Origin of the sequence: uncultured Aliivibrio sp., assembly GCF_946479765.1 — a bacterium.
Lineage (GTDB): Bacteria > Pseudomonadota > Gammaproteobacteria > Enterobacterales > Vibrionaceae > Aliivibrio.
Genome location: NZ_CAMLHO010000002.1, coordinates 115,344 through 230,296, shown reverse-complemented (window position 1 = coordinate 230,296; position 114,953 = coordinate 115,344). Strand labels below are relative to the sequence as shown.

118 protein-coding genes (1 of these 118 only partly in view) are annotated in these 114,953 nt (G+C 39.6%); 65 read left to right on the top strand and 53 right to left on the bottom strand.

The genetic code is table 11. From position 1 onward, the window contains the following. Positions 1 to 365 precede the first annotated feature (365 nt). Positions 366 to 1,511 carry a molecular chaperone DnaJ gene (gene dnaJ / locus Q1K78_RS02325; RefSeq protein WP_300174003.1) on the top strand — a complete coding sequence of 382 codons (1,146 nt, stop codon included), beginning with the start codon at positions 366 to 368 and terminating at the stop codon, positions 1,509 to 1,511. Between the two features lie 168 nt (positions 1,512 to 1,679). Here dnaJ and Q1K78_RS02320 read toward each other — a convergent pair whose 3' ends face one another. The 3 genes from Q1K78_RS02320 to rdgC all read right to left on the bottom strand — a co-directional run bounded on the left by Q1K78_RS02320 (position 1,680) and on the right by rdgC (position 4,456). Continuing rightward, positions 1,680 to 1,934: a YfhL family 4Fe-4S dicluster ferredoxin gene (locus Q1K78_RS02320; protein ID WP_012550947.1), complete on the bottom strand. Its 255-nt coding sequence runs from the start codon at positions 1,932 to 1,934 to the stop codon at positions 1,680 to 1,682. A gap of 3 nt (positions 1,935 to 1,937) precedes the next feature. Next, positions 1,938 to 3,326 (bottom strand): tRNA 5-hydroxyuridine modification protein YegQ, encoded by a 1,389-nt coding sequence (gene yegQ, locus Q1K78_RS02315; protein ID WP_300174000.1) that lies wholly within the window; start codon positions 3,324 to 3,326, stop codon positions 1,938 to 1,940. 218 nt (positions 3,327 to 3,544) lie between these two features. Beyond that, positions 3,545 to 4,456: a recombination-associated protein RdgC gene (rdgC, locus tag Q1K78_RS02310; RefSeq protein ID WP_300174027.1), complete on the bottom strand. Its 912-nt coding sequence runs from the start codon at positions 4,454 to 4,456 to the stop codon at positions 3,545 to 3,547. 215 nt (positions 4,457 to 4,671) lie between these two features. Here rdgC and phoB point away from each other — a divergent pair, with 215 nt between their 5' ends. The 8 genes from phoB to Q1K78_RS02270 all read left to right on the top strand — a co-directional run bounded on the left by phoB (position 4,672) and on the right by Q1K78_RS02270 (position 13,814). Next, on the top strand, positions 4,672 to 5,364 hold the full coding sequence (gene phoB / locus Q1K78_RS02305) for a phosphate regulon transcriptional regulator PhoB (RefSeq protein WP_300173998.1): 693 nt from the start codon (positions 4,672 to 4,674) through the stop codon (positions 5,362 to 5,364). Between the two features lie 33 nt (positions 5,365 to 5,397). After that, complete coding sequence (gene phoR, locus Q1K78_RS02300) at positions 5,398 to 6,696, top strand: phosphate regulon sensor histidine kinase PhoR (RefSeq protein ID WP_300173996.1); 1,299 nt, start codon at positions 5,398 to 5,400, stop codon at positions 6,694 to 6,696. 7 nt (positions 6,697 to 6,703) lie between these two features. Then, positions 6,704 to 7,693 carry a phosphate ABC transporter substrate-binding protein PstS family protein gene (locus Q1K78_RS02295; protein ID WP_300173994.1) on the top strand — a complete coding sequence of 330 codons (990 nt, stop codon included), beginning with the start codon at positions 6,704 to 6,706 and terminating at the stop codon, positions 7,691 to 7,693. 75 nt (positions 7,694 to 7,768) lie between these two features. After that, on the top strand, positions 7,769 to 9,982 hold the full coding sequence (locus tag Q1K78_RS02290) for an ABC transporter permease subunit (protein WP_300173992.1): 2,214 nt from the start codon (positions 7,769 to 7,771) through the stop codon (positions 9,980 to 9,982). A 24-nt stretch (positions 9,983 to 10,006) separates the two neighbouring features. Further along, a complete protein-coding gene (pstA, locus tag Q1K78_RS02285; RefSeq protein ID WP_300173990.1) occupies positions 10,007 to 11,530 on the top strand; it encodes a phosphate ABC transporter permease PstA in 1,524 nt (507 codons plus the stop codon). Between the two features lie 4 nt (positions 11,531 to 11,534). Beyond that, positions 11,535 to 12,353 (top strand): phosphate ABC transporter ATP-binding protein PstB, encoded by an 819-nt coding sequence (gene pstB / locus Q1K78_RS02280; RefSeq protein ID WP_300173988.1) that lies wholly within the window; start codon positions 11,535 to 11,537, stop codon positions 12,351 to 12,353. 39 nt (positions 12,354 to 12,392) lie between these two features. Beyond that, a complete protein-coding gene (gene phoU / locus Q1K78_RS02275; RefSeq protein ID WP_122034404.1) occupies positions 12,393 to 13,091 on the top strand; it encodes a phosphate signaling complex protein PhoU in 699 nt (232 codons plus the stop codon). Between the two features lie 162 nt (positions 13,092 to 13,253). Beyond that, positions 13,254 to 13,814: a phaC PHA synthase gene (locus Q1K78_RS02270; protein ID WP_300173984.1), complete on the top strand. Its 561-nt coding sequence runs from the start codon at positions 13,254 to 13,256 to the stop codon at positions 13,812 to 13,814. A gap of 287 nt (positions 13,815 to 14,101) precedes the next feature. Here Q1K78_RS02270 and Q1K78_RS02265 read toward each other — a convergent pair whose 3' ends face one another. The 3 genes from Q1K78_RS02265 to Q1K78_RS02255 form a co-directional block, all read right to left on the bottom strand. Further along, positions 14,102 to 14,773 carry a hypothetical protein gene (locus Q1K78_RS02265; RefSeq protein ID WP_300173982.1) on the bottom strand — a complete coding sequence of 224 codons (672 nt, stop codon included), beginning with the start codon at positions 14,771 to 14,773 and terminating at the stop codon, positions 14,102 to 14,104. Between the two features lie 83 nt (positions 14,774 to 14,856). Beyond that, on the bottom strand, positions 14,857 to 16,065 hold the full coding sequence (locus Q1K78_RS02260; protein WP_300173980.1) for a hypothetical protein: 1,209 nt from the start codon (positions 16,063 to 16,065) through the stop codon (positions 14,857 to 14,859). 187 nt (positions 16,066 to 16,252) lie between these two features. Beyond that, positions 16,253 to 17,176 (bottom strand): LysR family transcriptional regulator, encoded by a 924-nt coding sequence (locus Q1K78_RS02255; protein WP_300173977.1) that lies wholly within the window; start codon positions 17,174 to 17,176, stop codon positions 16,253 to 16,255. 109 nt (positions 17,177 to 17,285) lie between these two features. Between Q1K78_RS02255 and Q1K78_RS02250 the strand changes: the two genes are divergently transcribed. Both Q1K78_RS02250 and Q1K78_RS02245 read left to right on the top strand, forming a co-directional pair. Next, positions 17,286 to 17,915, top strand: a complete 630-nt coding sequence (locus Q1K78_RS02250; RefSeq protein ID WP_300173975.1) for an AcfA family outer membrane beta-barrel protein — start codon at positions 17,286 to 17,288, stop codon at positions 17,913 to 17,915. Positions 17,916 to 17,959: 44 nt separating this feature from the next. Next, on the top strand, positions 17,960 to 18,325 hold the full coding sequence (locus Q1K78_RS02245) for a NirD/YgiW/YdeI family stress tolerance protein (RefSeq protein WP_300173973.1): 366 nt from the start codon (positions 17,960 to 17,962) through the stop codon (positions 18,323 to 18,325). A 71-nt stretch (positions 18,326 to 18,396) separates the two neighbouring features. Here the strand turns inward: Q1K78_RS02245 and Q1K78_RS02240 are convergent, their stop codons facing one another. Both Q1K78_RS02240 and Q1K78_RS02235 read right to left on the bottom strand, forming a co-directional pair. Next, on the bottom strand, positions 18,397 to 19,140 hold the full coding sequence (locus tag Q1K78_RS02240) for a copper homeostasis protein CutC (protein ID WP_300173971.1): 744 nt from the start codon (positions 19,138 to 19,140) through the stop codon (positions 18,397 to 18,399). A 286-nt stretch (positions 19,141 to 19,426) separates the two neighbouring features. Then, positions 19,427 to 20,035 (bottom strand): peroxiredoxin C, encoded by a 609-nt coding sequence (locus Q1K78_RS02235; RefSeq protein ID WP_300173969.1) that lies wholly within the window; start codon positions 20,033 to 20,035, stop codon positions 19,427 to 19,429. A gap of 149 nt (positions 20,036 to 20,184) precedes the next feature. Here Q1K78_RS02235 and Q1K78_RS02230 point away from each other — a divergent pair, with 149 nt between their 5' ends. The 3 genes from Q1K78_RS02230 (at position 20,185) to aceA (ending at position 24,606) form a co-directional block, all read left to right on the top strand. Further along, entirely contained in the window at positions 20,185 to 21,084 is a 900-nt protein-coding gene (locus tag Q1K78_RS02230) for a hydrogen peroxide-inducible genes activator (RefSeq protein WP_300173967.1), read from the top strand. Positions 21,085 to 21,658: 574 nt separating this feature from the next. Beyond that, a complete protein-coding gene (aceB, locus tag Q1K78_RS02225; RefSeq protein WP_300173965.1) occupies positions 21,659 to 23,263 on the top strand; it encodes a malate synthase A in 1,605 nt (534 codons plus the stop codon). 14 nt (positions 23,264 to 23,277) lie between these two features. Further along, on the top strand, positions 23,278 to 24,606 hold the full coding sequence (aceA, locus tag Q1K78_RS02220) for an isocitrate lyase (protein WP_300173963.1): 1,329 nt from the start codon (positions 23,278 to 23,280) through the stop codon (positions 24,604 to 24,606). A 103-nt stretch (positions 24,607 to 24,709) separates the two neighbouring features. On the opposite strand, the gene Q1K78_RS02215 is transcribed toward aceA, so the two are convergent. Next, positions 24,710 to 25,153 carry a CBS domain-containing protein gene (locus Q1K78_RS02215; RefSeq protein WP_300173961.1) on the bottom strand — a complete coding sequence of 148 codons (444 nt, stop codon included), beginning with the start codon at positions 25,151 to 25,153 and terminating at the stop codon, positions 24,710 to 24,712. Positions 25,154 to 25,396: 243 nt separating this feature from the next. On the opposite strand from Q1K78_RS02215, the gene queA reads away from it, so the two are divergent. The 5 genes from queA to secF all read left to right on the top strand — a co-directional run bounded on the left by queA (position 25,397) and on the right by secF (position 31,067). Then, the gene (gene queA, locus Q1K78_RS02210; protein ID WP_300173959.1) at positions 25,397 to 26,449 is read left to right on the top strand and encodes a tRNA preQ1(34) S-adenosylmethionine ribosyltransferase-isomerase QueA; all 1,053 of its coding nucleotides are present in this window, start codon (positions 25,397 to 25,399) and stop codon (positions 26,447 to 26,449) included. Between the two features lie 196 nt (positions 26,450 to 26,645). Further along, a complete protein-coding gene (gene tgt, locus Q1K78_RS02205) occupies positions 26,646 to 27,773 on the top strand; it encodes a tRNA guanosine(34) transglycosylase Tgt (protein WP_300173957.1) in 1,128 nt (375 codons plus the stop codon). 88 nt (positions 27,774 to 27,861) lie between these two features. Further along, on the top strand, positions 27,862 to 28,194 hold the full coding sequence (gene yajC, locus Q1K78_RS02200; protein ID WP_060991670.1) for a preprotein translocase subunit YajC: 333 nt from the start codon (positions 27,862 to 27,864) through the stop codon (positions 28,192 to 28,194). A 52-nt stretch (positions 28,195 to 28,246) separates the two neighbouring features. Then, on the top strand, positions 28,247 to 30,103 hold the full coding sequence (gene secD / locus Q1K78_RS02195; RefSeq protein ID WP_300173953.1) for a protein translocase subunit SecD: 1,857 nt from the start codon (positions 28,247 to 28,249) through the stop codon (positions 30,101 to 30,103). A gap of 13 nt (positions 30,104 to 30,116) precedes the next feature. Beyond that, positions 30,117 to 31,067: a protein translocase subunit SecF gene (secF, locus tag Q1K78_RS02190; protein ID WP_300173951.1), complete on the top strand. Its 951-nt coding sequence runs from the start codon at positions 30,117 to 30,119 to the stop codon at positions 31,065 to 31,067. Between the two features lie 73 nt (positions 31,068 to 31,140). Here secF and Q1K78_RS02185 read toward each other — a convergent pair whose 3' ends face one another. The 3 genes from Q1K78_RS02185 to map all read right to left on the bottom strand — a co-directional run bounded on the left by Q1K78_RS02185 (position 31,141) and on the right by map (position 35,149). Continuing rightward, entirely contained in the window at positions 31,141 to 31,521 is a 381-nt protein-coding gene (locus tag Q1K78_RS02185; RefSeq protein WP_300173949.1) for a DUF3461 family protein, read from the bottom strand. A 123-nt stretch (positions 31,522 to 31,644) separates the two neighbouring features. Next, entirely contained in the window at positions 31,645 to 34,266 is a 2,622-nt protein-coding gene (gene glnD, locus Q1K78_RS02180; protein WP_300173947.1) for a bifunctional uridylyltransferase/uridylyl-removing protein GlnD, read from the bottom strand. Between the two features lie 55 nt (positions 34,267 to 34,321). Continuing rightward, positions 34,322 to 35,149, bottom strand: coding sequence for a type I methionyl aminopeptidase (map, locus tag Q1K78_RS02175; RefSeq protein WP_300173945.1), 828 nt, complete (start codon positions 35,147 to 35,149; stop codon positions 34,322 to 34,324). 355 nt (positions 35,150 to 35,504) lie between these two features. On the opposite strand from map, the gene rpsB reads away from it, so the two are divergent. From rpsB to Q1K78_RS02070, 21 genes are all read left to right on the top strand, one after another. Further along, positions 35,505 to 36,236: a 30S ribosomal protein S2 gene (gene rpsB / locus Q1K78_RS02170; RefSeq protein ID WP_012550915.1), complete on the top strand. Its 732-nt coding sequence runs from the start codon at positions 35,505 to 35,507 to the stop codon at positions 36,234 to 36,236. Between the two features lie 132 nt (positions 36,237 to 36,368). Then, the gene (gene tsf, locus Q1K78_RS02165) at positions 36,369 to 37,217 is read left to right on the top strand and encodes a translation elongation factor Ts (protein WP_300173942.1); all 849 of its coding nucleotides are present in this window, start codon (positions 36,369 to 36,371) and stop codon (positions 37,215 to 37,217) included. 193 nt (positions 37,218 to 37,410) lie between these two features. Beyond that, positions 37,411 to 38,142: a UMP kinase gene (gene pyrH, locus Q1K78_RS02160; protein ID WP_300173940.1), complete on the top strand. Its 732-nt coding sequence runs from the start codon at positions 37,411 to 37,413 to the stop codon at positions 38,140 to 38,142. Positions 38,143 to 38,204: 62 nt separating this feature from the next. Then, positions 38,205 to 38,762 (top strand): ribosome recycling factor, encoded by a 558-nt coding sequence (gene frr / locus Q1K78_RS02155; RefSeq protein ID WP_300173938.1) that lies wholly within the window; start codon positions 38,205 to 38,207, stop codon positions 38,760 to 38,762. A 123-nt stretch (positions 38,763 to 38,885) separates the two neighbouring features. Continuing rightward, positions 38,886 to 39,659 carry an isoprenyl transferase gene (locus Q1K78_RS02150; protein ID WP_300173936.1) on the top strand — a complete coding sequence of 258 codons (774 nt, stop codon included), beginning with the start codon at positions 38,886 to 38,888 and terminating at the stop codon, positions 39,657 to 39,659. A 3-nt stretch (positions 39,660 to 39,662) separates the two neighbouring features. Then, positions 39,663 to 40,502 carry a phosphatidate cytidylyltransferase gene (locus tag Q1K78_RS02145; protein ID WP_300173934.1) on the top strand — a complete coding sequence of 280 codons (840 nt, stop codon included), beginning with the start codon at positions 39,663 to 39,665 and terminating at the stop codon, positions 40,500 to 40,502. Between the two features lie 103 nt (positions 40,503 to 40,605). Continuing rightward, positions 40,606 to 41,808, top strand: a complete 1,203-nt coding sequence (gene ispC, locus Q1K78_RS02140; RefSeq protein WP_300173932.1) for a 1-deoxy-D-xylulose-5-phosphate reductoisomerase — start codon at positions 40,606 to 40,608, stop codon at positions 41,806 to 41,808. 2 nt (positions 41,809 to 41,810) lie between these two features. Next, a complete protein-coding gene (gene rseP / locus Q1K78_RS02135; protein ID WP_300173930.1) occupies positions 41,811 to 43,169 on the top strand; it encodes a sigma E protease regulator RseP in 1,359 nt (452 codons plus the stop codon). 28 nt (positions 43,170 to 43,197) lie between these two features. Beyond that, positions 43,198 to 45,618 carry an outer membrane protein assembly factor BamA gene (bamA, locus tag Q1K78_RS02130; RefSeq protein ID WP_300173928.1) on the top strand — a complete coding sequence of 807 codons (2,421 nt, stop codon included), beginning with the start codon at positions 43,198 to 43,200 and terminating at the stop codon, positions 45,616 to 45,618. Positions 45,619 to 45,691: 73 nt separating this feature from the next. Beyond that, positions 45,692 to 46,207, top strand: coding sequence for an OmpH family outer membrane protein (locus Q1K78_RS02125; RefSeq protein ID WP_300173926.1), 516 nt, complete (start codon positions 45,692 to 45,694; stop codon positions 46,205 to 46,207). An 8-nt stretch (positions 46,208 to 46,215) separates the two neighbouring features. After that, positions 46,216 to 47,235: a UDP-3-O-(3-hydroxymyristoyl)glucosamine N-acyltransferase gene (gene lpxD / locus Q1K78_RS02120; RefSeq protein ID WP_300173924.1), complete on the top strand. Its 1,020-nt coding sequence runs from the start codon at positions 46,216 to 46,218 to the stop codon at positions 47,233 to 47,235. Between the two features lie 127 nt (positions 47,236 to 47,362). Continuing rightward, entirely contained in the window at positions 47,363 to 47,815 is a 453-nt protein-coding gene (gene fabZ, locus Q1K78_RS02115) for a 3-hydroxyacyl-ACP dehydratase FabZ (RefSeq protein ID WP_300173922.1), read from the top strand. A 2-nt stretch (positions 47,816 to 47,817) separates the two neighbouring features. Further along, on the top strand, positions 47,818 to 48,606 hold the full coding sequence (gene lpxA, locus Q1K78_RS02110; protein ID WP_300173920.1) for an acyl-ACP--UDP-N-acetylglucosamine O-acyltransferase: 789 nt from the start codon (positions 47,818 to 47,820) through the stop codon (positions 48,604 to 48,606). A gap of 74 nt (positions 48,607 to 48,680) precedes the next feature. After that, positions 48,681 to 49,832 (top strand): lipid-A-disaccharide synthase, encoded by a 1,152-nt coding sequence (gene lpxB, locus Q1K78_RS02105; RefSeq protein WP_300173918.1) that lies wholly within the window; start codon positions 48,681 to 48,683, stop codon positions 49,830 to 49,832. Positions 49,833 to 49,836: 4 nt separating this feature from the next. Further along, positions 49,837 to 50,460: a ribonuclease HII gene (gene rnhB / locus Q1K78_RS02100; RefSeq protein ID WP_300173916.1), complete on the top strand. Its 624-nt coding sequence runs from the start codon at positions 49,837 to 49,839 to the stop codon at positions 50,458 to 50,460. Then, positions 50,460 to 53,939, top strand: a complete 3,480-nt coding sequence (dnaE, locus tag Q1K78_RS02095; protein WP_300173914.1) for a DNA polymerase III subunit alpha — start codon at positions 50,460 to 50,462, stop codon at positions 53,937 to 53,939. The genes rnhB and dnaE overlap by 1 nt, the downstream gene beginning before the upstream one ends. Before the next feature lie 50 nt (positions 53,940 to 53,989). Then, a complete protein-coding gene (gene accA, locus Q1K78_RS02090; RefSeq protein WP_300173912.1) occupies positions 53,990 to 54,949 on the top strand; it encodes an acetyl-CoA carboxylase carboxyl transferase subunit alpha in 960 nt (319 codons plus the stop codon). Positions 54,950 to 55,022: 73 nt separating this feature from the next. Beyond that, a complete protein-coding gene (gene tilS, locus Q1K78_RS02085; protein WP_300173910.1) occupies positions 55,023 to 56,363 on the top strand; it encodes a tRNA lysidine(34) synthetase TilS in 1,341 nt (446 codons plus the stop codon). 52 nt (positions 56,364 to 56,415) lie between these two features. Further along, complete coding sequence (locus Q1K78_RS02080) at positions 56,416 to 56,727, top strand: cytochrome c (RefSeq protein WP_300173909.1); 312 nt, start codon at positions 56,416 to 56,418, stop codon at positions 56,725 to 56,727. Positions 56,728 to 56,819: 92 nt separating this feature from the next. Beyond that, entirely contained in the window at positions 56,820 to 57,158 is a 339-nt protein-coding gene (gene glnB, locus Q1K78_RS02075) for a nitrogen regulatory protein P-II (RefSeq protein ID WP_300173906.1), read from the top strand. 89 nt (positions 57,159 to 57,247) lie between these two features. Beyond that, the gene (locus tag Q1K78_RS02070) at positions 57,248 to 58,114 is read left to right on the top strand and encodes an endonuclease/exonuclease/phosphatase family protein (RefSeq protein WP_300173904.1); all 867 of its coding nucleotides are present in this window, start codon (positions 57,248 to 57,250) and stop codon (positions 58,112 to 58,114) included. On the opposite strand, the gene Q1K78_RS02065 is transcribed toward Q1K78_RS02070, so the two are convergent. The 3 genes from Q1K78_RS02065 to gloB form a co-directional block, all read right to left on the bottom strand. Next, the gene (locus Q1K78_RS02065) at positions 58,095 to 58,787 is read right to left on the bottom strand and encodes a YIP1 family protein (RefSeq protein ID WP_300173902.1); all 693 of its coding nucleotides are present in this window, start codon (positions 58,785 to 58,787) and stop codon (positions 58,095 to 58,097) included. The two genes, Q1K78_RS02070 and Q1K78_RS02065, sit on opposite strands and share 20 nt — an antisense overlap. Continuing rightward, the gene (locus Q1K78_RS02060; protein ID WP_300173900.1) at positions 58,784 to 60,352 is read right to left on the bottom strand and encodes a LysM peptidoglycan-binding domain-containing protein; all 1,569 of its coding nucleotides are present in this window, start codon (positions 60,350 to 60,352) and stop codon (positions 58,784 to 58,786) included. The genes Q1K78_RS02065 and Q1K78_RS02060 overlap by 4 nt, the downstream gene beginning before the upstream one ends. A 116-nt stretch (positions 60,353 to 60,468) precedes the next feature. After that, complete coding sequence (gene gloB / locus Q1K78_RS02055; RefSeq protein ID WP_300173898.1) at positions 60,469 to 61,227, bottom strand: hydroxyacylglutathione hydrolase; 759 nt, start codon at positions 61,225 to 61,227, stop codon at positions 60,469 to 60,471. Between the two features lie 51 nt (positions 61,228 to 61,278). Between gloB and Q1K78_RS02050 the strand changes: the two genes are divergently transcribed. Beyond that, a complete protein-coding gene (locus tag Q1K78_RS02050; RefSeq protein WP_300174025.1) occupies positions 61,279 to 62,019 on the top strand; it encodes a methyltransferase domain-containing protein in 741 nt (246 codons plus the stop codon). 19 nt (positions 62,020 to 62,038) lie between these two features. Here Q1K78_RS02050 and rnhA read toward each other — a convergent pair whose 3' ends face one another. Then, complete coding sequence (gene rnhA / locus Q1K78_RS02045; protein WP_300173896.1) at positions 62,039 to 62,512, bottom strand: ribonuclease HI; 474 nt, start codon at positions 62,510 to 62,512, stop codon at positions 62,039 to 62,041. A gap of 37 nt (positions 62,513 to 62,549) precedes the next feature. Here rnhA and dnaQ point away from each other — a divergent pair, with 37 nt between their 5' ends. The 3 genes from dnaQ (at position 62,550) to Q1K78_RS02030 (ending at position 64,913) form a co-directional block, all read left to right on the top strand. After that, positions 62,550 to 63,278 (top strand): DNA polymerase III subunit epsilon, encoded by a 729-nt coding sequence (gene dnaQ / locus Q1K78_RS02040; RefSeq protein ID WP_300173894.1) that lies wholly within the window; start codon positions 62,550 to 62,552, stop codon positions 63,276 to 63,278. A gap of 9 nt (positions 63,279 to 63,287) precedes the next feature. Beyond that, on the top strand, positions 63,288 to 64,550 hold the full coding sequence (locus Q1K78_RS02035; RefSeq protein WP_300173892.1) for a TIGR03503 family protein: 1,263 nt from the start codon (positions 63,288 to 63,290) through the stop codon (positions 64,548 to 64,550). Positions 64,551 to 64,733: 183 nt separating this feature from the next. Next, entirely contained in the window at positions 64,734 to 64,913 is a 180-nt protein-coding gene (locus Q1K78_RS02030; RefSeq protein ID WP_300173890.1) for a hypothetical protein, read from the top strand. A gap of 74 nt (positions 64,914 to 64,987) precedes the next feature. On the opposite strand, the gene fadE is transcribed toward Q1K78_RS02030, so the two are convergent. Then, positions 64,988 to 67,435, bottom strand: a complete 2,448-nt coding sequence (fadE, locus tag Q1K78_RS02025) for an acyl-CoA dehydrogenase FadE (protein ID WP_300173888.1) — start codon at positions 67,433 to 67,435, stop codon at positions 64,988 to 64,990. A gap of 352 nt (positions 67,436 to 67,787) precedes the next feature. Here fadE and lpcA point away from each other — a divergent pair, with 352 nt between their 5' ends. After that, positions 67,788 to 68,369 carry a D-sedoheptulose 7-phosphate isomerase gene (gene lpcA, locus Q1K78_RS02020; RefSeq protein WP_045102705.1) on the top strand — a complete coding sequence of 194 codons (582 nt, stop codon included), beginning with the start codon at positions 67,788 to 67,790 and terminating at the stop codon, positions 68,367 to 68,369. Between the two features lie 75 nt (positions 68,370 to 68,444). Continuing rightward, positions 68,445 to 69,272 (top strand): class II glutamine amidotransferase, encoded by an 828-nt coding sequence (locus tag Q1K78_RS02015; RefSeq protein ID WP_300173880.1) that lies wholly within the window; start codon positions 68,445 to 68,447, stop codon positions 69,270 to 69,272. A gap of 65 nt (positions 69,273 to 69,337) precedes the next feature. On the opposite strand, the gene purN is transcribed toward Q1K78_RS02015, so the two are convergent. Both purN and purM read right to left on the bottom strand, forming a co-directional pair. Continuing rightward, positions 69,338 to 69,976, bottom strand: a complete 639-nt coding sequence (gene purN / locus Q1K78_RS02010; protein WP_300174023.1) for a phosphoribosylglycinamide formyltransferase — start codon at positions 69,974 to 69,976, stop codon at positions 69,338 to 69,340. A 129-nt stretch (positions 69,977 to 70,105) separates the two neighbouring features. Next, a complete protein-coding gene (gene purM, locus Q1K78_RS02005; protein ID WP_300173878.1) occupies positions 70,106 to 71,146 on the bottom strand; it encodes a phosphoribosylformylglycinamidine cyclo-ligase in 1,041 nt (346 codons plus the stop codon). Positions 71,147 to 71,372: 226 nt separating this feature from the next. On the opposite strand from purM, the gene upp reads away from it, so the two are divergent. Continuing rightward, on the top strand, positions 71,373 to 71,999 hold the full coding sequence (upp, locus tag Q1K78_RS02000; RefSeq protein WP_012550882.1) for a uracil phosphoribosyltransferase: 627 nt from the start codon (positions 71,373 to 71,375) through the stop codon (positions 71,997 to 71,999). A 72-nt stretch (positions 72,000 to 72,071) separates the two neighbouring features. On the opposite strand, the gene Q1K78_RS01995 is transcribed toward upp, so the two are convergent. Beyond that, positions 72,072 to 73,322, bottom strand: coding sequence for a uracil-xanthine permease family protein (locus tag Q1K78_RS01995; RefSeq protein ID WP_300173873.1), 1,251 nt, complete (start codon positions 73,320 to 73,322; stop codon positions 72,072 to 72,074). Between the two features lie 206 nt (positions 73,323 to 73,528). Here Q1K78_RS01995 and Q1K78_RS01990 point away from each other — a divergent pair, with 206 nt between their 5' ends. Beyond that, positions 73,529 to 74,662 carry a DUF2066 domain-containing protein gene (locus Q1K78_RS01990; protein ID WP_300173871.1) on the top strand — a complete coding sequence of 378 codons (1,134 nt, stop codon included), beginning with the start codon at positions 73,529 to 73,531 and terminating at the stop codon, positions 74,660 to 74,662. Between the two features lie 80 nt (positions 74,663 to 74,742). On the opposite strand, the gene Q1K78_RS01985 is transcribed toward Q1K78_RS01990, so the two are convergent. From Q1K78_RS01985 to Q1K78_RS01975, 3 genes are read right to left on the bottom strand one after another with little or no spacing between them, the layout of a single operon-like run. Beyond that, the gene (locus Q1K78_RS01985) at positions 74,743 to 75,177 is read right to left on the bottom strand and encodes a DUF2069 domain-containing protein (protein ID WP_300173868.1); all 435 of its coding nucleotides are present in this window, start codon (positions 75,175 to 75,177) and stop codon (positions 74,743 to 74,745) included. 16 nt (positions 75,178 to 75,193) lie between these two features. Beyond that, positions 75,194 to 75,544 carry an arsenate reductase (glutaredoxin) gene (gene arsC, locus Q1K78_RS01980; protein ID WP_300173866.1) on the bottom strand — a complete coding sequence of 117 codons (351 nt, stop codon included), beginning with the start codon at positions 75,542 to 75,544 and terminating at the stop codon, positions 75,194 to 75,196. A gap of 17 nt (positions 75,545 to 75,561) precedes the next feature. Further along, positions 75,562 to 77,016 carry a M48 family metallopeptidase gene (locus Q1K78_RS01975; RefSeq protein ID WP_300173864.1) on the bottom strand — a complete coding sequence of 485 codons (1,455 nt, stop codon included), beginning with the start codon at positions 77,014 to 77,016 and terminating at the stop codon, positions 75,562 to 75,564. 162 nt (positions 77,017 to 77,178) lie between these two features. Between Q1K78_RS01975 and Q1K78_RS01970 the strand changes: the two genes are divergently transcribed. Together Q1K78_RS01970 and Q1K78_RS01965 are read left to right on the top strand one after the other, a co-directional pair. Continuing rightward, positions 77,179 to 77,400 carry a sulfurtransferase TusA family protein gene (locus Q1K78_RS01970; RefSeq protein ID WP_300173862.1) on the top strand — a complete coding sequence of 74 codons (222 nt, stop codon included), beginning with the start codon at positions 77,179 to 77,181 and terminating at the stop codon, positions 77,398 to 77,400. Between the two features lie 8 nt (positions 77,401 to 77,408). Next, entirely contained in the window at positions 77,409 to 78,479 is a 1,071-nt protein-coding gene (locus Q1K78_RS01965) for an AI-2E family transporter (protein ID WP_300173860.1), read from the top strand. A 90-nt stretch (positions 78,480 to 78,569) separates the two neighbouring features. On the opposite strand, the gene bcp is transcribed toward Q1K78_RS01965, so the two are convergent. Together bcp and Q1K78_RS01955 are read right to left on the bottom strand one after the other, a co-directional pair. Beyond that, positions 78,570 to 79,037, bottom strand: coding sequence for a thioredoxin-dependent thiol peroxidase (gene bcp / locus Q1K78_RS01960; RefSeq protein WP_300174021.1), 468 nt, complete (start codon positions 79,035 to 79,037; stop codon positions 78,570 to 78,572). A gap of 27 nt (positions 79,038 to 79,064) precedes the next feature. Beyond that, positions 79,065 to 79,595 carry a glycine cleavage system protein R gene (locus Q1K78_RS01955; protein WP_300173858.1) on the bottom strand — a complete coding sequence of 177 codons (531 nt, stop codon included), beginning with the start codon at positions 79,593 to 79,595 and terminating at the stop codon, positions 79,065 to 79,067. 276 nt (positions 79,596 to 79,871) lie between these two features. On the opposite strand from Q1K78_RS01955, the gene dapA reads away from it, so the two are divergent. Both dapA and bamC read left to right on the top strand, forming a co-directional pair. After that, a complete protein-coding gene (gene dapA / locus Q1K78_RS01950) occupies positions 79,872 to 80,753 on the top strand; it encodes a 4-hydroxy-tetrahydrodipicolinate synthase (protein ID WP_300173856.1) in 882 nt (293 codons plus the stop codon). A gap of 11 nt (positions 80,754 to 80,764) precedes the next feature. After that, a complete protein-coding gene (gene bamC, locus Q1K78_RS01945) occupies positions 80,765 to 81,817 on the top strand; it encodes an outer membrane protein assembly factor BamC (protein WP_300173854.1) in 1,053 nt (350 codons plus the stop codon). A 57-nt stretch (positions 81,818 to 81,874) separates the two neighbouring features. Here the strand turns inward: bamC and Q1K78_RS01940 are convergent, their stop codons facing one another. Genes Q1K78_RS01940 through Q1K78_RS01925 form a run of 4 tightly spaced genes read right to left on the bottom strand, consistent with a single transcriptional unit; the run spans position 81,875 to position 84,362 of the window. Next, positions 81,875 to 82,102, bottom strand: a complete 228-nt coding sequence (locus tag Q1K78_RS01940) for a DUF2897 family protein (protein ID WP_366899338.1) — start codon at positions 82,100 to 82,102, stop codon at positions 81,875 to 81,877. Between the two features lie 2 nt (positions 82,103 to 82,104). After that, positions 82,105 to 82,773, bottom strand: coding sequence for a M15 family metallopeptidase (locus Q1K78_RS01935; protein ID WP_300173852.1), 669 nt, complete (start codon positions 82,771 to 82,773; stop codon positions 82,105 to 82,107). 56 nt (positions 82,774 to 82,829) lie between these two features. Continuing rightward, positions 82,830 to 83,963: a succinyl-diaminopimelate desuccinylase gene (gene dapE / locus Q1K78_RS01930; protein ID WP_300173850.1), complete on the bottom strand. Its 1,134-nt coding sequence runs from the start codon at positions 83,961 to 83,963 to the stop codon at positions 82,830 to 82,832. 51 nt (positions 83,964 to 84,014) lie between these two features. Then, the gene (locus Q1K78_RS01925; RefSeq protein WP_300173848.1) at positions 84,015 to 84,362 is read right to left on the bottom strand and encodes an ArsC family reductase; all 348 of its coding nucleotides are present in this window, start codon (positions 84,360 to 84,362) and stop codon (positions 84,015 to 84,017) included. Between the two features lie 323 nt (positions 84,363 to 84,685). Here Q1K78_RS01925 and Q1K78_RS01920 point away from each other — a divergent pair, with 323 nt between their 5' ends. Continuing rightward, on the top strand, positions 84,686 to 84,967 hold the full coding sequence (locus tag Q1K78_RS01920; RefSeq protein ID WP_060991618.1) for a helix-turn-helix domain-containing protein: 282 nt from the start codon (positions 84,686 to 84,688) through the stop codon (positions 84,965 to 84,967). A gap of 100 nt (positions 84,968 to 85,067) precedes the next feature. On the opposite strand, the gene Q1K78_RS01915 is transcribed toward Q1K78_RS01920, so the two are convergent. Genes Q1K78_RS01915 through narQ form a run of 3 tightly spaced genes read right to left on the bottom strand, consistent with a single transcriptional unit; the run spans position 85,068 to position 87,720 of the window. Further along, positions 85,068 to 85,397 carry a DUF4156 domain-containing protein gene (locus tag Q1K78_RS01915; RefSeq protein WP_300173843.1) on the bottom strand — a complete coding sequence of 110 codons (330 nt, stop codon included), beginning with the start codon at positions 85,395 to 85,397 and terminating at the stop codon, positions 85,068 to 85,070. Position 85,398: 1 nt separating this feature from the next. Continuing rightward, positions 85,399 to 86,010 (bottom strand): response regulator, encoded by a 612-nt coding sequence (locus Q1K78_RS01910; RefSeq protein ID WP_300173841.1) that lies wholly within the window; start codon positions 86,008 to 86,010, stop codon positions 85,399 to 85,401. A gap of 18 nt (positions 86,011 to 86,028) precedes the next feature. Then, positions 86,029 to 87,720, bottom strand: coding sequence for a nitrate/nitrite two-component system sensor histidine kinase NarQ (narQ, locus tag Q1K78_RS01905; RefSeq protein WP_300173839.1), 1,692 nt, complete (start codon positions 87,718 to 87,720; stop codon positions 86,029 to 86,031). 188 nt (positions 87,721 to 87,908) lie between these two features. Between narQ and napF the strand changes: the two genes are divergently transcribed. The 6 genes from napF (at position 87,909) to Q1K78_RS01875 (ending at position 92,492) form a co-directional block, all read left to right on the top strand. Then, complete coding sequence (gene napF / locus Q1K78_RS01900; RefSeq protein WP_300173837.1) at positions 87,909 to 88,427, top strand: ferredoxin-type protein NapF; 519 nt, start codon at positions 87,909 to 87,911, stop codon at positions 88,425 to 88,427. Between the two features lie 11 nt (positions 88,428 to 88,438). Then, complete coding sequence (locus tag Q1K78_RS01895; protein WP_300174017.1) at positions 88,439 to 88,711, top strand: chaperone NapD; 273 nt, start codon at positions 88,439 to 88,441, stop codon at positions 88,709 to 88,711. Beyond that, positions 88,708 to 91,197: a periplasmic nitrate reductase subunit alpha gene (gene napA, locus Q1K78_RS01890; RefSeq protein ID WP_300173835.1), complete on the top strand. Its 2,490-nt coding sequence runs from the start codon at positions 88,708 to 88,710 to the stop codon at positions 91,195 to 91,197. Before Q1K78_RS01895 ends, napA begins: the two co-directional genes overlap by 4 nt. Positions 91,198 to 91,266: 69 nt before the next feature. Continuing rightward, a complete protein-coding gene (locus Q1K78_RS01885; RefSeq protein ID WP_300173833.1) occupies positions 91,267 to 91,740 on the top strand; it encodes a nitrate reductase cytochrome c-type subunit in 474 nt (157 codons plus the stop codon). A 32-nt stretch (positions 91,741 to 91,772) separates the two neighbouring features. Then, positions 91,773 to 92,348, top strand: a complete 576-nt coding sequence (locus Q1K78_RS01880; protein WP_300173831.1) for a NapC/NirT family cytochrome c — start codon at positions 91,773 to 91,775, stop codon at positions 92,346 to 92,348. A 9-nt stretch (positions 92,349 to 92,357) separates the two neighbouring features. Then, the gene (locus Q1K78_RS01875) at positions 92,358 to 92,492 is read left to right on the top strand and encodes a TIGR02808 family protein (RefSeq protein ID WP_300173829.1); all 135 of its coding nucleotides are present in this window, start codon (positions 92,358 to 92,360) and stop codon (positions 92,490 to 92,492) included. 66 nt (positions 92,493 to 92,558) lie between these two features. Here Q1K78_RS01875 and Q1K78_RS01870 read toward each other — a convergent pair whose 3' ends face one another. Beyond that, entirely contained in the window at positions 92,559 to 92,918 is a 360-nt protein-coding gene (locus Q1K78_RS01870; RefSeq protein ID WP_300173827.1) for a DUF2956 domain-containing protein, read from the bottom strand. A 223-nt stretch (positions 92,919 to 93,141) separates the two neighbouring features. Between Q1K78_RS01870 and Q1K78_RS01865 the strand changes: the two genes are divergently transcribed. The 3 genes from Q1K78_RS01865 (at position 93,142) to Q1K78_RS01855 (ending at position 94,984) form a co-directional block, all read left to right on the top strand. Next, the gene (locus tag Q1K78_RS01865) at positions 93,142 to 93,591 is read left to right on the top strand and encodes a DUF2919 domain-containing protein (RefSeq protein ID WP_300173825.1); all 450 of its coding nucleotides are present in this window, start codon (positions 93,142 to 93,144) and stop codon (positions 93,589 to 93,591) included. Positions 93,592 to 93,606: 15 nt separating this feature from the next. Further along, positions 93,607 to 93,996, top strand: coding sequence for a hypothetical protein (locus Q1K78_RS01860; RefSeq protein ID WP_300173823.1), 390 nt, complete (start codon positions 93,607 to 93,609; stop codon positions 93,994 to 93,996). A gap of 82 nt (positions 93,997 to 94,078) precedes the next feature. Continuing rightward, positions 94,079 to 94,984, top strand: coding sequence for a Dyp-type peroxidase (locus Q1K78_RS01855; RefSeq protein WP_300173821.1), 906 nt, complete (start codon positions 94,079 to 94,081; stop codon positions 94,982 to 94,984). 153 nt (positions 94,985 to 95,137) lie between these two features. Here Q1K78_RS01855 and crr read toward each other — a convergent pair whose 3' ends face one another. The 5 genes from crr to cysZ all read right to left on the bottom strand — a co-directional run bounded on the left by crr (position 95,138) and on the right by cysZ (position 99,941). Beyond that, complete coding sequence (gene crr, locus Q1K78_RS01850) at positions 95,138 to 95,647, bottom strand: PTS glucose transporter subunit IIA (protein ID WP_300173819.1); 510 nt, start codon at positions 95,645 to 95,647, stop codon at positions 95,138 to 95,140. Between the two features lie 76 nt (positions 95,648 to 95,723). Beyond that, the gene (ptsI, locus tag Q1K78_RS01845; protein ID WP_300173817.1) at positions 95,724 to 97,448 is read right to left on the bottom strand and encodes a phosphoenolpyruvate-protein phosphotransferase PtsI; all 1,725 of its coding nucleotides are present in this window, start codon (positions 97,446 to 97,448) and stop codon (positions 95,724 to 95,726) included. Positions 97,449 to 97,505: 57 nt separating this feature from the next. After that, entirely contained in the window at positions 97,506 to 97,763 is a 258-nt protein-coding gene (ptsH, locus tag Q1K78_RS01840; RefSeq protein WP_300173815.1) for a phosphocarrier protein Hpr, read from the bottom strand. A gap of 319 nt (positions 97,764 to 98,082) precedes the next feature. Then, positions 98,083 to 99,051, bottom strand: coding sequence for a cysteine synthase A (cysK, locus tag Q1K78_RS01835; protein ID WP_300173813.1), 969 nt, complete (start codon positions 99,049 to 99,051; stop codon positions 98,083 to 98,085). A gap of 137 nt (positions 99,052 to 99,188) precedes the next feature. Continuing rightward, positions 99,189 to 99,941 carry a sulfate transporter CysZ gene (gene cysZ / locus Q1K78_RS01830; RefSeq protein WP_300174015.1) on the bottom strand — a complete coding sequence of 251 codons (753 nt, stop codon included), beginning with the start codon at positions 99,939 to 99,941 and terminating at the stop codon, positions 99,189 to 99,191. A gap of 287 nt (positions 99,942 to 100,228) precedes the next feature. Here cysZ and zipA point away from each other — a divergent pair, with 287 nt between their 5' ends. The 3 genes from zipA (at position 100,229) to Q1K78_RS01815 (ending at position 104,902) form a co-directional block, all read left to right on the top strand. Continuing rightward, positions 100,229 to 101,257: a cell division protein ZipA gene (zipA, locus tag Q1K78_RS01825; RefSeq protein ID WP_300173811.1), complete on the top strand. Its 1,029-nt coding sequence runs from the start codon at positions 100,229 to 100,231 to the stop codon at positions 101,255 to 101,257. A 1,009-nt stretch (positions 101,258 to 102,266) separates the two neighbouring features. Next, on the top strand, positions 102,267 to 104,255 hold the full coding sequence (locus Q1K78_RS01820; protein WP_300173809.1) for an ATP-binding domain-containing protein: 1,989 nt from the start codon (positions 102,267 to 102,269) through the stop codon (positions 104,253 to 104,255). Then, positions 104,252 to 104,902 carry a hypothetical protein gene (locus tag Q1K78_RS01815; protein WP_300173807.1) on the top strand — a complete coding sequence of 217 codons (651 nt, stop codon included), beginning with the start codon at positions 104,252 to 104,254 and terminating at the stop codon, positions 104,900 to 104,902. Before Q1K78_RS01820 ends, Q1K78_RS01815 begins: the two co-directional genes overlap by 4 nt. Positions 104,903 to 105,151: 249 nt before the next feature. Here Q1K78_RS01815 and Q1K78_RS01810 read toward each other — a convergent pair whose 3' ends face one another. From Q1K78_RS01810 to Q1K78_RS01740, 15 genes are all read right to left on the bottom strand, one after another. Beyond that, positions 105,152 to 106,198, bottom strand: coding sequence for a DNA methyltransferase (locus Q1K78_RS01810; protein WP_300173805.1), 1,047 nt, complete (start codon positions 106,196 to 106,198; stop codon positions 105,152 to 105,154). 176 nt (positions 106,199 to 106,374) lie between these two features. Next, a complete protein-coding gene (locus tag Q1K78_RS01805; RefSeq protein WP_300173803.1) occupies positions 106,375 to 106,566 on the bottom strand; it encodes a hypothetical protein in 192 nt (63 codons plus the stop codon). A 1-nt stretch (position 106,567) separates the two neighbouring features. Further along, positions 106,568 to 106,810: a hypothetical protein gene (locus tag Q1K78_RS01800; RefSeq protein WP_300173801.1), complete on the bottom strand. Its 243-nt coding sequence runs from the start codon at positions 106,808 to 106,810 to the stop codon at positions 106,568 to 106,570. Between the two features lie 162 nt (positions 106,811 to 106,972). After that, entirely contained in the window at positions 106,973 to 108,991 is a 2,019-nt protein-coding gene (locus tag Q1K78_RS01795) for a hypothetical protein (RefSeq protein WP_300173799.1), read from the bottom strand. Positions 108,992 to 109,025: 34 nt separating this feature from the next. Further along, positions 109,026 to 109,127, bottom strand: coding sequence for a GpE family phage tail protein (locus Q1K78_RS01790; RefSeq protein ID WP_277986413.1), 102 nt, complete (start codon positions 109,125 to 109,127; stop codon positions 109,026 to 109,028). 44 nt (positions 109,128 to 109,171) lie between these two features. Further along, positions 109,172 to 109,444 carry a phage tail assembly protein gene (locus tag Q1K78_RS01785; protein WP_300173788.1) on the bottom strand — a complete coding sequence of 91 codons (273 nt, stop codon included), beginning with the start codon at positions 109,442 to 109,444 and terminating at the stop codon, positions 109,172 to 109,174. After that, positions 109,431 to 110,156 (bottom strand): hypothetical protein, encoded by a 726-nt coding sequence (locus Q1K78_RS01780; protein ID WP_300173786.1) that lies wholly within the window; start codon positions 110,154 to 110,156, stop codon positions 109,431 to 109,433. The genes Q1K78_RS01785 and Q1K78_RS01780 overlap by 14 nt, the downstream gene beginning before the upstream one ends. Before the next feature lie 18 nt (positions 110,157 to 110,174). Next, positions 110,175 to 110,540 (bottom strand): phage tail tube protein, encoded by a 366-nt coding sequence (locus Q1K78_RS01775; protein ID WP_300173784.1) that lies wholly within the window; start codon positions 110,538 to 110,540, stop codon positions 110,175 to 110,177. A gap of 16 nt (positions 110,541 to 110,556) precedes the next feature. Next, positions 110,557 to 111,705, bottom strand: coding sequence for a phage tail sheath subtilisin-like domain-containing protein (locus Q1K78_RS01770; protein WP_300173782.1), 1,149 nt, complete (start codon positions 111,703 to 111,705; stop codon positions 110,557 to 110,559). After that, positions 111,702 to 111,881 carry a DUF2635 domain-containing protein gene (locus Q1K78_RS01765; protein WP_300173780.1) on the bottom strand — a complete coding sequence of 60 codons (180 nt, stop codon included), beginning with the start codon at positions 111,879 to 111,881 and terminating at the stop codon, positions 111,702 to 111,704. The genes Q1K78_RS01770 and Q1K78_RS01765 overlap by 4 nt, the downstream gene beginning before the upstream one ends. Continuing rightward, positions 111,882 to 112,409 (bottom strand): phage virion morphogenesis protein, encoded by a 528-nt coding sequence (locus tag Q1K78_RS01760; protein ID WP_300173778.1) that lies wholly within the window; start codon positions 112,407 to 112,409, stop codon positions 111,882 to 111,884. Beyond that, positions 112,400 to 112,870, bottom strand: a complete 471-nt coding sequence (locus Q1K78_RS01755) for a phage tail protein (protein WP_300173777.1) — start codon at positions 112,868 to 112,870, stop codon at positions 112,400 to 112,402. Before Q1K78_RS01755 ends, Q1K78_RS01760 begins: the two co-directional genes overlap by 10 nt. Before the next feature lie 3 nt (positions 112,871 to 112,873). After that, the gene (locus Q1K78_RS01750; protein WP_300174013.1) at positions 112,874 to 113,323 is read right to left on the bottom strand and encodes a head completion/stabilization protein; all 450 of its coding nucleotides are present in this window, start codon (positions 113,321 to 113,323) and stop codon (positions 112,874 to 112,876) included. A 126-nt stretch (positions 113,324 to 113,449) separates the two neighbouring features. Continuing rightward, positions 113,450 to 114,484: a phage major capsid protein, P2 family gene (locus tag Q1K78_RS01745; RefSeq protein ID WP_300173775.1), complete on the bottom strand. Its 1,035-nt coding sequence runs from the start codon at positions 114,482 to 114,484 to the stop codon at positions 113,450 to 113,452. A gap of 59 nt (positions 114,485 to 114,543) precedes the next feature. Continuing rightward, positions 114,544 to 114,953, bottom strand: partial view of a GPO family capsid scaffolding protein gene (locus tag Q1K78_RS01740; protein WP_300173773.1) — the final stretch only. It continues 457 nt past the right edge of the window; the window shows 410 of its 867 coding nt (coding positions 458–867); its start codon lies beyond the right edge, outside the window — the gene reads right to left on this strand; its stop codon occupies positions 114,544 to 114,546.

Genomic DNA, 114,953 nt, shown 5'->3' with positions numbered 1-114,953 from the left:
CTCAAGAGCTAATGCAAGCAGCACAAAAGCTAATGGAAATCGCTCAACAGAAAGCGCAAGCACAAGGTGCTGACGCGGGTGAGCAACCTAAGCAAGAAGATGATGTAGTAGACGCTGAGTTTGAAGAAGTAAAAGACAAGTAATCATTGCCTTAGTCATTTAAGAAAAGAGCAAAAGCCCTATATCTTGAATGCTTCGAATGAAAAAATATATTGCGGGCGTTGGAGTTTTCTCTAGCGCCCGCAAATTCGTAATTAATAGGTCAATCTAGATAATCACTTTCGGTGTATACCTATCCTAATTATCTAGATTGAACTCATATCGACGGTGTTATCACTGGCGGTATCAAAATTGGTGACCAAAGCATGTCTAAACGTGATTTTTATGAAGTATTAGATGTAAGTCGTGATGCTTCAGAACGTGATATTAAGAAAGCCTATAAACGTCTAGCGATGAAATTCCACCCTGACCGTAATCAGGGTGATGAAACCGCGCCAGAAAAGTTTAAAGAAGTAAAAGTTGCGTATGAAATCTTAACGGATGCCAAAAAGCGTTCAGCTTATGATCAATACGGTCATGCAGCCTTTGAACAAGGTGGCATGGGCGGTGGTGGCGGCTTTGGCGGCGGTCAAGGTGACTTCGGCGATATCTTTGGTGATGTGTTTGGTGACATTTTTGGTGGCGGCCGTCGTGGTGGTGGTCAACAACGTGCACAACGCGGTTCTGATTTACGTTACAACATGGAACTTACGCTAGAAGAAGCAGTTCGTGGTTGTGATAAAGAAATTGAAGTACCAACATTGGTTTCTTGTGATCCATGTGAAGGTACTGGCGCTAAGAAAGGCACATCGTCATCGACTTGTAGCACTTGTCATGGACATGGCCAAGTTCAAATGCGTCAAGGCTTCTTTGCTGTGCAGCAGGCTTGTCCTACTTGTCATGGTAAAGGTAAGATCATTAAAGAACCGTGTAACTCTTGTCATGGCGAAGGTCGCGTACAGAAGACGAAAACACTTAATGTTAAGATCCCATCTGGGGTTGATACGGGAGACCGTATTCGTTTATCTAATGAAGGTGAAGCGGGAGAGCATGGCGCTCCGGCTGGCGATTTATACGTACAGGTTCATGTAAAAGAACACAATATCTTTGAGCGTGACGGCAACAACTTATACTGTGAAGTGCCAGTAAGCTTTACGATGGCTGCGTTAGGTGGTGAAGTTGAAGTCCCTACGCTTGATGGCCGTGTAAGTTTAAAAGTACCTCTAGAAACACAAACGGGCCGTATGTTCCGTATGCGTGGTAAAGGCGTTAAAGGTGTTCGTACTCATAGTACGGGTGACTTAATCGTTAAATTAATAGTTGAAACGCCAGTTAAATTAACTAAACGCCAAAGAGAGTTACTTAAAGAATTCCAAGAATCATTTGATGGGAAAGATGCGAAGAAGCATAATCCTAAATCAGAAGGTTTCTTATCTGGTGTTAAGAACTTCTTTGATGATTTAACTAAATAAGTTAGTTCATTAAGTAATAAATTGAAGCCTAATGATATTAAATTGATATCGTTAGGTTTTTTTATACCTGACACTTATTTATTTAAATGTTATAGATACAAAAATGCCCAGTGATAGATAGCTATCATTGGGCATTTTTATTATTAGAACTGAATGGTTAAATGAAAACTATGCGAGGCCTTGAAGTTTCACAAATTTTTCTAATAACTGGTCATCCGTTTCTATGTTGTTTGGATCAGAAATAACGCAATTGTTAATCGGGCAAACTGACTGACACGTAGGGACTTCGTAGTGTCCCTTACATTCAGTACAAAGATCTGGATTGATTTCGTAGATCTTGTCGCCCATGGTGATCGCTTCGTTTGGACACTCAGGCTCACACATATCACAGTTAATGCATTTTTTATTGATCAATAACGCCATTACTTACTTACCGTGTGGGTTACGAGTGTCTTCACCCGTGTGTAAGTTACGCATTAATAGACCGTATTCTAAATCTACGTTTGCAGGAACAGGGATGAACACAAAGTGGCCATTTCCTTTCGCTGAATCAACGGCTTCACTCTTGCGGTTTTCCATCATTTCTAGCGTGAAGGTTAAGTTACCTTGTGGCGTCATGATCTCGACTGAATCACCCACTAGGAATTTGTTTTTAACATCAACTTCCGCTAAATCACCACGACGTTTACCCGTGAATTCACCAACGAATTGCTGAGAATCAGAGATAGAGTAACCGTAATCGTAGTTTTGGTACGTATCATGTGTATGACGACGTAGGAAACCTTCAGTGTAACCACGGTGAGCTAGGCTCTCTAGTGTCCCCATTAGGCTTTCATCAAATGGCTTACCTGCAACTGCATCATCAATCGCTTTACGATAAACTTGAGCTGTACGAGCACAGTAGTAGAAAGACTTAGTACGACCTTCGATTTTAAGCGAGTGAACACCCATTTTAGTCAAGCGCTCTACGTGTTGGATAGCACGAAGATCTTTAGAGTTCATGATGTAAGTACCATGTTCGTCTTCAAATGCTGCCATCTTCTCTTCAGGGCGGTGTGCTTCAGAAAGAAGAACTACTTCGTCAGTTGGTTTGCCTAAACCTAGAGTGTTGTCTGGGCGCTCGTTTTGAACTTCCACATCTTGGATCTCAACACCAGTTGGGTTAACTTCAACGATTTGACCGTTTTCGTCTTCTTTGGCTTCTTCAGCTTTGTATTCCCAACGACATGCATTTGTACATGTGCCTTGGTTTGGATCGCGCTTGTTCATGTAGCCAGAAAGTAAGCATCGACCAGAGTACGCCATGCATAATGCACCGTGTACAAAAATTTCTAATTCTGTATCAGGACAGTGTTCACGGATCTCTTCAATTTCTTCTAGTGATAATTCACGAGATAAGATCACTCGCTCAACACCTTGAGTTGACCAGAACTTCACTGTTGCCCAGTTAACTGCGTTAGCTTGAACTGATAGGTGAATAACAACGTCAGGAAAAGCTTCACGAACCATCATGATTAGACCAGGGTCAGACATGATTAAGGCATCTGGGCCCATTGCAACGATAGGGGTTAAATCACGAATAAAGGTTTTTAACTTTGAGTTATGTGGTTGGATATTACATACCACATACAGTTTTTTACCTTGCGCATGCGCTTCGTTAATACCGATCTCTAGGTTTTCATGGTTGAATTCGTTATTACGAACACGAAGGCTGTAACGTGGTTGGCCTGCATAAACAGCATCAGCACCGTAGGCAAACGCGTAACGCATATTTTTAAGGCTGCCAGCTGGCGAAAGTAGTTCTGGTTTAAACATGATTGCTTCCCAAATATTGTATTCTGATCTCAGGTCAGGTCATATCTCATGGATATGAAGGAGGCCGGATTTTACATGGAAAGTGAGGGAAGCGCTAGGGGTATAGAGAGAGGTTTGCTGAAAGTAAAGAGTCAAAGATAATTTCTTGTGGTCTGAGAGATTGCCGCAAGCACCTCTGAAACCTTCAAAGGAGCTTGCGACCGATCTGAACCCTGCTTTTACTCTTTCTCTTCAATGCCACCAAGTGCTTTGAATAGATCAGGCAGTAGAGCATCAAGCTCTGAGCTCATTAAAGAGAAATCAGCATCAAAACGTGCTGCTTTATCTTCAAAGCCAATATCTTCGTTTTGATCTTTCACATCATCGCTGAACTTAAGGCGTTTTAGCGATAAATCATCCGCAAGGATAAATTCTAAACGGTCTTGCCAAGTTAGCGCTAATTTAGTCACGACTTTGTTGGCATCAATGTGTGCGTGAATTTCATCACACACTAATTCTTGTTGCTTACAACGGATCACGCCGCCATCTTCTAAAATTGCTTTTAGTTCTGCTTCTTCACCCATCTCAAAACCTTGAGGGGTCGTGCCAGTTTTAACCCACTCAGTTAATGCGTTTTCGATTGGTTGCGTTGAAGTCAGAGGAACAACAGGCAAGCTGCCGATAGATTTACGAAGCAGAGCCAGTACGTCTTCTGCTTTTTTATAGCTACCAGCATCAACAATAATAAAGCCAGATTCAGGCAAGATTAATGCGTAGGTTTGTTGGTGTTTACTGAATGCGCGAGGGAGAAGATCAATTACGATGTCATCTTTGATAGAGTCTTTTTCTTTTTTCTTAAGAGGGCGACCTTGCTCAATTTCCATAGCATCAATTTTTGCGTTCATTGATTCTTTAATCACAGAAGCAGGCAACATTTTTTCTTCTTTTTTAGCACAGATAAGAATATTTTTGCTTGCTACGTGAGTCAGCATATCACCATGACGGCCCATTGCAGTTACCCAACCAAATTTTTGCATATCTTGGCTGCCACAAGGTGTGAAACGGAAATCGTTCAGTTGTTTTTCAAGTTGCTCAGGATTGAGATCAATCTCTTTAGTAAAACGATAAATTAAACAATTTTTAAACCACATCATGCTGCTGAATTCCTGTCTTTTTTAAGTGCGCTTATGATAGGAGATTTTGACGCATTATGCTTGTAGAGTTTTCGGGATTTTGGGGAAATGTCCATCAGGTTGAAAATCAATGATGAATTTATGAACTTTTCTTTTCAACGGTCACAAAAGTGTCATAATTACCTTTAATAATAGCGTTACACATTTTTGTTGGTTAACTTAGGTAAAAGATAATGTCTAGAAGGATCCTTGTCGTAGAAGATGAAGCCCCAATTCGTGAAATGCTGTGCTTTGTTTTAGAGCAGAAAGGCTATGAACCAATTGAAGCAGAAGATTACGATACTGCGCTTGGTTTACTCTGCGAACCTTACCCTGATTTAATTTTGTTGGATTGGATGTTGCCAGGTGGCTCAGGCATCAATTTGATCAAACACCTTAAGCGTGATGAGTTCACTAAAAAGATCCCCGTTGTGATGCTAACCGCTCGTGGCGAAGAAGAAGATAAAGTACGTGGCCTTGAAGTCGGTGCTGATGATTACATTACAAAACCGTTTTCACCAAAAGAATTAATGGCGCGTTTAAAGGCGGTTATTCGTCGAGTTTCACCAACATCAATTGAAGAGTTGATTGATGTACAAGGCTTGAAGTTAGATCCTGTGTCTCATCGTGTTACGGCTAATGATAAACCGTTAGATATGGGGCCAACTGAATTTAAAATGCTGCATTTCTTTATGACGCATCAAGAGCGTGTCTATAGCCGTGAACAATTATTGAATAACGTGTGGGGCACAAATGTGTATGTAGAAGATCGCACTGTTGATGTTCACATTCGTCGCCTTCGTAAAGCACTAGAGACAGAAGGGCATGATCGCTTAGTGCAAACCGTTCGTGGTGCAGGTTACCGTTTCTCTATTCAAACAGCGTAATAGATAACTAAATATAAGTGAAGGGTTAAATACATGGTTGAACGTCTTTCATGGAAAAAACTGGTCGGTGAATTGGCTTTTTTCTATGTGCCTTGGGTCATTGTCGGGTATCTGTTTGATGCGTTATGGCCATTGTTGTTTATCGCTTCATTTATTTTATTGATTTGGCATTTACATAACCAAATTAAAATGTCTCGTTGGTTACATGAAGGGCGTAAAGCAACGCCTCCTTCTGCTTCTGGCAGCTGGGAACCTATTTTTGATGAAACCTACCGTCTACAAAAAAGGCATAAAAAACGTCGCAAAGAATTATCAACGTTAATTCGTCGTTTTAGACAAGGGGCTGAAGCTCTGCCTGATGCGGTGGTGGTTTTTCGTCATGAAGGTAATATCGTTTGGTGTAATACCTTGGCTCAATCATTACTTGGCTTTCGCTGGCCTAGTGATTCAGGACAGCCTATTACTAATTTGATCCGAGCGCCTGATTTTGTCCAATATTTAATGGCTCAGCACTTTGATATTCCATTAGATATACCATCACCAATTAATACAGATAAAACACTTGAGATCCGTATCGTGCCGTACAGCGAAGGTGAATATTTGATGGTGGTGCGTGATGTTACCCAAATTAAGCAGTTAGAGGGGATGCGACGTAATTTCTTTGCTAACGTTTCTCATGAGTTGCGAACACCAATGACAGTACTTCGTGGCTATCTAGAAATGTCAGAAGACCCTGAAATGCTTGTTGGACCGATGTGGAATCGAGCGCATGGTGTAATGACAGAGCAATTATCTCGAATGGAAGGCTTAGTTGAGCAATTACTAACATTATCAAAAATAGAAGCGGCAGCAACGTCAATGCTAGAAGATCGTGTAGATGTGCCTTCCATGTTAGGTATTTTGGAAAAAGAAGCGATAGCGCTTAGTGGTAATAGAAATCATAAAATCACGTTTAATATAGATCACGTCCTTAAAGTACAGGGTGATGAAGATCAATTACGCAGTGCGATTTCAAATTTGGTGTATAACGCGGTTAAACACACCACTGATGGCGCAGAGATTATTGTTGAGTGGAAGAAAACAAAGTCAGGAGCTGCCTTAACGGTGACTGATTCGGGCCAAGGAATTGAGCTACAACATATTCCCCGCTTAACGGAACGTTTTTATCGTGTAGATAAGGCGCGTTCAAGAGATACAGGTGGAAGTGGGCTTGGGCTTGCTATTGTAAAGCATGCGCTTAGTCATCACGATTCACAGTTAGAGATACAGAGCAAGTTGGGAAAAGGAAGTACCTTCTCATTTATACTGCCTAAAAAATTGATTTTAAAATAAGGACATAATGAATAACATGCATAGTAAAATACAGAAATGGTCTTTGGGGATTATCCCTACGGTATTTCTTTGGCTGTGTGTTATTCAACAGAGTTTCGCCTACGATGGTAAATTAGAGCAGTATGAACGCGTATCAGGTATCTCGGGTAATTTATCTTCTATAGGTTCTGATACTCTTGCTAACATGATGACACTGTGGGCAGAAGATTTTCAACGGATTTATCCTCGAGTTAATATTCAAATTCAAGCATCAGGATCATCAACAGCCCCTCCAGCATTGATTGAAAGTACAGCGCAATTTGGGCCAATGAGTCGGCGAATGCGGCAAAGTGAAAAAGCCGCTTTTGAGAGACAATTTGGTTATCCACCTACTGAAATCCGAGTCGCTATTGATGCCCTCGGAATTTTTGTTCATCAGGATAACCCAATTAAAGGGCTCGATTTTATTCAACTGGATGCCATTTTTTCTGCCACTTTACGCTGTGGTGCATTAAAACCGATTAACCGTTGGCAAGAGTTAGGAATAAAGAGTCGCTGGGCTACGCATCAAATTCAATTATTTGGTCGTAACTCAGTCTCTGGTACTTATGGTTATTTCAAAAGCACGGCTTTATGTGATGGTGACTTTAAAGTTAATGTCAATGAGCAACCCGGTTCTGCATCGGTGGTTCAAGGGGTTTCTGCTTCTTTAAATGGTATTGGTTATTCTGGTGTTGGTTATCAAATGTCAGGGGTTAAATTATTACCAATAAGCAAAGAAGGGACTGCGTATATTAAGCCGACAACGGACAATATAACCAGTGGTGATTATCCATTAACTCGCTTTTTATATATCTATATTAATAAGCCACCTACCGAAAAATTGAAAGCTATTGAGGCTGAATTTATTCGTTATATGCTTTCTGAAAATGGTCAAAAAAGAGTTGAGCAAGACGGTTATATCGCGCTTCCTGAGAGATTTGTTCTTCAAGAGCTATCGAACTTAGATTTACACTAAACTGTCATTATAGTGTCACCCTTATAATGAAATATAAATACACCATATCTTAATAAATACAGAGGTTAACTCATCATGGCATACGCCAAACCTAATCAGAGATTTCGAGATAAACAGCGTCATGTTGTTGATCTGATTATGCGTATTTGGGTTAAATCCAGTGGAGTAGGGATTATTGCAGGCCTTATGCTGATCTGTTTTTATTTATTAGCGGTTATTGCTCCTATTTTTACTTCGGTAACCGTTGATCCCTTATCCCAATACTCAGTCTCTTATCCGTACACTACTTTAGCTATTGGTTCGGATGAGCAAGGTAAAATGGCTTATCGAATTGATGATACGGGTCAGGTGCAATTTATTGATCTTGTCAGTAAAAAAGTAGTGAGCAAAAAGCAAATCATTGAAAATCCAACGGCATTTACTTCTACTATTGAAAGCCAAGACTGGTTTGCTTTTGGTGATAGCCAAGGGCGTGTCCAATTTGCTCAAATAGGATTCCAAACGAATTACTCAAAAGGTGAGCGTCAGCTTATTCCATTAGTGGAGGATTTTCCTCCTTTCCCTAGCATTCAGGTGGATGAAAATAAGCAACTACTGACTCAATTAGCGTTAAGTTTAACTGCGACAGAAGGCGTTATTTTAGCAACAACACAAGATGACAGATTACTAGGTGTTGAGCTTGATAGTGTGGTTAATCAAATGACGGGAGAGTCAGTTTGGAAAGCAATTCCTATTGAGTTTGAACAGAGTGGTTTAGATAAGATTGACGCGTTACTTTCGATGGTGATCACGCCAAATAATGATTTTTTGTACTTGTTGTATCAACATGAATTGCAGGTGTGGAAGTTAAAGGATCATAAAGCGCATTTACGAGAAAGTATTGTATTAAAAGAATCAGCACAAAAGTTGACGTTATTATCTGGTGCTAACTCAGTCCTAGTACAGTTTGATAATGGTAGTTTATCGCAATGGTTTGATACCATTAATAATGAGAAGAGAACATTAACTCAAGTTCGAACCTTTAATTTTGATGCACCTATCGTACAACTTTCACCTGAAGTGTATCGAAAGGGAGTGAGTGTAATTGATGAGAAAGGGAATCTGTCGTTAATTCATACGACGACAGAAAAAAAATTATATAGTCAGCAGCTATTTACCGATAATGTGCTCGCGGTGACTCAGCCCCCTAATGCAGAGAAGCTTATTGTACTGACTAAACAAGGGTGGGAATGTTTTCAAGTAACCAATCCTCATCCCGAAGTGAGTGTGCAATCGGTTTTTGGTAAAATATGGTATGAGGGCTATCCAGAGCCTGCCTATATTTGGCAATCAACAGCAGCTAATGATGATTTTGAATCTAAATTTAGTTTAATGCCACTGGCGTTTGGTACCCTTAAAGCTGCATTTTATGCGTTAATTTTTGCTGGACCAATAGCGATTGGCAGTGCCATTTATACAGCGTACTTCATGTCTTCAAATGTTCGTCGTTATGTCAAACCGACCATTGAAATTATGGAAGCCTTACCGACGGTTATTATTGGTTTACTTGCTGGGATCTGGCTTGCGCCAATTGTTGAGAATAATTTAGTCGCGGTATTTAGCCTATTTGTGCTATTTCCATTAAGTATGATGATTATTGCTTTTGTTGGGCACATATTACCAGCCCATATAATGCGAAGGTTGCCACGAGGACAGCATGCTATCTTACTTATTCCAGCGTTACTCGGGATTGGTTATCTGACGTTTAATTATGGTTACCTTATCGAAAGCTGGCTATTTAATGGGGATTTACGCCATTATCTCGGTGATAATGGGGTCGGTTATGACCAACGTAATGCTCTGGTAGTAGGGATTGCCATGGGGGCTGCGATTATTCCAACCATTTATACCATTGCAGAAGATGCGATATTTTCGGTACCAAAGCATTTATCTGAAGGGTCATTAGCCTTGGGAGCAACACAATGGCAAACCTTAACTAATGTGGTTTTGCTAACGGCGAGTCCCGGTATTTTTTCTGCTGTTATGATGGGCTTAGGACGAGCTGTTGGTGAAACCATGATTGTATTAATGGCCACCGGAAATACCCCAATTATGGATGGTAATATTTTAGAAGGAATGAGAACTCTTGCTGCGAATATTGCGATTGAAATGCCAGAATCTGAAATGGGGAGTACTCACTTTAGAATGCTTTTCTTAGCGGCCTTTTTACTCTTTGTTTTTACCTTTTTCGTTAACTCATTGGCTGAATGGATACGCCAAGGATTACGAGAAAAATACCGTAGTTTATAGGTTGGTCTACTATGCAGGTGAATAATGAAATATTGGATTAAATCTGGATCTCCTTGGATATGGTTGACCGCCGGCTCGGTGAGTATCAGCATGATTTCTGTGCTTAGTATCTTATTGTTGATTGGTTGGAAAGGGCTCTCTTATTTTTGGCCTACACCACTACAAGAATGGCACACAATCGATGGTAAGGTTATTGTCGGCCAGTTGTATGATGTTGAAAAATTTCATGGTAAAGACGCAGAGCATCAAGAGCGCTTAATCATTAAGGTAGGAAATCGAGATATTTATGGGTTTGATTTTATTAATATCACCCAAGATAATATTCAGTCAGTAAGTAAGCCCTCAGATCTCGTTGTTGTTGATAGGCTTCAGCATGGTAAGTTTTTTGGAACTATCATAGAAACCTCAAATGGGTTAGAGCTTACGCGTCAGCAAGCTGAATCTTGGGTTCGTAGTGAAAAAGCTAAAGTTGATCTGTTAGAGCAAGAGCAACATAAATTGTATGGTTTGCTTGATGACTTACCAAACTCTGATTTATCCAATAATGAGAGAAACAAAAAAGAGAAATTATTAAATCAGCAAGTGGACTCTATTTTAACGCAGCTAAATTATAGCTATCTGATACTTAAAGACAGCCAAGGTACTATTTATCAATTGAATAGCGATAATGTACTTGGTATATGGTTCCCTAATGCAATGTCTTTACAAGAAAAAACCATGAATTGGCTTGGGGCGTTGTATGATTTTGTTAGCGAAAATCCAAGAGAAGCGAACTCGGAAGGAGGGGTGTTTCCTGCGATTTTTGGTACCATTTTATTAGTTCTATTAATGTCAGTGATTGTTATGCCGTTAGGTGTGATCGCGGCAATTTATTTACATGAATACGCAAAGCCTAATATGCTGACAAGATTAGTTCGAATTGCGGTGATAAATCTCGCGGGTGTGCCATCCATTGTCTATGGTGTTTTTGGTTTAGGTTTCTTTGTTTATGTGGTGGGCGGAACGTTGGATCAAATTTTTTACTCAAATGAATTACCAACACCAACATTTGGTACGCCTGGGTTGTTATGGTCAGCGTTAACTCTCGCTATTTTAACCCTTCCTGTTGTGATAGTTGCAACCGAAGAGGGGTTAAGTCGTATTCCAAATTCAGTACGGCATGGCTCATTAGCATTAGGGGCAACTCAATTTGAAACCTTGTGGAAAATCGTTTTGCCTATGGCAAGCCCTGCCATTATGACAGGATTAATATTAGCGGTGGCGAGGGCTGCTGGTGAGGTAGCGCCACTGATGTTAGTTGGTGTTGTGAAATTAGCCCCTTCTTTACCCGTAGATAATGTAGCGCCTTATTTACATTTAGATCGAAAGTTTATGCACCTTGGATATCATATCTATGACGTTGGTTTCCAAAGTCCAAATGTAGAAGCAGCAAGGCCTATTGTGTACGCGACGGCTTTTTTGTTAGTCACTGTTATCATTGGATTAAACCTAACGGCTATCGCTATTCGTAATAATTTACGAGAGAAATATCGAACACTGGAGTTGTAATTATATGTATTCATTATCACCGGATCTCTCGTTTTTATCGCCAATAGACGTCAATAATTTATCGGATGAAAATACGGCGATAGAGATCAATAATCTCAATTTGAAATATGATAAAACACCAGCGTTATCTAATATTGAAATGCGTATACCAAAAGGGCAAGTGACTGCGTTTATTGGACCATCAGGTTGTGGTAAATCTACGTTACTACGTTGCATTAATCGAATGAATGATTTGGTCGATAATTGCAAAATTAAAGGGTCAATTAAATTGTTTGGTGATGATATTTATCAACCCAATACAGATATTCCCTCACTACGCCGCCGTGTTGGTATGGTGTTTCAACGCCCAAATCCGTTCCCTAAATCAATATATGAGAACGTTGTTTACGGTTTACGTTTACAGGGAGTGAAAGAAGCGCGAGTATTAGATGAAGCCGTTGAAGATGCATTAAAAGCCGCAGCGTTATGGGATGAAGTTAAACATCGTTTGCATGAAAATGCCTTTGGGCTATCTGGTGGTCAACAGCAGCGTTTAGTCATTGCCAGAGCAATAGCTATTGAGCCAGAAGTTTTATTATTAGATGAACCAACGTCGGCATTGGATCCTATTTCAACCTTGACGATTGAAGAACTTATCTATGAGCTAAAAAGTAAATATACCGTAGTCATCGTAACTCATAATATGCAACAAGCCGCACGAGTGAGCGATCACACCGCCTTCATTAACCAAGGTAAATTGGTTGAATACGGTAATGCGAATACAATTTTCACGTCCCCAGTTCATAAGCAGACTGAAGATTACATTACAGGTCGTTATGGGTAATTCACCTATGATAGGCCGACTATAAAATAAGGACATACCATGCAACTTGGTCGACATATTTCAGGCCAATTTAACACCGAACTTGAAGCTATTCGCACTCATGTATTGACCATGGGGGGAATGGTGGAGCAGCAACTTACCTATGCATTGGAGGCATTGCATAATCATGATGCCGATTTGGCAAAACGTGTTATGCATGAAGACCATAAAGTGAACGCCATGGAAGTGGCCATTGATGAAGCCTGCACTCGTATTATTGCTAAGCGTCAACCTACAGCCAGTGATCTTCGTCTAGTGATGGCGATCATTAAAACGATTACTGATTTAGAACGTATTGGTGATGTTGCTTCTCAAATAGCTAAAGTATCGCTAGAAAATTTTTCGAATAAACATCATTCTTTATTAGTTTCACTTGAATCTCTCGGACGTCAATCAGTAAAAATGATGCATTCAGTACTAGATGCGTATGCACGTATGGATGTAAAAGCGGCAACAGAAGCTTATAAGTTTGACGATAAAATAGATGCAGAATATGACGCCGTTATTCGTCAATTAATGAACTACATGATGGAAGACCCTAGCTCAATTCCAAGTGTTATGAAAGTAATGTGGGCGGCTCGTGCTATTGAGCGAGTAGGCGATCGTTGTCAGAATATTTGCGAATATATTATCTATTTTGTCAAAGGGAAAGATGTTCGTCATATTGGTGATCAGAACATTGATGATGTGATCAAGTAACCATTTGACTTAAAAATAATACTCATAGAGTAACTTTTTGAACTATGCTGTATTTATTGATGAACATGAGTATATTATGAGCTATTGCATTCAGTATGCGATTGATAATACAAAAATAGATTCAGTTAATAATCATAAATTAAAGTAATAAAGGAATATATTATGAAGAAGATTTTAGTTGGTACTTGCGCGGCGTTATCTATGGTTTCATCATTCGCTATGGCGGATAGCACACCAGTGATGTTTTCATCTCTGAATGGTTTTAATGCACCAGCGGCAAGTGAAGTAAAAGGCGTTCGTTTAGCTGCTCTTCATGGTAAAACTGGTGATGTAACAGGTGTTGATTTTGCGCTTGGTATGTCTGAGAGTGATAACCTAACAGGTGTTAACTTCCCACTGTTTATTGGCGCGAACAAAGTTAATGGCAACATGACCGGTGCATCTTTTGGTCTGTTTAACTGGCATATGGGTGATGATTTAGGTGCGAACCTAGGTTTTGTAAACATCACTAATAATGTTAAAGGTGCTAATGTATCTGCAGTGAACTACTCTGAAGGTTACACCATGGTTGATGTTGGTGTTGCTAACCTTTCAAATGATTCACACGTTCAAGTTGGTTTATTCAACATGACATCTGAAATTAAAGGTGTTCAAGTTGGCCTAATCAACTGTGCGGAAAATGGTTTCCTACCTTGTTTCCCAATCGTGAACTTTGCGATGTAATTTGGTTTCAAATTTAATTAAATAAAAATGGCGCTGCTTTATTATAAAGTAGCGCCATTTTTGTATCTGACCATTCTTGGTTTTCTTGTCATTTTATCAAAACTTATTAATGAGAAGGAAGATAGAGAGAATCATAAAAATAAAAAGCCCCTGCACCAAATTACTTATGTAGGGGAGAGAGTTACCAAAGGGTAATTATTTATCTTCTATCATTGATTTTATAGATATAAATAAAACGATCAGAGGAAGCGAAAGCATAATTAAAAAAGTCATAGTTTCTCCAAAGATTAAAATCGTAAGTTAAATCCAATTTCATAACTGTTTTCGGTTCTGGTTTTATCGCTAGGGCTTACTCTTGACTCACCAAAGGTATACTTCATATAAGGTTCTACCCATTTAGGCTTTAGGGTTAGTGTGACATCTTGGCTGTTGTAATAGCTTTTTGATCCAGTTAGTTCACGGTCATGAGTAAACGAATAACTAAAGTTACTCCATTGATTAATTGTGTAGCTAGCCCCAAGTGTATTTTTCCATTCTCTGGTGGTATTAAATGCATTGAAATTATTGTTTACGCCAGGCTGAAATATGCTCTCTGAAAAAACACCTTTTCTCCACTCATGAGAGGTATTAGCAAAAACCATAATGTCTTGAGTTAATGCTGTTCCGGTAAATAGCCCAACATTATAAATATCAAAAATATCTGCTCGCCCGTAACTTACAAATGCTTCGGTATAAAACTGACCAAGCATGACACCGTAGCCAGAACCAATTTCTAAATATCCAGTTGAATCGATATCTGCAGTAAAGCTAATTTCTTCTGTCGCTTGAAGGTTGGCGGTAACCGTACCTATCCATTCATCATTATTTTGAGAAAGTTGGACGCTTAGATCCGGTTCATGATATTTAGCTGAGACTGATAGGGAGGTACAAAGAGATAACAATAAAAGCTGAAAGCGCATAATTAAGTACTCAGTAGTAATAATAAAAAAGGAGTCACCAAAATAGCGACTCCTTTGCTTTATCTATCAAATTCTAGCTAATCTTATGAGCGTATAGCTCTGTCCTTGATAGCTTGCTTAATTTGTTGGCGCTGTTCTTGAGATAGAGATTTTGCTTTGTTTTTGATTGAATCAATTTGGTCTTGAGTGATTGTTTTTGCACCTTCAACATCAATTTGACCTAATGCATTCTTACGACCTTGAACAATTGTGACACCATGCTCTGTTTTTACTAAAGAGTAAGTTAGTCCATAATTGAATTCTTTAGTTTTTGTCTGGCCTACTATTTCACCATTAGGGTTTTTAATTACAGTCCCTCTTGTATTTTCTTCAACTCGGTAACCTGAATCACCAACAACCATGCCATTACCAATAATTATATGGCCACGTTTATTTATTGTGATCTCGATAGAGTCACCAATATTACCGTGGTCAATGATACCATCTCTTATTGGGTTACCAATATCAGGTCGTGCAACAACTGCAGCAAATAATCGACCATTGTCATTACGGAAAACGACTTCAGTTCCATCCTCTAAACGAACGATATAGTTATCGCCTTCTTTTGAAGCGTGACCAACTAGGTTGCCGTCAGTATCATGAATTTCACTGTTTGAAATAACGAAGCCATTGTCATAATCATTGATGAAAATAATGGCATTCCCTTGGTCATCCATACGAACGATAGCTTGGTTGTCGTTATCGCCTTGAATGATAACAGCACCGCCGACGGCTAGAATATCGCCATAAGTTGGAACTACACCAGCATCGTAATCAGGATCAATTTCAATTGGATTTTCAGGAGAAGGGCGTTCAATTGGGTGATCTGGTGTAGGTGTAATTCCGTAATCAGGATCTATCGGGTGCTGAACATCGGTGACAATTAATCTTCCATTTACAACACTTAAGCTTACTTCTGCACCATGGTTACCATGAAAGATGATTGAATCACCTTCCTTTTGAATATGACCAACAGTGACTCCATTAGCGTCTTTTACGCTATCGCCATCTGTCGTAAATGTTTGACCATTAATACGAATAAGAGTATCTGTTTCTTGACCTTTAATCATTGCAGCTTGATAAGTTCCCTCATCACCTTTGATTAGTGCTGCTTGAGCATTTTCACCTTCAAAATATTGAACGTCAGCAATACCATCTTGTGGTGTTGGCCCGTTATTATCGCTTGAACCTGAAGACGAACAACCCGCTAGGAATGATGCAGCAACTAAAGATGCAATTAATTTAAGTTTCATATTGGTTTCTCTCTTAACGTAATGTTTTGGCGAAATCGCCATAATTATTGAAAGCATCAGTGCTTGTTGATGGCGTTCCTAGCCGATGAGAGAAGTATATGAAATGTACAAAAAAGCCTCTAATCCCTTAAAAGAATAGAGGCTTTAACGTTGAGTTATTAATGAGAGAGAGGAATAGTCGTAATAACTACTGGTTATTATTGAGTAGTGGTTGCAGAATATTTTTCAACCATAGCATAGTTGGGTTATTACGGTTTTTATGATGATAATAAACACAAACTTTTGGATTAATATCTTGATTATCAAAGAGTATTTTAAGACTTCGTAGTTGACTCTGATGCTCAACGTCTAAAAATTTAGAGGCAGGAAACATCATGTCTGAGTTATGAACAACATCAATGACAGCAGAAGGAAGCTCTGACCTAAAGCCAATATTTGCTTCTAAGCCTTTAATCTTTAGTATTTTTTCAGCTAAAGATTGATGGGAATTCCAATCAACAGCAATAACGGTTGCTAATTCAAAATGAACGCCATCTTTCACTTCAATACTACTACCTTCATAGGGGTGTTCTTTTCGGACATAGCCAGTAAAACGATCTTGAGCAATTGGTTTTTGAATCAACTCTTTTGGTGCATGGCCTATTTCATAATTAAGGCCTAATTGAACTTCATCATTGATGATGTCGGTCATTGTTGATTTAGACCAGTTTAATAACTGTACTTGGACATTGGGAGCTTCAGCTCTGATCGCTTGAAATAATTTATTGGCAATAGCGCTTAAAAGAAAAGGAGATAGAGCTAGTTTGATCACACCTTCAAGTTCTTGAGGGTTAAACTCATTACTTTCATTTAATGTTGAAGAGAGTTCATCAAGTATTGGAGATATGCTTTCAGCTAATTGATTTGCATATTCAGTAGCTCGAAGACCATGATGGGTTTTGACAAACAATTCATCATTAAAATGATCTCGTAAACGCTGCAGAGCTTTACTGATAGCAGGTTGAGATACAAATAAGCGGTCAGAGGCTTTACGCATATTTCGTTCTTGATGTAGAACGATAAATGTCCTTAAGAGGTTTAAGTCTAAACTGGAGAATAAATCTTTAGCCATAACATACTGTTCCTTGTTAATAATTCTTCACGTTTCCTTCACGTTATCCTCATTATAATATGCATATAACGAATTAGCTTAACTCCATCACAATAGGATTGAATTTATAATGAAAAAGTATCTGTTTTTACTAATGGCTGCAACATCAACAAGCGCATTCGCAGCACCATACGTTGGCTTAGAATATGGCGTTACAAACATGAGCCATGATTACTCAACGACTTTTTCAGATAATGTGTCTTTAACTCCTGATGATTCAAACGATACCTTTGGTGGTTTTGTTGGTTACCGTATTAACAATGTTGGCTTAGAGCTAGGCTATAAGAAATTTGAAAGTGACGACTCTCGTAGCAAAGTATTAAGCTATGCTTATCCTGTAAAGACGGAGCGTGAATGGAATGCAGATTTAGATGCGAGTCAATTTACAGTTAAACCAGTATATTTCTATAGTATCAATGACAAGTTACAGCTTAAAACGGGTCTAGGTTTAACGTATACCCAGTATAAATATGACTCATCAGCTTATACTGAAACTGAAAATGATCTAACTGATGTAGAAACTATTTCTGATTATGTTGCTGGTAACTCAAAATCAGAAAGTGCATTTGGCGTTATCGCAAGTGTAGGTATTGAATATATGGTGATCCCAAACCTAGCATTAGGTGCTGCGGCAAGTTATCAAGCGGATAGTGTCGCTAATTCAACGTCGTTCATGTTGAGTTCAGCTTACTACTTCTAATATGTAGTTATAGAAAATCATTAATCAAATTGGAAAATAATAAAATGAAAAAAATCGTATTAGTAAGTGCATTAGTATTAGCGTCAACAGGTGCGTTCGCAGCTCAAAACACTCAAGTAGCTAAAGGCGGATTTTCTGGCCCAAGCGCTGTAACTGTAAATACTGTTCAAGTAGCTCAAGAAGCTAAAGATGATACTCCAGTAACACTAACAGGTTACATTGTGGCTTCGTTAGGTGATGAAGAGTATCAATTTAAAGATGCAACGGGTGAGATGATTGTTGAGATTGATCACCGTGATTGGAATGGCATTGAAGCTACACCTGAAACAAAATTAGTAATTCAAGGTGAAGTAGATAAAGAGTGGAAACACACTGCTATTGACGTAAATACGGTTCAATTAGCGAAATAATTTTTCTATCTCCTCAAAAACAAAAAAAGCCAGAGAATGTATCTCTGGCTTTTTATTGGAATTTTTTAAATCTATTTAATGCTTTGTCTTACCGCATCAATCTTTTTTGCATCAGTTACAGGGACAATAAAGTCATCCAAATCACCTGCACCCATTTTTACAGCATCTAATACTAATTTCATTTTACTCGGACGAGTTGATTTTCCTGATAGATGAATTTCTGTAACCCCTGTTTTTTCAATAATCTCTTTGGCATTTTCTGCCGTTACGCCAGCACCAGCTAAGATTTCAAAGCGTCCATTTGCCAGTTTTACCATATCAGTAAGAACATCAATACCATCATAAGCATTTGCTGCCAGACCTGAGGTAAGTATGCGTTCACAACCTAACTCGGCAATATTTTCAATCGCTTTTTTATAGTTTGAGCATTGGTCTATTGCGCGATGAAAAGTGACACTTAAGTCATTATCGTTAGCGACTTTCATAAGACGAGTAGCGAGTGGCATATCAATATCGCCATTTGCTTTTAATACGCCAAAAACAACGCCTTGTAATCCAGCCAGTTTAGCGGCATGAATATCTTCTATCATTGCAGAGATATCATCGTTGTCATATAGGAAGTCACCTTGACGAGGACGGATCATGGCATAAACCGGAATAGGAGAGATCGCTGCGGCTTTTTTCATAAACCCAAAACTTGGTGTTAACCCCCCTAGAGCAAGAGAAGAGCAAAGCTCAATTCTATCAGCACCACCATTAATGGCATTATGTAGGGATTCTAAGTTGTCGATACAGACTTCAATTTGAATTGGCATGATATTTTTAAGTCAAAAGAAAAGTTGGGATTCTCTAGTGTAATGGAAACTGACTTTTAGGTGTGTGAAGAAGACGTCAAAATTCTTCTTTAGAAGAAAGCGTGTACTCGTATTTATTATTGAATAGAAAAGAAAAAGCCCCGAAGAAAACTTCAGGGCTTTTAGTATTAGGCAAACTTTCTGATTTTAGGCTACTGCGTTTATACGCTTTTAATATTCTAGCCACATGCACCGTTGAGCATAGGTGCATTCGAGTACTTTGATGTAAAGTACTCTATGTCAGCAATTACTTGCTTAGGTCGCCAGCGTGTTCAGATAGGAATGCTGCAACGCCTTGTGGAGATGCGTCCATACCTGCTTTGCCTTCTTCCCATTGTGCAGGACAAACTTCACCATTCTTCTCGTGGAAGTTTAGTGCGTCAACCATACGTAGCATTTCGTCGATGTTACGACCTAGTGGAAGATCGTTAACCACTTGGTGACGTACAAGGCCGTCAGAATCGATTAGGAAAGAACCACGGAAAGCAACACCAGCTTCTGGATGCTCAACGTCGTATGCTTTACAGATTTCGTGTTTAACATCAGCAACTAGAGGGTATTTAACTGGACCAATACCGCCATCTTCGATAGCCGTGTTACGCCATGCGTTGTGAGAGAATTGTGAATCGATAGAGATACCAATTACTTCAGCGCCTTTAGCTTGGAAATCAGCTAGACGGTTGTCAAAAGCGATTAGCTCTGAAGGACAAACGAAAGTGAAGTCTAGTGGGTAGAAAAATACTACCACAGTCTTACCTTTAGTGAATTCTTTAAAGTTGAAGCTATCAACGATTTCACCGTTACCTAGAACTGCTGCAGCAGTAAAATCTGGTGCTTGACGACCTACTAGTACCATTTTTGAATCTCCTAAAAATTAGATTTCCCAAACTTCATGTTTGGCTTTGTTTTTTGAAAACAATAAATTGTTTCAACAGGACAAACTATAGTACAAAAGGTATGATGAAAAAAAGCGAATTAAATAGATTAATGTAATAGAGAAAAGCGATGACTAAGTGGCCTTCATTAAAACAGTTACATTATTTCATTACTCTGCATGAAACTCGTCATTTTGGTGACGCGGCAGAGAAGTGTTTTGTCAGTCAATCAACGTTAAGTAAAGGGATACAAACCCTTGAAGAATTAATTGGTTGTCCACTGTATGAACGAGATAAAAAAACATTAGTGTTTACCCCTATCGGAGAGAAAGTCGTCGAACAAGGGCGTGAATTATTAGCCAAAGGACAAGATTTAATAGAGCTAGGTTCATTGTGCCAAGGGGATGCAATGCAAGGGCAGTTACGTGTTGGATGTATTCCAACAATTGCGCCTTTTTTATTGTGTGATTTGGTACAAGAAGTTAATAAAAACTATCCGCAACTGACGTTACTATTAAGAGAGGATACAACAACAAATTTATTAGCGGCATTAAGGCAGGGGCAGCTTGATGTTCTTATTCTTGCTCTACCTGTTGATATTTCGGGTATGAAAAGTTTAGTTGTTGGTCGTGATCCATTTAAAATGGTGATTAGTAAAGATCAAGCAAGCAGAATATCTACCCCGATCCATTACGATGAGCTACCCGATGAGTTTGTTTTCTTGTTAGAGAAAGAGCACTGTTTAACTGAGCATGCTGTTTCTGCTTGTAAGTTAACAAGCAAAGAAAAAATAAATCCGTTTACAGCAACAAGTCTACACACCTTAGTTCAAATGGTTGCTAATGGGTTAGGTACTACTTTTATTCCTCAAATGGCGATAAAGCATGGTTTACTAGATAACCAAAATTTGGTTGTGGTTGAACCGCCAGGGAAAGAAGCCTCACGTGATATTGGTTTAGTATGGCGGCCAAGTTCTTCTCGTTTACAGACATTTCATCAACTCGCGGATATCGTCAAAAAGATATTATAGTTTTATGATCACACTTTCAGGCGCTTATTTATTTTATAGATAGGCGCTTTTCTACTTTTGAATAATAGAGCAATTAGTGACCGCATTCTCACTTCTTTATATTTATTTCAATACAGATCTGACCAGTTAATTTCTTTTCTTCTTGTTGCATACCGTCACTTTCTTTTTATTACCCCTTAAATAAGCCCCTCCTTTCTTCTTTTTTTATTCTATGCCTCTGTTTTCTTTGTGAAATTAAAACTGTGAATTTTACATGTTCAATTTTACAAGTTTAATTTTTGTAATTTAATTACGTTTATTTTAGATCTTACGTTTCATTTTTTGTTATCAGCTTGTAAAAATTAAACTTTGACAATCATTGTTATAGAGCATTTACTCATAACTCAACTTGCTGAGTTTTAGCGACATCTTATTGAAAATACAAGGCAGTATTAGCCTTTGGTAGGGGTTGTAATCTATTCGCTCTTTCGAGAATGTAATAGATGTAAACAGTAAGAACAATAAATAGGATGAAACATGAATACTAAATCGTAGTGTTTTAGTTACAAATGTAATTTTGCCGGAGGCGCAAACCATGACAGATACCATGATGACCACAGAAAAAGAAATATCCATTGTTGGACCCAATCTGCCACAAGTTGAAGAAGTATTAAGTGCTGGGGCTGTCCGGTTTTTAAGTCACGTCGTCGAAAAATTTGCACATCGTATTCCTGAGCTTTTAGAAACACGTCAAGCTCGCCAAAGAAAGATTGATGCTGGCCAATTACCTGATTTTCTTGCGGAGACTCGCTCTATTCGAGAATCAGAGTGGACGATTCAAAGTATTCCAGCGGATCTTCAGGATAGAAGGGTTGAGATTACCGGCCCAACTGATAGGAAAATGGTGATTAACGCATTAAATGCCAATGTAAAAGTATTCATGGCAGATTTTGAAGATTCACTAGCGCCTTCATGGGAGGCGGTGTTGAATGGACAAATAAACCTTAGAGATGCAATGAACGGCACTATTCAATACACCAATCCTCAAACTCAAAAGGTATATCAACTAAAACAAGACCCAGCGGTATTGATTTGTCGAGTTAGAGGACTGCACCTTCCTGAAAAACATGTGCTGTTTAATGGTGTTGCTATTCCCGGAGCCTTATTTGATTTTTCTCTTTATTTTTATCACAACTATCAAACGTCATTAAAGAAAGGCAGTGGACCTTATTTTTATCTACCGAAATTACAAGCCTACCAAGAAGCGGCGTGGTGGAGTGACGTGTTTACTTTTTCTGAGCGAGAGTTTGGATTAAAACAAGGAACGATTAAAGCAACCGTTCTTATTGAAACCTTGCCTGCTGCATTTGAAATGGATGAAATTTTATACAGTTTAAAAGAGCATATTGTTGGGTTGAACTGTGGTCGATGGGATTACATATTTAGCTACATTAAAACCTTAAAAAACCACCCAGACCGCGTTTTGCCCGATCGCCAAGTGGTGACGATGGAAAAACCGTTTCTAAATTCCTACTCACGCCTCTTGATCAGAACATGTCACAGAAGAGAAGCATTTGCGATGGGAGGAATGGCCGCCTTTATTCCATCGAAAGATCCGGTAAAAAATGATTGGGTATTAAATAAAATTCAAACTGATAAATCACTAGAAGCGAATAATGGACATGATGGCACTTGGGTTGCTCATCCTGGATTAGCAGAGACGGCAAGAGCAGAATTTGATCACGTGTTAGGCGAGCGAGCGAACCAATTGGATATTAGCAGAGATACTGATGCACCAATTACCGCAGAAGAGCTACTTGCCCCGTGTGAAGGTGAAAGAACAGAAGAGGGCATGCGTCATAATATTCGGGTGGCGGTTCAATATATTGAAGCGTGGATCACCGGAAATGGGTGTGTCCCGATCTATGGATTAATGGAAGACGCCGCCACAGCAGAAATATCACGAACGTCTATTTGGCAATGGATACAGCATGGGAAAACATTAGATAACGGAGAAACCGTCACCGCCGATCTATTTAGAACCATGCTACTGGAAGAGATGAAAGTAATAGAGAAAGAGTTGGGAACTGAACGTTTTGATTCGGGCCAATTCACTCAAGCAGCAAAACTGATGGAGAAACTGACCACCAGCGATCAACTTACGGACTTTTTAACACTATCTGGCTATGAATATTTATAAGAGAGGGAACTATTATGACTACATTTAAACCGCAAACTCGCCAACAACAAATTGATGCACTAAAAAAAGATTGGGCTGATAACCCTCGCTGGAATGGGGTAACTCGTCCATACACAGCGGAAGAAGTAATTAACCTTCGTGGATCTTTTGCACCAGAGAATACCATTGCTCAAAAAGGGGCAGACAGATTATGGTCGTTGGTGAATGGTTCATCTAAAAAAGGATACGTGAACTGTCTGGGAGCACTAACTGGTGGACAAGCTGTTCAGCAAGCAAAAGCGGGAATTGAAGCTATCTATCTTTCTGGTTGGCAGGTAGCTGCGGATAATAATACCGCATCCACCATGTACCCAGACCAATCATTATATCCAGTAGATTCGGTGCCTTCAGTGGTTAAGCGTATTAATAATTCTTTCCGTCGTGCGGATCAAATTCAATGGTCAACAGGAACAACGCCAGAAGAGGGGATTGACTATTTTCTGCCGATTGTTGCTGATGCAGAAGCTGGTTTTGGTGGCGTACTTAATGGTTATGAATTAATGCGTAACATGATTGAATCAGGTGCTGCGGGTGTTCACTTTGAAGATCAGCTAGCATCAGTGAAAAAATGTGGACATATGGGCGGAAAAGTATTAGTACCAACTCAAGAAGCTGTACAAAAACTGGTTGCTGCGCGATTAGCTGCCGATGTGGCAGGAACAAGAACACTCGTTATCGCAAGAACCGATGCCAATGCTGCGGATTTATTAACATCAGATTGTGATCCGTATGACCAAGAATTTATTGAAGGTGAACGTACACCGGAAGGTTTCTATAAAGTTACAGCGGGTATTGACCAAGCTATTTCTCGTGGTCTAGCGTATTCACCATACGCCGATTTAGTGTGGTGTGAAACGGCAACCCCATGTTTGGAAGAGGCTCGACAATTTGCAGAAGCGATTCATGCAGAATATCCAGACCAACTACTGGCGTATAACTGTTCACCATCGTTTAACTGGGAGAAAAATCTCGATTCAGAAACGATTGCGAAGTTCCAACAAGAGTTGGCTGATATGGGCTACAAATACCAATTTATTACGCTAGCTGGCATTCATAGTATGTGGTTTAACATGTTTGAACTCGCACATTCTTATGCTCAGGGTGAAGGTATGCGTCATTATGTTGAAATGGTTCAACGTAAAGAGTTTGAATCGGCATCTAAAGGGTATACGTTCGTTGCACATCAACAAGAAGTAGGCACTGGTTATTTTGATATTATGACCAATACCATTCAAGGTGGAAAATCATCAGTGACCGCGTTAACAGGGTCAACAGAAGAAGAGCAATTTAAAACCAACGCGTAGTCGTTTTAAGTCTATTTAATACACACATAATAAGAAACACTTGTATTATCACGTTTAGGGAGAATGGAGTCTCCCTTTCTTTTTTACTGCTACAGATATTAAGTTATTCATCAACCTCTATGGGTTCAACTTCTTCTTGTAGCTCTAATAAATTAATCGCAATCGTAACAAAATCTGAATCGGTAATAATTCCCACCAATTTTCCATGATCAACAACAGGTAAACATCCCACCTTGTGTTTTTGCATAAATAATGCGGCTGATTTCAATCCACCATGCGGAGAAACACTCATGATGTTTTCATGCATTATATTATTGAGTGGAATATCTAAAGCGGATAGGCCTTCTAGTGTCGTTTTTTCTAAACATGACGTTTGAGCGGATAATAAATCACGTTGTGTCACTAATCCAATAAGTGCGTGTTCAGTATCTACAATAGGTATATGTCGAATACCGTGCTCGTCCATTAATGCTTTGGCATCTTCTAATGAATGTGAACGAAGCAGGGTGTGAGGGTGAGTGGTCATCATATCATTAACGGTAAACATAGCGTGCTCCTGCCATTTGAATGTCCTAAATTAAATATAGAATGAGAATGAATAAAAAAGTGCGAACTAGCTAGAGGTTTGAAGAGATAAAAATATTGATGATACTTTCTCTGTTTGAAGTCAAATTCATTAATTAAAGTACGAATTTTTTCAAAATTTGAGAGGTATATTGCTTCACCTCTTGCTATTGCTCTGAGCGTGAATATACTACTCTGTCTGCCATTTTTGATGAAGAAGTAAAGCATGCAAGTATCCGATTTCCACTTTGAATTACCCGATGAACTTATTGCTCGTTACCCTCAACCTGAGCGTACGGCAAGTCGCCTATTACGATTAAATGGTAATAGCGGTGAATTAGTTGATGGTCAGTTTACTGATGTGCTGGATTTAGTGCAGAGCGGTGATCTTGTTGTTTTTAATAATACTCGTGTTATTCCTGCCCGTATGTTCGGTGTAAAAGCCTCTGGCGGGAAGTTAGAAGTATTGGTTGAGCGCGTGCTTGATGAGCACTCTGTATTAGCTCACGTCCGTTGCTCTAAATCACCAAAACCAGGTAATCAACTGTGGTTAGGTGAAAATCAAGAATACGAAGCGGAAATGGTTGCTCGTCACGATACCTTATTTGAAATTCGTTTTACTTCTGAAAAGAAAGTATTAGATATTTTGGATGAAATTGGTCACATGCCATTACCTCCTTATATCGATCGTCCTGATGAAGATGCAGATAAAGAGCGCTATCAAACGGTTTACAATGAAAAACCAGGTGCCGTTGCTGCACCAACCGCTGGTTTACACTTTGATACAGACATTTTAGAAAAGATGAAAGCAAAAGGCGTAGAATTTGCTTACGTTACTCTTCATGTTGGCGCGGGTACATTCCAACCTGTCCGTGTTGATAATATTTTAGACCACCACATGCATTCTGAATACGCTGAAGTCTCTCAAGAAGTAGTTGATGCCGTTAATGCAACAAAGGCGCGTGGTGGACGTGTTATTTCTGTGGGTACAACGTCAGTACGTTCTTTAGAAAGTGCTGCGCAACATGCCTTAAAGCAAGGCACAGAGCTAGCGCCGTTTTTTGATGATACTGAAATATTTATCTACCCAGGGTATGAGTTCCAAGTTGTTGACGCATTGGTGACAAACTTCCACTTGCCAGAGTCTACACTTATTATGTTAGTCAGTGCTTTTGCTGGTTATGAAAATACGATGAAAGCGTATGATCAAGCAGTTAATAACCAATACCGTTTCTTTAGTTACGGTGATGCGATGTTTATTACAAAAAAAACAGCGTAATAAAGGTAAGCTAACGCACTATATAAATTCAAATTTCACTCACGGAACCAGTGAAATAGGAAAACGGGATGTTTTCAACTAGGTTAACGGTAAAGTAAATAAAAGAATTGTTAATCTAGCGGTGCATCATTAAACCTATTAGTGAATGCAAATTAAATAAATTGTCAGATTGTTTCTCTGGCTTATTGGAGGTTTCGTGAAGTACGAACTACTCAAAAAACAAGGCCGCGCACGTCGTGGTCAATTACAATTTGACCGTGGTACGGTTGAAACACCAGCATTTATGCCTGTAGGTACTTACGGTACTGTTAAAGGTATGACACCTGAAGAAGTTAAAGACACAGGTGCTGAAATTTTACTGGGTAACACGTTCCATTTATGGTTACGTCCTGGTCAAGAAATCATGAAATTACATGGTGACTTACATGACTTCATGAACTGGAAAGGCCCAATCTTAACCGATTCAGGTGGTTTCCAAGTATTCAGTCTGGGTAAAACACGTAAGATCACTGAAGAGGGTGTTCATTTCCGTAGCCCTGTAAACGGTGACAAGATCTTTATGGATGCAGAGAAATCAATGCAAATCCAATACGATCTTGGTTCTGATGTGGTAATGATTTTTGATGAATGTACGCCATATCCTGCAACGCATGATGAAGCGCGTATTTCAATGGAACGTTCAATCCGCTGGGCTGACCGTAGCCGTAATGAATTTGATCGCCAAGAAAACCCGAACGCACTGTTTGGTATCGTTCAAGGTGGTGTTTACGAAGATTTGCGTGATGTTTCTGTTGAAGCCTTAACAAAAATTGGTTTTGATGGTTATGCCGTTGGTGGCCTAGCTGTAGGCGAACCAAAAGAAGACATGCACCGCATTTTAGAACATACATGTCCACAATTACCTGAAGATAAGCCACGATACCTAATGGGTGTTGGTAAACCAGAAGATTTGGTTGAAGGTGTTCGTCGTGGTATTGATATGTTTGACTGTGTTATGCCAACGCGAAATGCACGTAATGGTCACCTATTTGTGACTGGCGGCGTGGTTAAGATCCGTAATGCGAAACACAAAATTGATACTACACCACTAGATCCTGAGTGTGATTGTTATACTTGTCAAAACTACAGCAAGTCTTATTTACATCATTTAGACCGTTGTAATGAAATTTTAGGTGCACGTTTAAATACGATTCATAACTTACGTTATTATCAACGTATTATGGCGAGCATCCGTAAGGCACTGGAAGAAGATCGTTTTGAGCAGTTCGTAGAAGAATTCTATGCACGCCGTGAACGTGATGTTCCACCATTAAAAGACCTTTAAAAGCAGAGTAATCACCCATATATCTTAAAAGATATGTGTATGGTCACATTTTGGAAACTAGAAACTAGATTAACGAGGACGTTATTAAATGAATTTTTTCTCTCAAGCTCATGCAGCTGGTGAAGCAGGGGCACAAGGCGGTGGCATGCAAATGTTTATCATGCTGGGTATGTTTGCTGTTATCTTCTACTTTATGATTTATCGCCCACAAGCGAAACGTCAAAAAGAACACAAAAACCTAATGTCTTCTATGGGTAAGGGCGATGAAGTTCTTACTGCTGGTGGTTTAGTGGGTAAAATCACTAAAGCATCTGAAGAAAATGATTACATCGTAATTGAGCTTAACGCGAATAACGAAGTGACTATTAAAAAGGATTTTGTTTCAGCAGTTCTGCCAAAGGGCACGCTGAAATCATTATAAAAACTGTACCCTCTAATTTCGGTTAGGGGGTATTTTCATTAAGGACATCGCTGTGCTAAACCGTTTCCCTTTATGGAAGTATTTGATGGTAGTCTCAGTACTACTGATTGCCGCGTTATACGCACTTCCAAACCTTTATGGTGAAGATCCAGCCGTTCAAATCACGGGTAGCCGTGGTACAGAGGTTCAGACCTCTACGCTGGATGTTGTCGCTGACAACTTAAAAAATAATGACATTGCTTATAAGTCTATTGCATTTGAAAATGGCAGTGTGCTTGTTCGTTTTAATGATACTGATTCTCAAATCAGTGCTCGAGATATCATCAATCAGTCACTGGGTAAAGATTACGTAGTGGCACTAAACCTTGCTGCATTAACTCCTGATTGGCTAACTTCTATTGGTGCTACTCCAATGAAGTTAGGTCTTGATCTTCGTGGTGGTGTTCACTTCTTAATGGAAGTGGATATGGATGCCGCAATGAATAAACTTGTTGGCCAGCAAGAAGAATCTTTCCGTACCGACTTACGTGAAGCGAAGATCCGTTATCGTGCTATTCGTGGATCAGGCAAAGATGCTGTAGAAGTCATTCTTCGTAATGAAGAGCAGTTAGCTGAAGCTAAAAAAGTACTGTCTGATGCACACCGTGACATGACATTTGTTGACTCTGAGTCTAATGGTCAATTTAAGCTTGTTGCTAAATTCACAGATCAACGTTTACAAGAAATTCGTAATTATGCCGTTGAGCAAAATATTACGATTATCCGTAACCGTGTTAATGAACTTGGTGTTGCTGAGCCTTTAGTTCAACGTCAAGGTGCTAGTCGCATTGTGGTTGAATTACCAGGTGTTCAAGATACTGCTCGTGCAAAAGAAATTTTAGGTGCAACAGCAACGCTTGAATTCCGTGAAGTGGACAGCACTGCAGATTTAGCGGCTGCTGCAAATGGTCGAGCGCCAGCTGGCAGCGAAATTAAAGAAGATCGTAATGGTCGTCCTGTTGTTCTGAAAAAACGTATTATTCTTGGCGGTGCAAGCATTACTGATGCAAGCTCAAGCGCTGATGAATATGGTCGTCCTCAAGTTAACATCTCACTGGATAGTGAAGGTGGTAGCAAGATGACTGCATTCTCACGTAAAAATATCGGCAAGCTAATGGCTACGGTATTTACAGAGTACAAAGACAGTGGTCGCCGTACACCTGAAGGTCGCGTTATTCTTGCTAAAACAGAAGAAGTGATTAACCAAGCAACAATTCAATCTGCATTGGGTCGTAGTTTCCGTATTACGGGTATCGACTCTCAAGCTGAAGCTCATAACCTTGCGTTATTACTTCGTGCTGGTGCTCTGATTGCACCGATTTCAATTGTTGAAGAGCGTACGATTGGTCCATCTATGGGTCAACAAAATATCGATATGGGTATCCAAGCGTGTATCTGGGGTATGTTAGCGGTAATGCTATTTACTCTAGTTTATTACCGTGGTTTTGGCTTGGTTGCTAACTTGGCGCTTGCTGCTAACTTGGTGTTAATTATTGGCGTTATGTCTATGATCCCAGGGGCAACAATGACCTTACCTGGTATTGCCGGTATTGTATTAACCGTTGGTATGGCGGTCGATGCAAACGTTCTTATTTTTGAACGTATTCGTGAAGAATTAAGAGATGGACGTAATCCACAACAAGCAATTCACCAAGGTTATGCTAACGCATTTAGTACTATTGCCGATGCAAATATTACAACATTAATTACAGCGATTATTCTTTTTGCTGTAGGTACTGGTGCGATTAAAGGCTTTGCGGTAACGCTGTCTATTGGTATTTTGACTTCAATGTTTACGGCTATCGTCGGTACTCGTTGTGTTATTAACTTAGTTTACGGCGGTAAGCGCGTAGACAAACTGTCGATCTAAGGGAATATTTGTCATGTTTCAAATAATGAAAGCAGAGAAAACGATCGACTTTATGCGTTGGTCTAAGCCTGCCTTTTTCTTCTCCATGCTGATGATTGTAGCGTCAATTGCTACACTATCAACAAAGTGGTTGAACTGGGGGCTAGATTTTACGGGTGGAACGTTAATTGAAGTCGGTTTTGAACAGCCAGCTCAGTTAGAAGATATTCGAGGCGCACTACAAGCAAAAGGCTTTGGTGATGCAACGGTACAAAACTTTGGTACAGCACGTGATGTAATTGTTCGTCTTCAACCTAGAGAAGGTATAAAAGGAGAGCAATTAGGTAATCAAATCATTAGTGCGATTAAAGAAGGTACGGGCGATCAAGTTGAGATGCGTCGTATTGAGTTTGTAGGCCCAAATGTAGGGGGAGAATTAGCAGAGTCGGGTGGTTTAGCTATCCTTGTGTCTTTGTTATGTATCTTGGCTTATGTGTCGATTCGTTTCCAGTGGCGTTTAGCTGCGGGCGCGGTATTGGCATTGGCGCACGATATAATTATCACGCTAGGTATTTTCTCATTCTTACAAATCGAAGTTGATTTGACGATCATTGCGGCATTGCTAACGGTAGTCGGGTATTCCTTGAATGATACCATTGTTGTATTTGACCGGATCCGTGAAAATTTCTTGAAGATGCGTAAGGGTGAACCTGAAGACATCATGAATGATTCAATTACTCAAACATTGAGCCGTACGTTGATTACATCAGCAACGACTTTGTTTGTGGTTATCGCATTGTTTGTTCAAGGTGGAGCTATGATCCATGGTTTTGCTCTGGCATTGTTATTAGGTATTACGGTTGGTACGTATTCTTCTATCTACGTAGCATCAGCCTTGGCTCTGAAATTAGGTATTACACGTGAGCACCTAATGCCAACGCCAATCGATAAAGAAGGTGAGGAAGAATTTGAAGAAATGCCTTAATGGGTGATCTTTAAAATTAACTCATAAAAAATGGACCTTAATGGGTCCATTTTTTTATCGGTATAAATGAGTCTTATAATTTATCGAGGTCTCTTTCTATTTCTTCAATCTTACTGGCAACGACTTTTTCTAAATGACGAAGATCTCTAAGGATTTTCTTTTTCACATCGGCAGGTGTTTCTTTTTCTGGGCGTGTGATTTTATTTAGTTCATCAATAATGAGTGTTAAGTTGCGATTAATTTCAGTGGTTTCTTTATAGCGATGACTGCCGCCATCTACTAAGACATTTTTTACTTGGCGTGGGTACTTAAACTTTACGCTTTTAGCGAATAACTCCCCTTTCTGCTTTGAAAAATAAATCTTTAAGACGTCTTTATGTGCTTCTTGACGTAAAGAATAGCGTTCAATCTTTTCTGGTTCTGAAATTCCAAGGCTAACTAAATGTGGATACATGGTTTACTCCATTGTTATTATGTTGTCGTTTCAATCTTTATCTAAGATAGGTGAGATGACAAACAGTGATCAGTAAACTTGTGGGATAGATCCGTTAAGTTGAAGGTCTCCCACAGAAAAGTATTAATTAATAAGTTCATCTACATTTTGGATTAGCGCTATTTTTAATTCAGCTTGTTTTTCATCGTCAAGTCGCCCACCTGTTTCTGATGTCAGAATAAATAAATCTTCTGCTCGCTCACCAATAGTGGTGATTTTTGCTGCATGGAGGTTAACTCCTAAGCGTGCAAAAGTAGCCCCGACAGTGGCGAGTAACCCTGGAGTATCTAAGGCGACAAACTCCATTAAAGTTCGTTTTCCTGTTTTTGTAGGAAGAAATTCCATACGAGTTTTTACGGTAAAATGTTGCAGTTGGCGTGGTGGACGACGAGTTCTTATATGCGAGTCTTGAGTATCAAGTTCAACGGCATACAGTTGTTCAATTAATAACAGTTGTCGTTCTTCGTCTATCGGGTCATCATTTTGATCAAGTACCATAAATGTATCAAGCGCGTAGCCATCTTTACTCGACATGATCTGAGCATCATAAATAGTGATACTTCGTCTATCTAGTTCGGCAGCAACCGTTGCAAAAAGATGAGCTTGATCTTTACTGTAGATGAAAATTTCAGTACCACCTCGAGTGGCGTTTTTACTGATGAGTATGAGAGACTTTTCTTTGTCTGGATGATTAAGAAGATTACTAACATGCCATGCAATTTGTTGATGTGTATGGCGTAGAAAATAATCAGCTTTAAAGCGACGCCATAAACCTTCAATTTGCCATTGAGTAAAGCCTTCTGCACGAAGTTGAGCTGAAGCCATTTGTTGATTATGACGAATGCGGTCACGCATATCTGGTGGATTCTCTAATCCACGGCGGAGTGCTCGTTGAGTCGCATTATATAAATCGGCAATAAGCGATCGTTTCCAACTGTTCCAAAGATCAGGATTAGTCGCACTAATATCAGCAACAGTAAGGCAGACTAGGTAATCTAAACGCTCTTCATCTCGTACTTGTTTGGAGAATTCAGTAATGACATCTGGATCATAAATATCACGACGCTGAGCGGTGACTGACATCAACAGATGATTTTTTACTAACCAAGAGACTAAATTTGCTTCTGGCTTGGATAATCCATGAGTAATACAGAATTCATAAGCGTCGACAGCGCCCAATTCAGAATGGTCACCGCCACGCCCTTTTGCTATGTCATGAAAAATGGCGGCAATAATCAGTAACTCTTTCTTTATTATCTTTGGATAGACTTCACAGCAAATAGGGTGTTTTTTTCTGTTTTTAGGATCAGAAAATGTATTGATGTGTTTCAACAGCCGCATACTGTGTTCATCAACCGTATAAGCATGGAATAGGTCAAATTGCATTTGGCCTACAATCTGACTCCATTGCGGTAAATAGGCTGAAAGCACCCCTAATCGGTGCATAACACTGAATGCTTTATGAAGAGCGTTAGGGTGCTGAGTTAAGGTGATGAATTTCTCTCTGGCTACTGGAATATCACATAGAAAACGATTCAGTCGGCGGCGAGCAGTGCGCAGTTGTCGCATTGTAGGAGGAGCAACGCCTTCGATAGTGGAGTCATTCGCAATGAGTAAAAACATATCAAGAATCGTATCAGGACGAGCCTGAAATAAAGCGGGTTTTCTTGCTTCAATTAAGCGGCCACGACGTTGGAAATCATCGTTGATAATAACCGCTTCTTCTTGTTCACCTTGATGAATGATCGCCTCATCAAAAATTTTTAATAGCATGCTATTTAGTTCAGCAACGCGGCGTAATGTTCGATAAAACTCTTTCATCATGCGCTCAACGCCACGATTACCATCACCAATAAAACCTAAATGCTCAGCAACCTGAGGCTGATGCCCAAAGGTCAACCGGTTGTCATAGCGTTTTAATTCAATGTGTAAGGCAAAACGAACACGCCATAAAAACTCTTGGCATTCAACTAATTCACGGTATTCTGCATCGGTTAGAAACCCAGCTTGGCTCATTTCTAACAATGATGTTGCCCCAAAGTGACGTCGAGCAATCCAACCTAAGGTGTGGATATCTCTTAAGCCACCAGGACTTGATTTTATATCAGGTTCTAGATTGTAAGTGGTATCGTGATAACGGCTATGACGTTTTTTTTGTTCTTCAATTTTAGCTTGGTAGAAAGCGTCACTTGGCCAAAAACTGTCTGAGTGGATGTTCAATTTTAATTGGTGAGCAAACTCTTCATCACCGCAAATATAACGAGCTTCTTGTAAGTTAGTGGCAACGGTTAAATCATTTTTCCCTATATCTACGCATTCATCTAGAGAACGTACGCTATGACCCACTTCTAATTTCAAATCCCAAAGCAGAGTGACAAATGCACTGACTTTTTGGCAGAATTGGTCATTAATATTATCATTACTTAAAATTAAAATGTCGATGTCAGACAGGGGATGAAGTTCACTACGCCCATAACCACCAACAGCGATTAATGCCGTTTTTGAACAGTGGTCAAAGCCAAAGAAATGCCATAATCGAGATAGCAGTTGGTCAAAATAGTTAGATCGTTGAAATACTAAATCAGAGACTGGTAAGCTTTGGTGAAAGTAATCAATTTGATGTTGGGAGAAAAGCGAGAGTTGTTGTTTTAATTCCGCAATTGTCAGTTGTTGGTCGGATAAGGTAAGAGGTGGTGTGTATTTCATAGCAATCCCTGCTAATGTAAAAACAGAAGACCGAAGCCTTCTGTTTTTTTCATTATTATTTGTTATTCATGTGTCGAGGAATACTTTCCTCAGCTCGAAGTGTTAATACTTCACAGCCTGTTTCAGTAACCAAAATGGTGTGTTCCCACTGAGCTGTATTTTTACCGTCGCCAGTATAAACAGTCCAACCATCATTATCGTCTTGCAGACAACCAAATTTACCTAAGTTGATCATTGGTTCGATAGTGAATGTCATGCCTTCTTTTAACACAGTACGGTCATTGTTTTTGTAATGAACAACTTGTGGTTCTTCGTGGAATTTAGAGCCAATACCATGTCCACAATAATCACGTACAATTGAACATTTAGGTGTTGTGCCTTTAATGTATTTTTGAATTGCGGTACCAATCTCACCCAGTTTCACACCAGGTTTTACTTTGCGCATACCAACATACAAGCTTTCTTGTGCAATTAAGCATAGACGCTTATCTGTTGAGCTTACATCGCCAATTAAAAACATCTTAGAAGTATCACCGTGGTAACCATCTTTGATTACTGTAATGTCGATATTAAGAATGTCACCGTCTTTTAGTATTGCTGGTTTGGTTAAACCATTGTATTGCTCATCTTGTGTTGCCGGAATACCGTGACACACAATATGATTAATTGAGGTGCAAATAGATTTAGGAAAACCATGGTAGTTCAGTGGTGCAGGAATCGCCCCTTGTACTTCAGTAATATGTTTATGGCAAATTTGGTCAAGTTCTTCTGTTGTTACCCCAGCTTTTACGAAGGGTTCAATCATTTCAAGTACTTCTGCGGCTAATTGGCCGGCAACGCGCATTTTTTCAATTTCTGCGGCGTTTTTAATATTTACTGACATGGGCTTTTCTCTATCTAAAAATAAATCGTTCTGGTTAAACGATAATTGTTCTTAGTTTACCTAGGCTGTGTTTATCTTTCAATATGAATGAAGAATGAAAAATAATTCTTATTTGAAAGAGATTCAAAATGATTTTTTTGAAAATAGTAGATTTTAACGGCGTTTTTATGGTATAAAGCGCGCCGGATTGATGAATAATTTGTTCTCAATACCGACTATACTTTAATTTTAAATCACACACATACCGTCACGCAGTCCGGGGTGCTCAACTTTTTAATGAATTCATTAAATTGTTAGGGTCGGGTTCTAGCGGGGTATGTGGAGGCTTAACCCCATTTAATAGAGGAATTCTCAAATGGCAACTGTATCAATGCGCGATATGCTTAAAGCTGGTGTTCACTTCGGTCACCAAACTCGTTACTGGAACCCAAAAATGAAGCCATTCATCTTTGGTGCTCGTAACAAAGTTCATATCATCAACTTAGAAAAAACTGTACCAATGTTCAACGAAGCTTTGGCTGAACTTGCTAAAATCGGTAACAAAAAAGGTAAAGTTCTTTTCGTTGGTACTAAGCGCGCTGCATCTGAAGCTGTGAAAGAAGCTGCAATCAACAGTGACCAGTACTACGTGAACAACCGTTGGTTAGGCGGCATGCTTACTAACTTTAAAACTGTTCGCCAGTCTATCAAGCGTTTAAAAGAATACGAAGTGCAAGCTCAAGATGGTACTTTCGAGCAAATCACTAAGAAAGAAGCGCTAATGCGTACGCGTAGCATGGAAAAACTAGAGAAGTCTCTAGGCGGTATCAAAAACATGAACGGTCTTCCTGACGCGTTATTTGTTATCGATGCTGATCACGAGCACATTGCAGTTAAAGAAGCAAACAACCTAGGTATCCCAGTATTTGCTGTTGTTGATACTAACTCAAACCCAGATGGCGTTGACTACATTATCCCAGGTAACGATGACGCAATCCGCGCTATCCAACTTTACCTGAACGCTGCTGCTGATTCTGTAAAGTCTGGTCGTAACCAAGACGTTGCAGCTGCTGTAGCTGAAAAAGACGGTTTCGTAGAAGCTGAGTAATTTTCGACTCGTCGAATTATTATTTGCTCCTAGTGAGTCTTTTAGTTTCGTAGTAAACTAAAAATAGTTAGCAGGGGCCCAATTTGGCCCCTGATTTTTAACTTTAAATCTATTTATATTGAGGAATTGAGAATGGCAACTGTAACTGCTGCTCTAGTTAAAGAACTTCGTGAACGTACTGCTGCTGGCATGATGGAATGTAAGAAAGCACTTGTTGAAGCTGAAGGCGACATCGAGCTAGCAATCGAAAATATGCGTAAATCTGGCGCAGCAAAAGCGGCTAAAAAAGCAGGCAACATCGCTGCTGAAGGCACAATCATCATTAAAGAAGAAGCTGGCGTAGCCGTTCTTCTTGAAGTTAACTGTCAAACTGACTTCGTAGCTAAAGATTCTGGTTTCCTAGCATTTGCTAACGAAGTTGCAGAAGTTGCTCTAGCAGAACGTCTAAACGACATCGTTGCACTTCAAGCTAAATTTGAAGATGCTCGTATCGCTCTAGTGACTAAAATTGGCGAAAACATCAGTATCCGTCGCGTTCAACTAGTTGAAGGCGTTGCACTAGCTTCTTACCGTCACGGCGAGAAAATCGGTGTTGTTATTGCTGGTGAAGGCGATGCTGAAACGCTTAAGCACATCGCTATGCACGTTGCTGCTTCTAAGCCTGAGTACGTTAACCCATCTGACGTACCTGCTGAAGTTGTAGAAAAAGAAAAAGCTGTTCAAGTTGAAATCGCTATGAACGAAGGCAAACCTCAAGAAATCGCTGAGAAAATGGTTATCGGCCGTATGAAGAAATTCACGGGCGAAGTTTCTCTAACAGGTCAAGCTTTCATCATGGAACCTAAGAAAACTGTTGCTGAAATTCTTAAAGAAAAAGGCGCATCAGTATCTAACTTCGTACGTCTAGAAGTTGGTGAAGGTATCGAGAAAGCGGTAGAAATGAGCTTTGCTGAAGAAGTAGCAGCGGTACAAAAAGGTTAATCCTTTTAGTATTGTTGATAAAAAAGACCGTGGCCTTGCTGCGGTTTTTTTGTGAATATGAAGTGAACTTATTAATTAATAGTGTAGTTACTATAATAAAGATTAATAGTTGTAACCATTTGAAATTAAAGATTAAATTTAACTTTAAATGGCTACAGTTATTTCGACAACTCTTAGTGAAAAGGTAAGAACCATGACGACGAACCCGAAACCAATATATCAGCGTATTCTATTAAAACTTAGTGGTGAAGCACTTCAAGGCGAAGAGGGTTTTGGTATTGACCCTGCAACACTTGAGCGTATGGCTCAAGAAGTCAAAGAACTGATTGAACTTGGTGTTCAAGTTGGTGTTGTTATTGGTGGCGGTAATCTTTTCCGCGGAGCCGGTCTTGCAGAAGCTGGTATGAATCGCGTAGTAGGCGATCATATGGGTATGCTAGCAACAGTAATGAATGGCCTTGCAATGCGTGACGCACTTCACCGTGCTTATGTTAACGCACGTGTTATGTCTGCTATTCCTCTTAAAGGTGTATGTGACGATTACAACTGGGCTGATGCAATCGCTCAACTTCGTCAAGGTCGTGTAGTTATTTTCTCTGCAGGAACAGGCAATCCATTCTTTACCACTGATTCTGCTGCATGTTTACGTGGCATCGAAATCGAAGCCGACGTTGTATTAAAAGCAACTAAAGTAGATGGTGTATATACTGCTGACCCAGTATCTAACCCTGATGCAGAATTATATGATAAACTGGATTACAACACTGTTCTTGAAAAAGAATTAAAAGTTATGGACTTAGCTGCGTTTACGCTTGCTCGTGACCATAAAATGCCAATCCGCGTATTCAATATGAATAAGCCGGGTGCATTACGTCGTGTAGTAATGGGTGAAGCTGAAGGTACTTTAATCAGCAGCGCTGAATAATACCAATTCCATTAATTATATTGGTATAAGTCTGGAATAAAATAACAATTTAAGGTGAAGTTGTGATTAACGAAATTAAAAAAGACGCTCAAGAGCGCATGGAAAAAAGCGTAGAAGCACTGAGAAACAGCCTGCTAAAAATTCGTACAGGTCGTGCTCACCCAAGTCTTCTTTCTGGTCTTTCTGTTGAGTATTACGGTGCTAGAACGCCAATCAATCAAGTAGCAAACATTATTGCTGAAGATTCACGTACTCTTGCGATTACTGTTTTTGACAAAGAGCTTGCTGGTCTTGTTGAAAAAGCAATCATGATGTCTGACCTTGGTCTAAATCCAATGTCTGCTGGTACGGTAATTCGTGTACCACTTCCACCGTTAACAGAAGAGCGTCGTAAAGACCTTGTTAAAATTGTACGTGGTGAAGCTGAAGGCGCTCGTGTTGCGGTTCGCAACATCCGTCGTGATGCAAATGGCGATCTGAAAGGTCTTCTTAAAGAGAAAGAAATTTCAGAAGATGATGATCGTAGAGCACAAGACGAGATTCAAAAACTGACTGATTCTGCTGTTAAAAGCATCGATGATGTACTTTCAGTAAAAGAAAAAGAGCTAATGGAAGTATAATTTACTTTTATTACTCATTGTTCAGGCTGATTTTTTCATTAAATTAATGATATGATATCGGCGATGAACACGATAAGAAGCGCTGTGTGTAGACATCAGCGCTTTTATTTTTAAGGGAGTTATATGGCCAGTCAAATTAGTAACGAGTCTTTATTATTTGAAGTATTACCGAAACATATTGCGGTAATTATGGATGGTAATGGACGTTGGGCGAAGGCTCAGGGGAAACCTCGTGTATTTGGTCATAAAGCGGGTGTTGATGCGGTGAGAAAAACCATATCAGCAGCCAGTAAGTTAGGAATAAATGCGATTACACTTTTTGCTTTTAGTAGTGAAAACTGGCGCCGTCCTGAAGAAGAAGTTAGTGTACTTATGGAGTTGTTTATCACGGTTCTCTCTCGTGAAGTAAAACGTCTCCATAAAAATAATATCCAATTACGTGTTATAGGTGATACCTCTCAATTCAGTTCTCGTCTTCAAAAGAAGATTATAGATGCTGAAGCATTAACTTGTGATAACTCAGGGTTAGTGTTAAATATTGCTGCTAATTACGGTGGTAAATGGGATATTACTCAAGCAGTTAAACGTCTTGCTTATCAAGTTGAGCAAGGTAATTTACAGGCAGATGAAATTGATGAAGCTACTATAGCTTCTAAGCTGACAATGTCAGATTTGCCTGATGTGGATTTGATGATACGAACCAGTGGTGAGTGCCGCATTAGTAATTTTATGTTGTGGCAAATGGCTTACGCTGAATTCTATTTCACCGACCAATATTGGCCTGATTTTAATGAACAAAGTTTAGCTGATGCGATTGCTTGGTTTATTAGCCGAGAAAGACGATTTGGTTGTACAGGTGAACAAATCCAAGCTCTAATGAACGAAAAGGATCAATAAAGTTTGAAACAGCGTATTATTACCGCTCTTATTTTAGCACCTCTAGTTATTGTCGGCATTTTCATGTTGCCAATGCAAGGTTTCTTAATTGCTATTGCTGCTATTACTCTTATCGGATTTTGGGAATGGACTCAATTTACAGAGTCAAAATCTCGATATATTGCTTTAATTCCCTCTGTTGTAGCCCTTGCTGCGTCTCTATTTTTATTACCAACATCGACCTTAGAATTGACTATCCCAAGTGATGGTCATCAAATGATATTGTTGATTGGCTCAATATGGTGGTTAATTGCGTCAGGCTTAGTGCTGACTTTTCCAACCAGTAAGAAACTGTGGCAAAACAACCTTCCTTTAAAACACCTTTTTGGTTGGCTAACATTGATCCCATTTTTATGGAGTATCTTATTGCTGCGAGCTGACAGCTACGTACTAGATAGTTTTTATGGCGCTAAGTTAGTGCTATTAGTGTGTCTATTAGTATGGGCAGCAGACAGCGGCGCTTATTTTGCCGGTAAATCTTTTGGTAAGCGTAAAATGTCACCAGCGGTGAGCCCAAATAAAACCATCGAAGGTCTTATCGGCGGGATCATCACTGCGATTATTGTTGGTTGGGTAGCGGCTGATGCATTCGATATTCGATTTGAAAGTACAGCAGCGATGCTAGGTATTTTTATAGCGACCATTATTATTTCAGTATTAGGTGATCTTGTGGAAAGTATGTTTAAACGAGCATCTGGCATTAAAGATAGCGGAACGATCATTCCTGGCCATGGTGGCATTTTAGATCGCATCGATAGCCTAACGGCTGCATTCCCTGTGTTTGCTTTCTTGTACTTTCTATAGTTATTTTTTCTCTTCATTTTGAAGAACTAAATCAACTTAATTTATACGGTAGATATTATAATCTACCGTTTTTCTATTTAACTTTCATCACGGTCGATTCACTATGCGCAAGTTAACCATTTTAGGTGCTACAGGATCTATTGGTAGTAGCACACTTTCAGTCGCAAAATACAACGCCGATCAGTTTGAGGTTGTCGCATTAGGTGCGGGAAGCAACGTCGAAAAAATGCTAGAGCTGTGTTGTGAGTGGCAACCTAAATATGTCGCTATGGCAAGCAGTGAATCAGCGAGAGTTTTAAGCGCTCAACTTAAAGATCATGGTTTGAATATTGAAGTCTTCTCTGGAGAGGAGGGGCTTTGTCATATCGCTCAACTTGATGAAATCGATACGGTAATGGCCGCCATTGTTGGGGCTGCAGGTTTACTGCCAACCATGTCTGCGGTAAAAGCAGGAAAACGCATTTTACTTGCCAATAAAGAAGCGCTAGTAATGTCTGGTCAATTATTTATTGATGCAGTCGAAAAGTATGGTGCCGAGTTACTTCCTGTAGATAGCGAGCATAATGCTATTTTTCAATGTCTCCCCGAGCATATTCAAACTAATTTAGGTCGTTGTGATTTAGATGCAAATGGCATTAGTTCTATTTTATTGACCGGTTCAGGTGGTCCTTTCCGTTATACCGATGTGTCAGAGCTTGATGCGGTAACACCTGAAATGGCGATTGCGCATCCTAACTGGTCAATGGGACCTAAAATCTCTGTTGATTCAGCTACCATGATGAATAAAGGTTTGGAGTACATTGAAGCTCGTTGGTTGTTTAATGCAAATAAAGAACAACTGAAAGTGGTAATTCATCCACAATCGGTTATTCACTCAATGGTGCAATATAAAGATGGTTCAGTCTTAGCTCAGATGGGGTTACCCGATATGAGAACGCCTATAGCCTGTACCATGTCTTACCCTAAGCGAGTGAATGCAGGTGTAGAGCCGTTAGACTTTACTAAAATCGGTGAGTTTAGTTTTATTGCCCCTGATTTTTCTCGCTACCCATGTTTAAAATTAGCCATTGATGCTTGTTATTTAGGTCAACACGCAACAACAGGGCTAAATGCTGCTAATGAACAATCAGTTGCTGCTTTTTTGAACGGGGATATTAAATTTACTGATATTGCTCGAATTAATGAGTTGGTTTTGAACAAAGTCTGTGCAAACTTCCAAAACCTTGAGCTAGATAGCTTGGAAAGCCTGATTGACCTAGATAGAATGGCGCGTCATTATGCCGATGAGGCAATTAAAAAGGGTTAACTATGTCAGAACTTCTATGGAATTTAGCATCATTCATCATTGCATTGGGCATTTTAGTTGCTGTACATGAATACGGGCATTTCTGGGTAGCACGCCGTTGTGGTGTTATTGTTGAAAAATTTTCAATTGGTTTTGGTAAATCCCTTTGGAGCAAAAAAGGTAAAGATGGCACAGAGTACAGTATTTCAATGATCCCGCTTGGTGGGTATGTGAAAATGCTAGATGAACGTGTTGATGATGTTCCAGAAGAATTAAAAAAACACGCATTTAATAACAAATCATTGTGGCAGCGTAGTGCTATCGTTGCCGCGGGACCAATTGCTAATTTCTTATTTGCGGTTGTGGCTTGTTGGTTAGCATTTATGATCGGAGTAACAGCACTGAAACCTGTTGTCGGTCATATTGAAAATAATTCTATATTTTCTCAAGCAGGAATTGAATCTGGAGTGGAACTAAAAGCTATTTCTGGAATCCAAACTTCCGATTGGGAAGCGGTAAATATGGCGATTGTTTCTCACATTGGTGATGAATCAATGACCGTGACTTACAGCGATAAAGATAATATCGGTGTTGATGTGACAAAGCGTCTTGACTTAACAGATTGGGCCTTTGATCCAGAAAAAGATTCACCAATGGTGTCGTTAGGTTTTCTTCCTTATCGCCCCGCTCTTACGTTAGATGTTGCGAATGTAAGCCCAAACAGTGCTGCACAGAAGTCAGGTTTACTTGTTGGTGACCGCTTACTTTCTGTTAATGGAGAACAATTAACAGAGTGGCAAGATATGGTTGATGTGATACAAGCTAATCCAAATCAACCAGTAGCATTGATGATTGTTCGTGATGATGAGAAAATAGCACTGACATTAACGCCAGATAGTAAAGAAATCGCTAATGGTAAAATTATTGGTTTTGCTGGTGTATCACCGATTTATGAAGCGTGGCCTGAAGGCTATCGTTATGAAAAACAATACGGCCCAATCGTATCGCTTGGAAAGGCGATTGAGAAAACAGGCAGTATTATTGATTTAACATTAACCATGACAAAAAAATTGTTCACGGGTGATGTTGCTTTAAACAATTTAAGCGGTCCCATTTCTATTGCGAAAGGAGCGGGAGCAACTGCTGAATATGGTTTAGTTTCATTTTTAGGATTTTTGGCCTTAATTAGTGTTAATTTAGGCATTATTAACTTATTACCTCTTCCTGTTCTGGATGGCGGGCATTTACTATTTTTTGCTATTGAAGGCATTACGCGTAAGCCAGTATCGGAACGAATTCAAGAGATTGGTTATAAAGTAGGTACAGCAATGATCATGTCATTAATGGCGGTCGCTTTATTTAACGACTTTATGCGCCTTTAAGTAGTAGCAAGGGAATTAGAAACGTATTATGGCGATGAAAAAATTGTTGATTGCTTCGCTGCTTTTTAGCAGTGTGGCAGCGCAGAGCGCAGAAATATTTGTGGTTGATGATATACGCTTTGAGGGATTGCAGCGTGTTGCTTTAGGTGCTGCATTACTTAAAACGCCTGTCCGAATTGGCGATTCAATGAGCCAGCAAGACGTGTCTCAAGTTATTCAAGCACTGTTTGCTTCTGGTAATTTCGAAGATGTGAAAGTCTTTCGTGATGGTAATGCGCTACTGATTAAAGTGACAGAGCGTCCAACGATTGCAAATATTTCGTTCTCAGGAAATAAAGCGATTAAAGAAGAGCAGATGCAACAGAATTTAGAAGCATCTTCTCTTCGTGTTGGTGAGGCCCTAGATAGAACAACACTGAGTAATATTGAAAAAGGTTTAGAAGATTTCTACTACAGTGTCGGTAAATATAACGCGACTGTACATGCCGTTGTCACGCCTCTTCCTCGTAATCGTGCCGATTTAAAGTTTGTATTTACTGAAGGCGTGTCAGCTAAAATTCAGCAAATTAACTTTATCGGTAATACCGTATTTACTGATGATGAACTATTAGGCCGTTTCAACCTTAATGTTGATGTAGCTTGGTGGAACTTCTTAGCGGATGAAAAGTATCAGAAGCAAGTATTAGCCGGGGATATTGAAGCTCTACGTTCATATTATCTCGATCGTGGTTATTTGAAGTTCCAAGTAGACTCAACTCAAGTGTCGATTTCTCCTGATAAGAAAGGTGTTTATATTGCCTTAACAGTAGAGGAAGGCGAACCTTACACCGTCAGTGGTGTTAAATTTCAAGGTGAGTTGATCGGTAAAGAAGAAGAGTTTACTAAACTGGTTCCTTTTGAAGATGGCGACGTCTATAACGGTTCTGCGGTTACTCGTTTAGAAGAAAATGTTAAACGTATTTTAGGTGAAGCAGGCTATGCTTACCCTCAAGTACGTACCATGCCTGAATTTGATGATGAGAACCAAACGGTATCTTTAGTTATTAATGTTGAGGCGGGTAATCGTATTTACGTTCGTGACATTAAATTTATTGGTAATACCTCAACGAAAGACGAAGTGTTACGTCGTGAAATGCGTCAAATGGAAAGTGCTTGGTTGAACTCTAAGTCGATTGAAACCGGTAAAAACCGTTTAAACCGTTTGGGTTTCTTTGAAACTGTTGATGTTCAAACCATTCGTGTTCCCGGCTCTGATGATCAAGTTGATCTGGTTTATTCAGTAAAAGAAGCCAACTCAGGCAGTGTTAACTTTGGTGTCGGTTACGGTACTGAATCAGGCATAAGCTTCCAAGTCGGCCTTCAGCAAGATAACTTCGTTGGTTCTGGTAATCGTGTGGGTATCAATGCGATGATGAACGATTACCAAAAGAACATTAGCTTAGATTATCGAGACCCTTACTGGAACCTAGATGGTGTCAGTTTAGGTGGTAAAATCTTCTATAACGAATTTGAAGCGTCTGATGCGGGTATCATCGATTATACCAACCAAAGTTATGGTACAAGCTTAACGTGGGGTTTCCCATTTGATGAGCTTAACTACTTTGAGATTGGTGTGGGCTATACACATAACAAGATCTCAAATCTAGACGGTTATCTACAAATTGAACAGTATTTAACTTCTGTAGGTGACTCTTATGATGAAGCGGATCAAACATTGATTGTTGATGATTTTGATGTGACGTTATCTTGGACTCGTAATAACCTGAATAAAGGGTATTTCCCAACAGCAGGTAACTACCAACGAGCATCTTATAAAATAACGACGCCGAATTCAGATTCTCAGTTTTTTAAAGCACAATATGAAGTTCGTCAGTATTTCCCATTAACCAAGAAACATGAGTTTGCGTTACTGATGCGTGGTAAAGCAGGCTATGGTAATGGTTATGGTCAAACTGAGGGAAATGATAACCTGTATCCATTCTATGAGAACTTTTATGCAGGTGGCTTTACAACCTTACGTGGTTTTGGTTCAAACTCAGCAGGTCCGAAAGCGGTTTATAATGAAGACGCAATAGGAAATAATCCAAATTATAAAGCAACAGATGATTCGGTAGGTGGTAATGCTACCGCGCTTGCGAGTATTGAGTTGATCGTACCTACACCATTTGCTAGTGAAGAAACACAAGGTCAAATTCGTACCAGTGTGTTCTTTGATATGGCGAGTGTGTGGGATACGGAATTTGATTATAAAGATCCTAAAAATGATATGCCAGGTAAGCAGTATTATTACGATTACTCTGACCCATCTAATTTCCGTTCTTCGTATGGTGCAGCATTGCAGTGGATGTCACCAATGGGGCCATTAGTATTCTCAGTTGCGAAACCTGTGAAGATTTATGAAGGTGATGATGAAGAATTCTTTAGTTTTACCATCGGGCGAACTTTCTAAGCATTGATAACTCTAATAAAAAAGTGTTAATGTAAATGGACCGGATTTAGGTCGATACTCAATAAGTAAGGATATGATTTTGAAAAAGTTAGTAAAAGTTGCCGCTTTAGGCGCAGTACTGTTAAGTGGTTCTTTCTTTGCTAATGCAGCAGAAGCAGCAACCAAAATTGGTTACGTGAACATGGCTCAAATCGTTCAGCAAATGCCACAACGTGAAGCTATTTCAGAAAAGCTTCGTGCTGAATTCAAAGATCGTATTGATGAGCTGCGTAGCTTAGAGTCAAAAATCAAAGATAAAGTAGAGACAATTAAACGTGATGGTGAGTTGCTAGGTGCATCTGGCAAAACAAAACTAGAACGTGAAATTGCTTCTTTACAATCAGACTACAAACTAAAAGCTCAAGCTTTAGATGAAGACAACCGTCGTCGTCAAGGTGAAGAGCGTCAGAAGTTGATCATGCAAGTTCAACAAACAGTAGAGAAAGTAGCAAACAAAGAAGGCTACGATATGGTTGTTGATGCAGCAACTCTGCTTTGGGCAAAACCTGAAGACAACCTATCAGAAAAAGTTATTAAAGCAATTAAATAAGGTTGAACATGACTCGTATTACGCTTGCTAAATTGGCAGAAAAATTAGGTGCAACAGTCCATGGAAATGGAGATGTTGTTGTTCATTCTATCGCTTCGATGAGTAAAGCAGGAGAAGGGGATATTACGTTTCTTTCTGATGCTAAATATCGAAAGCACTTAGCAGAATGTAAAGCGTCTGCGGTGATAGTGAAAGAAGCCGATATTGAGTTTTGCCAATCAAACGCATTAATAATGAAAGACCCTTATTTAGGGTTTGCATTAGCGGCGCAAGCGTTAGATACAACACCTGCACCAGCAAAAAATATAGCACCATCGGCTTACATTGCTGATGATGCAATTATTGGTGAAGGTGTTGCTATTGGTCATAATGCAGTGATTGAATCAAAAGCGGTTATTGCTGATGGTGCCATTATTGGTGCGGGTTGTTTTATCGGTCAAGAAGCAAAAATTGGCAAAAATACTAAACTATGGGCAAACGTCTCTGTTTATCACCGTGTTGAAATTGGTGAGTCTTGCTTAGTGCAAGCTGGTACAGTTATCGGCTCTGATGGTTTTGGTTATGCTAATGATCGTGGTACTTGGGTTAAGATCCCACAGCTAGGTACGGTGATCATTGGTAACAATGTTGAAATTGGTGCGAATACCGCTATCGACCGTGGTGCGATTGATAATACAGTAATTGAAAGTAACGTTATCATTGATAACCAAATTCAAATTGCTCATAACGTACAAATCGGATCTGGTTCAGCAATGGCTGGTGGTACAATTGTCGCTGGTAGTACCAAAATAGGTAAACATTGTATTATCGGTGGTGGTTCAGTGATTAACGGTCATATTGAAATTACCGATGGTGTTACGATTACAGGTATGGGTATGGTGATGAGAGGCATTAGCGAAAAAGGCATGTACTCATCAGGTATCCCACTGCAAACCAATAAAGAATGGCGTAAAACGGCGACTCGTGTTCATAAAATTGATGATATGAATAAACGATTAAAGGCTGTAGAGAAAAAATTAGTCGACTAATTCTCATCTATCAACATTCTAATTAATAAGTATTGGTCTGCATTTTGCAGACCTTTGTCTATCTATTATTACTCTATTTGAGCTACACTGTTACTCAGATACGATATTGTTTTACAGGAATATTATTTTGACTCGTGAAAATAAAACACTCAACATTACAGAAATCCAAGCGCTACTGCCTCACCGTTATCCATTTTTATTGGTTGACCGTGTTACTGATTTCGAAGAAGAAAAATACTTACACGCGATCAAGAATGTGTCTGTAAATGAACCTCAATTTACTGGCCATTTCCCACAAATGCCAATATTCCCTGGTGTATTAATTCTTGAAGCCATGGCTCAAGCTACCGGTTTATTAGCATTTAAATCATTCGGCGCACCTGCTGCAAATGAACTGTATTATTTTGCTAGTATTGATAAAGCAAAATTCCGTAAGCCAGTCGTTCCTGGTGACCAATTGGTTATTGAAGTTGAATTCATTAAAGATCGTCGTGGTATCTCATTATTTACTGGTGTTGCCAAAGTTGACGGTGCTGTAGTGTGTTCAGCTGAACTTAAGTGTGCAAGACGAGAGTTTTAATTATGATTCATGAAAGCGCTAAAATTCACTCATCCGCTGTCATTGAAGGCAATGTTACGATTGAGGCTAATGTGTCTGTTGGTCCATTTACTTATATTTCTGGCAATATCACCATCGGTGAAGGCACGGAAGTTATGTCGCACGTAGTGATTAAAGGCGATACGACTATTGGTAAAGGTAACCGTATTTTTGCATTTGCTATCATTGGTGAAGAAAGCCAAGATAAAAAATACAACGGTGAAGCAACAACCGTAGTTATTGGTGATCGTAATGTGATCCGTGAAAGCGTTCAGATCCACCGTGGTACAATTCAAGACCGTGGTGTGACTACCGTTGGTAGTGATAACTTACTTTGTGTGAATGTACATATTGCGCATGACTGTATCGTTGGTGACAACGTTATTATGGGCAATAACGCAACATTAGCAGGTCATGTAACGGTTGAAGATTATGCGATTATCTCTGCACTATCTCCTGTTCATCAGTTCTGTACCGTAGGCGCACATAGCTTTATTGGTGGAGCTTCTGTTGTTGTTCAAGACGTGCCTCCTTTTGTTATGGCACAAGGTAACCACTGTAAGCCTTTTGGTATTAATATCGAAGGGTTAAAACGTCGTGGTTTTGAGCGACCTGAAATTCATGCAATTCGCCGTGCTTATAAAGCGCTTTACCGTAATGGTAATACGCTAGAAGAGGCAAAAGCGGAAATAAATAAAGAAATTGAAGAATTTCCAGTGCTTCAAGGCTTCTTAGATTTGTTTGAAAAATCGACGCGCGGTATTATTCGTTAATAACGGCGTTTAGAAAATAGTTAAGCATATTATAAAGGCCTATTGATGTAGGCCTTTTTTATTTTGGAGCAAATATGACCAAACCATTACGAATTGGTATTGTGGCTGGCGAACTTTCAGGTGATACACTCGGTGAAGGTTTTATTAAGTCAGTAAAAGCACAATATCCCGATGCTGAATTTATTGGGATCGGCGGGCCTAAAATGATAACTCAAGGGTGTGAGTCATTATTTGATATGGAAGAACTGGCCGTAATGGGGTTGGTTGAAGTATTAGGTCGCTTACCTCGATTATTAAAAGTAAAAGCCGAATTGGTAAAATATTTCACTCAAAATCCACCGGATGTATTTATTGGTATCGACGCGCCAGATTTTAATTTGCGCTTAGAAAAAACACTGAAAGATTCGGGTATAAAAACAGTTCATTATGTCAGTCCTTCCGTGTGGGCTTGGCGTCCAAAACGAATCTTTAAAATTGATGCAGCAACGGATTTGGTGTTAGCATTTTTACCATTTGAAAAAGCGTTTTATGATAAATACAATGTCGCGTGTGAATTTATTGGTCACACATTGGCTGATGCTATTCCAATGCAGAGTGACAAAGTCGCGGCTCGTGAGTTGTTAGATTTAGAGCAAGATCGTCAATGGTTAGCGGTTTTACCGGGCAGTCGTGGTGGTGAAGTTGCTTTAATTGCTAAACCATTTATTGAAACTTGCCAACGTATTCATAAACAGCATCCTGAAATGGGCTTTGTGGTTGCCGCTGTGAACGAAAAGCGCCGTGAACAATTTGAAACAATCTGGAAAGAAATAGCGCCAGAATTAGAGTTTACCATTATTCAAGATACCGCGCGTAATGTAATGACAGCTGCCGATGCGGTGTTATTAGCATCGGGTACAGTAGCTCTTGAATGTATGTTGATTAAAAGACCAATGGTTGTTGGTTATCAAGTGAATAAATTGACGGGATGGATAGCGCAAAAGTTGTCAATTACTGAATTTGTTTCTTTGCCTAATGTATTGGCTGGAAAAGAATTAGTACAGGAGTTTATTCAAGAAGAGTGTCACCCTGATTTTCTATACCCAGCGATGGAAAAAGTATTAAGCCAAGATAACAGTGAATTGATTGACACATTTACTGAAATGCATCAATGGATCCAAAAGGATGCGGATAAGCAAGCCGCAAATGCCGTCTTACGTCTAATTAATAAAAAAACAGCAGAATAACGTTATGACTAAAAAAACAGACTCAAAAGAATTACCACCATTTGAATACCCAGAAGGCTATCAGTTGTTTGCGGGTGTTGATGAAGTAGGACGTGGACCATTAGTTGGTGCTGTTGTGACGGCTGCCGTTATTTTAGATCCTAATAATCCAATCGAAGGGTTAACGGATTCTAAAAAATTGACCGATAAAAAGCGTGATTTATTGTTTCCTGAGATCCAAGAAAAAGCACTCGCATGGTCATTAGGCCGTTGTGAAGCGCATGAAATTGATGAGTTGAATATTTTACAAGCCACAATGGTTGCGATGCAAAGAGCCATTGCCGGATTGCCTATTACGCCAGATTTTGCCTTGATTGATGGCAATAAAGTACCTGATTTACCGATGGCAGGTTTAGCGATTGTTAAAGGTGATTTACGAGTACAAGAGATCAGCGCGGCATCTATTATTGCTAAAGTTACCCGTGATAGAGAAATGGAAGTTCTAGATAAAGAATTCCCTCAATATGGCTTTGCTAAGCATAAAGGCTACCCAACCAAGGCGCATTTTGCTGCGATTGAAGAGCATGGTGTAATTTCAGAACACCGTCGTAGCTTTAAGCCGGTAAAACGTGTGTTAGGAATAGAGTAATGTCTGACCCTAAATTCGTACATCTTAGAATACACAGTGACTTTTCTTTAGTGGATGGACTTTCTAAAGTTCCACCATTAGTAAAGAAAGTCGCTGAAATGAACATGCCAGCGATGGCATTGACTGATTTCACAAACTTATGTGGATTGGTAAAATATTATTTTGCCGCACATGGGGCAGGCGTTAAACCCATTATTGGTGCCGACTTTACCGTTCAATCAAAAGAATTTGGTAAGGAGTTATTTAATTTAACCATATTGGCGAAAAATAATGAAGGGTATAAAAACCTTACATTATTGATATCAAAAGCTTATCTACGTGGTCATGTGCAACATACTCCAGTAATGGATAAAGAGTGGTTAATAGATCATAAAGAAGGCCTAATTCTTCTTTCTGGTGGTAAAACTGGTGACGTCGGTAAAGCCTTACTTAAAGGTAATAAAGATCTTGCAAGTGAATGCGTAGAGTTCTACCAAACGTATTTTCCAGAACATTATTATTTAGAATTAACCCGAACGGGCCGTAATGATGAAGAAAGCTATCTTCATTTAGCGGTAGAGTTAGCGGAAGAAGAAGGGTTGCCAGTTGTTGCAACCAATGATGTTCGTTTCATTAAAGCGGAAGATTTTGATGCTCACGAAATCCGAGTCGCGATTCATGATGGCTTTACGTTAGTCGATCCTCGTCGACCAAAAAATTACAGTGAACAACAGTATTTACGCTCAGAAGATGAGATGTGTGAACTCTTTTCTGATATTCCAGAAGCATTGGAAAATAGTGTTGAAATTGCAAAGCGATGTAATGTAACAGTACGTCTTGGTGAATACTTTCTTCCCAACTTCCCAACTGAAGGGATGAAAATTGAAGATTTCCTTGTTAAGAAATCTCAAGAAGGTCTAGAAAGGCGTTTAGCCTTTTTATTCCCAGATGAAAACATACGCCTAGATCGTCGACCAGAGTACGATGAGCGTTTGCAAATCGAGCTCGACGTTATTAACCAGATGGGATTTCCCGGTTATTTCTTGATTGTTATGGAGTTTATTCAATGGTCAAAAGATAACTTAATTCCTGTTGGACCAGGGCGAGGTTCGGGTGCGGGATCACTTGTTGCTTATGCGTTAGATATTACCGATCTTGATCCACTCGAATATGACTTGTTATTTGAACGATTTTTGAATCCTGAACGTGTATCCATGCCCGATTTCGATATCGATTTCTGTATGGATAAGCGTGATCAAGTAATAGACCATGTTGCTGAAATGTATGGTCGTGATGCCGTATCTCAAATCATCACCTTTGGTACGATGGCAGCAAAAGCGGTAATTCGAGATGTAGGCCGAGTACTTGGTCATCCTTATGGGTTTGTTGACCGTTTATCTAAATTGATCCCACACGATCCAGGAATGACACTTGCTAAGGCGTTTGAAGCAGAACCTCAACTTCCAGAGTTATATAACGGAGATGAAGAAGTTAAGGCCCTGATCGACATGTGTCGTATCTTAGAAGGTTGTACTCGAAATGCAGGTAAACATGCGGGTGGTGTTGTTATTTCACCAACCACAATTACTGATTTTGCGCCGTTATATTGTGATGCGGATGGTAATTTCCCCGTAACACAATTTGATAAAAATGATGTAGAAACGGCTGGTTTGGTTAAGTTTGACTTCTTGGGGCTACGAACCTTAACCATCATTGATTGGGCGTTAGGATTAGTGAATCCACGACGAGTGGATGAGGGAAAAGAACCTGTTCGCATAGAATCGATACCTTTGGATGATCAAGCGTCATTTAAAGTATTACAAAATTCAGAAACCACTGCAGTATTCCAGTTAGAATCTCGTGGTATGAAAGATCTTATCAAACGACTGCAACCAGATAGTTTTGAAGATATTATCGCACTCGTAGCTCTTTTCCGTCCGGGTCCACTGCAATCAGGTATGGTAGATAACTTTATTGACCGAAAACACGGTCGTGAAGAGGTGTCTTATCCTGATGTTAATTGGCAACATGAGTCACTAAAAGAGACGCTAGAGCCAACTTACGGCATCATATTATATCAAGAACAAGTAATGCAAATTGCACAGATCTTAGCGGGCTATACGCTAGGTGGCGCGGATATGCTCCGTCGTGCAATGGGTAAGAAAAAACCGGAAGAAATGGCAAAGCAGCGTGGCACGTTTAAAGACGGTGCTATTGCTAATGGGGTAGATGGTGAGTTGTCGATGAAAATCTTCGACTTAGTAGAAAAGTTCGCGGGGTACGGTTTTAACAAATCTCACTCAGCGGCTTATGCTCTGGTTTCTTATCAAACATTATGGCTAAAAACGCATTATCCTGCTGAGTTTATGGCAGCGGTTATGACGGCAGATATGGATAACACCGATAAGATCATTGGTCTTGTTGATGAATGTTTCCGTATGAAACTAAAAGTGTTACCACCTGATGTTAATGCGGGTCTTTATCGTTTTAATGTCGATGAGAGTGGCGCGATTGTTTATGGTATCGGTGCAATCAAAGGGGTGGGTGAAGGCCCAATTGAAAGCATTATAGAGGCGCGAAATAAAGGCGGACATTTCCGTGATTTATTCGATTTCTGTGCTCGAATTGATACCAAGAAAGCCAATAAACGAGTGGTTGAAAAACTGATCCGTTCTGGAGCATTAGATCGATTAGGTCCACATCGTGCTGCATTAATGGCCTCTTTAGATGATGCAATGAAAGCGGCAGGACAGCACCATCAAGCGGAATCATTTGGTCAATCGGACATGTTTGGGGTATTAACTCAAGCACCTGAAGAAGTAGAACAAGCGTATATTCATGTTCCAAGATGGCCTGAAAAAGTCTGGCTTGAAGGGGAGAGGGAGACATTAGGCCTCTATTTAACGGGTCACCCAGTTAATGCGTATATTAAAGAGTTATCTCGATATACGACGTGGCGTTTGAATGATGCCCACGTTACTAGGCGTGATCAAACCGTAACGGTTGCAGGTTTAGTTATTGCTGCTAGAGTAATGACCACAAAACGAGGCAGTCGTATCGGTTTAATGACATTGGATGACAGATCGGGCCGAATGGAGGTCATGTTATATTCAGATGCGCTTGATCGATACGCCGATTTACTAGAAACTGACAAAATAGTGCTTGTTTCTGGACAGGTCAGCTTTGATGATTTCAATGGGGGGCTTAAAATGTCTGCCCGTGAAGTGATGTCATTGGGAGATGCTCGAGAAAAATACGCTCGTGGATTATCCGTTTCTATTACGGAAGCGCAAATAAACAACCAATTTTTTGAGCGCTTTAGTCAAATACTAGAGCCAAATCGGGCAGGAACTGTTCCGGTAAATGTATATTATCAGCGAGCAAATGCTCGTGTTAAGTTGGTCTTAGGGACAGAGTGGCGAGTGACGCCAACAGACCAACTAATGGATGATTTGAAGTCGTTGCTTGGCGAACAGCAAGTCGAGCTTGAATTTAACTAGACTAAGTAAGGCTGCTAATTTGAGCTGCCTGAACTAACAAGGATTCTTTAATGAGCCTAAATTTTCTTGAATTTGAAAAACCAATTGCAGAACTAGAAGCTAAAATTGAAGCGCTGCGTGATATTTCTCGTCGTGGTGGTGATAATGCACTTGATCTAGATAAAGAAATTAAGCAATTAGAAGATAAATGTTTAGATCTTAAAAAGAAAACATTTAGTGATTTAGGTGCGTGGGAGGTTGCTCAACTTGCACGCCATCCTGAACGCCCATATGTATTAGATTACATCGAGCTTATGTTTACTGAGTTTGATGAACTTGCTGGTGATCGTGCTTTTGCTGATGATAAAGCACTAGTAGGTGGTATGGCTCGTTTAGATGGTCGTCCTGTGATGATTATTGGTCATCAAAAAGGACGTGGTACGAAAGAAAAAGTACTTCGCAATTTTGGTATGCCAAAACCTGAAGGCTACCGTAAAGCAAAACGTTTAATGCAAATGGCTGAGCGTTTTAAAATGCCAATCATTACTTTCATCGATACTGCTGGTGCTTACCCAGGTGTTGGTGCTGAAGAGCGTGGTCAATCTGAAGCTATCGCAACGAATCTTAAAATCATGTCAGAGCTAAGCGTTCCTGTGATTTGCAATGTTGTTGGTGAAGGTGGTTCTGGTGGTGCATTAGCAATCGGCGTAGGTGATTATGTCAATATGCTTCAGTATTCTACTTATTCAGTGATTTCTCCAGAAGGTTGTGCGTCAATCCTATGGCGTGATTCAGATAAAGCACCGCAAGCGGCTGAAGCGATGGGCCTTGTTGCTCCTCGTTTAAAAGAACTTGAACTGATTGATACGATTATTGATGAGCCACTAGGTGGCGCACATCGTGATCATAAAACAACGGCTGAGAATATTAAGGCTCGTTTGATTGAGCAATTAAATGAACTTGAAGGTTTTGATGAAGAAGCACTGCTTGAACGTCGTTACCAACGTCTAATGAGTTACGGTTACTGCTGATAATTTCTGTCAGATAGAGTAAAGTGAAAGCGAGCCTAAGTGCTCGCTTTTTTATTATCTGGACATCTTGTTTATGCTTTATTCTCAATTCTCATCTCAACTGGATTTTTACCCTGTATCTAAACCACACTTGGTTGTCGCGTTAAGTGGTGGTATGGATTCTATGGTTCTGCTTCGTCTTGCTTCAATTTATGCTAAAGAAAGGCACTTGGAGTGCATTGCTGTTCATGTAAATCATGGACTAAGCCAGCATGCATTTGAGTGGGAGGAGGTGTGCCAAGCACATTGTGATGGTTTATCTATTAAGCTTTATATTGAACGAGTGCAACTAACGGTTAGTGCTCAAGATAGCTTAGAAGAAGTTGCAAGAAAAGCGCGCTATCAAGTATTAGAAAGACACTTGCAAAGTAACAGTTTATTGCTAACGGGTCAGCATCAAGATGATCAAGTCGAAACCTTTTTTCTCGCACTTAAAAGAGGCAGTGGTCCGGCGGGGTTATCGTCAATGCCGTCGATTATTCCGCTATTTAAAGGGTATAAATGTCGTCCGTTATTGAACCAGCCTCGTTCTGATATTGAGCGATATGCGCAGAAAAATAGACTTGAGTGGGTAGAAGATGAAAGCAATAAAGATACTCGCTTTGATCGAAACTTTTTACGCCATGAAGTTGTACCTAATTTGGTCACTCGTTGGCCAAGCTTTGCGTCTGCGGTATCACGCAGTGCACAATTGTGTGCTGAACAAGAGAGCTTATTAACGGAGTTACTGCAACCTAAACTTATTGAGTTTCAAGATACCTATCAAGGGATTTCTGTTTCCAAATTAGATAATGAGTCTGAATTATCGCGTAATATGCTATTGCGTTTATGGTTAAAGCAGTTCTCGATACCGCTACCAAGTCAGGTTCAATTAAAAATATTGTGGACTGAAGTGGCAAAAGCCAAGAAAGATGCAAATCCTTCTTTAGCATTAGGTCTAATTCAGTTAAGGCGCTTTCAAGGGTATTTATATTGCTTGCCTCAGTATGACGATCTTTCGTCTTGGAAGGGTGAATTACAGCAGTCTCTTGAATTACCAGATGGTCTTGGGTTATTGATGTTGAATCAGAAAGCTAAAGAGATAATTCATGATGATGTGTTTGAGTTACGATTTTTCTTGAGAGCGCCTTTAGAAACGGAGAAAGTTGAAGTTCGCTTTAATGTTCAGGGATTATCGCCTCATCCAGAAACTCGTGAACACAGCCGTAAAATGAAAAAACTGTATCAAGAGCATGGGATCCCTAGTTGGCAGAGATCTCGATTGCCTTTAATTTTTTATAATGAAGAACTTGCTGCCGTTGCTGGGTTGTTTGTATGTAAAGCATTTTCAGGCCAAGAGTGTGAGCTGATCTGGAAGAAATTAGGCTTGAAATAGACATTTAGTATGAATTTGTCAAAATGATTGAAAATATAAATGGAGCAATATTATGAAAAAAACAATAGGACTAACAATCATTGCATTAATGGCTTCTGCGCCAACATTTGCAGCGGGTGATGCTGCGGCTGGACAAGCAAAATCTGCTATTTGTGCCTCTTGTCATGGAGCGAATGGGATTGCTGTTATTCCGGGCTATCCAAACCTCAAAGGACAAAATGCTCAATATATCGAATCATCATTAAAAGCCTATAAAAACAAACAACGTAATGGCGGTAATGCAGCAGTAATGCAACCAATGGCAACAATGTTGAATGATGCAGATATGGCGAATTTAGCCGCTTATTATTCGACAATGAAGTAACCTTAAATTAAGTAACGCTATTCCTAGGTTGTATGTTCGCTGTAGCTCAACGATAATAGACGGATATTAAATACGAATGTTAAAGGACTAATATGAAAAAGATTGAAGCGATCATTAAACCATTTAAGCTTGATGATGTGCGTGAAAGCCTTGCTGATGTTGGTATCACTGGCATGACCGTATCAGAAGTTAAAGGGTTTGGTCGTCAAAAAGGTCATACTGAGTTATACCGTGGTGCAGAGTACATGGTTGATTTTTTACCAAAAGTAAAACTTGAAATAGTGGTAACGGACGATGCTGTAGATCAGTGTGTTGATGCCATTATTCAAACGGCTCAAACGGGTAAAATTGGTGATGGTAAAATTTTTATCACAGATGTTAGTCGAGTTATCCGTATCCGTACGGGTGAAGAAGACGAAGACGCCATTTAATCGTAATTTCAATGGTCAAAAGTATCTGCTAGTCTAGTTAGCATTATTACTATTTAAGGAAGGAGTGATTATTCACTCCTTTTTTGTTTATGAAAAAGAAAATACTCTTATTATCATGTGCCGCAGTTATTGTTGGTTTAACATTAGCAGCAAAGTCTATTATTTTCACAGTGCCAGTAGAGCCTGAGTTTATAGAGCTTTCTAATATCTCCTCACAAACGCCTCTTCAATATAAATCAGGCTGCGCTCAGTTTGATGTTTCTGCCCCAATTGATCGTGATGGTCAATTTAATGTATTGGTGTGGAATATTTATAAACAGCAAGAAGATAATTGGAAAACAGCACTAAATAAATTATCAGTTCAATCAGACTTGGTGTTATTACAAGAAGCCAGTTTAATGCCGGAACTAAAGCAATTTGTCATTGATAAATCGTATTCAGCAGAGCTAGTTCGTGCATTTGATATTTTTGATACGAGCGCAGGGGTATTAACGTTAGCAAAAGTGCCAGCGACCAAAGTATGTGCGCATACCGCCATAGAGCCTTGGCTTCGCTTACCTAAATCGGCGCTTTTGTCTGAATATAGACTGTCAAATGGTGAAACCCTGATGGTAATAAATATTCACGCGATTAACTTTACGTTAGGAACCGAAGATTATAAAAATCAAATTGAAGGGCTTTCTAAAGAAGTGGATGGACATAAAGGTCCTTTAATTGTTGCTGGAGACTTTAATTCTTGGAGTGATGCTCGTTTAACTGAATTAACAAAACAAGTGCAGTTGTTGAATTTACAAGAAGTGGTATTTACACCAGATGAAAGAATGCGCTTTATTACCGGTTTACCGTTAGACCATATTTTTTATCGTGGACTAGAAGTAAAAGAAGCGCACTCAATCAAGAGTAACGCTTCTGATCATAATCCACTGCAGGTAAGTTTTAGCCTGAAAATGCAGTAATAGAGCCCCACAAGGTAAAGCAAGTAACCCAAGGAAGGATTGCTATTATTAATGCTTTAGATCGATCTAAATCTGTCCATGCTCCTAGTGCCGCATAGCTTAGAGCTATATACCATGGCATAAGTAGCGGGAAAGAACTTGCATACGCAGACCAGTGATTTGTCATAGGTAGTTTGATTAAACCATTTAGACTGTTTAAATCCGCAGCGTAAGGCATGATATTAGCGTGATTCAGTAAAAGACTTGCATAGCTTGCAAGATCACCAATTAACGCTGGAAACATGACTATAGTGCTAGCAGCGACCCATTTAAGGTAGCTGTGTTGATATTTGCTTTGTTTTGTGGCCAATTTAAACCATAGCGCAAGCAATAGAATTGACGCTGTTCGTCCCATTACATCATTAATCACTTCACCCGCTAACAAAATTTCTTTCGTTAACCATTCGCCTTGAACTTGGCCGCCAACATTTTCTATTTGAGCGGTTAAGTTCGTGGTTACCCATTCAAAATTGACGAGGTCAAAATAGGTTCCCCAGAACATAAATGGTGCGAAGATCAGTAAAATATAAGGCAACCAAGCCCATTTGCCACGTTCATATAACGCAGCGAAACAGTCTGCGGGAGAGCGAAAAATATCGACCAATAAAATTAGTGGATTTGAAGAAGGTGTCATACGTTTACCTTAGTAACATCAACGTAAAGTTTTAATTTTTGTCCTGGCTTAATGTAAGAGCCGCGTTCGATGTTATTCCATTTCATAATATCTGTCACAGAGACACTAAATTTCTGTGCGATAGAGCTTAGGTTATCACCTTGTCTGATTTGATAATGTACCGTTCGGATGATTGCACCATCTGAGCTGTTCTTCCAAATTACTAGGTTTTGTCCTATGCGTAATGAATCTTTTGGTGCCATGCCATTCCATTTTGCTAAATCACGGTATGAAATTGAATTGTCACGAGCAATGCTCCACAAACTTTCCCCGTCTTTCACTGTATGAGATAGCTTATATTTTCCTTTGGCTTTAGCTTGAGTCTTTTTCAAACGTTGTGGGGCACTTAGCGCATAGGTTTTATTGCCCTGAGAGGCGGTTGGAATTAATAAGTATTGTCCAACACGAATACTAGAACCATTTAAATTATTCGTTTGCTCGATGATATTGGTTGTCGTGTTATGTTTTACTGCTAACTGACTAATGGTATCTCCGGGTTGTACTTTGTAACGTACGACCTGCATGGTTTTATCGCCATTTTTCTTTAAGTTAGCATTAAATTGCGCTACGTTTTCAATCGGTAATAACAGATGATAAGGTCCGTCTGGAGAGGTGGCCCATTGATTATAAGCGGGGTTATAACTTTGCAGTTCAGTAATTGAAATGCCTGCAAATTCAGCGGCAATCGCAAGATCTAATTGTTGCTTAGGGTTAACCATTTCAAGCACTGGTTTATTTGGAATGGGTGGAAGTTCTACACCGTATTTTTCATGGTTTTTTATGATATCAGCAAGAGCAAGCAGCTTAGGTACATAGCCGCTGGTTTCTTTTGGTAAATCTAATGAGAAGAAATCCGTTGGTTTACCCAATTTTTTATTCTTAGTGATGGCTCTTGATACTCGACCTGCACCGCTGTTGTAAGAGGCAATAGATTGTTGCCAGTTACCATCAAAGCGACGGTCAAAGTATTCCATGTAATCTAAGGCAGCAGTGGTTGCTGCTGGTACATCACGACGACCGTCATACCACCAATTGCGCTCTAATTTAAAGCGATCAGCCGTACCTGGAACAAATTGCCATAAACCAGCAGCACTGCCGTGTGAGTAGGCAAATGGGTCAAAAGCACTTTCAACCACAGGAAGAAGGACTAACTCCATTGGTAAACCACGTTTTTCTATTTCGACCGTGATCATATACAGAAAAGGTTGTGCTCGTTTTGCGACAGTACGTAAATGACTCGGGTGTTTGATATACCAGTTACGATAATAATCGACAGATTCATGATCAGGAATAGGCATATCTAATTGCATAGCAATACGCTGCCATACGTCCTCTTGCTCTTGAGGGGTCAGTGCTGGTTTTTCAATAGGCGTCACTTCAGTGAGTGTAGTGTCCGTCTTTGAAGGTGTAATTACCGTTGGGGTTTTCCCTGAAAGCGAGGTTTCTGGCTGAGTATTTTCTGTAGGAGGTGCGGTTTGGCAGCCTGCTAATAGCGCTAATCCAATCCAATGGAATTTCAGTTTCATTGTGTATTGCCTTCAGTATTTTTATGCTAACCTCATTTTAATTTAGAGGTTAGCATTATATTTTTTATTTGGAGACGGATAATACTGTGCAACCACACTTCAAACAAGTTTCCTACTTAAAACTCATCTTTCCATCTTCTTAATGCGGCAAAGGTCTCAACTTCTGTATTGTCGAAAACTTTACTAGTAACTGCATGTTTCACTGTCGGTTCATTGGTTCTTAGAAATGGATTGATTAGTTTTTCACGTTGCATTGTTGATGGGATGGTTGATTTACCATTAGCACGAAGACGTAATACTTTTTCACGATATTGCTGTAAGTAATCGTTGTCAGGTTCTACCGCGAGGGCAAATGCCAAGTTTGAGGCAGTATACTCATGAGCACAGTACACTTCGGTTTCATCAGGCAGAGCCGCTAATTTTTGCAGTGAGTGAAACATTTGTTCAGCGGTGCCTTCAAACAAACGACCACAACCCGCAGAGAATAGAGTGTCACCACAAAACAGTTTTTCATCGCCCACATAAGCAATATGACCTTTAGTATGACCTTCTACGCCTAATACCATGAATTTTTCATCAAACAACTCGACAAAATCACCATCACGAACGGGGTGAGTTAAGGTCGGAATTGGTTCATTTTCTGGGCCAACCACATTAATATGAGGAAACTGGTGTACAAGCTCAGGTACGCCACCAATATGGTCATGATGGTGGTGAGTAATCAAAATAGCATCTAAAATGAAACCATGCTCTTTAATGCATGCTAATACAGGGGCTGCATCACCTGGGTCAACCACAACACAATGATTATCATTGTTGTGAATTAGCCAAATGTAATTATCATTAAATGCAGGTATGCTTTTTATTGATAACATTAAACTTATCTCCAAATTTTGTGTCATAAATAGTTATAGGTAACGACATTGATTAAGCCAGCACTGCTTGATAAAAAAATTGAAAAACCGCATTCATGGTCAGATATCCCTCATGGAGAGTGGATAGGTGAGCTAATTCAGTCTCGCCTAGATGAATGGTGCCCTAAACTGTTTGGTTACCATATGCTTAAAATTGGCGGGCTAAGTGCTGAGCTTGATAGTCGCTTTTGTAATATTAAACACCAAGTGAACCTAGATAACAAAAGTTCATTAAGAAATATTATGTCAGAGTTACCTAAACTGCCGTTTTTGGAAAAGAGTATTGATGCTTGTGTGCTTTCTCATCAGCTTGATTATTCATCAGATCCCCATCAATTATTAAGGGAAGTTGATCGGGTGCTTATCAATGATGGTTATATTATTTTAACAGGCTTTAATCCAATGAGTGCGATGGGAATTGCGAGTTTATTTCCATGGAGAAAGAATAATTTACCTTGGAGTGGGCGGATGTTTACTCCTCATCGAATTAAAGATTGGTTGAGTGTGTTGAATTTTGAAGTGGTGTACAGTGATTGCTTTGCGTTAGCCCCTTTGACTCGCTATCGAACGATATGGACATGGTTTGAAAACTTAGGTGGGGACTCAGTTAAGCCGATTAGTGGTATTTATTTTATTGTGGCAAGAAAGCGTACTTACCCATTACGACCAATAAAGTCAGCGTGGAAAAAGAAGCCGAAATTGGCCCCTATTTCTGTTGCTCAAACTCATCAAAGCCGAACGGATTCCAAATAATAAGTATTTTTGTATAAAATTAGCCAGGATAACCCGTATCATCTTGTGTCGGGTTTTCTGCGGCGGTTCTTGCTAATTCATCACACATTTCATTTTCACGATGCCCAGCGTGACCTTTTACCCAGCGCCAATCGACAGTATGGCGCTCAGCTTCAGCGTCTAATTGTTTCCAAAGATCGGCGTTTACCACGGGTTTTTTGTCCGCTTTTTTCCAACCGCGTTTTTTCCAACCATGGATCCACTGAGTGATCCCTTGGCGAACGTATTGGCTGTCTGTCGTTAACACCACAGAGCATGGCTCTTTTAAATTACGTAGAGCAATTACAGCCGCTAACATTTCCATACGATTATTCGTGGTTTGATTAAACCCCTCAGAAAAGGTTTTTTCTGTGCCTTTATAGCGCATTACAATACCGTAACCACCAGGACCTGGATTCCCTAAACAAGAACCATCTGTGAAAATTTCAACCTGCTTCATTATCTCTGTTATCATTAGAAGAATTTAGAAATAGTCTGACACAAATGAGCCTATGAATACTAGCGACAATTCCCCGAATCGAATTATTGTTCTCGATACAGAAACCACAGGTATGAACTTTTCAGGTGGCCCTGTTTATGAAGGCCACCGTATTGTTGAGATTGGTGCGGTAGAGATCATCAACCGAAAATTAACCGGTAATCACTTTCATGTGTACATTAAGCCAGATCGATTAATTGATCTCGAAGCGATAGATGTCCATGGTATTACTGATGAATTTTTGTATGATAAGCCTGAATATAAAGATGTTCATGATGAGTTTTTAGATTTTATCAAAGGCGCAGAGTTAGTTGCTCATAATGCGCCCTTCGATGTCGGCTTCATGGATTATGAGTTCAGTAAATTAAACAAGCTAATTGGTACTACGGATCAGTATTGTAAAATTACCGATACTTTGGCGATGGCGAAAAAGCTATTCCCAGGTAAGCGTAATAATCTGGATATTTTGTGTGAACGCTATGGCATAGACAACTCACACCGTACTCTTCACGGCGCTTTACTCGATGCCGAGATCTTGGCTGATGTTTACCTGTTAATGACTGGTGGGCAAACGAGTTTAAGTTTTAATGCTGGAAATCAGTCCGATTCTTCAGAAGAAAGTATTAAAAGATTGGATATAAAGAGAAAAGGATTAAAGGTTTTACGTGCAACGGCCGATGAAATAGAAGCGCATGAAAAGCGTTTGGATGTAGTTGGTGATGCCTGTTTGTGGCGTAATTAGGAGTGTAAGATGTTACGGTTATTGATGATTGTATTGTTTGTCCCAATGTTCTCTTGGGCAAAGAGTACTGAAATGTCGTGGTTGGATAACCGTTTTCGTGTTGATCCAACGATTAAGCAAGTCTCTTTTTTAGTTTATAGAGAGAAAGCGTCTCAAGCCGTAACGTTAGTTCGTCCTGATGGAACAAAATACTATGCTTGGGAACATCCTGAGCACGTCGCTTGGTATGAAGAGAGTGGGATGGATATCATTTCGATAGAAAACCCAATGCCAGGTCCTTGGCAAGCGATTGGTAAAATTACACCAAAAAATAAGGTGAAAATTTTATCGAATCTAACACTCAATGTAGATTCATTACCAAAGAAACTATATCAATCGGAGAGTTTAAAGTTCACGGCTCGTTTATTAGAAGAGGGGAAACCCCTTGTACTGCGTGATTTTTTAAACCGTATAAAATTAAATGTCACTTTTACACCTTACCTTGCGAATGAAAAAGAGTTGGTAAAAGAAGCTCGCCCATTAGCAGAAGTGTTAGGAACTTTTGAAGATAATGGACAAGACTTGGATGAAGTGGCTGCTGACGGTATTTTTACTGTCAATCTTCCTATTAATATCCAACCGGGTAAATACTGGGTTCGAATTCAATCTCGTAATGGGGTGTTTTTACGAACGGTAGAGCAAGATGTTTTAGTTTATCCGGCCCCAATTCGTGCGAGTTTTACTCAGGCGCGTAATGAAGGTCGTTCTCATTCGATGAGCATTGATACCGAAGGGGGATTGATTAAAGCGGGATCAATTGCAGCACATATTGAACAAACGGATCCAAAAGAACAGGTAACAGTAACCCAAGCGCAAGCGAATAAAGAAGAGACTAAGCTGTATTTTGATTTACCAAACAGTTATATGTCAGGGAAAAACACTTGGTCTGGTTGGGTTTATGCGACTGAATTAGCAACGGGTCGCCCACTTCAGTTTTATCTTGGTAAACATAATTATGGAATCACAGAGCCGATTGATCTAAAAGCGGCTTATGAAGCAAGAATTAAAGAAGAAGCCGCTCAACGTAAAATTGAAGAGCAGAAGAAGCAAGAAGAAGAGCGTGCAGAGGCGCGTAAATGGTTCTGGATTTATGTTGGCGTCGGTAATCTATTAATTATCATTCTAATCTTTGGCGGTATTTTTGGTTGGAGAAAAATAAAGTCAATGAAAGATCAAAAAGCCGCGGCACCTAAGTCTGAGAAGTTGTCGATGCCACCACCACCGAAAGTGTAAGTTCTGGGAATGTAGATTCTTTTTAAATAGACGATATAAAAAACCGCAGTAATGCGGTTTTTTGTTTGTGTTGTATTGATTTTATTACACTTAAATTCGCTTTGTTTGTTGCTTTTTTATAAATGTTGAAATTCCCACTTCATTTAAATATAATTCTGCTTAATGGTTATTGAGGGGTTTATTTTGGATAAGCATAAGTTAGCGATAGAAGAGATGTTTAAAGAGTTACTAATCAATAGTAAGAAAGTAACACTGAGTAACTTAATCGGTTGTGGCTTATTAGGTGTCAATAATAATAGTATTGCTTACTTATCCATTGAAGAGATTATTTATTTAAAATTAGTGGTTAATTTAAATAAATAGCCTTTAAGTAGCAGAATGTAAAAAGGCCAGAGCATTTACTCTGGCCTTTTTTATTCGTTCTTTTTTACTTAATGTTACGCTATTTTACTGTGCTCAAAGTTATTGGTTTGAGGCTTTACGATTAACTCACTTGGGTCAAAGTCTTCTACGCTGATAGTTGCTAAACGACTCTTTTCTGCTTTGCGAAGCAATAGGGCTTCTTTGTCTGAAATGATATTTAGCTCTAGACCTACTTTCGCCACACGATCTAATTGCATGAAGGGTAGACGCTGTTTTGACTCTTTACATACGCGGTCGTAAATTGGTTCCGCAGTTAAGATATCAATCAATGCTTCTTCCATTTTTCCTACTGGATTAAATCGACTTGCTTCCAAGAATAACCCGCGACCAATTCGGCTACGAACGCCTGATGGTTCTTGAAGAATTCGAGCCAGTTTATGGTCTAGTTTATCACTTGGACGCTGACGACAAAGTCCCGCTGGTAATAAAATAAAGCGCATAGCACCTGCAATAAATCGATTTGGGAAGTTTGATAGTAACCCATCAATCGCTTGTTCTGCTTGGTGTAGTGAATCTTGTACACTCCAGTGAACTAAGGCTAAATCTTCTTTTTGGCGACCTTCATCATCAAAACGTTTAAGTACGGATGTTGTTAGGTAAAGTTGGCTTAGGATATCCCCAAGACGTGCTGACATACGTTCGCGACGTTTTAAACTACCACCCAGCACCGCCATTGAAATATCAGACAATAACGCTAAGTTGGTACTGTAGCGGTTTACTTGTTGGTAATAACGTTTTGTATCATCACTAAATGGTGTTTTAGATCCGCGACCATCGGTTAAACCAAACCAGAAACTACGAACAAAGTTACTAATACCAAAACCAATATGACCAAATACAGCTGCATCGAACTTCTCAAGAGAGGCTTGTTTATCTTCTAAGTAAGCAGCCCCCATTTCTTCAAGAACATAAGGGTGACAACGAATAGCACCTTGGCCGTAAATAATCATTGAACGGGTTAAAATATTTGCGCCTTCAACAGTGATCGCAATTGGAGAGCCTTGGTAGCTACGAGCTAAGAAGTTTGAGCTGCCTAAACAGATCCCTTTACCACCTGCGATATCCATACCATCAATCGCAATACGTTGTGCTCGGTGGGTACAGTGGTATTTAACGATGGCTGAGATAACCGATGGCTTTTCACCTTGAACAATCCCGGCAACAGTTAGTGCACTCGCTGCGTCCATCATGTAGGCATTACCTGCCATACGTGCTAATGGCTCTTCAATCCCTTCCATCTTACCAATTGGTAATTTGAATTGACGACGAATACGAGCATAAGCCCCAGTAGCAAGCGCCGCTGTTTTTGCGCCACCCGTTGCATTCGACGGTAAGGTAATACCACGACCAACCGATAAACATTCAACCAGCATGCGCCAGCCGTGACCTGCCATTTTTTCACCACCGATGATGTAATCCAGTGGAACAAATAAATCGTCACCTTGTGTAGGACCATTTTGGAATGGCACATTCATAGGGAAGTGACGACGGCCAATTTTAACGCCGTCTAAATTGGTAGGAATAAGCGCACAGGTAATACCTAAGTTTTTCTTGTCGCCGAGTAAGCCATCTGGATCTTGCAGTTTAAATGCCAAACCAAGAACAGTAGCAACAGGAGCAAGGGTAATATAGCGTTTGTTCCAAGTAAGACGCATGCCTAAGACTTCTTTGCCTTCCCACATGCCTTTAGTCACGATACCAAAATCAGGAATTGAACCTGCATCTGATCCAGCTTCTGGGCTAGTTAAAGCGAAACATGGAATTTCTTTACCTTCAGCTAAGCGAGGTAAGTAATGATTTTTTTGGTCTTCAGTACCATAGTGTTGCAACAATTCACCAGGACCTAATGAGTTGGGAACACCAACGGTAATAGAAAGCACACCAGACACACTAGTTAGCTTTTGTAGAACACACGATTGAGCATAAGCAGAGAACTCTAAGCCACCGTATTTTTTCTTAATAATCATCGCGAAGAACTTATTATCTTTTAGGTATTGCCATACTTCTGGTGGCAAATCGGCAAGTTCATGCGTGACTTCATAGTCATTTATCATGCGACAAACGTCAGTCACTGGCCCATCAAGAAACGCTTGCTCTTCATCAGATAATGAATTTTTAGGGATGTTGTGAAGAAATTTCCAATCAGGATTGCCTTTAAATAGCTCGGCTTCCCACCAGACCGTTCCGGCTTCAATGGCGTCTTTCTCGGTTTGTGACATTTCAGGCATCACGCCTTTGAATAGACTTAGGGCCTTATTACTAAAGATAGATTGACGAATTGAAGGGATATTTACTGGCACTGCAATCACTAAGAAGACAGCCCAGCTAATAGGACCGGCATAACCTAGCCCTGAACTTACCGCTAAAATACCGGCAGTGATAAGGGTCGCTGTTCGTAGCGATTGTCGATGATAACTTAGTGCAGCAAGTGCAATAAAGGTTGTTAATAGTGTCAGGGCCATGTGATTCTCCTTTTCCGGCGCTGCTCTGTTTGTAGGAACAGAGGTGATTACGATACTCGGTCGTAATGTTATTGTTTGTGTGCTTCTGGTGAGAGGTCTAACCAGTTATTGTAAGTGTAGTGCTAATGTTAATAGAAAGTAAATAAGGTTAATGGTTAAAAAGTGATCCAGCTTGAGTAATTAATAAACAGTTTTTGTTTTTAAGTGCGTCATATCAAATTTCATAAGGAAGAAATTGAAGGATTTATGGCTTAGATAGAAGAAAAAACGTGTGGATCTCTTTTAAAGGTTTAGTGGTATAGGTACACTGAGATCAACCCCAATTAGGGAACATAATAAAAGAGAGTATCCTATGTCTTATCAAGATCTGATCCGTTCTGAATTAACAGAAGCCGCTCAAGTACTGAATGACTTTTTAGCTGATGATAAAAACCTTGCTCAAATTGAACTAGCAGCCAAAACCATTGCCGATTCATTTAAACAAGGCGGTAAAGTATTGTCTTGTGGTAACGGTGGTTCACACTGTGATGCAATGCATTTTGCAGAAGAGTTAACTGGACGCTATCGTGAAAATCGCCCAGGTTACCCAGGTATTGCGATTTCTGATCCGAGCCATTTATCTTGTGTGAGTAATGATTTTGGTTATGACCACGTGTTCTCTCGTTATACTCAAGCCGTAGGATCAAAAGGCGATGTATTGTTTGGGTTATCTACATCAGGTAACTCTGGCAATATCTTAAAAGCGATTGAAGCGGCAAAAGAAAAAGGCATGAAAACCATCGCACTTACGGGTAAAGATGGCGGAAAAATGGCAGGCCTTGCTGATGTAGAGATCCGAGTTCCTCATTTTGGTTATGCTGACCGTATTCAAGAGATCCACATTAAAATTATCCATATCGTTATTCAGTTAATTGAAAAAGAGATGGAAAAATAATTCATTATACTGACCAATTTTATAGCTATTAAGCGTTAATATTGGTCAGATTGCGAATAAAGGAGTAGCGCAAGTATGTGTGAATTACTCGGAATGAGTGCTAACGTACCAACCGATATTTGTTTTAGTTTTAAAGGCTTAGTTCAACGTGGTGGCAACACGGGTCCACACCGTGATGGCTGGGGGATTACTTTTTATGAAGGGAAAGGATTTCGCACATTTAAAGATCCAAAGCCAAGTTGCCATTCAAAAATTGCTGAGCTAGTGCAAGATTATCCAATAAAAAGTAAAGCGGTGATAAGTCATATTCGCCAGGCAAACCGTGGTGACGTCAATCTTGAAAACACACACCCTTTTACGCGTGAGCTATGGGGAAGATATTGGACGTTTGCGCATAATGGTCAACTGACAGGATTTAATGAATTATCAACAGGCCGCTTTCGACCTGTGGGTGAAACAGACAGTGAACGTGCTTTTTGTTGGTTGCTGAATCAGCTAGAAGACAAATACCCTGAGCCGCCTCAAGACATAATGTTGATGTTCGAATTTGTCTCTGAGTGCAGTGATCATCTTCGAGGCTTAGGGGTGTTTAATATGCTCTTGAGCGACGGTGAGTATCTGATGACTTATTGCTCAAACAATTTACATTGGATCACAAGGCGCGCCCCCTTTGGGCAAGCTTCGTTAATTGATGAAGATGTAAGCATTGATTTCCATAAAGAAACCACGCCGAATGATGTGGTATCAGTCGTTGTGACACGACCATTAACGGATAATGAAGAGTGGCATAAAATGAAAGTAGGGGAATACGCCTTATTTCATTTTGGTGAATTAACCGCTGGTAACCATGATACGGTGCCAGATATGGCTCCACCGCCATCAGAATGCCCAATTAATGCGTAAACACATTTCAGGACAAGATAATGTATAAAAAATGCCCATCAATATTATATTGATGGGCATTTTTATTATTCAGTTTCTAATCCTGATGGACCTAATATATTCCCATCTAAGATCGCCTTACCATTTTGCATCGTCAATCTCTCTTCTGCTAACCAATTCGCAACCATTGGGTAGATGACGTGCTCTTGAGCTTGTACGCGTGATGCGACCTCTTCAATAGTATCCTCTTCAAAAATAGGTACTTTAGCTTGAAGGATCACCGGGCCACCATCTAACTCAGGGGTAACAAAATGAACACTGGTGCCGTGTTCTTTATCGCCTGCGTCAATTGCACGTTGATGTGTGTGTAGACCTGGATATTTAGGTAAAAGGGAAGGGTGAATATTCAGCATCTTACCTTGATAACGCAGTACAAAAGCGTCACTTAAAATACGCATAAATCCGGCAAGGATAATGACATCAGGCTGATGAAGATCGATCAGTGTTGCTAATGCTTCATCATATTTTTCACGGCTTTCATAGCCTGTAGCGCTTAAGCTATGAATATTAATTCCAGCATTAACGGCGCGTTGTAGTCCATAAGCATCACTCTTATTTGAAATGACGGCTGAAATACGCGCGTTAGGGATTTTGTTACCACAAGCATCAATAAACGCTTGTAAGTTAGTGCCACTGCCTGAAACTAATACAACAATATTCTTCATCATAACGATCTTATCTTTTAAGTAATGATAACTATTCGAACATAAATAATAGATATAAAAAAGGTGATCGAATAATTGATCACCTTTCTATTTATGCTTTATGAGCTAGCTCAAATTTATGAAACCCGATTAACGGATCTCAACTTGTTCTTCGCCTTGCTCTGCAACAGCGACTTCACCGATAACCCAAGCGTTTTCGCCTTCAGCATTCAGTAAAGCAACAGCTTGTTCAGCTTGTTCTTTTGGAAGGGCAACAACAAGACCTACACCACAGTTAAAGGTGCGGTACATTTCGTAAGTATCCACGTTGCCTTTTTCTTGTAGCCAGTTAAAGATAGCAGGCCATTCCCAGCTCTTACCATCAACAACCGCTTTAGTACCTTCAGGAAGTACACGTGGGATATTTTCCCAGAAACCACCACCAGTAATATGAGAGATAGCATGAATGTCATGCTCTGCAATCATTTTAAGTGCTGATTTAATGTAGATTTTCGTTGGTTCGATTAAATGGTCTGCAATCGTTTTACCGTTTAATTCTTCAGTAAGATCAGCATTTGATACTTCAAGGATTTTACGGATTAATGAATAGCCATTTGAGTGAGGGCCGCTAGAGCCTACAGCGATTAATGCATCACCCGCAGCGACTTTTGTACCATCGATGATGTCTTCTTTTTCAACAACACCAACACAGAAACCAGCCACATCGTAATCTTCGCCTTCATACATGCCTGGCATTTCAGCAGTTTCACCACCGATTAATGCACAACCAGCTTGAATACAACCTTCACCGATGCCCGTAACTACTTCAGCAGCAACATCAATATCAAGCTTGCCTGTTGCATAATAATCAAGGAAGAACAGAGGTTCGCCACCTTGAACAATTAGGTCATTTACACACATAGCGACTAAGTCGATACCAATCGTATCGTGCTTGTTTAGATCTAAAGCTAAACGAAGCTTAGTACCAACGCCATCAGTACCCGAAACTAAAACAGGTTGCTTATATTTCGTTGGAAGTTCACATAACGCACCAAAACCACCAATGCCACCCATTACTTCTGGGCGACGAGTACGTTTTACTACGCCTTTAATTCGATCAACAAGTGCATTACCAGCATCAATGTCTACGCCAGCATCTTTGTAGCTAAGAGAAGTTTTGTTGTCGCTCACAGTGGTGTCCTCGCCATAGGTTGGATTTCAAAAATCCGCGCCATTCTAACAGCACAATGTAAAAAGGGAAACGTTTGCGTAAGAGTTTTTGCATTAATTTTGTAATAAAAAATAATAACTTCGGTAAACAGCTTAAGAGAACTGTCATTTATTTTACTATTACGTCATTTTTTAAGAGAAAAATATGTATAATTAGAAGGTTTGATTAATGTATCTGGAGTCAGAAATGAAAGTTGTTGAAGTAAAACACCCGCTAATAAAACATAAAATTGGTTTAATGCGTGAAGGCGATATCAGTACTAAGCGTTTTCGTGAATTAGCAACAGAAGTAGGTAGCCTACTTACTTATGAAGCAACATCAGATTTTGAAACAGAAAAAGTAACTATCAATGGCTGGAATGGCCCTGTTGAAGTTGACCAAATTAAAGGTAAAAAAGTAACAGTAGTGCCAATTCTTCGTGCGGGTCTTGGCATGATGGATGGTGTTCTTGAGCATATCCCAAGTGCACGTATCAGTGTTGTTGGTATTTACCGTGACGAAGAAACACTTGAGCCAGTACCATACTTTAATAAGTTAGCATCTAACATCGATGAGCGTATTGCTCTTGTTGTTGATCCAATGCTGGCGACTGGTGGTTCTATGATTGCTACGCTTGATCTTCTAAAAGAGAAAGGCTGTAAGAACTTTAAAATTCTTGTTCTTGTTGCTGCTCCAGAAGGTATTGCTGCATTAGAAAAAGCACACCCAGATGTTGAGCTTTACACGGCGGCTATCGATGAGAAATTGAATGATAAAGGTTACATCATTCCTGGTCTTGGCGATGCTGGTGATAAGATCTTCGGTACTAAGTAATTTTTAGTTACTTAAATTAAGAATTTAAAAAGGCTTGATGTATTAATCATCAAGCCTTTTTCTTACCTAGAATTATTTATCATCTTCAATTTGAGCATTGTCGACAACGTGGCTTTCACCTAAGTCATCAGGAAGAATCAAATTAAGCGCAATAGCAACGATCCCACAAAGACTTACGCCTTGTAAGTTAAAGTCACCAATACCTACCGCCATACCGCCAATACCAAACACTAAAGTCACACCAACAATAGTTAGGTTACGTGCTTTATGTAAATCAACTTGGTTTTTGATCAGTGTATTTAGACCGACTGTAGCGATAGAGCCAAACAATAAAATCATAATGCCACCCATAACTGGTACTGGGATGGTTTGTAGCATAGCGCCTAATTTCCCAACTAGAGCGAGGACGATGGCGCATACTGCTGCCCATGTCATGATTACTGGGTTAAATGCTTTGGTGAGCATTACCGCACCAGTTACTTCACTGTAAGTTGTGTTTGGTGGCGCGCCAATTAAAGAGGCTGCCATTGTCGCAATACCGTCGCCCGTAATCGTGCGATGTAGACCGGGTTTTTTCAGGTAATCTTTTCCGGTTACGTTTGAGATTGCAAGCATATCGCCAACATGTTCAACCGCTGGAGCGATGGCAACAGGGATCATAAATAAAATGGCGTTAATATTGAATTCTGGGTATGTAAAATTAGGCAGAGCAAACCAAGCCGCTTGATGCACGGGAGTAAAATCGACAATACCGAACATTAAGCTTAATGAGTAGCCGACAATAATGCCTGACAGAATAGGAAGCAATCTAAAGAAACCTTTAGAGAAAACGCTCACACCAATGGTCGTAAATAGTGACGCCGCTGCAATCCAAAAAGCAAGTTGCCCGTCAATTAGCTGATAAGCGCCATCGCCTGTTTTGCCAAGAGCCATATTAACTGCGGTTGGAGCTAAGCCTAAACCAATCACCATAATTACTGGGCCAACGACCACAGGAGGTAAGATCTTATGAATAAAGGCGACACCTCTGACTTTAATTACCGCACCTAAGGCAACATAGACTAAGCCCGCGACCATTAATCCACCCATGGTGGCAGGTATTCCCCAAGTTTGGGTTCCGTAAATAATAGGTGCAATAAAAGCAAAAGAAGAAGCGAGGAAGATAGGGACAGAGCGACGAGTAACTAATTGAAAGAGAAGGGTACCAACACCAGCACCAAAAAGAGCGACATTAGGATCTAAACCAGTGAGTAGTGGAACAAGAACAAGAGCGCCAAATGCAACGAACAGCATTTGAAAACCCTGGAATAAATTGTATAGCATTTCCATTTCCAGTAATGAATTTGAGGGATTCTATCATTATTTAATTCATAAATATCTTGATTTATCTCGTGAAAAAATAAAACTTTTTAGCAAAGTATTACTCTAATCTCTTGAAAGTTGGATCTGGGTCAATTCGAATCCTTGCTGAATAGAAGGATAGCCCTTATTATCGGCGGTAAATTATAAAAGTATTTATAGGTTGTTTGATGTTACGTATTTTGTGTTTATTAATTTATATGGTTGCTGGTCCTGTTTTGGCGCAGCAGCAAAACGATCTTTATCATACCGAAGTGCAATTAACTGGGTCTGAAAAAGCAGAAAGTTTGGCAAAAAAAGAAGGCCTTGAAAAAGTATTAATCAAGGTGTCAGGGCAACAAGAGATTGCTCAAAATGAAGTGATCAAAAAAGCACTCGCACAAAGTGACCGTTACGTGACGCAGATGAGCTTTGTTAATCATGATAATGCGCCTCAAACGATGAAGCTTGGTTACAATTCCAAAATGGTAGTAGGCCTGTTAACTCAAGCTGAGCAAAGTCTTTGGGAAGCGCCTCGTAAGTCAGTGTTAGTGTGGGTTGTTAATGAATACAACTATCAACGTAGTATTATTTGGGAGCAGTCAAATAACCCATTAATAACTCGAATTAAAAGTGCTGCGAACGAACGTGGCTTACCCGTCATGTTTCCTGTTGGGGATTTTGATGATGTAACCTCGATTGAAATTCCAGATTTATGGGGCAATTTTAAAAAGCCAATAGCAGATGCGAGTGAGCGTTATAATCCACAAGCAATCTTAGTGGTTAAAGTTCGTGGTAACAGTTCTACGTGGACGTTATTTGATACGACTCCTCAGTATTTAGTTTCCACATCAAAAAAACCAATTGAAGGGCGTGTTTCTGGCTCAGTTCAGTTAGCCGATATGGTCAATGAAGTCAGTGATTACTTTGCTAAAACATACGCGAAAAACCTAAATGCAGGGGCTGGAGAATCAGAAACGGTTTCGATTAAAGGCATTCATACAACAAGTGCTTTTTTCTCGTTAGAGAAGCAATTAAAGCAGATGAACTCAGTAGCTAGCGTGCAGGTGAATACAATCCAGGGTGATAAAGTGACGTATACATTAAGCTTATTAGGTGACTACCAACAGTTTAATGACGAGCTATTGAGTAAGAACTCAAGAATTACCCCTGTGATTGTAGAGCCTGTAATAGAGAATGAGAGCATTGAGACCAGTGTGGCAACTCAAGAAGTGACAGAAGTGGCAGAGCCAATACAAGAAGCGATTTCGGTTATTGATGACGCAGAGCCTGCGATTCATGAGTATCAACTAAGCGCAAGTTAACGCTAGAACCAACAAAAAGCAGCCTATAATATCAAATAAAAAGGTGACTATAAATTAGTCACCTTTTTTGATTTAACGCGTTACTCACCGTCAGTAAATTTTGCTTTTTCTATTTTTTCTACTTCAGATAAACGTTTTAGTTTTAATCCTAACTCTTTGCCTCGTAAACGAGCGTAATAAATATTACCGATAAAAGCACCAGAAGTAAGAATGACCTCAACCAGTGCAAGGTAACGTTCACCTTCATCCAACCAAAGAATGCTCAATCCGTGTAAAAAGTAGAACATTAAAATAAAATTGGCCCACGCATGAGTGTAAGGCTTACCTTGAATAATGCCTTTTAAAGGAAAAAGCATTGGTAAGACCCACGCCACTGTCACGCCATAAGGATTGATCAGTGGGTGTGGAGAAAGAGTACTGTGCCAAAGTGTGATAAAAGTGAGCAGTGCTAAGTTGCAAAACAGAGCAAGTAAACGGTAGCGCTTTGTTTCTGCGCTCATTTCAACGGGGTCCATGTTATTTCCTTTTACTTTATAAGATATCTAGCACTTGCTCTGGTGGTCGGCCCATTTTTGCTTGATTATTGTGAACAACAATAGGGCGCTCAATCAGTTTTGGTGTTTGCACCATCGCTTCAAATAACTGCTCATTTGTTACTGAGCTGTCATCTAGATTTAGCGTTTTATATTCGGCTTCTTTCGTGCGCATCATATCACGTACTGAATCATAGCCAAGTTGAGTAAAAAGAGTTTTTAATGCTTCAATATTTGGGGTTTCATCTAGGTATTTTACAACCGTAGGAGTGATCCCTTTTTCTTCTAATAGCGCTAAGGTTTCACGACTTTTTGAGCAACGAGGGTTGTGGTAAATTACAACAGACATACTTTTTCCTTTTTTAATTATAACGCGCTAAAACGTTCACGAGAGAGACGTAATTGATCAATTCTAGCGTCGTATCTTGCTTGATCTAAACTGCCATACTCAACCAATTGACTTGCTTGAGTATAATTACTGAGGGCTTTATTCCACATTCCCTTTAATGCGTACACTTCAGCTCTTGCTGCTAACTCTCCATCAGAGCTGCCATTATCATGGTAAGCCTTAGCTAATAATTGCCAACCGGTCGGATCTTCAGGGTTATCATGAGTATAACGCTGCAAAACACGAACGGCTTCGGCGGGTTTATTTGATTCTGACAAAGCATGAGCATAATTGATTGTGAGCACGGGGTTGTTGGGCAATTGTACCAATCCATTTTCTAATCGGGTCAGCGCTTGTTGATTCTTTTTAGTGTAAAGGTCTAAATCGGTGGCGGCATCAATGTAAAACGTATTAAGGGGATCATTCTTTAATAAAGTGTCCATGAGCGGTTGTGCTTTATCGTACTGTTTTGAATCGATATAAACTAACGCTTTACCATAATTTAGAGCATTTTTAATGTCACTATTATGCGTTTTTGATTTACGAGAAAACCAATCTAATGCGGCATTGCTATCAATCCCAGCAAATCGAGCGACGATGCGTGATCGAGCAAGCTGGTAACGTAGAGAAGTGTTGACTCTGCGCATTGGGTATTGCTGTGCTCTCTCTCGGCTATCGGTAATACGAGACGTTGGTAATGGGTGAGTTAGGAGCATGGGTGGTGGCGTACTTGCGTAGCGATATTGATCGGCTAAGCGAGAGAAGAATCGTGGCATAGCAGACACATCAAAGCCAGATTTCGCTAAGGTATCAATTCCAAATCTATCGGCTTCTTTTTCATTGCTACGAGTGTAGTTAATTGAGCTTTGCATTGCTCCTGCTGTCGTCGCATGAATTGCTGCAATCCCGGCTTCTGGTACGGCAATAGCTAATAATAACGATCCGATAAGCGCGGCAACGGTAGCTGGAGAACGTCTTGCTTGATCTTCCATACTACGTGCTAAATGGCGCTGGGTGATGTGTGCGATTTCGTGAGCAACAACAGAGGCTAATTCACTTTCAGATTGAGCGTATAAAAATAATCCAGAATGAAGAGCAACATAACCACCAAAGAAGGCAAAGGCGTTAATTTCTTTATTATTAATTAGGAAAAAATGGAAAGGCGTTTTTACATCACTTGAATTCGCCACTAATCGATGGCCAAGATCTTGAACATATTCAGCCAACACCGGGTCATTAATCACTGGCTGACTTGCACGTAACATTCGCATATATGCATCCCCATAGATTAATTCTTGATCAATCGTTAAGGTTGAGGCAGCAGTCGTCCCAATGTCAGGCAAATCCAAATCATTATTTGCAGTGGCAGAGAATGTACTTGTTAGTAATGAGGTGATCAGTAAACCACTGGCCAGCTTTTTTAATTTGAACATGTCGTATTTACAAATCCTTTTTAATAACATTCTTTTATGGTTTGATAATAACGTAATCTTGATGCATATAGAGCGCCAAATTTAGAATTGGTTTCTTTTTTGTATGAATTATGTGATTTATACTCTCTCAATTGAAATCTATCATATCTATAGAGTCGTAGAATGGAAACCCGAACCTTAGATTTATCACAACACCGCTGCCCAATGTCGCTGTTATTAGCGAAAAGAACCAGCCAACCTTTGGCGAAGAATGAAAAATTAGCGATCAAAATCGTCGACAAAATATCGTTAGTCGATATCATTAAGTACTTTGAACAACACGCATTTGATATTCATGTAGAGCATGTTGACTCATATGCACAGCTAACCGTCACTAGGAAGTAGAACTTAATATGTTAGATATGGTAACAAAGTGGTATAAACGCCGCTTTTCAGACCCACACGCAGTAAGCCTAGTTGCAATTCTTGTTGTTGGTTTTATTACGATTTATTTCTTTGGCCATCTTATTGCCCCCCTTTTAGTTGCCATTGTTTTAGCGTATTTACTGGAATGGCCAGTAGCAAAATTGAGTAAATTTGGTGTACCAAGAACGCTGTCTGTGATGTTGGTTATTCTTCTTTTTCTTAGTGTCATGTTAATGGCTGTATTTGGTCTTGTTCCGACGATCTGGAATCAGGTTGGTAATTTAATTAATGATATGCCATCGATGTTTAATGGTTTGCATAGTTTCTTATCAAGTTTACCTGATCGCTACCCTGAATTAATTCAACCTCAATCGATTGATACCTTGCTAGATACTCTACGAGATAAAGTGCTAGGAATGGGCGAAAGCATCGTTAAAGGTTCACTTGCTTCACTGGTTAGTATTGCTGCGCTTGGTGTTTATTTAATTCTTGTTCCACTATTGGTGTTTTTCTTATTAAAAGACAAAGACGAAATGGTCGAAACAATGAGCAATATTCTGCCTCAGAACCGTCGTTTAGCGACCAAAGTATGGGTAGAAATGAACGAACAAATAAGTAATTACATTCGTGGCAAAGTGGTGGAGATTTTAATCGTAGGCGGAATTAGCTACATTACCTTCGCGATTATGGATTTGCGTTATTCGTTGTTATTGGCGGTGATGGTCGGTTTTTCTGTGCTTATTCCATACATTGGTGCTGCTGCGGTAACGGTACCGATTGCGATTGTTGCTCTGTTTCAATGGGGATTAACCCCTGACTTTTACTGGTTAATGCTAGCTTATGCGATAATTCAAGCGTTAGACGGTAATGTATTAGTGCCTGTTCTTTTCTCTGAAGCCGTGAATCTGCATCCGGTTGCTATCATTGTCTCGGTATTAGTCTTTGGTGGCTTGTGGGGATTTTGGGGCGTGTTCTTTGCTATTCCGTTAGCAACATTAGTAAAAGCAGTTTGGAAAGCTTTACCTGCGACAGATGAAGTATTTAACAAAGCATCATAAAGTTGATTAATGAATAAAAAAAGGCGGTGCTTTTGATGAGCACCGCCTTTTTTGTTTTGAGCTTTTTAAAACGATTATTTCTCGTTTAGCTTATTTATTGTTTAAATAGTCCAATACCACTTCATGGTGAGTCTTAGTCTTGAATTTATTGAATACGTGTTCAATCACGCCTTCTTCATTAATCAGAAAGCTAATACGGTGTAGGCCATCGTAAATTTTTCCCATGAATTTTTTTTCGCCCCAGACACCAAAAGCATCAGCAGCGGCATGATCTTCATCTGATAATAGCGTGAAGTTCAGTTCATCACGTTCAATGAATTTTCCTAAGCGTTTTACAGGATCAATACTAACACCTAGCGTAACAACGTTATGAGCATCTAATTCCGCTTTACTATCACGTAATCCTTGTGCTTGAACGGTACAACCAGGAGTCATGGCTTTTGGATAAAAATAAAACAGTACTTTTTTACCTTTTAAATCAGACAGAGAAATCGTCTCTCCATTTTGATCAAGAAGTGATACGTCTGGTGCAGGTGAGCCTGCTGCTAATGGCGTGATCATGGCATTTCCTTTTGGCTGTATTTTTTAATTAGTTTTATAAAAGTTTATTTTGCCGCTGACACCTAATGTTGTACATAAGGCTTCAAATTGTTCTTGGATCTCAATGATGTGACATTCTTGAAAAATCTCAGCGGTAATTTGGATCTGAAAGGTATTTTGATTGTCATCTTTGTTCAGAGTTTGAGCGCTGAGGGTTTTTAAATCAATATCACGATTCGCTAAAAAATCGGTGAATTTTTCTGTTAATCCTGGGCGGTCTTCTGATTCGACAAACGCATCAATCGTATAAAAGATGTCTTTCTCTTGGTGAGGAGAGGTTCGTTTCATCATCGTAATTAAATCGTGCTGTTGCCCAAGTAAAGGTAAGGTATTTTCAATACGAGAAATCGCGTTTGCTGAGCCAGATAGCAACATGATTAATGTGAATTCGTTACCAAATGAAGCAATGCGGCTATCTACAATGTTGCAGCTTGATTCGGTGACAAGACGAGTCACTTTATTAGAGATACCCGGTCTGTCTGTACCGACAGCGGTAATTACAAGGTGTTGAGGCATAAAAAACTCGTTATTGAAAAAGATAAGCCAATACTAACACGCAAGTGATTGTGTGATAAGCAAGCAATAGTGGGCAATCGTCAAAAAAAAGACTCTACAACAGAGGCTCTTATGTAATATCCTTGAGGAATATTGATTGAATGATTCTGCTCATTGCATAAGAAGATGAAAACCATAGAACGTAATTCTTGGTCAAGGATGAAGACTCTTTGCATTGATATTAATGAATAACAGAATTAATTTACACATTCAGGCTAAGAAAAAAGGGAGAAGGATATGTTCTCAGGTAGCATTGTCGCATTAGTTACACCATTAGATACTGATGGTGAAGTAGATTACATCAGCTTAAAAAACCTTGTTGATTATCATATTGATGCCGGTACTGATGGTATTGTTGCTGTTGGTACAACCGGTGAGTCAGCGACATTAAGTGTAGAAGAGCATGTCAAGCTTGTAATGAAAACGCTTGAATTTGCAGATGGTCGTATCCCTGTTATTGCAGGTACCGGTGCAAATGCTACTCATGAAGCGGTTACTTTCAGTAAATTGTTCCATGATTCAGGTGTTGCTGGTTGCTTAAGCGTTACTCCGTATTACAACAAGCCAACGCAAGAAGGTTTATATCTGCACTATAAAGCGATTTCTGAAGCGACAGAGATCCCTCAAATTCTTTATAATGTACCAGGTCGTACCGCGGTTGATTTACTACCAGAAACGGTAGCTCGTCTTTCTGAGTTTAAAAATATCGTAGCATTAAAAGATGCGACCGCTGATTTGGATCGAATTGCAATTACTCGTGAACTTTGTGGGGATAATTTTATCCAACTGAGTGGCGATGATGCAACGGCACTTGATTTTGTTAAGTTGGGTGGACACGGTGTTATTTCTGTCACTGCAAACGTAGCGGCAAAAGAGATGGCGATGATGTTTGCACTAGCGGCTCAAGGTAAATTTGAAGAAGCTGAAATCATTAACCAACGTTTAATGCCGTTGCATAATGATTTGTTTGTTGAAGCGAATCCAATGCCTGTAAAATGGGCTATTCACCGTTTAGGTATGATTACTCACCCCGATATTCGTTTACCATTAACCGAATTAAGCCTGTCAGCACAACCTGTTGTTGAGCAAGCCTTGATTCGAGCTGGTGTGTTGAAGTAGTAGGATTGAAAATGAAAGTGAACACTCGCTTTGTTGTTGGATCATTGATGATTGCTGTTTTATCAGCATGTTCAAACAGTCCAACAGAGCGTCGCCAAGCTAAACAAGACTTTAAATACTTGGAAACGCCACCTTTAAAAGAGTGGCAACAGCCAGCTGAGGCAAAGCCTGAGTTCTATCCTCAATATGATATTCCTCAAGGGAAGTACGTTGGTGGAATTGGTAAAGAGGTGGATGTTCGACCTCCGCAACAAGTGCTTGAATTGATCCCAGGAGCTCGTATTGAAGAGCAAAAAGGAGAAGTGACGGTATGGCTTGTTAGAGAAGAAGATGTCGATAAACTTTGGCAAACGGTATTAACTCTGATTGAGAAGCGTGACATCGGTATGATTACCCAAACCGATTCTGAGATAGAAACAGATTGGTTGAAGTGGAATTCAGAAGATGAAGATCATGAATTTGGTGCGCGTTATAAAATCCGTAAACTGAATCAAAATAATCGTTCAGGCTTCCAAATTTCGCTTATTGATTGGCAAGTCGATGGTAAGCAAAGTGAAGTTACTCAAGCGAATAAAGCACGTTACAATATATTGATGACCAATTTAGTGACATCTGCTTATGATGCTCAATTACGTGAAGAAGCGCGTATTCGAGCGGAAGAGTTAGTGAAGCGTATTCCTATCTCTATGGGACAAGACAGAAGTGGCTTGCCAATTATTATTGCACGTGCGCCGTATAATATTTTTTGGGAACGTCTTGGTGAGTTATTACCAATGATGGGATTAGAAATTGAAGACAGAAACCGCTCACAAGGCACCATCAAGGTTAAATATAAAGAACCTGATGATGAGTACTGGGAAGATATTGGTACTAAGCCTTTAGCTTTTGAAGGCAGTACATACAACCTTCTATTAGGTGACTTAGGTAACCGAACTTCTGTCAATGTGACTGATGCAGGCGGTAAGCCGGTGAATGAAGAAACATTGGATTCAGTGGTGCCTGTTCTTGCGGCTATGATTGAAAAATCAAACAATACCCCTAAAGCAGAAGTAGATGATGAGTAAGAGTTAATCAAATATTGATAACGGTTAGTTAGATAATTATATTAAGACGTTCATTTTCTAGTGAGCGTCTTTTTTTTCGTCATTTTTTTCTGAGTTCATATTGTCTTGATTTGATTTTTCAGTTATCTCATCAGGGTTGGATTGTGTATTTTCGTCCACCGGTGAATCATATTTTTTCTTTGGTTTAAACTTCATATGTGCAGTTGCTTTAAGTGCTGCTAGATTACCAATCACGACACTTAAAACGATGACGATGATAACCCAAGGGTTCATTAACCATTCCATAGTTATTCCTTATTAATATTGCTAACGTAGCGTATAAATAGTGTCTCTATATGTTTAATGATAGTGTCTTTTCCTGCTAAGTCGACGTCTTTCCATATACTTAACAATACATCAGGAGTTAACATTGCCATCAATTCAGCACTTTTTTCTTTATGGCTAATATGCCAAGGTTCAACAGCAACCCCTTTTCTGTCTGCATCGTAAGGGAAAAAGAATCCATGTTTTGGTGCATTTTCTTTTAACCATTGACTGAAGGTTGCTTGGTGGCCAGTATTGTATTCCCAAGGTTCAAGTTGTAGGGAGGTATCACTCGGAAGGGTGTTAGAAGCGTAAACATCAAGATCGGTTCCCCAATGATGGCGACTTGCTCCGGGCAGGGCAGACCAACGCATAATCGCATGGATCTTTTCAATCTCACTCATATTGCTGGTATCAAGCGTGTGTCCATCTTCCCCTGAAATGGGACGAACACCATTGAATTTATTATTCCAAATCATCAACTGGCGTTCAAAATCACGAAAACTGCTGGCAATTGTTAGTGTAAAACCAGCCTCTAATGCCGCTTTTTCTAAAGATTGGAAAGATAAAATACAATCATGATAAAGTTGACGATGTGGTGTAACAAAGGAAATATGTTGGCTTGATAAGCCGGTAAGTTCTTGATTGTTCATAAAACACCAAATAATGATAAGAGGAGTTACCCTCTCATCATAACGCCTAAATATGATTAAGCGAGTAGATTATTTAAGACTTCTTGGTACATATCTGTCAGTTTTTCTAAGTCTTCTACTTTAACGCATTCGTTTACTTTATGGATGGTCGCATTAACTGGCCCAAGCTCAATTACTTGAGATCCCATTTGTGCAATGAAGCGTCCATCGGAAGTACCACCAGTGGTTAGCAATTGTGGTTTTTGTTGATTAACTGTGTCAACCGCATCAACGACGGCTGTCAGTAGATCACCAGTATCTGTTAAGAATGGCAGGCCATTAATAATCCAATCTAAATCGTATTCTAGATCGTGTTTATTTAATGTATCAATAACACGTTGCTGTAGACTTTCAACGGTTGATTCAGTACTAAAGCGGAAGTTAAACATAACCTCAAGATCACCCGGGATCACATTAGAAGCACCTGTTCCCCCATTGATATTTGGAATTTGGAAGCTAGTTGGTGGGAAGTAATCATTGCCTTTATCCCATTCTGTCGTAGCAAGTTCTGTTAGTACCGGCATTGCTTGATGGATAGGGTTACGAGCAATATGTGGATAGGCGACATGACCTTGAATGCCTTTTACGGTTAAATTGCCAGTAAGTGATCCTCGACGACCATTTTTTACAACATCACCAACATATTCTGTACTTGATGGTTCGCCCACAATACACATATCAATGATTTCGTTACGCTCTTTTAGCGTATCAACCACACGTGTCGTCCCATTAATAAATGGCCCCTCTTCATCAGAGGTGATTAAAAAAGAGATCGAACCGTTGTGATTAGGATGCTCTGCCACAAAACGTTCAACAGCAACAACCATACAGGCTAGAGAGCCTTTCATATCAGCGGCACCACGAGCGTATAACATGCCATCAATAATGGTTGGTTTAAATGGGTCGGTATCCCAGTGAGCTAATGAGCCCGTAGGAACAACATCGGTATGTCCTGCAAACGTAAATAGCGGCGCTTTTGTGCCACGACGTGCCCAAAAGTTGGTTGTATCTTCAAAGACCATGCTTTCAATGACAAAACCAAGGGCTTCCAAGCGTTTAATCATAAGATCTTGGCAGCCTGCATCTTCAGGTGTGATGGATTGGCGGCTTAGTAGATCTTTGGCAAGCGCTAAGGTTGGGGTATCTGACATTCTGTATTCCTTTACTTCTATTTAATGGTATATCAAATTATGGATGGTGATTTAAACGTTAAAAAGAGCATCATATTGAGCGGGCTTAAAACCTAAATGGTATTGGTCATTTAAGATGAGAACGGGACGTTTAATCATTGCAGGCATTTCTAGAAGTAATTTAATCGCACTCTCTTCATTCAAAGACGCTTTTTGTTCGTCATTTAGCTGACGATAAGTGGTTCCACGTTTATTGACGACATTTTCCCAACCAAGTTGTTGAACGAAAGTGGTTACCATTTCTTTATCGATACCGTCTGTACGGTAATCATGGTAAGTAAAAGCGATGTCATTTGCTTCAAACCACTTCTTACACTTCTTAATAGTATCGCAATTTTTAATTCCGTAAATTACAGTCATGATTTTATTTATTCTTCATTATGTTATTAGCTCAGGCCTATTTATAACTATTATTGAACAAATACGCCAGAGCTGTAGGCTATTTAGTATTCTAAATCTAAGCATCCATCGCACCTAAGATCGATATCGGAAGATCCAGGTATTGTTAACATTGGGTGATTAGCCATAAATCATACTGATACTTATGAAAATTAATTACAAAAAATGCATTTTTATGTGTTTTTTGATGGAATTGTGCGATTATTTTCGTAATTAGTTGATCAATCTCAACATCATAAATATTGAATGATTAATAATTGTTGTTATTAAATCAGGAGGTATCAATGGAGTTGAATCCAGTGTTTGCCAGACGCTTATATTTGGCGTTGTTGGTGCATAATTTAGAAAGACCAAATGTACCGAAGCTTGTCGAATTAACAGGTTGGCCTCGTCGTACGATTCAAGATGTATTGAAAGCCTTACCTGGCATTGGTATTGAATTGATGTTCATTCAAGATGGACGTCGCCATAATGATGGATATTATCGTCTGTCAGATTGGGGGCCTTATGATCCAGAATGGGTATGCTCACGAGAAGATGAAATTGCATCGACTTTATATCATTAGCACTATGCTTTTAACTGTGCTGAGGATTAAATAAAAACGCCAACATAATTGTTGGCGTTTTTATTTTCTATGAATGAGGGCTAGTTAGAACTAAAAATACCTACGGACAAGTATAAGCAGAACCCAGTAAAGTTACTGATGTATTAAATGTCATTGGGTTTTGAAGTACGACTATATTTGCGCCTAATGTTTGAGCTTCGTTTTTCATATCATTGACAGCGGCTATCATTAAGTCTTTATTTGATATAAAGAAAAATGTATACCAATGACCTTCACTTCCTGTCACTGTACCTACTTCCGTGCAACCTTGAACCACACTATCATTGTAATGAAGTGCAATGGTTTCAGATTCATCGTTCACTGGCTGTGTTGTAAGTGCACAACCATTAAGTAAAAAGAGACTTAAGAGTCCTGTTATCAATAATTTCATATTATGAGTCTAAGTAAATTAATGTTGCCGCAACTCGTGATTTTACATTCAGTTTTTTTAATAAACTTTTCATGTGAACTTTTACAGTAGCTTCAGAAATAAATAGTTTATCGGCGACTTGTTTATTTCGCATTCCTTTTGCTACGTTTTGCAGGATTTCCAGCTCACGAGCGGTAAGGGTTGCTAATTTATCATCGCCATTATTTTCTTGTTCTAAACAGGCTTTTACTTGTTCTGAGTAGGTTTTACCACCTTTCATCGCTTCTTTAAGTAAAGCAATTAACTCATCAGGCTCACTGTCTTTTAATAAATAACCATCCGCACCAGCTTTAATCAATGTTTTTATGTCTTGCTTATTATCCGAAACGGTTAAGATGACGATAGGACAGGTAACGCCTTCATTTCGCAATGCGTGTAATGTATCTAACCCTGACATCCCTTTCATATTAAGGTCAAGTAGTACTAAATCAGGTTCATTTTGGGAGATTAGGGCAACGGCATCGGTGCCATTACTTGCTTCGCCTATTAGAGTAAACTCATCTTCAAAAGAGAGCAGTTGACCAATTCCGCGACGCATTAAGGGATGATCGTCAACGATAACAACATTCCACATAAATTTTACCTTCTCTTTCTATTGGTTAAGTGGAAACGTAACGTTCACTGTACAACCGTGTTCAAATTCTGAGGATATTGATAAAGTCCCGCGAACAAAGTTCGCACGCTCTTGCATTATTCTCAATCCATAATGATTAATTTTTTCTTTTGTAGGGTCGAAGCCTACTCCATCATCTTCAATGTTAATGCAGCCTTGCTCACCTTCTTGAAAACAGGTAATGATAATATTATCAGCTTTTGAATGTTTGATTGCATTTAATGTTGCTTCTCGTATTAATTGCAATAAATGTACATGCTGTTGAGCATTTATTGGCAGTGAAGGAAGTTCATTATTTACTCTCAAGTTAATGTCAGTTTGTGAAGCCAATGTGGTGGTTATTTCTTGTAAAGCTTCACCAAAATGAGCTTTGTTGATAGTTAGTCTAAAGGTGTTAAGTAGCTCTCTTAATTGAGTATAGGCACTTTTAAGTCCTTCATCTAATTCTATTAAGGTATTACTTGTATTTTTACAGTCGCACTTCGAAAGTTGACGTTTTAATAGTGTGGTTTGAATTTTTAAATAGGATAAGGATTGAGCTAAGGAGTCATGTAATTCTCGGGCAATAGCAGATCGTTCTTCTAAAAGAATGAGTTGATGGGTTTGTTTCTGAGCTTGATTATAGAAAACACCACGAGCAAGAATATTTGAAATATTAATGATGAGTTTTTGATCGGGACAAGGGAGGGAGAATTGCCACATTAAATAGCCAAGTTGCTCTCCATCAATGCTCAGTTCTTGCAAGCTCCATGGTGAGTCATTCGCTTCGCCACTGGTTATCTCCCAATCTCCTCCTGATTTTTCTTCAACAATTAATCGAGCACTGGTTATACCTTCAATATGAACGAAAGTATCTAAAATGTTTTTAAATACTTGTTCATCTAATTGAGAAGCCGAAAGTTGCTGTGAGCATTGATAAAGCGTGGTTAATGAGCGGTTGGCTTGACTTAACTTTTTGGTTTTATCTTCAACTCTGCTTTCTAATTCTCTGTAATTAAGATTGATTTGTTGAGCCATGTGGTTGAATGAATCACTTAATAACCCTAATTCATTGTCACTTTTTAAGTTAACTTGGACGGAGTAATTGCCATTCGTCATTGCTTTACTTGCGGCAACCAGATGATGGAGTGGACTGACGATTTTTCGTTGTGTAAAAAAGATAATGAATAGGCTTAAAAGCAGGATTAACGATAACCCAAGTGCACCAATAAAGGATAAAAGTTGCAGTTTTCGTTCGGAAAATTGTTGTAATTGGAAAACGAAATGATCGATCTCATCTACAAAAAGAGACACTTTATTCAGGTAAACCTGTTTGTTATCACTGAGTAATGCGGGCTTTAGCGAGTGCCATTGTAAACGGATATCTTGATAAGATAATTCAATATCATTAGGAACAAACCATTGCTCTAAAGCTTGAAAAGAAGGGGATTCAATAGAGTCTGAAAATTTATTTAAGTGGTTTATGATTTCAGGCGAATTGCTCTCAATATCGTAAGCTAATCGATAGCTTTGCATGCGTAATGAGCCTGCAATATTGACGGCTTCGGCATCTTTTAGGCTTGATGATAAGGTAATTAGGGCCAAGCTAGTGGTAATGATAGAAACAAGAACAATCCATAGCATCACTTGAGCAATGGTCTTTGTTAGAACTGAGGTTTTTGTATGTTTCATGTTTGTTAAATGTAGCCTATTATTAGTTAACGGCAAGTTAGGTCTATTTTGTTGTTTTTATTTGTTTTAAAAGTTGATCTAAGACAAGTATACCCCTTCTTTAACCATTATGAGGTATATCATTAAAAATGACAAAATTTAAAATCCATCGTGTATAAATATGAACAGATGAAAGGAGTTGTGAGTAGATGAGTCAAAAAAATACGATTGACCATTCTAAACGAGGTCTTTTTCGTCGCTTCTCTAATAAGGAAAATATACATCCTTTAATACAACAGCGGTTACCTTGGGTTCATGGTGAAGCGAATTTTGTTTCTCAATGCACTCAGTGTGAAAAATGCATAACTGCCTGTGAAGAAAACATAATTGTTAAAGGTGATGGTGGGTTTCCCATTGTCGATTTTACCAAGGGAGAGTGTACGTTCTGTGAGGGATGTGCTCAAAGTTGCCCTGAAAACTTATTTGATTTAACCGTAGTGTCAGCTTTTTCTCATAAAATATCTATAAATAAAAGCTGCTTAGCAAAACAATCGATTGAATGTCGTAGTTGTAGCGATATGTGTGAAACACAAGCCATTCGTTTTCAATTAGTGCTAGGAAATGTCGCTCAGCCTCAACTTAATTTAGATGTGTGTAATGGATGTGGGGGCTGCGTTGCTGCGTGCCCTACTTCTGCTATTAGCATGACACTGGAAGAGCAAACATAATGTTAGATAATTTGCCTGAGAATGAAGTTCATATTTCAAGTGTAGTAGTGCATGTAAAACCTGAATTTTTAGAACAAACAAAAGAAAGAATTTTAGAAATACCGAATGCGGAAATCTATGGAGAAAGTGAGGAGGGCAAACTAGTCGTTGTACTTGAAACTGAAAACCAAGGATATATCACCGATTCAATCGATAAAATAAATGACTTCGAAGGAATACTAACGGTAGCGTTAGTATTCCACCAAATCGAGCACTTTGATTCGCAATGTGAGGATGAATCATGAAAATGACAAGACGTGCGTTTGTTAAAGCAAACGCCGCAGCATCAGCTGCAGCTGTTGCAGGTATTACACTGCCTGCTTCAGCAACTAATTTAATCGTTAGTTCTGACGAAACAAAAATTAAATGGGATAAAGCGCCTTGTCGTTTTTGTGGAACGGGTTGTTCTGTACTAGTAGGTACTCAAAAAGGTCGGGTTGTTGCGACTCAAGGTGATCCTGAAGCACCAGTAAACAAAGGTCTTAACTGTATTAAAGGTTATTTCCTATCTAAAATCATGTACGGAAAAGATCGTCTTCAAACGCCAATGCTGCGTATGACGGATGGCAAATACGACAAAGAAGGTGAGTTTACGCCTGTTTCTTGGGATGTTGCTTTTGACACAATGGCTGAGAAATGGAAAGCGGCTCTGAAAAAACATGGTCCAACAGGTGTTGGTATGTTTGGTTCAGGTCAGTGGACGGTAATGGAAGGCTATGCAGCGGTTAAGCTGATGAAAGCTGGTTTTCGTTCAAATAACATCGATCCAAACGCTCGTCACTGTATGGCTTCTGCGGTAGGTGCGTTTATGCGTACTTTCGGTATTGATGAACCAATGGGTTGTTACGATGACTTTGAACACGCAGACGCTTTTGTTCTGTGGGGGTCAAACATGGCTGAAATGCACCCAGTATTATGGACTCGTATTTCAGATCGTCGTTTAAGTAATCCGCACGTTAAAGTGAACGTATTATCGACTTACTACCACCGTTCATTTGAATTAGCAGACAAAGGGTACATTTTTGAACCTCAATCTGACCTTGCTATTGCTAACTTTGTTGCGAATTACATTATCGAAAACGATGCAGTTAACTGGGATTTCGTAAATAAACACACGAATTTCAAGCAAGCTACAACAGACATTGGTTACGGCCTTCGTGATGATGATCCGTTACAAATGGAAGCTGAAAATCCTAACTCAGGTGCGATGTCTTCAATTAACTTTGAAGAATATAAAGCGTCTGTTGCGCCTTATACGGCGAAGAAAGCGTCTGAAATGTCAGGGGTATCAGAAGAAGATTTGATCACTCTGGCTAAGCAATACGCCGATCCAAAAACAAAAGTAATGTCGTTATGGACAATGGGCATGAACCAACACACTCGCGGTGTTTGGATGAACAGCCTTGTTTATAACCTTCACTTATTAACAGGTAAAATATCTACGCCAGGTAATAGCCCGTTCTCATTGACAGGTCAGCCATCAGCGTGTGGTACGGCTCGTGAAGTCGGTACGTTCTCACACCGTTTACCTGCCGATATGATGGTTGCTAATCCTAAGCACCGTAAGATCGCTGAAAACATCTGGAAACTACCTGAAGGTACGATTCCTGCAAAACCAGGTGCTCATGCTGTTGTACAAGATCGCATGCTTAAAGATGGCAAGATCAACGCTTACTGGGTTATGTGTAACAACAACATGCAAGCAGGTCCAAATATTAATGGTGAGCGTCTTCCGGGTTACCGTAATCCAGAAAACTTCATTGTGTGTTCTGACCCATACCCAACAGTAACTGCTCAAGCATCTGATTTGATTCTTCCAACAGCAATGTGGGTAGAGAAAGAAGGAGCTTATGGTAATGCAGAGCGTCGTACTCAAGCTTGGTATCAACAAGTACAAGCAACAGGTGAAGCAAAATCTGATTTATGGCAAATCATGGAATTCTCAAAACGCTTCACAGTAGAAGAAGTGTGGGGCGAAGAGCTATTAGCTAAAGCACCGGAGTTCCGTGGTAAAACTATGTATGACGTACTTTACAAAAATGGCAACGTAGATGCTTTCCCATTATCTGAAGCTCAAGAGCTAAATGATGATGCGAAAGATCAAGGCTTCTATGTTCAAAAAGGCCTATTTGAAGAGTATGCAACGTTTGGTCGTGGTCATGGTCATGATTTAGCACCGTATGATACTTACCACCAAGTACGTGGCTTACGTTGGCCTGTTGTTGATGGTAAAGAAACATTATGGCGCTTTAAAGAAGGCTCAGATCCATACGCTAAAAAAGGGTCTGATTGGGACTTCTATGGCAAGCCTGATGGTAAAGCTCTGATTATTTCTGCACCATATGAAGCGCCTCCTGAAGTTCCTGGCGAAGAGTTTGATATGTGGTTATGTACTGGTCGTGTTCTTGAGCATTGGCATACAGGAACAATGACTCGTCGTGTTCCTGAACTGTATAAAGCCGTTCCAGATGCACTTTGTTATATCCATCCAGCGGACGCGAAAAAACGTGATTTACGCCGTGGTGAAGAAGTATTAATTTCAAACAAACGTGGTGAAGTTCGCGTTCGTGTTGAAACTCGTGGTCGTAACCGTCCGCCAGAAGGATTGGTATTTATCCCATTCTTTGATGCTCGCATCTTAATTAACAAATTGATTTTGGACGCAACCGATCCGCTTTCTAAGCAAACGGATTACAAAAAGTGCCCAGTGAAAATCACTAAAATTGCTTAATTAATAATTGATAGGCCATCGACTCGGTGGTCTATTTCAAAGAGTTTGCCTTAAGGCGGAGAAAGTAGAATGAAAAAATTCATTATAGCGCTGATGTCAGTAGGACTATTGTTAGCTGGCGCAGTCCAAGCAGAAGCAGAGCAAAAAGCGGAAGTGACTAATCCAGGTGGTATTGGTGGCGTAGAATCATTGCGTGGTGCATCAGAGTTGGAGACAACTCGCCCAGCGGATGACTTTAAGCGTTTCCCTCGTGATCATGCACTAGAAAGTGATTATGTATATCAACCACCTTTGGTGCCACATACTATTCGTAACTATGAAGTATCATTAAATGCGAATAAATGTCTATCATGTCATAGCTGGAAAAATGCCAAAGAAATGGGCGCAACGAAGATCAGTGTTACGCACTATATGAACCGTGAAGACGCTGTACTTTCAGATGTATCACCTCGTCGTTATTTCTGTCTACAATGTCACGTCCCTCAAGCTGATGCGAAACCATTAGTTGAGAATGAATTTGAACGTGTGGACTCATTGCGCTAGTTGATAGCCAATACTGTTAAGAGAGGCTATACATGAAATTATTAAAAGCATTTTGGAAGCGTTTTTCATCTCCAAGTAAAGCAGCAGTAGGTATTGTCCTATTTATGGGTTTTATGGGTGGGTTGCTTTTCTGGGGCGCATTTAACACGGGTATGGAAGCAACCAATACAGAAGAATTCTGTTCTGGCTGTCATGCTCCGATTGTTAAAGAAATCCAAGAAACGATTCACTACTCAAACCGTTCTGGGGTTCGTGCTATCTGTTCTGATTGTCACGTCCCTCATAATTGGACAGATAAAATCGTACGTAAAGTTCAAGCATCAAAGGAATTGTTTGCGCATTACGTAACTAAAACGATTGATACTGAAGAGAAATTTAAAGAACGTCGAGGTCATTTAGCTGAGCGAGAATGGCATCGAATGAAAGCGAATAACTCTCAAGAGTGTCGTAATTGTCATGAATTTAACTACATGGATTTCTCAGAGCAAGGCCCTCGTAGTGCGAAACAGCACTCAACGGCACTCGCATCAGGTGATAAAACCTGTGTAGATTGCCATAAAGGTATTGCACATAAACTGCCTGACATGTCTGGCGTTGAAGGTTGGTAAGGAGATAGCATGAGTACATTAGAGTCTGTTATTTGGCATACGTTAGGTTACATTGCAATGCCTAGTATTATCCTTGGTGGATTTGCTGCTGTTGCTGTTTTATCTATTTGGGTGTTATCACTTAAAGCAGATAAAGAATCGTAATGTAGAGACAGAAGTAATAATAAAATGAAAGAGATGAAGCTTAACGGCTCCATCTCTTTTTTGTATTTAAAACCCTAATACAGAATAATAAATAAAGCCTGCCCAGCTTAGAGCAAGCAGTATCCAGGGTAATGTTTTGTTCGATTCTGAATTTATCTGATCTTGTTGAGCTTGTTTTGTTTCTATATCTGAGGTCGTCTCGTTATTTTGTTTCTGACGTAGTGTTTTTTTCTTTAATTTATCCGCTTCTCTTGCTTTTTCTTTTTGCTGTTTCTTATAAAGCGTAATGCCTTTTTCAATACCTTGAGCGATCAGTTTAGTTTGTTCTTTTGTTTGTGTTGGTTTTTGTGTAGCTTTAGCTATCTTCAGCGCTTCTGTTTGAGACTCTATAGATACCGAGCCTTTTGATTTGTTGTTATTTTTCATACTTTACTCTCAATTTTTCATATTTAATTTTATCTTTATATATCATTGAAATATAAACAATACAAAGTGTGACGGAAATATAGATTTTGATCTTTGAAGTGTATCTAGCTCAAAGTTTTTATTTTATTCAATCGTTATTCTTAATCATTTCAGTATTCTGAACAAGTCTACTGAGTATGTTATTAGTTAATTTAAGCGGTATTAGTTAATTGAAAGGTAGATAATGCAGTATTCATTTGATGCATACGATAAACATGGTTGGTTAAAACCGCCGGTATGGTTATGGTTTGGGTGGGCAATATTAATTCGCTCTGTGGTGGTTTTTGTTATGGCAGGAGCCAGCCGCGAACAAGGCTCCGATTTACTCGCTTTGTTTTATCCAAGTCATGCTCATTTGTACACGAGTTTATATTTAAGCTTGCCCATTGTGTTTTATATGTGGTTAAGCAGCTTTAAAAAGCCCACACACCCTTTTATGCTGACAATTTGGAAGCAAGGTAGGTGGCTAACGATAGTGATGGTTCTGATGGACCTCACAATGTTAATTGAATCGGTTTTTGTTAATCGTGGAGAGTTTCAGCCTGGAAGTGCAATCATAATTCTTCTTCTTAGCTGGTTTTTAATATTTTTATTACGTAGTAAGAGAGTAAAAATATGCTTTAGTCTGACTTAATAGAGGGGGCAGACAATGGATCTATCAACAAGTGCATTATTATTTAGTGCGTTATTAAGCCCGCTAGCAATGGCGGATTGGCAATTGGATTTGGGGTTAGAGATTAATCGCCCGAATTTACAACGCATCACTAACTCATCAGCGTCATTAGTGCTGGGTGAAGATACTTTAGTTTTTAATTCAATCGATAATCAATCTCAAGTGCAAGCGTGGGCCGAGCTTAAAAATATCGATGCTGAAAATGTCGAAATTGCTTTTCGTGTCACTGAAGAAGGTGGGGGGAAAATCAGAATATTATGTGCTCCAACAATTATTACCAAATTAAATAATTTAGAGTCTTACATGGTGTCTGATTCTTCAGCAAATGAAACAGTAAAACTTTCGGTTGAAGTAATTTCTTCATAAACTCTTATTTTTTATCAAACAATTCCATGGTTTATTACATATAATGAGCTCAGTTAATCCAAAATAGAAAGGAACTGAGTTCATGTCACATACTCCTCAAACTGCATTACTGCCAGAACCAGATCGATTTGCATTATACGTAACGTTAAATATCAAAACTAACGCTCAGCTTGTGTTAGAGCAACTGCAAGCACTTCCAGTATTCATCTCTGAATTAAATGAAAATCAGCCAGACGCGAATTTAAGTAGCGCCATTTCTTTTGGTGCTGATTTTTGGGCAACGTTATCTGCCTCTATGCCTTCTGAATTGGCTAAATTTAAGCCGTTGGGTAAAGGTGATATTACCGCACCAGCAACTCATGGTGATGTATTGATCCATCTTCATTCTAATCGCCATGATTTACATTTCTATATTTTACGTAAATTGATGAATGTGATTTCCGAGCATGTAGAAATTCTAGAAGAAACGTCTGGATATCGTTTCCTTGATTCTCGTGATATGACTGATTTTGTTGATGGGACAGAAAATCCAAAAAATGAAGCGCGCGCTGAAGTGGCGTTAATTAAAGAGGGTGAGTTTGCGGGAGGTAGCTACATGATGTGCCAACGTTTTGTACACAAATTACCAGCATGGAATCGTTTATCAGTATCAGCCCAAGAAAAAGTGATTGGTCGCACTAAGTCTGATTCTATAGAGCTAGAAGATGTTCCAGCAGCTTCTCACGTTGGTCGCGTTGATATTAAAGAAGATGGCAAAGGCGTTAAGATTCTACGTCATAGCCTGCCATATGGTTCGGTATCTGGCGATCATGGTTTACTGTTTATCGCTTACTGCCACTCTGTGCATAATTTCCAAGTGATGTTGGATAGCATGTATGGTGAAATTGATGGTAAAACGGACCAATTATTACGCTTTACTGATGCAGTTACTGGTGGGTACTTTTTTGCACCATCACAAGAAATGCTAGCAGAGCTAAAGATAAAATAACGACTATTGATTCTATTAGGAGGGAGGCTGGTTTAAGTTTTCCTTTTATAAGAGTGATACAAAAAGGCCGCTGTTTCTATCTCTTATTGAAAGAGAAAGTAACCGCGGCCTTTTTATTGTCTTATATTAACTAAATCAATCGATTAAGATAGACTATTTAGTTACTCTAAGTACTGGAGATTCACCAACAGTAACAGCACCAGAAAGCTTAGTAAGCTCTTTGATTTCGTCCATGTTAGAGATAACAACTGGAGTTAGTGTTGATTTAGCGTGCTCTTCAAGGTACGCAAGATCGAATTCGATTACGGTGTCGCCAGCTTTAACTTCTTGGCCTTCTTCAGCGATACGAGTAAAGCCTTTACCTTTAAGTTCAACAGTATCGATACCGAAGTGAACAAAAAGCTCGATGCCATCGTTAGATTCGATAGAGAAAGCGTGGTTAGTTTCGAAGATTTTACCGATAGTACCGTTTACTGGAGCAACCATTTTGTTGCCAGCAGGTTTGATAGCAATACCGTCACCAACGATTTTTTCAGCGAACACTACATCTGGCACATCTTCAATGTTTACAATTTCACCAGAAAGAGGTGCGATGATGTCAATTGCTGCAGCGTCAGCGCTTTCAGACGAAAATGCGCTTTTAATTTTGTCAAACAGACCCATTGTGTAGCTCCCTAAAGTTTATATTAAATAGCCACTAAAACTTAGTGGCTATATTTAATTCTTTGCAACTATACTATTACTTAGTATTTTCTGCGATAAATTTTTCAACGTGAGCTTCAATTTCTGCTGCTGTTGGCATTTGAAGTGCTTCATCTGCCATTGCTTTTACTGCTGCAAAGTTTGAGTTACGAACGATTTTCTTAACAAGAGGGATAGAAATACCACTCATGCTGAATTCGTCTAAGCCCATACCTAAAAGAAGTAAACTTGCACGCTCATCACCCGCTAACTCGCCACACATACCTGTCCATTTACCTTCTTTGTGAGAAGCGTCGATTACTTGCTTAATTACAAGCAGAACCGCTGGAGATAGTGGGTTGTATAGGTGAGAAATCATTTCGTTACCACGGTCAACAGCAAGAGTATATTGTGTTAAATCGTTAGTACCGATAGAGAAGAAGCTAACTTCTTTTGCTAAATGATGTGCAATTGCAGCGGCTGCTGGCGTTTCAACCATAACACCAATCTCGATGCTCTCGTCAAACGCTAGGCCTTCAGCTCGAAGTTCTACTTTGTATTCTTCGATAGCTTTTTTCAGCTCACGGATTTCTTCAACAGAAATGATCATTGGGAACATGATACGCAGTTTACCGTGTGCAGATGCACGTAAAATACCACGTAATTGATCACGTAGAATTTCACGACGGTCTAAACTGATACGGATTGCACGCCATCCTAAGAATGGGTTCATTTCTTCAGGAAGATCCATGTATGGTAGATCTTTATCACCACCGATATCCATAGTACGGATAATCACTGATTCACCATGCATCGCTTCTGCTACTTCTTTATAAGCAACATATTGCTCTTCTTCAGTAGGAAGAGCATCGCGATCCATAAATAGGAATTCTGTACGATACAGACCAACACCTTCGCCGCCGTTACGGATGATACCGTCACAGTCTTTAACTGTACCGATGTTACCGCAAACTTCAACTTGGTGGCCATCTAAAGTGATAGCTGGTAGGTCTTTTAGTTTTGCTAGTTCTTCTTTTTCTGCAATTAAGTCGTCACGAGTTTTCTTCGATTCAGCCAGTTCTGCTTCTGATGGATTGATAACAATTCTATTGTTAACCGCATCAAGAATTAGCATGTCGCCATTTTTCACTTGCTTAGTGATATCGTTAGTACCAACGATAGCAGGAAGTTCAAGAGAACGCGCCATGATAGAAGTGTGAGAAGTGCGACCGCCGATGTCACAAGCAAAACCAAGAACGTAATCTAGGTTTATTTGTGCCGTTTCAGACGGTGTTAAATCTTTAGCAACTAGGATAACTTCTTCATTAATATTGCTTAAAGAAACAATCGTAATGCCCAGTGCATTTTTAACAAAGCGGCTACCTATATCACGGATATCTGTAGCGCGCTCTTTTAGATAGTCATCATCTAAAGATTCAAGTGCACATGCTTGCTCTTCAATTACAGAATAAATTGCAAAATCAGCAGAAAGCTTGTCGTCTCTTATAAGGGCTAAGATTTCTTCTTCTAGCTCTTCATCTTCAAGAAGCATAATGTGCCCCTCAAAAATTGCTTCTTTTTCTTCGCCAAATGTTGCTAGCGCTTTCGCTTTAACCGCTTCTAATTGCTCAGAAGACTTAGCTCTAGCGTCAAAGAAACATTTAACTTCTGCTTCTACTTGAGATTCAGAGATTGGAGTTTTGTTTAGGACAATTTCATCTTCTTGAAGAAGTAGTGCTTTACCAAAAGCAATACCTGGAGATGCTAGAATGCCAGAAATCATAGCTTTACCTTAACATTGATCAAATTAGAGAATGAGAATAATTAAAGAAAAAGCTGATTAATGCAGCTCGTCCATTAGTTTAACTAGGTGGTCTACTGCTTCTTTCTCTTGAGTGCCTTCAGCAGAGATAGTTACGTTAGTACCTTTAGTTAGACCTAAAGTTTGTAGTTTAAAAAGGCTAGTAGCACTTGCACTTTTACCATTAGAAGTAACAGTGATTTTTGCATCAAAACCTTTCGCTTCTTTAACGAACTGAGCCGCTGGACGAGTGTGAAGGCCGTTTTCTGCAGTGATTACTACGTCTTGTGAATACATTGTGTATACCCCGATTTATATTTTATGTTGAATTAATGTCGTTAACCAATTCTGTTTATGACTGTACTTTCGCACATCATTGCTTCAGAAACAATGCGCCTTAGTGTAAATAAGTTAACGGCAGTAATTTATACATACTGTCTTATTCTGTAATATTAAGGTGGTCCAATATTGATATATTATATTGGATTGTAATTATTTTACACCTAAAATTAAAGAGGCTTGATTATTACTAAGGAGGGAAATGAAATCAACAAAAAAACCCCATAAGGGGCTTTTTTGGCGTAAAAATTGATTTGAACACATGAATATTGCAGATTTATTGTTCGTTTTCTTGTTCTGTAAATAAACCAGCAAAGAGTGCAGTGCTTAGGTAGCGCTCGCCTGAGCTTGGTAATATGACGACAATTTGCTTATCTGCAAATTCAGGAAGTTCAGCAATACGGTTTGCCGCAACAACAGCAGCGCCAGAAGAGATACCCGCTAAAATACCTTCTTCTTCCATTAAGCGACGAGTCATAGCAATTGCATCTTCAGAGTTTACAGCCTCAACACGGTCGATCAGAGTTAGATCTAAGTTACCAGGAATAAACCCAGCGCCAATACCTTGGATTTTGTGTGGTGATGGTTTTAGATCTTGTCCAGCAAGCGCTTGGGTAATGACTGGAGATTCTGCGGGCTCAACTGCAACAGATAAAACGGCTTTGTTTTTAGTGTGCTTCAAATAACGACTTGTACCCGTTAATGTACCACCGGTACCGACACCAGCAACAAATACATCAATATTACCGTCGGTCGCTTCCCAAATTTCAGGACCTGTTGTTTTCTCATGAACTGCTGGGTTTGCCGGGTTATTGAATTGCTGAAGAAGTAAGTATTTACTAGGGTCGCTAGCAACAATTTCTTCCGCTTTAGCAATAGCGCCGCCCATGCCTTTTGCCGCTTCAGTAAGAATAAGGTTTGCCCCAAGCGCTTTAAGTAGTTTACGACGCTCTAAACTCATAGAGGCAGGCATGGTTAACGTTAATTTGTAACCTCGGGCGGCAGCAACAAAAGCAAGTGAAATACCAGTATTACCAGAAGTAGGCTCTACCAGCTCAATACCTTCTTTTAGTGTACCTGCTTTCTCTGCTTCCCAAACCATGTTTGCACCAATGCGACACTTCACACTGAAGCTTGGGTTACGCGCTTCTATTTTGGCTAATACGTTGCCGTTACTTACACGGTTAAGGCGTACAAGAGGAGTGTTACCAATCGTTTGAGTATTGTCTTCGTAAATCTTTGTCATGATCTGTTCCTTCATTTCACGTAACGCGTGATTCAATATGGAGTAAATTTTTTGGTGACTCATTTGAGCAACTCGACCTACTTAGAATACGAAGAGTTTCTTAAATGAGAAAGGATCAAAAGGTTATAAGTTATGGATTAACGGTTTGCATGTGTATCACGATAAATATCGACCCACATAGCAGTGGCTCCACAAACTGCGATAGGCATAACAAATAGGTTTAAAATTGGTGTCATAGTAAAGACGGTGACTAATGAACCAAACGATAGGCATTTACCTCGTTTGTTTTTTAACTCATCTCGCATGGTTTCAAAAGGTACTTTGTGGTTATCAAACGGATAATCACAATATTGAATCGCCATCATCCAAGCAGTAAATAAAAACCACAAAATAGGAGCGATACTTTGACCTATTGCAGGAATAAAAAATAAAATGAACAACCCTAATGCTTTTGGAAGGTAATATTTTAGTTTCTGCCATTCACGTTTGAAGATCCGTGGGAAATCTTTTAATGCGTCAATGATCCCACCATCAGGTGCGGGTTGATTTGTTAATTTCGCTTCTAAATGCTCAGCTAATAACCCATTGAATGGCGCAGCTATCCAGTTGGCGATAGTGCTGAAAAAATAAGAAAATACAGCAAGAATACTAATGACAATTAATGGCCATAATAGATAAGAAAGCCAATCTAACCAACTTGGTATTTGAGACAATATTTGTTCAATCCACTCACCTATTTGATTAAAAAGATAAAAGAATGAGCCACCTAATAAAAGGATGTTTATTAAAAGAGGAATAAAAACAAAGCGACGTATCCCTGGTGTCATAGCTAGGGAAATGCCTTTTAAAAAATATTGAACACCTGAGTGAGTTTGCTTAAATGAATTCATAATGATTAATTGCGGTTGTGTATCATGCATTCACTATACTCAAAAATCAGCACAAAGAAATGACATTAACGTAAATAAAGGGGGGATAAATTGTTCAAATGTAAGATTTATGTCACCACTTTCATTTTGTTATTCAACAATAGGGCTATAATTTGGTACATTACCAATAAGTAGTGGTAGATTAGCGTTAATAGTTAAACTACCTTCATAGTAGTTGAGGTAAACTTCCCTTGTATTTTTACAAGAAAAGGGGGAGTTCAATAAAGCAGAAGAGCAGAGAGTTAGCGATGCAAGAATTGCGATTAGTGTTGATACTTGTTGGGGCATTAGCCATTGCGGCGTTATTGTTTCATGGCTTGTGGACAAGTCGAAAAGAAACAAGCTCAAAATTTGGGAAGAAAATAGATATAGATTTTGATGCTGATGAAGATGAAGATGAAGATCAACCTGCCCCAGAACGTGGTTTTTCCCAATCAAAGACAGAGTTTGATGCACCCAAAGAGAGAAAGGAGCCTGCATTTACTCGTGAAGAGCCTGCTTTTTCAAATGACCCTCTTTTGGATTACGATAGTCAAGAGAGAGCGCGAGAATCTGTGGTGCCGGTTAATTCTCCATCTATTGAAGTGCCGACTGTACAAATCAATGAAGAGACGGTGAATGAACCTGCACTTAACAATGATTCAGCATTTAAAGAAGAATCATCTATTTCATTCTCAGCCATTGATGATGGTGATGTTATTTCAACAAAGCCTGTTTCTAATAAAGTTATCGAACCAAAAGTAGATGTTCCAAAAGTAGATGCTGACGTTCCAATAGTAACAGTAGAGCCAATAGTAACAGTAGAGCCAATAGTAACAGTAGAGTCAGTAGTTGAACCCATTGTAGAATCAGAGCCTGAACCAGAAGAAGACGTTATTGTCATTAACGTTCATGGTATGGGGAGTGAACGTTTCAGTGGTAATCGTTTATTTAATAGCTTAGAGCAAAATGGCTTGGTGTTTGGTGATATGGCGATTTACCATCGTCATTCAGATTTATCAGGTAGCGGTAAAGTATTATTTAGTGCGGCAAATATGGTTGCTCCGGGGCATTTTCAAGTTCAAGAGGGGGAAGTGTTTTCGACTCCAGGTATTTCACTATTCTTACCACTTCCTTGTTACGGAGATGCTGAGTATAACTTTAAGCTAATGCTGCAAACGGCTCAGTTAGTGAGTTCAGAGCTTGGTGGTAATATCTTGGATGAAAAACGAGATATGCTGACCCCAAATAAGATAGATGAATATAAACGACGTGCAAAAGTGTTTTGCCGTAAATAGATCGTTTATTATTATAGTTAATTGAGAAAGGCTCCTTGTGGGTCTTTAGTTTTCACTTAACTTATTGTTTTTAATATTATTTAAATTAATCTTCGCCACAAATTGACCACATACCGTTAGAAATCAATACGAAAGCCACTCACTGATTATGTGTGTGGCTTTTTATTTTAACGAAATTGACATCTTGTGGACTCGTCATTTACAAGCTACTAATTGATATATGATAAATATCAATTGAGTGATGGGAAGATAACGCAGATGAGTTTGCTGAATTTAATATTCGCATTGATAATCTAGATAATGACGTAGCAACATTATGAACCTTAATCGAACAATATCAGTTAAGAGCGGGTAACTTAAAAGATATTATCGATGGTAAGAGCTTAGTTTTAATGATTCTTAATGGATCTCGTAAACTTACTAAATACCATATCTAGGCTTGGACAAACGCATGAACTATCATCCTGTTAATGGTTACATTACGTTAATCAATGATAATGTTTAATGACGAATTAGGTGGTTATCATTCAACCAAACATTGACTATAATAATAGCCTAACTTAACTTACGACTACATTTCAAACTTGTTTTTTTCACAAAAAATCTACTCATGTGCTTACCCTGATATCCAAGCGATTTCAATCAAATTTAATATTAGTCCCGCATTGTTTTTTAGGTGCGCAAGCTGAGTCTTCACATTTTCGGTTTCCAAATCCGCGTGTTGGGAGTTCGAATCTCTCCACCCCTGCCATACAATTGCATAGTTATGCAGAACGAAAAAAGCCCGCTAGGATTAGCGGGCTTTTTTTTGTTGTAAATTGTTTTTATCCCACAATCATTCAGAGCAAAAACGCATTCATATCCTACTTGATGCGGGTTTACCCTACGAAAAGTTATCCGAATTGGTTGTTTTTTGTGTCTTTAATCATGGAGTAAATTCAACTAACAGCCTAAGATACTGTTATCATTAGTCGTTTATACTTAACACTTGAATATCAGAGGTACTTTAATGTCCGAATATTGCTTTTTTACCCCCGAGTCACAAGCGCTCGCGGAGTCTTCCGGCCTAAAAGAACGTATTGAAAGCTACGCGGAAACTAACAAAAAACAAGTTTACGTTTTAAATAAACCGTTATCAAAGGAAGACTCAACCTACGATTATGAAGGTGCGTTTGTGGTCTTCGCAGCAGGTTCAAAGCCTTGTTTTATTGATACCGCGAATAATGAATATGGATTTGAAGATTATATTGAAGATTTTTTTGATGATGTTTCCTTCTTATCTGAAAAATTTCAATATCGTAAAAAAATTGGACGAAAAAAGCACTGGAATGACCTATTCACTCAAGTTACATCTGATGAATTGGATTTAGAGTCTCTAAAGCTAACAAAGCCAACAGAGAAACGAGTAGCTGACCTTATCATATCTTTAGTTATCGGTAGTATTAATGATGTTTCTAAGATAAATCTAGAAGCAGAAAGTCTACTAGACATGATCAAATCAAAAATAGTTCTATTCGATACAGACCAAACCAGTTTCGTTTTTAAGTCTGGATCTAATAAAAAATTCGTAATACAAGGGCTAGCAGGATCAGGAAAAACTGAATTGCTGCTTCATAAGCTCAAAGAAATCTACTCTAGTGACCAAGAAGCTAGAATAGCGTTTACATGTTACAACAAGATTTTATCTTCTAGCATGAAGAACCGTATTCCGACATTCTTTGACTTCATGAAAGTTGAACGCCAAATTGATTGGGACAATAAACTATTTTGTTTCCACTCATGGGGTAGCGGTAGAATACCGTATTCAGGTATGTACAGATACATCTGTTATAAATACCAGATTCCATTTGGTACACTTTCATCAGGCTCTTTCGACTCGTTATGTAGTAAAGCTATCAACGAGATAAAAAATCAATCACTAACAGGTGACGACCAATTCATCTATGACTATGTTTTTATAGATGAAAGCCAAGACTTCGGTGAAAGTTTTATCGAGTTATGTGAGTTGGTAACAAGTAAGAAGGTTTTTGTTGCAGGCGACGTGTTCCAAAATATCTTTAGACCTATAGACGAAACGGTGAGCCATGCAGATCTTGTACTAAAGAAATGCTATCGAACAGACCCTAGTAATTTGATGATTTCACATGCGCTTGGAATGGGACTATATGAAGATCCTGTATTACGTTGGTTAAAACCAAATGAATGGGATGCTTGTGGTTATAACTATTCTGAGGTTGACGGTAAAGTTAGAGTATCAAGAGATCCATTGAGGCGTTTTGAGGATATTCCCGACGATTACAAATCAACTTTTATCTCTGTTATTGATGAATCTAAGACCATCGCAGATTCAATATTCGAAGTGGTAGAAAATATTAAATCTAAGCATGAGAGTATTTCAGCGGGTGATATCGCTGTATTATTCCTAGATAAACGTAATTATATTTATGATGTCATTCCAGTGCTTGCTCGTAAAGTTCATGAGAAATTAGGTTGGGATGTAAACATTTCGCACGACACTAAGACTAGCGATAATGATAAATTTTTCATTTCCAATATAAATAATGCTAAAGGTTTAGAGTTCCCATTTGTAATTTGTTTTGCAAAAGATCTAAATAAAAACGCCTCTTTTAGAAACGGCTTGTACACGATGATGGCTCGTTCATTTTTAGAAAGCCACCTAATCTTAGGCTCTAGTACTGACACATCTTTACTAACCAACCTTGAAAATGGTTTAAGCTGCCTCAAAGAAAATGGCTATATGGAATTAAGAATTCCATCAGAAGAAGAGATAGCAAATCAGAATGATATGATTGTATGGGATGAAGGCCCAACTATCGAAGAAAGAATTCGTGAATACTGCGACTCAAAGGATGCTTCACCACGCTTGACAGCCAAACTAGTACACAGAGTTGGTGATATGATGTATGACATTGAGTTCGAAGAAAGCTACTTCAATGAAATAATGGTACTTGAGTATAAGAGGAATGAACAACTATGAGTGCTTTTTATTATCATAGTATTCCAGGGCACTACATGTCTGGCTTTCAAGCCGTTAGGAATTCATTAGATAACTTGTCTAATATTTTACAACTGGCTGAAATTATAAACTCATGTCCAGATCATAGCGAAGGTGCTAATAAAGATAATTTCGATATTGCTGTTTTTACTAATGACTTTCATCGTTTCTTAGTGAAAAAAGATGACGGCTACTTCTCTATGTCTATTCCTTTTCAAGTCATAGTTGAGAATGGAAATATGTCATTTAACTGTGACTTGCTTGAACAACCGGTTAGTGGGAAGTTTATATCTATTATGCGGAACGCAATTATTACTACTCATGGTAATTTGCATTCGCATGAAGAAGTTATTATGTCTTTACACGATAACTTCAATGTATCGTTCTCTGAGGCAACAGCATATTATGATACATTTGCTGCTTTGATTTCTGAGGATCATGGTTACTTTCGTTTTGATGATGATGAAAATCATGCTAACGGAGATGTTCACCCAAGATACCATTTTGATATTTTTTACAAAAACAATTCTTCATTAAAAATAGGCTACGACAAAATTGCTGGCGTGGATTGTCTAATCTCACTTGCAGATAAAGTAACACCCAAAAAATATCTCTTAGAACGCTTATGACATCATATGTAATATAGAGCTCCTGTGGCCCTTTTTTATTGATGTTAGATATAGGTCTTGCACTTTAATCAGATATATATTGCATGAGTAGAATGCCTTACAGAAAATTATTAATGAATTGCTAATTTAGCAAAGTCACTGATGTGTTTTTGTCCAAATACGAGTTAAATAAGATTGATATATTGCATTTAACCTACTTAATTACACTCGGCATTTTTAGTCTGCCGAGTGTTTTTTTTGTTTTAACGGTTAATTGTTGAGTTTGTTTACTGTTGCACTATAAGTCTCTTCTTCCATCTCTATTCCAATGAATTTTCTATTTAGCGTCAAGCACGCCTTACCCGTTGAACCTGAGCCCATAAATGCATCAAGTACCACTGCACCTTCTCGACTGCTGCTTGAGATAACATGCTCGAGTAAATCCGCAGGTTTTTCACAGGGGTGTTTTCCTTGGTAATATTGAACGGGTGCAAACGTCCACACATCGGTATAAGGCACTTCATCAGTCACATAAAAAGGTCTTCTCAGGCTTTCATATTCTGCTTTTAGTTCATCGTATTCTTTTACGAGGTTTCCGTATTCACTGTGCAATGCTTGGTATTCGTTAGTGAGCTCAGCGTGCGTTTTGGATAGTTGACCACTCTTTGATGCGAACAGTTCTTGCAGTTGTTTGTATTGTGTTTCTGTTGGAAGTTTCCACTGACTTAACGAGAACCAATGCGAGCACATTTGTGTGCCGGTGGCTTGGTTGATTTCTTTTGCTGAAATATTAAGTGCGTCTTTCGCGTTCTTGAAGTAATCCATTAGCGGTTTAAACACGGTCTTCTTTAATTCCGTACATTTCGTGGCGTACTGGCTGCATCCTTTCGCAAACCCTTCTGAATCATAATGCCCTGCAAAGATGACGCGCTCAGTTGCCGGAAAGAACGAACGTAAGTGTGGCTTGCGTGCTCGTCGCCATACGCCAGAGGGTTTCGCCCATACGATATGATTAAATACATCAAACCGCGCACGGATAAGTAATTCCGTATCTGCCGCTAACTTTGAACCACAGAACAGGTATAAATTGCCAGAGGGTTTCAATACGCGCCAGAACTCAACCAATACCTCATCAAGCCACGCCAGAAAAGTTTCGACGTTTGGCCATTGGTTATCCCATGCGTTTTTCTTCACTTGGAAATAAGGCGGGTCAGTCAAAATTAAATCAATAGAATTATCAGGTAAGGTTTTAAGGTAATGCAGGCAGTCAGCATGAATAAGTTGCAGTTGTCCGTTATGCAGGGTGGTAGTGTGCATTTGTTACTCCAATTAAATAAGAGCCTTGAATGCAAAGAAACGCAGCCACATGAAGTGGCTGAGTGGGTTGATATGCTTCCTCTCCAAATATTAATCTGGGTCTCAGGTACTCAAGGCATAAAAACTGGAATGATTATATCAACTTAAAATGAAGCTGTATATCCATACAGGTGCATTTATGCGCGAGTATATTCGCCATTATCTAATTGTTGAAGATAACCAAAAAAAGCGAGTTGCTCAAAGATAAGGGTTATATGACTGCGGCTTTGATTGGGAAGCGTGATATTTTCAGGGGTTATTGGGTAACGAGAGGCGGCTAATATAATGTGTTCAACCGTGGCTTCTTGGCCTTTCTTAATCGGTAGCATGTTATGCATCTCCATTGTAAATGTTATCTAGGCAAGTAAGGCGACCATGTAACTCTGAGGCAGTGCGAATGCTTGGGGCTATCATTTCACTGAGTAACATTTCTTCAGTTGCGGATAGGCTTTCTTTTTCTTTGTGGGTCATTTCTTCACAAGCGGCGCTGTTTATCTCAAAAATTACCTTGCGTAACTGATTGGCCAACTCGGTGGCGTGGCTTATTTTTTCTTTTATTATTTGGGTTGTCATGGCTTTTGCCTTGTTAATTGGTGTGCAATGACAGTAGCTCTGCACACCAATCACAGCGAGTCGTGTTTTATCAAAAAGAGGTCTTGAACGCACTCTTTAGTTTTACCCAAAAATAAGACTCGCCTTTGGTTCAACGTTAGGGCTGTCTTGTTTTAATTTCCATTAATAACTCATCATCATATTACCAACATCAATACTCAAATTAGTCCCTTTATCACTACTTACCTTATCAACAGTGACTGGTTTTTCTGACTTGATCGTCAACGCCACTTCCGATTGACTTCGGATATTTTGGGTCGTTAATGGTGTCATTTGCTGCATAGGTCTTACGCTTGAATTTATTTGTCCAGGACTTGGGTTATATTTACCATTATCGCTCATTGAACTCTCACGTTTATTCGTGTTTTTGTTCGCCGTTTCATTGGTAATGACGCCGAGCTCTATGCTCTTATCTTTTAAATTGCCAATTTTGGTGGTCATTTCATCCACCTTTTTGATGGATTCATCATCCTCATCGCCAAAACCAAAAAAGCTACCAATACCACTCATGACAGAGCCAAGGTCGGTAAATTTACTAATCAGGTAAAGGATTGCAACACCTGCTGCCATGACTGCTGCCACAATCAAACCGATAGGGTTGGCAAACATGACCGCATTCAGCGCAAAAAAGGCTATTTTCACAAGAGCGATTGTGGCCACGATTTCAGAAAAGTTATTGCTCAGAAATAAAATAGCACCTCCCATTGCTTTAAATGCAGTAAACACACCACTCACAACTCTTCTTAAATCCTCAACAGCCTCCGCTCTCCAGTCCATGTTCTTCATCTTTTCGGCGAAACCACCAAAGATAATGGACAACTCTTTCATGATAGGAGTTAATGCGCTAATTTTTAACGAGTTGATAATTGCGCTCAGTTTTTTAAATGTTCCTTCAAACTCACTAGCCGCTGTAAGTGAATCTGGGCTTATTGGCCCGCCAGTATCTTTGAGGTCTTGCTTTGCTTTATTGAGTCCATTAGTACCGGCTTTTAATACCGACAACATCTTTTCACTGTCACCCCCAAAGAACTCATCCGCCATGAAGTTCTGCTTGGATACGTCCGTCTCTTTCGCAATTTCACGAAGTAATACCTGATAAGCTCCCATTGAGTCTTTAGCGTTCATTAAATCTTTATAGGCCTGACCATTGCCAGTGTCTTTAAAGTAGTCATTCATGGCACCAGATTTTAGGGTTTTCATTTCAGCCCAGCGCAGATTCATTTCCTTGATTGCAGCGTCCATATCCTCCGCTTCTGCGCCAGCACCTTTAGCTTGCAGCCGCATTGCTTGCAGTGCATCAACGGGCATTGCTACGTCTTTTGCTGCTCTTGATAACTCATTCACCTGTGCAGCCGTATCAGCGATGATAACGCCAAACCCCGCCATAGAGCCAAGCGCAGTACCACCGACCATTGCACCATTTTGTGCCATTTCAATGGATGGCATTTTTATTGATTTTTGCACTTTGTTGAGAGGTGTCATTACGGCTTGAAGTCTTTTGTATCGCTTGCTCATCTTATCAATTTTTGGTGCATGGCTGTCGTAGTTAGTCGATAGGCGAGCAAATTCATCATCGAGCTTACTCGCATCGATACCGGCTTTTTTCATGCCCTTGCTAACCTGGGTTAAACGTTGGCTATGCTCACCACTGACTCTCGCAAGGCTTGCCACTTTCTCTGCTTGTTTAGCTAATTGACTGGTGAGAATGGCATTAGGTCTATTGACGGCCACAGCCTCAGTTCTTAATGATTTGAGTGCTTTAGATTGATCAAGGATCATTTTGTTTAGCTTTTTATTCGAGCCACCTGCGGCTTCCGAATGCGCTTTAAGTTTAGCCAGGCTTTTTACTTGTTTCTCAATCTCTGTGTTTAACGTTTTTTTTGCATTTGTTGCTGAGGTTTCTTTGGCTTGCAGGGCGGTCAATTTGTCTTTGGCTTCATTTAAACTAATTGCACTCTTATCGACTTCTTTACCTATTGCCTTATAGGAGTCAATAAGGTGCAGAGCTGCACTGTCATCTGACTGTGCTTTCTTTATGTCGTTAATCTTCTTTGCGTAATGATCTGAATCACTCGTCATGCCTTTTAATGGACCTTTGACTTTATCTACAATACTCATAACAACAGATAAATTCATTTTCATGTTACTTTCCTTTTTACAAAAAAAGGGAGAGCAATCAGCTCTCCCCTTGATGGCGAACGCGCGCCTTTTCTCGAAACAAAATCAAATCATCGATGCTAAATTTATCTATCTCACTAGGAGCCCAATGAAACACCACAGCAAGATCAGCATAAAAATCTTCTACCTGATTAAATTGATCGATTATTGTTTCGTATTCACGAAAAAATTTGCAATTTCCACCATTAATGGCGCGAGGTTTTCCACTTCAATATCAAGCAGGTCGCGTTCATTTAGGGTTGAGATGCGAGGAAGTATTTCGTAAGCGGTATCAAAATCCATATGACACAGATCACCAAGCTTCAATCCGCGTAAATCACCGGCGCAGGGTTTTCGCAGCTCAATCGTTGTGATTTTTTTACCATCTTTCATGATCGGCGTTGGTAGCTTTACCTTGACGAGTTTATTCTTGCTCATGCTCTAGCTCTTCTTTTAGTTCTTTCAGGCGCGTTTTACAGCCCCCTTTATTTGGATCCATTTGCATAACCGCTTCAAACAAAGCAAGCGCTTCTTCTTTCGCACCGGCTTCATCTAATAACTTACCTGCCAGGCGAAACATTTTTACTTTAAGCGGTGCATTAATGGCTAATTTACCTTCAGCAATATCAATGATTGCTTGTGATAAATAAGTGCGATTGAATGCAACCTTCGCTTTGTATGCATTATCTGAGTATTTAAAAATGACATCGCAGTAGGCTACTTCACCGCTTGAGTTCCATCCCTTAGGCGTATATAAACCGCGCGAAATAGCAGATCTAAAATCATCGTGAATAAGATCCAATAAACCACAATCCACTTGCCACATGTAATACCACCAAAGCAGATCTATGCCTTCTAAATTTGCTCGAGTAGCAAGTAGGTGATCCGCTTGTTCTTTGTATTTTTTAATCAGCTCTTTTCTGAATGTGTTCTTTTCTTCAAAGCCCGCAAGTGTGCGCACGAACCCTAGATCTGTTTCAAGAATACGCTGCACTTCATCCCATGATTTGTTCGCAAAAGGATCTGATTGCGATACGCTTAATGCAACCGTAGGCTCTCCACTTGCTTCTTGAATTTCTTGCTCTTGTGGATTGATTAGCGCTGCTTTTATTGCAGCGCGGTCTTGACGTTTTTTTAACAAGGTAAGCATAACAACCCCTTAATTGGTTTAAAGTGGAATTAATTCCGTACCCACAAACAGCACATCCAACTGGCCATCTTTAATGACTAACTCAAGAGGATCGCTTGTCCATGCATCCATCAATGTGTACTTCTTGCCGCTATTTAGATTGTACGTTAAGTTTTCACCCGCAAAATCTTGAATGGCTTTTTCATCGGTTGCTGCAGCATGCGCAATGGTCACTTTAATACTTGGTGGCGATTCGTGATTTTCTGTAAATCCAAGCAGGCCATTATCACCCATAACAGGCGTTCGCTTGAGTCCACCAAAGTGAATGGTACCGCCTTCTTTAGTTGGCAATCGACCAAGAGAGCCGGCATCCAAAGAGCCTCGACTCGTTATTTTTGTACTCATGAATTACTCCAGTACGTTATTTTCGAAATTGAATTTTACCCGCCACGATAATCAAACCGTTGACGAACTGAGGGCTGTCCTGGTAGTTAAGGCGAACTTTATTATCCTGGTCGAGAACAACAATGAGTGATTTGTTGTACCCATCAAAATCCTGAACAATGCCTTTGTATTCCAGTGATTTGTACAGCGTGAGTAACTCACCCTTAATCATGCTTGGCGTTGCAATGGCTTGCCCTTGAGCGAAGTTGGTTCCATCTTTTGCAAGCTTGTGACGACCGTATTTACTTAAAATTAATGAGCGTTGCTTTTCTCGAAAGTACATAGCCGTGGCAGGTGTCATGACATCTAGGTAACTGTCATCTGCAACGCCCGATGCATTTTCAGTGTACGCGGTCACGGCTCGCTCAACTTGAACGGAGCCTGTAGCGGTGACCGTGTAAGTGCTCATGCCTTCATGCAGTAACAGATTACGCTCAGACCATTCAAACTCATTAGGAGCAATCGAATACACGCCGTTAAGCGTTAGGGTTTGCAATGGGCGACACGGGTCGTTTGCAAGGGACTGTGCAATTTGCCCCGCCCACGCCGCCAGTGCTTCAGCGTCGCTCAGTGGTTCATTGGCTGAATTGCCAAGACTATTGATGGACATAAAGCTAATAAGCGGGCAATTGGATTTACTACCGAAGGTCACCAATTCTGGGTGCGTGCCTTTTTTCGGTAAATACGCGATTGCCGGTATCATTTGCAGCGCGTCATAACGAGCTTCTAAAAACTCACCTAGATCGCGGATGGAGGTTTCATCGTTCAATGCGCAGATAATGTGATGGTATTGCGTATCACCAAGAGACGCTAAGGCTATCATTAAGTCCGCATCGGTCACGCTGATAGCATAAATTGGCAGCGTGATTTTTTGCTTATCAAGATACGCCATCATTTTTGCAATATCAGAATCCGCACCAAACTGCTCAATGGCTACTTTTTCATTCATGCAAAGGATAACTTTATTTGCAGGGGTAGGGACTGTTACCTCTTTCGCTACCAATGCATTACCGATCACAAGTACAGACTGCTGTTGCTCAGCACTGTTGGCTAAGCTGTTGTCAATCTCAATGTAAACACCAGGAACTCGAGCGTTACCTGGTACTTCGTTAAAACTGATACTCATGATTTTGCTCCTTCTTTTTTCTTCTCTTCCACTTCAACAACAGAGGCGTCTAACATTCGACGCAACCAATAAGTATTACGAGGTTTCATTTCGCCACCGGCCTTTAGCGGCTCGCGTGTAATTGGATCGCGCACCAACAAACCTTTAGTAGCGGGTTTGATTTTTATCTCACGCATTTACGACTCCATATTCATTACTAATTCAGTGCGCATCATGGCCATCAATTCTCGCTCAAGAGAGGGAGTCCAGCCGATGAACGTTCGTTTTGGCATTCGGTAGTTATTCTTGGTTTTAACACCACCCATCCATTGATTGGTTTTTGAGTCATAAAATCCATTCAGTCGAGTGGTAAACGACATCGTTTGACCTTCGTTATGTTGGCGTCCAATTTTTGCAGGAACACCAGTTAGGCCCACTTCAAATGATCCGCTGTCTACGCGAGTCTTTAAGGCGCGACTCAATCCCATCAACATGTTCTTATTACTTTTTGTTGAGAGAATGACACCATCATTTAACTGTTTTCTTGTTCGTCGAGTTCGTTCTTGATAGGGAGTATTATCAATGTCTCTCTGTTGGCGAATTTGCGCCCGAAAGAACTGCCGAGAGCGATTGGCCATCTTTCGATTCAGCTCGAACTTTTGTGCAGGACTCAGCGCCAAACTCTCGAACATCGAGGTTAATTGCTCAGGGTTAGTTAACTGCATTCAGGTAAATCCCCAAGAGGGCCAGTAAACTCAAGAGCCGGAAGTTCATCTTCAACAACAGCGATAGCAAAGTCACTAACACAATCATGGCGAACATCACCTTGCTTCCATACTCCCGTCGCGCTTTCTTCTAGCGAATAAGCCTCTTTAATATCTATTTGCAACTTAAGATCAAAATGTCCGTTATCTAAACATTGAGTTGCAAAGGTGGGAGGCTCTAGCCCTTTAGTTTCTCTGTCTACATCGTATTTATTAAGCCAGACCACCAAGTGCATCATTAAAATTTCAGGCTGTATATCGACATCACTCATGTTGATATTTACCGTGTAAGCAATATCAAACCCGTCTACATACAATCCTTGAGTACAATCAATCTGACCATTTTCAGCCCACAGCTCGACGTTCTTTGCATCCGTTACGGATTGGGTAAATAGGTCGGTTAAACTTTGTAATGCTTTCATGCTTTACACCATTTCAAAGGTATAGGTTGCTTTGCCATTCAATAGTAAATCAACTGCTTGGCGGTATTGCACCAAGCAGTTGTCCGCTTTTTGCTGCAGTGCTTCTTGTCGGTCTGCCGCCTCTGCGGTGGCGTCCGTACTGAGTTTATTTCCTATGATGCGATTTGCCGCCAGAGAGAACACCGCTTGCTTGTAAAGCGATACGCCTGACGCCGACTCACCAAACCAATGCACGGAAACATGATCAAGTGTTTCATGCAAAGTGATTATTTCCACAAGTTCAGTGTGAACCGTTAATCGAGCAAGAGTAAGGTGATGCAAAATGCCAATCTCTGTCTCATTACTTAAAAAATGAAACACAGCTTGAAACTCTGCAACAGTGAGTGCAGGGTACTGCGCAGTTACAGGTAACTGGCTTTCGTGTGCATTATCTTTATTGCCAATAAATTCCATGTGACTCATATGACACTCCTTTAGAACACAGGCTAAGCGCGTAGCGAATAACAAGAAACGAACAGTACATTTTCTTGATAGCGCAAGCGCAAGCCTGTGAGGGGGTTGTTTAATTAAGCGAGCGGGTTACACCCATGCACCATCAATCCATAACTTCACGTTATCAAATTCAATTGCAGCCGCTTTATCTAACTGCTCAACAACGTAAGCCATGTTCATGGATTCAAAGTTTTCAATGCGGTTTTTCGCATCGTTCTTTTTGCCCACAGAGCGACGAATTGAACCTTCTTGAATGTAGATGGACAGGTTCTTGTAGCTTGTTACCAAAATGCCGCTTGGCGGGAATCCTGGTACTGACACGGCGGGTAGGCCGCCATAAGTGCCAATCACTTGCGTTTCTTCAATTTTGGCTTTTTCGCTTGGGGTATTGCCGTTCTTCGCATAGAACTTGGCTTTTTCATAAGCCAGCAAATCCGAACCAATGATGGCGATTACGTCAGACGCATTTTCACATGCATCATGAAGTAGGCCTCTTACGTTCATTACCGCCAAATCAAGGTTAATAAAGTCACCACCTTCGCCGATGCGAATTTCATCGGCGGTTTTACCTTCTTTAAGCATGGCTTTTGGGTTGTGTTTGCGAAGTGCTTGGAACCATCCTTCGCACACATCTTCACCATTCGGACTGGTGATTGCATTCGTGTTCGCTTCGCACGATTCACCGTAAAAGCCGATGGTGATCTTGTTGGCATCAATCTGCTCACGCGTTTGATTCGAGATGATTGAGTTAAAGTTTTTCAGGTGCGCAAATGCATCCAATTGGCGATACAGCATGTGTGTATCAAAATCCACTTGTTCACATAGATATGGCATTGCCTTTAAATTGAATACCGATTTTGTTTTACGCTCACCGTCACCTGATGTATCTGTACGACCTGCGATCATGCCAGTGACACCCAAACCTAACGCTTCGCCTTTTTGATTGCTTACAGGAATGATATTGATTTTTTTCAAAAACCAATTGTTCTCACGAATTTGTTCAATGATGCGTTGTGTTGCCGCAGGCGTTACGCTGAATTTTTCAGTTGCATCGCCTATTCCATATTGCTTGGCTACTGCTTGTGTGTATGCACCCAGTAGGATCCTTGTTGCTTCGTTCATAAATTAACACTCGATAAAAATAAGAATATTTAAAACAGGCAATACCTATCGATTACCACTTACAGCCAAGTTTTTTCACCACCTTCGCCCGCCAGTCCGCGCTGCTCTTCATCAGTCATTGCACTTAACTTAGTGGTCAATTCCGTCACCTGAGTAGATAGGGTTTCGACCTTCGCTGACAATTCAACATTGGCGTCTGGTGTCACCACTTCGCCAACTGGCAGAACTACCGCAGCATCAACAGGCGGCGTTACTTCTACACCGCCTGTAGAAAGCTTAGTTACCGCAGACGCTAATGAGCTTAATGCCGTTGCGGTCGCTTCGTTTTGCTCAATGTTTTTAGTTAGTAACGCTTCAAGCTCTTTACTCATTTCGGTTTCCTCTTCTTCACTTTCTGTCTTTGAAAGTGATGTGGGTTGATTTCCACTAAGCAGACCAAAAATCTTACTTAGTAATGTTCTTGTTTCTT

Bases quoted from the DNA above. Each gene is read 5' to 3' on its own strand.
- dnaJ (WP_300174003.1), top strand. From the start codon at position 366: ATGTCTAAACGTGATTTTTATGAAGTATTAGATGTAAGTCGTGATGCT.
- Q1K78_RS02320 (WP_012550947.1), bottom strand. From the start codon at position 1,934: ATGGCGTTATTGATCAATAAAAAATGCATTAACTGTGATATGTGTGAG.
- yegQ (WP_300174000.1), bottom strand. From the start codon at position 3,326: ATGTTTAAACCAGAACTACTTTCGCCAGCTGGCAGCCTTAAAAATATG.
- rdgC (WP_300174027.1), bottom strand. From the start codon at position 4,456: ATGTGGTTTAAAAATTGTTTAATTTATCGTTTTACTAAAGAGATTGAT.
- phoB (WP_300173998.1), top strand. From the start codon at position 4,672: ATGTCTAGAAGGATCCTTGTCGTAGAAGATGAAGCCCCAATTCGTGAA.
- phoR (WP_300173996.1), top strand. From the start codon at position 5,398: ATGGTTGAACGTCTTTCATGGAAAAAACTGGTCGGTGAATTGGCTTTT.
- Q1K78_RS02295 (WP_300173994.1), top strand. From the start codon at position 6,704: ATGAATAACATGCATAGTAAAATACAGAAATGGTCTTTGGGGATTATC.
- Q1K78_RS02290 (WP_300173992.1), top strand. From the start codon at position 7,769: ATGGCATACGCCAAACCTAATCAGAGATTTCGAGATAAACAGCGTCAT.
- pstA (WP_300173990.1), top strand. From the start codon at position 10,007: ATGAAATATTGGATTAAATCTGGATCTCCTTGGATATGGTTGACCGCC.
- pstB (WP_300173988.1), top strand. From the start codon at position 11,535: ATGTATTCATTATCACCGGATCTCTCGTTTTTATCGCCAATAGACGTC.
- phoU (WP_122034404.1), top strand. From the start codon at position 12,393: ATGCAACTTGGTCGACATATTTCAGGCCAATTTAACACCGAACTTGAA.
- Q1K78_RS02270 (WP_300173984.1), top strand. From the start codon at position 13,254: ATGAAGAAGATTTTAGTTGGTACTTGCGCGGCGTTATCTATGGTTTCA.
- Q1K78_RS02265 (WP_300173982.1), bottom strand. From the start codon at position 14,773: ATGCGCTTTCAGCTTTTATTGTTATCTCTTTGTACCTCCCTATCAGTC.
- Q1K78_RS02260 (WP_300173980.1), bottom strand. From the start codon at position 16,065: ATGAAACTTAAATTAATTGCATCTTTAGTTGCTGCATCATTCCTAGCG.
- Q1K78_RS02255 (WP_300173977.1), bottom strand. From the start codon at position 17,176: ATGGCTAAAGATTTATTCTCCAGTTTAGACTTAAACCTCTTAAGGACA.
- Q1K78_RS02250 (WP_300173975.1), top strand. From the start codon at position 17,286: ATGAAAAAGTATCTGTTTTTACTAATGGCTGCAACATCAACAAGCGCA.
- Q1K78_RS02245 (WP_300173973.1), top strand. From the start codon at position 17,960: ATGAAAAAAATCGTATTAGTAAGTGCATTAGTATTAGCGTCAACAGGT.
- Q1K78_RS02240 (WP_300173971.1), bottom strand. From the start codon at position 19,140: ATGCCAATTCAAATTGAAGTCTGTATCGACAACTTAGAATCCCTACAT.
- Q1K78_RS02235 (WP_300173969.1), bottom strand. From the start codon at position 20,035: ATGGTACTAGTAGGTCGTCAAGCACCAGATTTTACTGCTGCAGCAGTT.
- Q1K78_RS02230 (WP_300173967.1), top strand. From the start codon at position 20,185: ATGACTAAGTGGCCTTCATTAAAACAGTTACATTATTTCATTACTCTG.
- aceB (WP_300173965.1), top strand. From the start codon at position 21,659: ATGACAGATACCATGATGACCACAGAAAAAGAAATATCCATTGTTGGA.
- aceA (WP_300173963.1), top strand. From the start codon at position 23,278: ATGACTACATTTAAACCGCAAACTCGCCAACAACAAATTGATGCACTA.
- Q1K78_RS02215 (WP_300173961.1), bottom strand. From the start codon at position 25,153: ATGTTTACCGTTAATGATATGATGACCACTCACCCTCACACCCTGCTT.
- queA (WP_300173959.1), top strand. From the start codon at position 25,397: ATGCAAGTATCCGATTTCCACTTTGAATTACCCGATGAACTTATTGCT.
- yajC (WP_060991670.1), top strand. From the start codon at position 27,862: ATGAATTTTTTCTCTCAAGCTCATGCAGCTGGTGAAGCAGGGGCACAA.
- secF (WP_300173951.1), top strand. From the start codon at position 30,117: ATGTTTCAAATAATGAAAGCAGAGAAAACGATCGACTTTATGCGTTGG.
- Q1K78_RS02185 (WP_300173949.1), bottom strand. From the start codon at position 31,521: ATGTATCCACATTTAGTTAGCCTTGGAATTTCAGAACCAGAAAAGATT.
- glnD (WP_300173947.1), bottom strand. From the start codon at position 34,266: ATGAAATACACACCACCTCTTACCTTATCCGACCAACAACTGACAATT.
- map (WP_300173945.1), bottom strand. From the start codon at position 35,149: ATGTCAGTAAATATTAAAAACGCCGCAGAAATTGAAAAAATGCGCGTT.
- rpsB (WP_012550915.1), top strand. From the start codon at position 35,505: ATGGCAACTGTATCAATGCGCGATATGCTTAAAGCTGGTGTTCACTTC.
- tsf (WP_300173942.1), top strand. From the start codon at position 36,369: ATGGCAACTGTAACTGCTGCTCTAGTTAAAGAACTTCGTGAACGTACT.
- pyrH (WP_300173940.1), top strand. From the start codon at position 37,411: ATGACGACGAACCCGAAACCAATATATCAGCGTATTCTATTAAAACTT.
- Q1K78_RS02150 (WP_300173936.1), top strand. From the start codon at position 38,886: ATGGCCAGTCAAATTAGTAACGAGTCTTTATTATTTGAAGTATTACCG.
- ispC (WP_300173932.1), top strand. From the start codon at position 40,606: ATGCGCAAGTTAACCATTTTAGGTGCTACAGGATCTATTGGTAGTAGC.
- rseP (WP_300173930.1), top strand. From the start codon at position 41,811: ATGTCAGAACTTCTATGGAATTTAGCATCATTCATCATTGCATTGGGC.
- bamA (WP_300173928.1), top strand. From the start codon at position 43,198: ATGGCGATGAAAAAATTGTTGATTGCTTCGCTGCTTTTTAGCAGTGTG.
- Q1K78_RS02125 (WP_300173926.1), top strand. From the start codon at position 45,692: ATGATTTTGAAAAAGTTAGTAAAAGTTGCCGCTTTAGGCGCAGTACTG.
- lpxD (WP_300173924.1), top strand. From the start codon at position 46,216: ATGACTCGTATTACGCTTGCTAAATTGGCAGAAAAATTAGGTGCAACA.
- lpxA (WP_300173920.1), top strand. From the start codon at position 47,818: ATGATTCATGAAAGCGCTAAAATTCACTCATCCGCTGTCATTGAAGGC.
- lpxB (WP_300173918.1), top strand. From the start codon at position 48,681: ATGACCAAACCATTACGAATTGGTATTGTGGCTGGCGAACTTTCAGGT.
- rnhB (WP_300173916.1), top strand. From the start codon at position 49,837: ATGACTAAAAAAACAGACTCAAAAGAATTACCACCATTTGAATACCCA.
- dnaE (WP_300173914.1), top strand. From the start codon at position 50,460: ATGTCTGACCCTAAATTCGTACATCTTAGAATACACAGTGACTTTTCT.
- accA (WP_300173912.1), top strand. From the start codon at position 53,990: ATGAGCCTAAATTTTCTTGAATTTGAAAAACCAATTGCAGAACTAGAA.
- tilS (WP_300173910.1), top strand. From the start codon at position 55,023: ATGCTTTATTCTCAATTCTCATCTCAACTGGATTTTTACCCTGTATCT.
- Q1K78_RS02080 (WP_300173909.1), top strand. From the start codon at position 56,416: ATGAAAAAAACAATAGGACTAACAATCATTGCATTAATGGCTTCTGCG.
- glnB (WP_300173906.1), top strand. From the start codon at position 56,820: ATGAAAAAGATTGAAGCGATCATTAAACCATTTAAGCTTGATGATGTG.
- Q1K78_RS02070 (WP_300173904.1), top strand. From the start codon at position 57,248: ATGAAAAAGAAAATACTCTTATTATCATGTGCCGCAGTTATTGTTGGT.
- Q1K78_RS02065 (WP_300173902.1), bottom strand. From the start codon at position 58,787: ATGACACCTTCTTCAAATCCACTAATTTTATTGGTCGATATTTTTCGC.
- Q1K78_RS02060 (WP_300173900.1), bottom strand. From the start codon at position 60,352: ATGAAACTGAAATTCCATTGGATTGGATTAGCGCTATTAGCAGGCTGC.
- gloB (WP_300173898.1), bottom strand. From the start codon at position 61,227: ATGTTATCAATAAAAAGCATACCTGCATTTAATGATAATTACATTTGG.
- rnhA (WP_300173896.1), bottom strand. From the start codon at position 62,512: ATGATAACAGAGATAATGAAGCAGGTTGAAATTTTCACAGATGGTTCT.
- dnaQ (WP_300173894.1), top strand. From the start codon at position 62,550: ATGAATACTAGCGACAATTCCCCGAATCGAATTATTGTTCTCGATACA.
- Q1K78_RS02035 (WP_300173892.1), top strand. From the start codon at position 63,288: ATGTTACGGTTATTGATGATTGTATTGTTTGTCCCAATGTTCTCTTGG.
- fadE (WP_300173888.1), bottom strand. From the start codon at position 67,435: ATGGCCCTGACACTATTAACAACCTTTATTGCACTTGCTGCACTAAGT.
- lpcA (WP_045102705.1), top strand. From the start codon at position 67,788: ATGTCTTATCAAGATCTGATCCGTTCTGAATTAACAGAAGCCGCTCAA.
- Q1K78_RS02015 (WP_300173880.1), top strand. From the start codon at position 68,445: ATGTGTGAATTACTCGGAATGAGTGCTAACGTACCAACCGATATTTGT.
- purN (WP_300174023.1), bottom strand. From the start codon at position 69,976: ATGAAGAATATTGTTGTATTAGTTTCAGGCAGTGGCACTAACTTACAA.
- upp (WP_012550882.1), top strand. From the start codon at position 71,373: ATGAAAGTTGTTGAAGTAAAACACCCGCTAATAAAACATAAAATTGGT.
- Q1K78_RS01995 (WP_300173873.1), bottom strand. From the start codon at position 73,322: ATGCTATACAATTTATTCCAGGGTTTTCAAATGCTGTTCGTTGCATTT.
- Q1K78_RS01990 (WP_300173871.1), top strand. From the start codon at position 73,529: ATGTTACGTATTTTGTGTTTATTAATTTATATGGTTGCTGGTCCTGTT.
- Q1K78_RS01985 (WP_300173868.1), bottom strand. From the start codon at position 75,177: ATGGACCCCGTTGAAATGAGCGCAGAAACAAAGCGCTACCGTTTACTT.
- arsC (WP_300173866.1), bottom strand. From the start codon at position 75,544: ATGTCTGTTGTAATTTACCACAACCCTCGTTGCTCAAAAAGTCGTGAA.
- Q1K78_RS01975 (WP_300173864.1), bottom strand. From the start codon at position 77,016: ATGTTCAAATTAAAAAAGCTGGCCAGTGGTTTACTGATCACCTCATTA.
- Q1K78_RS01970 (WP_300173862.1), top strand. From the start codon at position 77,179: ATGGAAACCCGAACCTTAGATTTATCACAACACCGCTGCCCAATGTCG.
- Q1K78_RS01965 (WP_300173860.1), top strand. From the start codon at position 77,409: ATGTTAGATATGGTAACAAAGTGGTATAAACGCCGCTTTTCAGACCCA.
- Q1K78_RS01955 (WP_300173858.1), bottom strand. From the start codon at position 79,595: ATGCCTCAACACCTTGTAATTACCGCTGTCGGTACAGACAGACCGGGT.
- dapA (WP_300173856.1), top strand. From the start codon at position 79,872: ATGTTCTCAGGTAGCATTGTCGCATTAGTTACACCATTAGATACTGAT.
- bamC (WP_300173854.1), top strand. From the start codon at position 80,765: ATGAAAGTGAACACTCGCTTTGTTGTTGGATCATTGATGATTGCTGTT.
- Q1K78_RS01940 (WP_366899338.1), bottom strand. From the start codon at position 82,102: ATGGAATGGTTAATGAACCCTTGGGTTATCATCGTCATCGTTTTAAGT.
- Q1K78_RS01935 (WP_300173852.1), bottom strand. From the start codon at position 82,773: ATGAACAATCAAGAACTTACCGGCTTATCAAGCCAACATATTTCCTTT.
- dapE (WP_300173850.1), bottom strand. From the start codon at position 83,963: ATGTCAGATACCCCAACCTTAGCGCTTGCCAAAGATCTACTAAGCCGC.
- Q1K78_RS01925 (WP_300173848.1), bottom strand. From the start codon at position 84,362: ATGACTGTAATTTACGGAATTAAAAATTGCGATACTATTAAGAAGTGT.
- Q1K78_RS01920 (WP_060991618.1), top strand. From the start codon at position 84,686: ATGGAGTTGAATCCAGTGTTTGCCAGACGCTTATATTTGGCGTTGTTG.
- Q1K78_RS01915 (WP_300173843.1), bottom strand. From the start codon at position 85,397: ATGAAATTATTGATAACAGGACTCTTAAGTCTCTTTTTACTTAATGGT.
- Q1K78_RS01910 (WP_300173841.1), bottom strand. From the start codon at position 86,010: ATGTGGAATGTTGTTATCGTTGACGATCATCCCTTAATGCGTCGCGGA.
- narQ (WP_300173839.1), bottom strand. From the start codon at position 87,720: ATGAAACATACAAAAACCTCAGTTCTAACAAAGACCATTGCTCAAGTG.
- napF (WP_300173837.1), top strand. From the start codon at position 87,909: ATGAGTCAAAAAAATACGATTGACCATTCTAAACGAGGTCTTTTTCGT.
- napA (WP_300173835.1), top strand. From the start codon at position 88,708: ATGAAAATGACAAGACGTGCGTTTGTTAAAGCAAACGCCGCAGCATCA.
- Q1K78_RS01885 (WP_300173833.1), top strand. From the start codon at position 91,267: ATGAAAAAATTCATTATAGCGCTGATGTCAGTAGGACTATTGTTAGCT.
- Q1K78_RS01880 (WP_300173831.1), top strand. From the start codon at position 91,773: ATGAAATTATTAAAAGCATTTTGGAAGCGTTTTTCATCTCCAAGTAAA.
- Q1K78_RS01875 (WP_300173829.1), top strand. From the start codon at position 92,358: ATGAGTACATTAGAGTCTGTTATTTGGCATACGTTAGGTTACATTGCA.
- Q1K78_RS01870 (WP_300173827.1), bottom strand. From the start codon at position 92,918: ATGAAAAATAACAACAAATCAAAAGGCTCGGTATCTATAGAGTCTCAA.
- Q1K78_RS01865 (WP_300173825.1), top strand. From the start codon at position 93,142: ATGCAGTATTCATTTGATGCATACGATAAACATGGTTGGTTAAAACCG.
- Q1K78_RS01860 (WP_300173823.1), top strand. From the start codon at position 93,607: ATGGATCTATCAACAAGTGCATTATTATTTAGTGCGTTATTAAGCCCG.
- Q1K78_RS01855 (WP_300173821.1), top strand. From the start codon at position 94,079: ATGTCACATACTCCTCAAACTGCATTACTGCCAGAACCAGATCGATTT.
- crr (WP_300173819.1), bottom strand. From the start codon at position 95,647: ATGGGTCTGTTTGACAAAATTAAAAGCGCATTTTCGTCTGAAAGCGCT.
- ptsI (WP_300173817.1), bottom strand. From the start codon at position 97,448: ATGATTTCTGGCATTCTAGCATCTCCAGGTATTGCTTTTGGTAAAGCA.
- ptsH (WP_300173815.1), bottom strand. From the start codon at position 97,763: ATGTATTCACAAGACGTAGTAATCACTGCAGAAAACGGCCTTCACACT.
- cysK (WP_300173813.1), bottom strand. From the start codon at position 99,051: ATGACAAAGATTTACGAAGACAATACTCAAACGATTGGTAACACTCCT.
- cysZ (WP_300174015.1), bottom strand. From the start codon at position 99,941: ATGAATTCATTTAAGCAAACTCACTCAGGTGTTCAATATTTTTTAAAA.
- zipA (WP_300173811.1), top strand. From the start codon at position 100,229: ATGCAAGAATTGCGATTAGTGTTGATACTTGTTGGGGCATTAGCCATT.
- Q1K78_RS01820 (WP_300173809.1), top strand. From the start codon at position 102,267: ATGTCCGAATATTGCTTTTTTACCCCCGAGTCACAAGCGCTCGCGGAG.
- Q1K78_RS01815 (WP_300173807.1), top strand. From the start codon at position 104,252: ATGAGTGCTTTTTATTATCATAGTATTCCAGGGCACTACATGTCTGGC.
- Q1K78_RS01810 (WP_300173805.1), bottom strand. From the start codon at position 106,198: ATGCACACTACCACCCTGCATAACGGACAACTGCAACTTATTCATGCT.
- Q1K78_RS01805 (WP_300173803.1), bottom strand. From the start codon at position 106,566: ATGCTACCGATTAAGAAAGGCCAAGAAGCCACGGTTGAACACATTATA.
- Q1K78_RS01800 (WP_300173801.1), bottom strand. From the start codon at position 106,810: ATGACAACCCAAATAATAAAAGAAAAAATAAGCCACGCCACCGAGTTG.
- Q1K78_RS01795 (WP_300173799.1), bottom strand. From the start codon at position 108,991: ATGAAAATGAATTTATCTGTTGTTATGAGTATTGTAGATAAAGTCAAA.
- Q1K78_RS01785 (WP_300173788.1), bottom strand. From the start codon at position 109,444: ATGAGCAAGAATAAACTCGTCAAGGTAAAGCTACCAACGCCGATCATG.
- Q1K78_RS01780 (WP_300173786.1), bottom strand. From the start codon at position 110,156: ATGCTTACCTTGTTAAAAAAACGTCAAGACCGCGCTGCAATAAAAGCA.
- Q1K78_RS01775 (WP_300173784.1), bottom strand. From the start codon at position 110,540: ATGAGTACAAAAATAACGAGTCGAGGCTCTTTGGATGCCGGCTCTCTT.
- Q1K78_RS01770 (WP_300173782.1), bottom strand. From the start codon at position 111,705: ATGAGTATCAGTTTTAACGAAGTACCAGGTAACGCTCGAGTTCCTGGT.
- Q1K78_RS01765 (WP_300173780.1), bottom strand. From the start codon at position 111,881: ATGCGTGAGATAAAAATCAAACCCGCTACTAAAGGTTTGTTGGTGCGC.
- Q1K78_RS01760 (WP_300173778.1), bottom strand. From the start codon at position 112,409: ATGCAGTTAACTAACCCTGAGCAATTAACCTCGATGTTCGAGAGTTTG.
- Q1K78_RS01755 (WP_300173777.1), bottom strand. From the start codon at position 112,870: ATGAAAGCATTACAAAGTTTAACCGACCTATTTACCCAATCCGTAACG.
- Q1K78_RS01750 (WP_300174013.1), bottom strand. From the start codon at position 113,323: ATGGAATTTATTGGCAATAAAGATAATGCACACGAAAGCCAGTTACCT.
- Q1K78_RS01745 (WP_300173775.1), bottom strand. From the start codon at position 114,484: ATGAACGAAGCAACAAGGATCCTACTGGGTGCATACACACAAGCAGTA.